The organism is Qipengyuania sp. L-5Y (genome assembly GCF_056859455.1).
The window spans coordinates 1-114,738 of record NZ_JBSXOM010000023.1; the positions used below are offsets into that span (position 1 = coordinate 1).

Sequence of the window (114,738 nt, forward strand, 5' to 3'; positions counted from 1 at the left end):
GACAGGATGTGTTCGATTACATCGAGATGTTCTACAACCCGATACGCAAGCATGTGAGAAACGGGATGCTGTCACCCGTAGAGTTCGAACGGCAGCAGATGATGAGCACCGAGGGCGTCTAGAAAACTAGGGGCTATTCAATCCGAGGTCATTGATTTTTATCTTGAGAGTGAGTTCTGGACCGGATTTTCCAACGCTATACTCCCCGTGGATGCTCGCATGCGACAAATCGAGAAACTTCTTTCCCAATAAAGGGATGGCGATCCTCTCGCCATTCCAGAACAATGCGATCCGAGGACGATTCTTGATATCCAGCAGCGGGTTGTTAAGAAAGGCAAACTCGTTCGCTGCTAACTGCTTCACGCGATCCTCGCTCCAATCCGCACTGAGTTGCGAAATTGTGAGGGTCGTTCCAGAGTAAGTTTTCGACGGCTTGGCACCGTAGGTGCGCGGCTCGATGTCGATGTCCTCAATCATTTTGTTGACGTCTTCGAAGTCTCTCCAATCGATTTCAAGACGATTCATTTTCGAATCTTTGCGGCGAGCCGTTGTGATCGACAACGTGTCGCCCAGACGCATTGCGGATAAACGCCCAAGCCCCTTTTCCCCGAGGAAATCTGGTTTGTCCTTACCTTCTGCGACAGACCGCTCTACTGCGATCTTCCGCGACGGAGTTCCGATCACAAGGAATTTGTCGGTCAAGTCAGTCTTGGACATGCCGGTACCTGAGTCGATCACGCGAATTGAATTCAACGAGTAGACTTCTTCCAGCGCGCTAAAAAGCTCTTCGTAAGACTTCGCCGATGAGATGCACGTTTTGGCGGAAGCGTAAAGCGAAGCAGCCCCCGCATCTAGCTCTGATAAACAGCGCGTCTTAAGCTTATCAAGAGGCACCTCTTGTTCCTGAGTCCGGTTGCGAAGCGACGAATAGCTCCGCAAACCCAAGACTATATCAAATCGAATTTCCACGCCGCTCTTGGTACCAGCGTCGAAGCCGTTTTTGACCAACTCATAGAAAGCGATGACGTCCGAGCTGATGAGCTCAGAGCCAAGCTCAAGAACTGTTCTCGCTGTAACCTTAAACATCGCCAAAACCTTAACGAGAAATAATGAATGGATGGCAAATTACTTGTGGCAAATTAGACAACCGTTATCGTCTTCATCAAGGAATTCATCTGCCTCGGTGCCGTTCAAGCGGGCCCTAAGCGGATTAGGCACTCGACGCGCGCGCGCTTGCGCCCTTCGCTGTTCATGTTGGCGCTCGATCTCCGACACTCTTTCAGGTCGGGAAAGTTCGTCCAGGCTTTCATTGGCTGTCCATGTGAACGGGGATCCGTGCTCGAGAGCTGATTTCTCGTAGCGCTTGGCTTCTTCGAACGCATCGGGGTGCTCGCGCATTAGCCGCACCCATTCGATCTTCTGCTGGTAAAAACAGAACGTGCAGCCGCTGCGTGAGCGCCAGCGATAGTAGTCCGGGAGGCCGAGCCCGGAGTTTTCCAGCAGACCGATGACCGATGCCTTGTCGAGACCGGCCTCCCTAAGGGGAAAGTGGACGTGCATGTTGGGATGGGTCGTGATCATGCCCGAACGGTTCGGCTCGTCGGCCCGGATCGCGACATAGGAATGAACCTCAACTCCCGCATCAAGATGGGGTTTGAGCCACTTTTGGAACGGCTGAATCTTGAGCTGCCGGGTGCACCAGCGGGTACGCGGGGAGGGTAGAAAATGGCCGTATTCCGCAAGCCAGAAATCGAAGTCCCGGCCTGGGTTGAGCATTTCGATGGTCTTGCCGAGAAAGCCTTCAAGACGGCCCAGATAATCATATACCTCGGGCAATTCCTTGCCGGTATCGGTGAAAAAGTACTGCACGTTGAGTTCGGGCAGGTGATCACGCATCCAGACAGCGAGGGCAGCGCTGTCCCGTCCGCCGGAAAGCCCCAGTACATGCATCGCCTGGCCGGTCACGCCTCTTTCTCCGCGCTCAGCGCAACCGAGACATCGCGTTCCCCGTCGTCCTTGATGTGACGCTGCGCTAGCTCTGCAATCACTGCGAGCACCATATCGGGTTCGAGCTGTGCGGCGTCGAGCGTCTTGCCGAGCTCGTCCAAGAGCGGCCCGAGGCGCTGTTGCGCCCCGGTTGCAATCTGTGCCCTGCGCACGACGCTTCGCTCGGTCGACCCGACACCTGCCATCACCATGACCGCGGTCTGTGTCGGTTGCTGGTCGTTGTCGCCGAACAGTTCCACGCGGCGGAACCGGTAGGCATATTCCGAAAGCTGCATCGCCGCGCGGCTCGGCTCGAGATCGTGCCACGTCGTCACCGGCTTGCCCATCACGAGACCGCAAATGTCCGCCACGCTTTGCGTCGACCCGTCGAACTCGGCCAGCCTGGTGATGAAGCCCCTAAGCTTGAGGTCGTCTCCCCCGTGACCCGCTATTCGCTTGGCGCGCTCCACCAACTCGGCGAGATTTTCTGCGTCGCGGTGTTTCAAGCCTTCCAGCATTCGGTCTTTAAGATGCTCGATCATGGCCGGGTAGGCGTGATCGAGTTCGCCCAAAGCTTTGCGCAGCGCATGCGCGATGTCCTTGCCCGACGAAGCATCCAGCGCTTCGGGCAGATCGACGAAGAGCAGCTGGTAGGGATCGTCCGCATCGAGCAGCAGTCGGCGCACGTCGACTGCCTGTTTGGAGAACGCAGCCTGCGCTTTGCGCGACCAGTTGGGCAGCGTGTAGGCGAACTGCACGAGAGCCTGCGCTATCTCGAGCGGTTCCTCCGACGGCGCCTCTTCGACGAACTCGCCCGCGACGGCTGCAAACTGCTTCAGTGCAGCCGCATTCGCGGCATCGGTCGGAACCGATCTTAGCGCAATATGTTCGGGATCCTGCAGCAGAAGATCCATGACCAGATCGGATATGGCCGGCTGGAAGGCCTCTTTCGCATAGACCGCGGTGCTGTGACGGCGCGAGAAAAGATAGGTCACGAGTAATAGGGGCATTACGCCTTGCTGCACACCGTAAGGCGGCTCGCCCCACGCCCGGTAAATGTCGGCAACACAAACCTGCTCGCCGGCTTCGAGCAGGCCATCGGTCAGCGACCAGAGAGGGGCGAAGGTGCTGGTCTCGTCGGGCGGAACAAAGTCCCACCGCTCGCCTTGCCGAACATAGAGACCCGCGCGTTCCAGAACGGTGACCGCTAGGCCCTTTTCGGCCGGATAGCCCGTGATCCCGAAGTGCTGCTCGCCGCGGCCGACTACGATAGCATGCAACAGGGCTCGCAGCGCCGCATTGGAATTGCTCGACGGCCGCCGACGATTGATGAGCTCGGAATGCACGATCGGAGCCTGCCGGAAAGTCCGCCGGGCGATATCGCTCGCTGCCTGCGACAGGCCGTAGGATAGCGAATCCAAATCGAGCGGCTTACCCGTGTCGAACCAGTGCGCGCGCTCGAATCCCTCTCTCAGGAGACCTTCCAGCTGCGCGGACAGATGGGCGATCCGGGCATCGATCTCGCGGCGGGCGGCTGCATCGCCGGCCAGTTCGGGGCTTTCGTTGCGCACGTCGCGCGCAGCTTCGAGCTCGATCGCTGTTTTGCGAATGTCCGCACTGTTCGAGGCAAGACCGACAATCACGGGCAGACCGTGCCGATGATTCGTGCGCGAGGCTTCGATCACGCTCGCCTCCGCTTCGTCGGGATCGACGTCGATCCCAGGCAGTAGCAGCAGGAACTTGCCAGCTGCCCCGGCGCTCACCCGGCCGTCTTTTGGACCCAGCCCCTGCGGCGCCAGTTCGCCGATTTGCGCGTCGAACCAGCGCGGAGTGCCGTATTCGGCGTAGTGCCGCTTGGCCAAGATCGGCTGCAGCGAGGCAAGGTCGTTCAGCGCCGCTATCTCGAGCCGTCCGCGTTCGGCGATGCGGGCCTCGATTTCGCCCTCGATGTCGAAATCGCTTCCGGCGTAGATTGCATAGGCGCCGAGGTGGCGACGGTAGACCAGCGCAGAAATCTTGACGAGATTGGCAAGCTGCTCTTCGACTTCGGTATCGGATTGCTCGAGGCTTGCCGCAATCGTCCGGGACGAGGCTGCCAGCCCCGATCCATTGCTGAACAGATCGATGACCGCCACGGTCTTCGCGATCTGCAAGCGCAGGTAGTTGCCGTCGCGGGCCGCCCTCGCGATCGCCTCTGCCGCCTGTGCCCAGCGATGGCCGTCGGGCGAAGCCATGATCGCCGGTTCAAGATTGACCTGCAGATAGTCCCACAGTTCTGCCGGGCCGAAGGTTCTTCCCGAGGCGAGTGTCGTGCGCTGGAGGAATTCGGTGAAGCCATTGGGTTCGGCCGAGGCAAGGAAACCGAACAGGCTGCGTTCGTTCTGGCTGAAACGCCGCCGGGTGATCGGCCCAAGCAGCGCTGCCGCCGCAGGGTTGAGAGGCCAGCAATCGCCGAGCCTTTCCGCAAGGTCTTTGGGCACACCCGGTCGCCGTTCGGCAATTTCGCTCGCAACAACGGCAGCAATCGCATGCGACTGAGGGTGCGAACGCTCTGTCGTGACAGCACGACCGACGAGTTCGATGACCTCGTCGACCGCCGTTATGATCGGGACATCCGCGAAGCGGCCCTGAATCTTGCGCCATTCGTCCTGGACGCTTTGTCCGAGGCGATCCGCATAGCGCTCGAAAGCCTGGTGCAGCACGCCCACGACGATAAGTCTTCCCTCGCTGCGATTGGCGGCCTCTGCGAGATCCTGAAAGAAATGGATGTCGATGGCGTGATCGGCAGCACCTTCCAGATATTTGCCCAGTTCATCGACAATGACGAGAACCCCGCCCTTGGGACGCGCTTCAACCTCGCGCTGCAGCCGCTCGACGATATCGCGCCCGTCAGCGGCTTCCATCTTGGACCGCTTGGTCCGCGCGTGGCCCGGCTCGCCAGCGATTGCTGATGCGAGCGCTTCGCGCAGGTCGGCAACCGGATCGCCCCTCCGACCGCTCAGCGGCACGCAGAGCCAGTCTTTGGGCGCCCGCCCGAAAACGGCGGTTACTTCGGGCACATCGCAAAGGAGTTGTTTCGCTTCTTTGAAGGCAGGTCCGCGCCCGAGCGAGTAGGAGGCAAGCGCGAGCGCGAGGCTCGACTTGCCGCCGCCATAAGGGCCCGTCCAGGTGAACGCGCCCTGGCCATTTGTCGCGAGGCGGAGCGTGGTGGTCAACGCATCGCGCGCCGATCCTTGCAGTACATAACCGGACAGGGGGTCGGCCTGGCCAAAATCGGCGTCGATTCTGACCGATCGCTGGTAGCGCGGCGCGACCGAAACATGGTCTGCGAGATAGGTCTGGGTCATGCCGCGAGCGCCTTAGTGTGCGGATAGGCGCTGGCGATGAAGGAGGCCGGATCGGGCAAGCTTTCTCCCCGCCTCGCAATCGCGCGCACGCCTGCGCTATCGGTCCACAGAAAGGCGCCCTTGGCGGCCCTTTCGATATCGACAAGCCGGTCGATCAGCGCGTCCTCGTCTAGCTTGAAGATCCGCCCCGGCGATCCCGGCTCGTACGCCAGCGTATCGATGGCGAGCGTTGCCTGTTCGGGCGCACGCCTTGCCCAGAAATCGGCAAGGGCAAAAAGGAAGATGCCGTCGGGCAGACCGGGCTTGGGTCCGTGGCGGAAAGCGAAAGATCGCGATGACACTTCGCGCATGAGGCCTAGTTCGCCAAGTACGGTTTCTACCTGATCGTCGACCGCGCCCGCGCCGACCTTGGCGACATAGGATCTGACGAAGCATTCCACGTCGCGCTTGATCGTTGTGGAGGAGGCCCGCGACCGGTCGAGTTGGGCACACAGCAGCCGGATCGGCTCGGCAATGCCGTCGCGGTCGAACCCGTGTGCATTCAGATGGTTGAACGCATAATACCACGTCGTGGCGCGCTCGAAATTGCTGGCGATCTGCCAATGGAGCAGCCATGTGGTCGCGAGGCTTTCCATGAATGGATCGAGACCTGTATCGTGGTCGAAGATGAGATCGCCGAAGGGCGTTGTCTTCAAGGCGCCGACACCCCGCTCCGGGTCTTCTTCAATGATACGGCACGCGAGCGCCCAATGCTTGATCGCCGCAACCATATTCTTGCCGACCCCGAACCGGATGATCCCTTCGTCCTTGTCGAAGGTATTGGGGACCGGCGCCGCCGCATCCTCGCAGACAGCATCGTAAGCCTTGCGCAGCCACAGCCGCCTCAGCGGGAAGGTTTCATGTCCCGCGAAGCGTGTCTTGACGCCGGGTTGTCCAAGGGGTCCTCTGAGCATGATTTGTTCCTACTGGGGATTTCCCCCAGTTGGCAACCCTGTCGCGGCTCTTGTGCGAACATTTAGGCCTCAGGCAGCGGCGCGGTAGGCTTTTTCGTGCGCGGCCAAGAGCGCACTGACGGCCCGGTCGATGTCGGCCTCGGAAGTGGTGCGGCCAATCCCGATGCGCATGGACGACGAAGCCTCGTCGAAGGAAAGCCCTTGCGCCAACAGGACGTAAGACGGCTCGATGCTGCCCGAGTTGCAGGCGGAGCCTGTCGATGCCGATATTTCGGCGCGGGCGTGCAAGAGCATGTCTTCCGCATTCACTCCTTCGGCCCTGAGGCTCGTGCAACCCGGGATGCGCTCGGCATGCGGATTGATAGTGAAAGGGCGTCCTTTCCTGGTGACCCGATCCTCGAAAAGTGCTTGTAATGATTGAATATGTGTGCGGGCGGACTGGCCGTGGCGCTCGTAAAGCCGCGCCGCTGCCGCAAGCCCGGCGCAAAGCGGAACGGGCACCGTTCCGCTGCGTCCGAGAGGCTGCTGGCCACCGCCGTCGAGCTGCGGAACGAGCCGTAATCGCGCGGCGCCCGACACGACGAGGCCGCCGACACCTTTGGGGCCGTAGAATTTGTGACCGGAGAAACTCAGCAGATCGGCACCGATATGGGTGAAGTCGACATCGATCCTTCCGACGGTCTGCGCCGCGTCCGTGTGGAACAAGACACCTTGGCGATGGCAGATTTCCGCAATCTCGCGCCCGGGCTGAATAACGCCGGTCTCGTTGTTGGCGTGCATGACCGATACGAGCGCCGTGTCGGGCCTGAGGGCCTGCGCGATGGCTTCTGCGCGAACGCGGCCATCTGACCCTGGTCTGACTTCGGTGACCTCGATCCCGCTTTCCACGAGCGAACGGGCGGCTTCCAGCACGCATTTGTGCTCGATCGATGACACCACCAGATGGTTTCCGCGTCGTTCGGCGGAGCTCATGATCCCCTTGATGGCAAGGTTGTTCGCCTCGGTTGCTCCGCTGGTGAAAAGGATTTCATCCTCCCCGGCACCAAGCAGCGCGGCGAGCGCTTCGCGCGATCGTTCGACAATTTTCGAGGCTTGCAGGCCATGCGCATGATCCGAATGCGGATTGCCCCAGTCATGGCTCATCGCGTCTGTCACCGCATCGATCACCGAGGGATCGACCGGAGTTGAGGCCATGAAATCGAGATAGGCGGGGGCGGGTCTGCGCAAGAAACAACCTTCTTTGAAATCGGTGCACCGATAAGACCAAACCTGGCCAGGCAAAGCAACCGCGATCACGCGGCGTTCGAGCTTGGACGGCGGCGACCTTCCGATTTGGCCTTTTCCTTTCTTTCTTATTCTTCGCTCTTCTACCCTCATTGCAGATCGCTATTGCCTGAGGGCAAAGTAATGTCTTTTTGATCTGCCTCGCGAACGCAGCCGATGGTCGGTTGCCGCATTCGAGGCAGTCCATGAGCGTTATCCCTCTCAGGTCCGAAATCTCATCGCGCGGCGCGCGCATGCTGCGCACTGCGCTTGGCGGCGACATCGCCCGCTGGCTCGACGAGCCCGATGTCATCGAAGTCATGCTCAACCCCGACGGGCGTCTCTGGGTGGACCGGTTGGGCGAGGGTCTCGCGGCGAGCGAATGTCTGATGAGCGCAGCCGATGGCGAGCGGATCATCCGGCTGGTCGCCCATCATGTCGGCGCCGAGGTGCATGCAAGCGTACCGCGTGTGTCCGCCGAACTGCCGGAAGGCGGCGAGCGCTTCGAAGGTCTGCTGCCACCGGTGGTTGCCGCCCCGAGCTTCGCCATCCGCAAACCAGCCATCGCGGTGTTCTCGCTGGCCGATTACGTGACGACCGGGATCATGAGCAAATGGCAGGCCGAAGCGCTTGCCGGTGCGGTCGCTGCGAGAAAGAACATTCTGGTCGTCGGCGGCACCTCGACCGGCAAGACGACGCTCACCAATGCGTTGCTCGCCGAGGTCGCAGCCACGTCCGACCGTGTCGTCCTCATCGAGGATACGCTGGAGCTGCAATGTGCAGCGCCCAATCTGGTATCGCTGCGAACCAAGGACGGCGTTGCGACTTTGTCCGATCTTGTCCGGTCGGCGCTGCGCCTGCGGCCCGATCGCATTCCCATCGGAGAGGTGCGCGGTGCCGAGGCGCTCGATCTGCTGAAAGCCTGGGGCACCGGTCATCCAGGCGGGGTCGGCACGCTTCACGCCGGCTCGGCGCTTGGCACACTGCGGCGGCTCGAACAGCTTATCCAGGAAAGCGTGGTCACCGTGCCGCGCGCGCTGATCGCCGAGACCATCGATATTATCGCCGTGCTTGTGCGCGACGGCACCGGGCGGCGCCTTGCCGAACTCGCCGAGGTGCGCGGACTCGATGCCGCGGGCGAATACGTCCTCGCACCCCTTCCATCCACAACAGGAGACCATTCGTGACCCATATCTTTTCGCGGGCGCGACCGCGCCTGTCCGCTTTGATCGTTGGGAGCGTCATTGCGCTGGCATTTGCGGCGCCCGCCCAGGCCGCCGGCTCGTCGATGCCGTGGGAAGCGCCGCTCCAGGCGATCCTCGAATCAATCCAGGGCCCGGTCGCCAAGATTGTCGCGGTGATCATCATCATCGCCACCGGGCTGGCGCTCGCTTTCGGGGATACATCGGGAGGCTTCAGGCGCCTGATCCAGATCGTCTTCGGGCTTTCGATCGCCTTTGCCGCGTCCTCCTTCTTCCTTTCGTTCTTCTCCTTCGGCGGCGGAGCGCTGGTCTGATGGACAGCGGTCAATCTCCTCTGCCGAACGGCTTTGCTGTTCCAGTTCACCGGGCGCTGACCGAGCATATCCTGCTCGGCGGTGCGCCGCGCGGGCTCGCTATCGCCAATGCGACGTTGGCGGGCGCAATCGGACTGGGTCTGCAGCTGTGGATCGCAGGCGCCGCGTTTTTCGCGCTCGGCCACATGGTCGCGGTCTGGGCCGCCCGGCACGATCCTCAATTCGTCGATGTCGCGCGGCGGCATCTGCGGTTCCCCGCGCATCTGCAGGTCTGAGCCATGCTGAGCTTGCGCGAATATCGGAACAAGGCCGACCGGCTTGCGGACTTCCTGCCATGGGCGGCGCTCGTCGCCCCCGGCGTCGTGCTCAACAAGGACGGCAGCTTCCAGCGCACGTCTCGCTTTCGCGGGCCGGATCTCGACAGCGCGACCCCTGCCGAACTGGTTGCAACGACGGCGCGCCTGAACAGTGCGCTGCGCCGGCTCGGTTCGGGCTGGTCGATCTTCGTCGAGGCCGTGCGCCGTCCGGCACTGGATTATCCCGTCTGCGCATTTCCCGATCCGGCCTCGGCACTGGTCGAACGAGAGCGCGCCGCGCAGTTCGCAGAGGAGGGCGCGCATTTCGAGAGCCGCTATTTTCTGACCTTCCTATGGATGCCGCCTGCCGAGGATGCCGCGCGGGCTGAAAGCTGGCTCTACGAAGGAAAGGCCGAGAAAGGCGTGGATCCGCGCGAGCTTCTCGAGGGCTTCGCCGATCGGACCGACCGGCTGCTGCGCCTGTTCGAAGGGTTCTTTCCTGAGGTCCAATGGCTCGATGATGGCGAGACCCTGAGCTATCTTCACAGCTGCATCTCGACGCGACTGCACGATGTACGCGTTCCCGAAACCCCGATGCATCTCGATGCGCTGCTTGCCGACGAGCCGCTGACCGGCGGTCTCGAACCGCGCCTGGGTGCGGCCCATCTGCGGACACTGACCGTGATCGGCTTTCCGAGCGCGACATTCCCCGGCCTGCTCGATGAACTCAATGCGCTAGGCTTTGCCTATCGCTGGTCGACGCGGGCAATCATGCTCGACAAATCCGATGCGACGAAGCTGCTTTCGAAAATTCGCCGCCAGTGGTTCGCCAAGCGCAAATCGGTCGCCGCGATCCTCAAGGAAGTGATGACCAACGAGGCTTCGGTGCTGGTCGACAGCGATGCCGCCAACAAGGCCGAGGATGCCGATGCCGCGCTGCAGGAGCTGGGCGCCGACCATGTCGGGCTCGCGCTGGTCACCGCGACCGTTACGGTGTGGGACGAGGAACCGGCGCTTGCCGCCGAGAAGCTGCGGCTGGTCGAAAAGGTCATCCAGGGCCGCGATTTTACCTGCGTGACCGAAGGCATGAATGCGATCGAGGCCTGGCTCGGATCGCTGCCCGGCCATGTCTACGGCAATGTTCGCCAGCCCCCGATCTCGACGCTGAACCTTGCGCATATGATGCCGCTTTCGGCTGTCTGGGCCGGACTGGAACACGATGCGCATTTCAACGCGCCGCCGTTGTTTTACGCCAAGACCGAAGGCTCGACCCCGTTCCGGTTTTCGCTTCATGTCGGTGACGTCGGACACAGCCTCGTCGTCGGTCCGACCGGGGCGGGCAAATCGGTCTTGCTGGCAATGATGGCGTTGCAGTTTCGCCGCTATGCCGGGTCGCAGATTTTCGCTTTCGATTTCGGTGGCTCGATCCGTGCGGCCGCGCTCGTGTGCGGCGGCGATTGGCAGGATCTGGGATCGAGTCTTTCCGAGGACAGCGACGAGCCAGTCCTGCTGCAACCGTTGGCGCGGATCCATGAGCCGGCACAGCGCAACTGGGCCTCGGAATGGCTCCAGACGATCCTCGCTGCGGAGGGCGTCACGGTGGATCCTGAGACCAAGGACCATCTGTGGTCGGCGCTGAGCTCGCTGGCGAGCGCGCCGGTCGCCGAACGCACGCTCACCGGGCTCGCTGTTCTTTTGCAATCAATTGCATTGAAGCGGGCGCTTGCCCCCTACTGCGTCGGTGGGCCGTTCGGACGGCTGCTCGATGCCGAGAGCGAACAGCTGGGCGAAGCGAGTTTCCAGGCGTTCGAGACCGAAGGGCTGACCGGATCGGCGGCTGCGCCCGCCGTACTGTCCTATCTGTTTCACAGGATCGAAGGACGCCTTGATGGCTCGCCCACACTCATCATTATCGACGAAGGCTGGCTGGTGCTCGACAGTCCAGCCTTCGCCGCGCAATTGCGCGAATGGCTCAAGACCCTGCGCAAGAAGAATGCGAGCGTCGTTTTCGCCACCCAGAGCCTTGCCGATATCGAGACCTCGGCGATCGCGCCCGCGATTATCGAAAGCTGCCCGACGCGCATCTTCCTGCCCAACGACCGGGCGGTCGAACCCCAGATTTTGGGTATTTATCGCCGCTTCGGACTGAACGACCGCCAGATTGAAATCCTCAGCCGGGCAACGGCGAAGCGCGATTATTACTGTCAGTCCTCTCGCGGTAATCGCCTGTTTGAACTGGGCCTTGGCGAAGTGGCGCTCGCGTTCACCGCCGCCTCTTCCAAGAACGACCAGCTCGCCATGTCCCGCATCATCGAAGAGCATGGCCGGAGCGGCTTTGCCGCCCACTGGCTGCGGCATCGCGGCCTCGACTGGGCCGCCGAATTGCTCGGCGACCGTGCGCACTCTTCCGACCCCCCAAGCCCCCCAGAAGGAGACCTGAAATGAACCGTTTGAGAATTGTCCGCAGCATCGCCATGGGCACCGCGCTGGCCTTGGCGAGTACGAGCGCCTTGGTATCATCGCCCGCACACGCCCAGTTCGGCGGAATCGTCTACGATCCGTCCAATTACGCGCAGAACGTCCTGACCGCCGCGCGCACGCTCGAGCAGATCAACAACCAGATCCGCATGCTGCAGAACCAGGCGGACTCGCTTATCAACGAAGCGAGGAACCTCCAAAGCCTGCCGCTGACTCTCGTGCAGCCCTTGCAGGACCAGATCCAGCAGACCCAGCAACTGCTGAACGAAGCCCAGCGCATCGCTTACGATGTCCGCACCATCGAGAGCGCTTTCGACCTGCACTACAAGAGCGTTCCGCTCGGTGCCTCGCAGCAGGCGATGGTCGACGGTGCCGAGGCGCGCTGGCAAAACAGCGTGGCGGCCTTCGAAGATGCTCTTAAGGTCCAGGCGGGCGCGGTTGCCAATATCGACGGTTCGCGCGAAGCGCTCGGCAGCCTCGTTTCGGCGAGCCAGTCCGCCACGGGCGCCTTGCAGGCAGCACAGGCTGGCAACCAGCTGCTGGCATTGCAGGCCCGCCAGCTGGCTGACCTGACCGCCACGATCGCCGCTACTGGCAGGGCGCAGGCGCTCGATGCGGCCGAACGCGCGGCGGCCAAGGCACAGGCGCGCGAACAGCTGAGGCGGTTTCTCGCTATTCGTCCGCGCTATCTGCCCGGCGGATCGGACTGATCCGCGATGGACACCAAGCTCCTCGCGCGCATCGGTGCCGCTGTATTCGTCGGTCTCGCTATCGCGATGACGATCGTACAGCTGCGCGAGGAGCCCGCGCCGGTGCAGCAAGCCGACCGGCGCATATGGGTGCCCGACGGCGATCCGCTGCCGGCCCAGCTAAGGGTTTGCGCTCAAATGGGCGAACTGGCGCTGTCCTCGCCCGATTGCCGCGCCGCCTGGGCCGAGAAGCGCCGCCGCTTCTTCGGCGTCGATCACCCCGAGGCTTATTCCGGGATCGGCGATCGGGCGCTTCCTGAATCCTCTTCCGGCGAAGCGAGAGGGGAGGACTGACATGGGCGGCACCGGCGTCGTCGATCGCTTTCTGGCGATCTTCTCGCAATATATCGACAGCGGCTTTGGACTGCTTTCGGGCGAGGTGGCGTTCATCGCGACCACGCTGATCGTGATCGATGTAACGCTGGCGGCCCTGTTCTGGAGCTGGGGCGCGAACGACGATATCATCGCCCGGCTCGTCAAGAAAACGCTCTTTGTCGGTATTTTTGCCTACATCATCGGCAACTGGAGCGCGCTCGCCAATATCGTGTTCAACAGCTTTGCCGGATTGGGCCTCAAGGCGAGCGGCTCGGGGCTCGGTGCGGGCGAGCTGTTGCAGCCGGGAAGGGTGGCGCAGGTCGGCATCGATGCCGCCTGGCCGCTCCTCGAATCGATTGCCGATCTGATGGGCTATGTCGGCTTCTTCGAAAATTTTCTGCAGATCATCATCCTGCTGGTCGCCTGGGCGATCGTCATCATCGCCTTCTTCATTCTCTCCATCCAGCTGTTCGTCACCCTCATCGAGTTCAAACTGACGACCTTGGCGGGTTTCGTGCTCATTCCCTTTGGCTTGTTCGGCAAGACCGCATTCCTCGCCGAACGCGTGCTAGGCAATGTGGTCTCGTCAGGGATCAAGGTGCTCGTTCTCGCCGTCATCATCGGCATCGGCTCGACGCTCTTCACCGAATTCACCGGCGCCATCCCCGGCGAGCCGACCATCGAGGATGCGCTGGCCATCGTGCTCGCCAGCCTCACCCTGCTTGGTCTGGGCATTTTCGGGCCGGGGATCGCCAATGGCATTGTCGCGGGCGGTCCGCAGCTCGGTGCAGGCGCTGCCGCAGGCACCGCGCTTCTTGCAGGCGGTGCTGCGGTTGGCGGCGTGGCCGGTGCCAAACTTGCGGGCGGCGCGGTCGCCAGTGCTGCCTCTTCCGTCGCGCGAGGCACCTCGCGCGCTGCCGGAGGTGCGACCATGGCCTATGCCACCGGTTCGGCGGGCAAGAGCGGCGGCGCCGCGGTTGCAAGCGGAATGGCGGGTGTTGGCCGCGCAGCAGGCGGTGCCGCCATGTCGCCGCTGCGCAAGGCGGCAGACAGCGCCAGGAGCAATTTCCGCGACGGGGCGCGTGCGTCGGTCGGGAACATGGGTGGCCGCATCGTGCCCGCTCACGGTGCTTCGTCACCGGATCCGGAACAGACGAACGGCCCGCCGGCCTGGGCGCGGTCCATGAAGCACAGGCAGAGCCTGGGGCACTCGGCCTCGCTTGCCGCGCACACCGTGCGCTCCGGTGATGGCCACGGTGCAGGCGCTTCCATCGACACCAAAGAGAAGGATTAGCTTTCAATGTTCAAACGGCCTTCGATCCGCTACGCAAAAACGCCTCAAGCAGAGACGCCCTACCAGCGCGCGGCGCAGGTCTGGGACGAACGCATCGGCTCAGCCCGCGTCCAGGCAAAGAGCTGGCGCTACGCCTTTTTCGGCGCCCTCGGCCTGTCGACAGCGCTGACGGGCGGGCTCGTGTGGCAGAATGCGCGCGGCACCATCGTGCCCTGGGTGGTCGAGGTCGATAGGCTCGGCGAGGCCCGCACCGTCGCTCCTGCCGCTGCGGATTACGAGCCGACCGATCCGCAGATCGCCTTTCACCTCGCCCGGTTTATCGAGCATGTCCGCGCTATCCCCGACGATCCGATTGTGGTGCGCGAGAACTGGCTCAGAGCCTACCAGTTCGCCAGCGACAAGGGCGCCTTGGCGCTCAACGATTATGCGCGGGCCAACGACCCGTTCGCGGCAATCGGCCGCGAACAGGTTGCGGTCGATGTCACCAGCGTGATCCGAGCCTCGCCGCGCAGCTTCCGCGTGGCCTGGGTCGAGCGGCGCTACCGCGACGGCGCGCTCGCCGAAACCACTCGCTGGACCGCTATCCTCGGCGTTGCCGTCCAGCCTCCCAGAACGCCCGACGCGCTCACCAGCAATCCGCTCGGGATCTTCGTCACCTCGATCAACTGGTCAAAGGAGCTTGGCTGATGACGCACTTACTTCAATTCTCCCGTCCGGCGCTGCTCGCAGCCGGCGTTCTACTCCTTGCCGGATCGCCCGCGTCAGCGACGCCTGCGCCGCAGGCCCGGGCCGCATCGCGGGCGATCACCGCCTTCGACCTCGCCGATGCATCCCGCCTTGTTCAGGCCATTGCATATGCCAACACCCCCTCGCGGCAGGCCTCCCCCACTGCCGCGCGCCGCTCCCCTGCCTCTGACCCCGCCCCTGATCCTCAGAGCCATGTGGGAGCGGCGAACGAGGCCGCCAGGATCGAACCGGACAATGCCGGATTTGACAATGCCATCCAGCGCTATGCCTATCGCGAAGGTGCGTTGTTCCAGGTCTACGCCAAACCCGGGCAGGTGACCGACATCGCCTTGCAGGAGGGCGAAACGCTGGTCGGCCCCGGGCCGGTCGCTGCAGGTGATACCGTGCGCTGGATGATCGGCGACACGCTGAGCGGCTCGGGAGCGACGCAGCGGGTGCATATCCTTATCAAACCGACGCGGCCCGACATCGCCACCAATCTGGTCATCAATACCGACCGCCGCACCTATCATATCGAACTGCGCGCCAATCCGGACATCTATATGGCCTCGGTCAGCTGGTCCTATCCGGCAGACGAACTGATCGCGCTGCGCCTTGAAGAAGAGCGAGCGGCGCGAGCCACACCAGTCGCCGACGGGTTCACGCTTGAGGCGCTCAATTTCGATTACCGCATCTCGGGTGACAAGCCTGACTGGCGCCCGCTACGGGTCTTCGACGACGGACAGCGGACCCTGGTCGAGTTTCCACCCGATATCGCCCGGGGCGAAATGCCGCCATTTTTCGTGGTTGGCGCCGGTGGCGCAGCCGAGCTGGTCAATTACCGGGTCTCCGGGCGCTATCTCATCGTCGACCGCCTCTTCCACAAGGCCGAACTGCGCCTCGGTGCCGGTCGCAGACAGGTCCGCGTGAAGATTGAAAACCGCAAGAGGGGGCGGTCGTGAACGAGGAAAGCAAGACCGAGCCGCCACCCGATGCCGAAAGTATCGTTCAATTGCGCGGGGAAGGGCCGCGCGTGGTCAGGCTGTCGCGCAAGGCTATCGGCATTGCCAGCGCCGCGGGTCTGACCGTCCTTGGCGGTATATTGCTCTACGGCCTGCAGCCGCCCTCACAGGACAGCGGCGAAGAGCTGGTGAACACCGACGGGATCGCTGTGGCAGACGGGCTTGCCGCAGCCCCGGCGGACTATTCCCAGGTTCCGAGGTTAGGGCCACCGCTGCCGGGCGATCTCGGTCAACCGATCCTCGAGGCGCAGGATCGCGGTGCTATTGCCGCGCTGCCCCCTGTCGGCGCCCCGCCTCCGGTCCCGCCCCAGCGGGCGGCGCCGAGCCCTGAAGAAATAGAGCGCGAACGCCTGGAACAGGAACGCGAGGCGGCGCGCGGCAGCCGCCTGTTTTTCGGCGGCGGGACACAAGCTGCCAGTTCTGGTCCGGCAGCTTCGGGGGCTGGGCCACAACCGGCAGTACCATTTCAGCCCTCCGTCTCGACCGCGCGGGCAAGTTTTCTCCAACAGCCTGCCGAGACGCGGACAGCGTCCGTGCAGCGGCTTGAGGCGGTGCCATCTGGCGCGCTGCTTCGGGCCGGGTCGATCATTCCGGCAGCGCTGATCACCGGCATCCGCTCAGACCAGCCCGGCCTCGTGACCGCGCAGGTTACCGAGAATATCTATGACAGCCTGACCGGACGGCATCTTCTGATCCCGCAGGGTGCGCGCCTGATCGGTGAGTACGAATCCGATGTCGGGTTCGGGCAACGCCGGGTGCTGCTGGCCTGGAACAGGCTCATCCTGCCTGATGGTCGCTCGATTGTGCTCGATCGCCAGCCAGTCGCCGATCCCTCGGGCTATGCCGGACTGGAAGACGGCGTCGATTACCATTGGGGCGGTGTCGTCAAGGCGGCGCTCGTTTCCACTTTGCTCGGGATTGGTGGCGAAGTCGGCGCAGGTGGAGATGATGATCTGCTGCGCGCTGTTCGCCGCGGCAGTCAGGACAGCATCAATCGCGCTGGCGAGCAGGTGATTGCACGCGAGCTCGATATCCGCCCGACGCTGACGATCCGCCCCGGCTTTCCCGTGCGGGTGCTGGTGACGCGCGATATCGTGCTGGAGGGTGGAGCATGACCCGGCTCAAACTCTCCGACATCACCGATGGCAAGCCTGTAAAGTTAACGATCGAAATCCCTGCCCGGCTCCATCGCCGGCTGATCGAATATGGGACCGTGCTCAATGGCGGGGTATCAGAGGGTGCGCCTGTGCCTGAGCTGCTTATTCCGCCGATGATCGAGCGCTTTGTTGCAAGTGACCGGGATTTTGCCAAGGCACGCAGAGGATCGCGCGCACTATCCAAACAATAAGCACCTACAATATCGGAACTTTTTCTGGTTCTTCCAAGCCATTCTTACTTGCGAAATGCACACGTAGGTAGAATTGCGCTGTTTCCGCGTGCATGATTGGCCTTATCGTGAAGTAGCGAACGCATGTTCCTAGCGACCGGGTGGCGACACGCATGTCCAGGCGAAAAGCTAAAAGTGTCGATACACTCGCCAACGGGTGTTTCCATCACCCGGTCGCATCTTCGACCACACTGTATTTATAATTCCATTATAAGTTGGTCTGAATTCCGCTCCGCGCTCACTCTCCACTTGCGACGTCCGAGTCGCGATACCAACCACAGGAGTGAATCATGAAGGAGTTCGACCATAACCAGAATGAGGTTATCGACCTCGGCAAGGCCTCGGTTGAGACCAAGGGCGCCGTCGGTTTCTACATCGACGCCAGCGGCGGGCAATTGGCCAACAGCCCGGGCCTGCTCGACGAATAAGTCCTCGGCGGGCCGTGCGGCGCAATCCTGCCGCGCGACCCGCCGATTCGGGCTCCCAATCGATGGATCTCCACCGCGAAGGACTGGCGTGGCGCATTTTGGATGGCCAGCTCCTATTTCTCGATGTTTCCAACGATCGCTACTTTCGGTTGTCGGATGACGAAAATCGCAGATGTCTCGAAAAACTTGGCCGGTATCCCGAGAAGCAATGGCACCAACCGAGCAGCCTCGCCCGGCCTGCGGACTGGACCGTCCCAGAACAATCGAGCCCGGCAATCGCCGAGCACACCTTTAGTCTGCCCGCAGTCGCGAGAGCGCTTTGGATGCAACGCCGCGTTGAAGCGCGGCTCGCGAAACACTCTTTGGCGCTGGTCCTTTCCCAATTACGGAGCGTTGTCGAATCCAGGTCGGAAAGCCAATTCGAGATCAGTGAGAAGGGACGCAGGTGTATCGGGGCTTTTGAGGATGCACGATTGTTGCGCACCGCTGCGGACCGGTGTCTTTCGCGCTCCATCGCTCTCGCGACTTGTCTTGCCGCATATGGCGACCGGGCGCGGATCGTCATCGGCGTCCATACACCCCCTTTTGCAGCACACTGCTGGACGCAGCACCGAGACACGGTCTTGAACGACAGTGTCGAAGAAGTGCTCCGCTATGAACCAATTCTTGTCGTATGAGACCGCTACGTTTTGTTCTTGCGGTTCCTCATGGCGCGAACGGCCAAATCTTGCCGTCAATCGTTGCAACCCCGGGTCAGGTTTGTTCCGATGTCGCGGCCTTGTGGTGTGACAGCGAAACGCCCTGCCATTTCCTGAACCGACAGTGCTGCCTGATCGGGATCGCTTTTTCCCGAACGACATATCGCCGCGTGCGCGCCGCCGAGGAACTCGGGTTGGCCCCGGCCGAAGCCGAGGAGGCCGCCAAGCATCTCGTCGCCAACGTCTGGGGTGGATATGTCGCCATCCTAGGCGATTGGAGCAATGGGCCAATGGGTGTGCTGGTCGATCCTTCCGGACTCTTGCCCGTTTACCTTCTCTCCACATCCGAGCACGTCATACTGACCAGTGACCCGCTCCTGATTGCGGAAGCGGGAGGATTGGAGACGCCGGTTTCGTACCCGGCGCTGCACGCGCACCTGCTACGGCCTGAACAACGCCACCGGAAAACGTGTCTTGAGGGAATTGACGAACTCGCGCCTGGATCGCTGCATTTACTCGCGCGCCAGGGTTTGCAGATCCGTAGGATATGGCATGCAACCGACTTTCTCCCACGAATGCCGATCCCGGCATTCACGGATTACGCCGCGCAACTGAAGGAGCTCGGCGCCGCAGTGCTGCAAAGCTGGAGCGGCATGTTTGGAAGAGCAAGCGTAGCGGCATCGGGCGGCGTCGATTCGTCATTCATTTGCGCTGCTCTGGCCCATTCGGGCGAACGCTTCGATTGCGTTACTCTCGCCACTCCGGATCCGTCCGGCGACGAGCGCATATACGCCAATCGCGTGGCGGAATGGTTCGGGGTTCGGTGTGTCGAACGGATATACGACCCGGCGTTTTACGATCCTTCGAGGTCTTCCTCCCGGGGGTTGCCGCGACCGGCCCGACGTTCATTCCAGCACATTCTTGACGCCTTGCTTGTCGATGCGATGGCGGACCTCGGCGCCTCGGTCATCTACGATGGCAACGGAGGCGACAATCTGTTCTGTTTCCTCCATTCCTCTGCGCCGGTAGCCGACCGGCTGGCAGCGGAGGGTCTGGGGACAGGCGTGCTGCGCTCCCTGATTGACATGTGCCATATCACCGGATGCTCGGTCCCCACCATGGTCGCCGCAGTTCTTCGCAGACGGCTTGGTAAGGGAACGAGGGAAAGCTGGCCGGTCGATGCGAGTCTGCTTACCTGCGGAACTGACGCTGCGTACAGCGAGCCACTCGTGCCCTGGCTGAGTCCTCTAGGGATCTCAGGTTCGGGAAAACGCGACCATATGGTCCTGATCATGCGGGCACAGAACCACATTCATGGACTGGCCGCCGGCCCGCCTCGATTTTCGCCACTAATGAGTCAGCCGCTCATGGAGTTTTGTCTCGGTGTTCCGACTTGGATATGGGCACACGGCGGCAGGAACCGCGCTTTGGCCCGGGCGGCATTCGCACAGGAATTGCCGCCTGCCGTGCTGGCCAGAACATCGAAGGCCGGACCCGACAGCTTCGTAAGGCAAATTTTCGCCCTGAACCGAAATTCGATCGCCGAGCGCTTGCTGGATGGGTTGCTCGCCGCGAACGGGGTAATCGACCGCCATGCCGTGGAAGCCGCGCTGCGCACTGATGAACGAGACGACAACAGCATGTTCGGTCGCATACTTGACCTGCTCGAAGCCGAGAATTGGGCTCGCTCATGGACCCGCTAATGGTTCAGCATGGCAGCGAAGGTCGCGTGTGGGCGGGGCACCCTCCATGGCGCTCCAGCGGGCGTACTGTGCTTCTCTTGAAGGATTGCAGTTCAGCCTGCCCATAAGCCAGAACTCGAACCATTCGACGACGCGCTCGTACATCGCCAGGCGATGCGACGATTGCCATTTGACATGAGACTCATCGGGGAACACGTAGAGTTCGATAGCCTTATTGTTATGCGAGAAGGTTTCAACGACATCGAGGCTGCCTTCGTACTCGCTGTCCCCTGCCTGGATCAAAATTGGAACATCGATCCGGTCCACATTGAGTATGAGCGACATGGGCTCCCAGAATGTTTCGGCACCGGGCTCGAAATAGCGATAACCCATGTCCCGCAAATACTCGGTAAACCGTGGCCCTGCAGCGAGAGCGAAGGAGTAGAGATCCTCGCAGCACGATCCCATCGAAGCGACCTGGAAAAGGTCCGAGTTGATCAGCGCCCACTGGACGGTCGATCCGCCATCACTGAATCCGCTGATCCCCATGCGCGTTGGATCGACCGCACCAGTCTCGACGGCGCGTCGTACAGCGAGCTCTAGTGCTTCCTGCACCTGGCGCCGGTCCGCCCAGTCATCTTCGCTCAATGTCCGTATTTCTGCATCGGTTGTTGCCAGATACGCCTCTGGCGGGAAATCAGGCCGGTCGAAACTGAGGACCGCGAATCCGCGTGCGGCGAGAGGCTGGATCGGAACCTCGTCCCCGGTTCCTCCGCGAAGGAAGCCCCGGCTCCGGTACTGCACCACGATCAGGGGATGCAGTTCGCCAGGTCGATGAGTGGGCGGCAGGACAAGGTCGGCGAAACTCTCGACACCGCTTGCCAGGCGGAAGCGGAAACGCTGGACGGAGCCATACTCCATGTTCTCAAGCTGCGGGTTTGGATCGTGGATCAGTCGTTCTGATCCCGTTCGCATGTCGAGCGCCACCAATCGGCGAGGCTGTGTGCTGCCCTCACGCCCGCAAATAAGTTCGTTGGCATGAGGGGCGCACCCGATGAACACATCATCGGAAATCAGGACTTGGCGAGGCGCAGCATCGCGGGGATCCCAGCGCAACAATGCCGTCTGGCTGTCGGCCCATCCAGTACGCTGGACGAGGAAAAGGGCGCGCTCCGAGGCCGACCAGAACAGTTCTCGGATGCCGTCGCATTGCGTGACAGGGCAGACTTTTCGGCTGCCGTCCGGAGCGGCCAGAACCAGCCGCGTCGGGCTGAGGAGACGCTCGGGGAACTCTGCTTCGAGCCAGGCCGAAAATCCACCCTCTCCTGATCGAACATTTCGTGCGTTGTCCGGTATCGCTGCCGGTCGCGGCGGGGCAATAAGCACCTGCTCCATTTCGGTTGCAGGTCGCGATGACCCGTCCCGAAGCGAAACCCATGTATAGATCGGATCGGCATGGCCGGTCGGTATCGGTCGGTCGGCTGCCTGCGGCGCAAACCGCGCGTCGAAGAGAAAGCCGCGTCTGCCTTCGCTGGCGATTGCCGCGGCGGCGAGGCGAATTGCAGGCCTTGTGCTGACAATGAGACCCATTCCGTCCTGAGCCCAGGCGAAATCGTCGACATCGTCGGCCAGATTGGTTGCTCGGACCGCACCCGTTTGCCCGGTTGGGCTGGCCAACCAAACCTGTGTCGAACCGGCTTCTCTCCTCAGATACGCAATTCGCATGCCATCCGGCGACCATCGCGGCGCGCTTGTCCTAGGCCAACCGGCCAGTATCGCGGTGAAGTCGCGAAGCCGGAAATCGTCGCGAATGAATTCCCCGCCGCGCGCCACCTCGATTGGAGAACCTTCGCCGTTCAACGGCGCGACCAGCAGTCTTTGGCAATAGCTATTCGTCTCGGGAATTGCGCGACGGACGGTGAAGGCAATTTGGCTGTCGTCAGGCGAGATGCCAAATACACTTCGATTGGGAGTTCCGACCGGTGCGCCAATATCCGCAATCCGGACTTGTCCGTCCACTGTCCACTCACCTAATTCCGCATTTGCCGTTTCCTGGGCGATGGGCAGTGCATCACACGGATCTTCGGCCGATGGCGGATCTTCAGCTGTCGGCACGATCGTCAGGCTGAGCGCTAGGGTAAGGAGCGCAGTCATTACCAATGCCTCCTTACGCCAAACGCGATGAAGCGCCCGATCGGAGAATAATTGGTTGAATCGTAGGGTGTTGTGTTGGGACCGGTTTGGCCGATCACGTCCGGCTTATCGTTAAACAGGTTTTGAATGGTCAACGAGAACTCGAGGCCGGGATCACGGTCGTCGCCGCGAATGACCGCATAGTGCATGCCAAGATCGACAGTTGCGCTTGGTGACAGCCGCTGCACGGTTGCAAGCCGTCTGTCGACGAGCGCACCGATATAACTGACTGCCGCATTGGCGGTAAGGCGGCCTGCCCGATATCTTGCTGCTCCACGCGCGCGGTAGCGGGGCGGGTTGAAAGTCGTACCGGCAAGCTGGACTTCAGGTAGTTCGGATGTGATGGTTTGCCTGCTGCGCAACCAGCTGCCGTTGAGATCCAATCCTATCGAGCGGTCATTCCCGAGATCGCGGTTCCAGGCAATCCTGGCATCCAGCCCTTCTACGCTCCACGCCGCGACATTGATGTTCCTGTTATCGAACAGAACGACAACATCTGCAGGATCGAACGGGCGGCCTGTAAAGTTCTCCAATCCGAACTGGGCACCCGCGATGAGTTCGGCCAAATCGGCCGGATCAGGTGAAAAATCGATGAGGCTGGCATAGCCCGGATTGTTGATAGCAGCTGCGATCGATCCAGCGATCGGCGCAACGACGCGGTTGTCATAGCGGATATCATACCACGTCGCGGAGGCGGTCAATCCTCGGACTGCCGCAGGCTGGAACTCGAATCCCGCCGTCCAGCTTCGGGCGCGCTCGGGACGGAGGTTGGGATTGCCGCCCCCGCTCAGAAAGACTGTGTCGGAGCCGGTGCCCGCTCCGAACACCGCAGCAGGCACCAGAATGGCCTGAGAAAAGATGTTTTGCTGGAAAAGCGTGGGAGCCTTGAACGAGCGTGCCCAACTCGCTCTGAACATCAGATCACCACTTGGCGAATAGGTAATCCCAAGGCGCGGGGTGGCGAGCTGGTCGAGTCCGGGATAGTCTTCGTAGCGAACTGCAGCGGATAGCGTTAGCTGCTCGATTCCATCGACGGCGTTCCGACCCGACACGAATGGAACATACAGTTCCGCATAGGCGAAGCGAGCCCGCTGCGTTGCATCGAATTGCGCATTGAGGATCGCGCTTTCCAGAGAGTACTCGAGTCGATTGTTACGAAATCCGATGCCGACAGCCAAGCGCGTCTCGCCGCCGGGAAGAGTGATAACCGGGCCTTCCGCACCCATTTCCAGCGAGGTGATCTGATGCAGGTAGCTTCCCGTAGAGACGCGCGCCGGACCTGTCTCTGGAATGAAACTGGTCTGGAAGCGGGTTCGATCGCGCCCGAAGACACCCGCGAGATTGGCCTTCCAACTCGGCCCAAGGTCAAACTGCAGCGACGGCGCTACGGAAAAGGTCTCGAGGTCGGGCTCACGCCGAATGCGCTGGGCCGGCGTGCCATCAATGGTGGTTGATTCGCGATACGAATAGAGCGCGTCGAGATTGGCCTCCACGCCTTCTGACAAGCTCTGGTGCGCCGAAAATGTTACGGCGTGGCGCCGGTTTGAGGGATAAAGCAAGGTTTCCGGTAGCAGTGATCCTGCATAGGCGCGCTCCCTCGCCTCAATCCCGGAATTGTTCGCGAAGTCGTAGGCGAAGACGAAGCCGCCACTGTTCCAGATTGTGCCTGCGACTATGTCGGCCTGTTGGCGAAAGTTGCCTCCATCGGTGCTCGCTCCAATCTGGGCCGAGGTTGTCACGCCCTCAAAGTCGCGGCGCAGGATGACGTTCACAACGCCGCCAACCGCGTCCGAGCCATAGAGCGCTGAAGCTCCATCGGGGACGACCTCGAGCCGGTCGACAATGGCGAGCGGAATGGCGGAGATGTCGACGCCCTGGGACGCCGAGTTGTATGGAAGGCGATGACCGTTGAGCAATGTCAGCGTCGCATCGGGCCCAAGCCCGCGCAGATTGGGAGACGATGCTGAATTTACATTTTCATTGCCGATGCCGCCGCCCGAACCAACCCCAGGGTTCTGACCGCCCGAGAAATTCTGGGGTAGGTTGCGGATCGCTTCGCCGAGGTCCACCTGGCCCGTCTCGACGATCGTCTCGCGATCAAGCTCGATGACTTCACCTACGACCCGTGCGCCTCGGATACGCGTTCCCGTGACAACGATCGCGGAACTCTCTTCGTCCAAAGCTGTATCGCCAACCTCGGCAGCGTCATCTTGTGCCTGTTCGCCTGGACTGTCTTGGGCGAAAAGAGGAGGAGCGGCACCTGCAAATGCTGCCCCGGTTAGAAGGACGGAAAGTGTGCGAATTGTCGACGACATTGATATCTCCCTGTTTTGGCGCGGACCGGCCGCTACAGAAGATGACGCTCACTTTTGCGAGCACCTTAGTTTCAATTGAAATTAAATTTTGAGTGGTCCCTTTTGGCCGGATGCCTGCAGTCACCAACTGTGACCCAGCGCTTGTCGCAAATGCGCCAGAGCTTTCATCATGTGATAGTCGACCGTCGGCAGTGCGATGCCGAGTTCGATATGTATCTCTCGGTAGGATTTCTTCTCGAAGCGGTTCATCGCGAAGATACGCGCGCACTTTTCGGGGAGCTCTGCGAGCGCGATTTCCAGCACTTGCCGGGTTTCACGGACATGCACAGCATCTTCTTGCGCGGCGCGGCTTGGCGCGTCTGCGTTCTCCAGAAGTGGCTGGGTCCTGACCCGGCACTTTTGCCGCCGCGCCTCGTCCACGAGCAAGTTGAATGCAATCCGCCTCAGAAAGCCTGCCGGATTGACGAGTTCCGTCAGCTGCTTGCTGGTCGCTGCACGCAGAAACACGTCCTGTGCCAGGTCGCGAGCGCGCTCGGAGTCCACGCGCCGCGCAAGATAGGCGATCAGTCCAGCCCGTTCCTCGCGGTAGAGGGCATCGAGTGTGCGGCGGCGGCCGACCGTTCGGCTTACTTTTGCAGCGCAGTATGCGGGGCCCACGGACTGGGGGGATTGGTGCCGAATTTCGGCGGCAATTTGAGTCATGCTTCGAACTTGGAGGCGACCGCAACCTGAGTTCGCCGTGGCGAACTGCGTGCGGGTTCCAGGTCTGTGCCGCCGTCCGGGGCCTAGTTTGTGCCCCTTGATCGGTCCGGCCGCCGGGCCTGCGATGGACCGGCGTGCATGATGTCCGGCGGAAAGATCCACGCGGATGGTGCCAGAATATCAATCCGCGCGCTGTCAATCTGCCCAACATAGGAATGGCTTGCAAGAGGTAAGTAGAGCCGTTTTGGACCCGCTTGTGGCGGCGGTCGTCGCCTTCACTAAGAACGCCAAAATCTTGGCGAACATCGGATCGAACATGCCCAATATTGGGGAGGCGGCCCCCTTGGTCATGGAATGTCGGCGCGGTGCTGGCGCCTCTAGCGAAATCGGCGAGAAAGGAGGTGCTTCATGGCTCGACCATTTGACAGCAACGACCGAACCGGCGGATACGACTTTTCGGATTTCGCGCAGGAGTTCCTGCGCCGCAATGCCGCGTACCGGCAACAATACGCACGGATCGCCAGCGAAAGCGGTTTCGACCCGCAATCCCCAGCTTGCCGCCGAATGGCGCGTACATGGGGCCTTGAATTTCCCGATTGATCCCCACCTTTCGGCTCGCAGCGATCCGGCGATCTGGCGAGCCGAGGAAAACCCCAATGTTGTAATTCTTAGCGGTAGCGGCGCGGTCAAGGCGGCGCGCGCAGCGTGCGACCTGATCTCCAAGCGAACCAGCAATGCGGGAGATCATCTGGTCCTCGCCGGTGGTGGCGCTCGCCATCGGCTGCTCGTTATGGCCTCCGCCCGGTTGGGTGGAGACAATTATCTGATCCCTCGGGACCAGTCGGTTCCGATCAGGCTGGCGGCGCTCGATGCGTTTCACTGCTGTGTAGATGGTTCCGCTGCTCCCAGCGTGCGAAACCAGTTGCAGCCCACTGCCTATCAGTCCCACCGCTTCCACTTGCTGCTCGCCATACTTGATGCTTTATCCCGGGCGCCTGAGGGTGTTATGCTAAAAGATATCGCTGGAACCATTGTTTATCGGGGATTGTCCGCGCAGCGCGCCATTGACTGGAAATCGTCATCGCAACGCCGCCAGACCCAGCGTCTCGTGGTTGAGGCGCGGCGAATGGCGTCGCACGGCTATCTCGGCTTGCTTCGCCAAAGCCGGCTCCGCTCTTTTCAAACGCACTGAATGCACTATGGTTTTTCGTGGGGCATGCTGCTGAATTTTGCGGCGCGCCCGGATTGGAACCGGACCTTGAGGGTCGCAACTGCAACTGCTGGAACAGGTGGAATGGAACCGTCTGATCCGGCACCGAGCAGGCGGTCGGGTGGCGGCGTGTTGGATTGCGTGCTGCCGATCGAACGGCAGGTCTATGTACGCATATCTCGCGGAGGAATTCGCAACTGAACTTATCAATGTCCGTTCGGACACTGAACTCGACGGTGCGCTTAAACAGGTTTCCCGGCGCCTTGGCTTCGACCACTTCGCGCTTAGCCTGGAGATGCGTTCGACATCGTGCGAGGCACCGGGCCTGCTATTGCACGACTATCCCGACGAATGGGCGAAAGTCTATATTGCCTTCGACCTCGCAGGGCAGGATCCGGTGCGAAGAGCCTGTGACAAGACCATCATCGGTTTCGCCTGGGACTGGATTGACGAACTCGTCCCTCTCACGCGCGGCGACCGTCAAATGCTCAATGTCGGCCGGGAATGCGGAATTGGCAATGGTTATACTGTTCCGCGGCATTTGCCCGGGATAGGGCGCGGCACCTGCACCTTTGCTGTTCGACCCGAGCGAGAACTGCCCCGACGGCGCTTCGCCGTCGCGGAAATGATCGGGACGCTGGCTTTGAGCTGTGCGCTGGGCCTGAGTTCAGAAAAGTTCGATGAGAAGGTCCCTTCCCTGACCGATCGGCAGCGGGAGTGTCTGCTTTGGGTTGCAAGAGGGAAGACTGCAGCTGAAACGGCCATGATACTCGAAATCAGCACCGAAACCGTCATTCAGCATCTTAAGATGGCCCGCGAGCGCTACCAGGTCCATTGTAAACAGTCCCTCGTCGTCGCGGCGCTGTTCGACGGGTTGATCGGGTTTGCCGACATTATCCGTTGGCGGGACACAGGCTAGTTTTCGCGCCACTGCCTCTCAATCACTCGAACATGGCCGTACTGCCTATTTCGCAACCGTTCAGAAAGCAATTTGACTTCTCTCGGCATTTCGATATTTTAATAGTTATCGAATCATTGGAGTGAGCGATGCAAGCCGACCGCGTGATCCGAGCCCTATCTGCTCTGGCACAGGAGCATCGCCTCGCCGCATTCCGCCTGCTCGTGCAGGCCGGGGAGCAAGGCGTTGCCGCTGGGGTGCTAGCTGAGAAACTCCAAGTGCCTCCGTCTTCAATGAGTTTTCACCTTGCCCAACTGGGCAATGCGGGGCTGGTCACCCAGCGGCGCGAAAGCCGCTCGATCATCTATTCGGCGGACTATGCCGCGATGAATGGCCTGATGGGCTACCTCACCGAGAACTGCTGCGGCGGCATGTCCTGTTCCCAGGATACCGAATGCTTTCCTTCTCCTCAACGAAAGAGCGCCTGATGAAACGCTTTCACGTGCATGTCGGCGTGACCGACATCGACCACTCTATTGCCTTCTATTCAAGCCTGTTCGGTGCCGAGCCCGACGTGGTGAAGGCCGACTATGCCAAGTGGATGCTGGAAGATCCGCGCATCAACTTCGCGATTTCGATGCGCGAGGCTGCTGCCAAAGGCATCGAGCATGTCGGCTTGCAGGTCGAGGACAAGAGCGAACTCGAAGAGGTCTATGGCCGCCTCAAGGCTGCTGACCGCCCGGTGCTCGAAGAAGGCGCGACGACTTGCTGCTACGCGCAGTCGGAAAAGAGCTGGATCGCCGATCCAGATGGCGTCGTCTGGGAAGCTTTTCTGACCGATGGCGAGAGCACGACCTATGGCGGCAGTCCTGACCTCGACCAGCTCGCATCTGCCATTGCCACTTTGGGCGCCTGCTGCGCGCCGCAACTGGCACCTGCCAAGACGTCCTGCTGCTGAGGTAACTGATGTTAGATCAACCGCTGAACGTGCTGTTCCTGTGCACGGGCAATTCCGCTCGTTCGATCCTGGGTGAGGCAATCCTCAACCAAGACGGTGAGGGTCGATTCAAGGCCTACAGCGCCGGAAGCAATCCGATCGGCACAGTGAATCCCTGGGCGATCCATACGCTCAAGACACTGGGCTATCCGGCAGATGGCTATTCCTCAAAGAGCTGGAGCGAGTTTGCCGAAGGACCAGAATTCGATCTGATCTTCACCGTCTGCGACAGCGCGGCGGCCGAGACTTGCCCAGTATGGCCGGGTCGTCCGACTTCCGCGCACTGGGGCATTCCTGATCCGGCGGCGGTCGAGGGCAGCGATGCAGAGAAGGCAGCGGCCTTCCTCGATGCGTTTCGCATGCTGAAGCGCCGTATCGACCTGATGCTGGCGCTGCCGATTGCCAGCTTCGAGCAGATTGCCCTGCGCGAAAAGCTGCAAGCCATTGGCCACGAGGCGGATGAACAATGACCGCTGCAGCTGCTGACATGGACGCCCGCGCGGCGGGGCTAGGCCTGTTCGAGAAATGGCTTTCGGTCTGGGTCGGCGGCGCGATCCTCGCCGGGATTGCGCTCGGCAATGCAGCGCCAGAGCTATTCGCCTCGCTAGCGGGCATCGAATACGCCTCGGTCAATCTTGTCGTCGCAGTTCTGATCTGGGCGATGATATTCCCGATGATGGTGGCGGTCGATTTCGGCGCGGTGCGTCGCGTCGGTGACAAGCCAAAGGGCCTGATCATCACGCTGGTAGTGAACTGGTTCATCAAGCCTTTCACGATGGCTGCACTTGGCGTGTTGTTCTTCGAGGTCGTCTTTGCCGACCTGATCGCGCCTGCCGATGCCCAGCAATACATCGCCGGGCTGATCCTGCTGGGTGCGGCCCCTTGCACCGCGATGGTCTTCGTATGGTCGCAGCTCACCAGGGGCGATCCTGCCTATACGCTGGTGCAAGTCGCGGCGAATGATCTCATCATGATCGTGGCCTTCGCGCCCATTGTCGCGCTGCTGCTGGGCGTGACCGACATTGCGGTCCCGTGGGAGACGCTGCTGCTCTCGGTCGCGCTCTATGTGGTCGTGCCGCTCGCAGCCGGTGCCATTGTGCGGCATCGGCTTCTCGCGACCCATGGCGGCGATGAAGCGGCGGTGTCCGAATTCACGGGGCGCATGAAGCCGCTCTCGATCATCGGCCTGCTGCTGACGGTGTTGCTGCTGTTCGGCTTCCAGGCGGAAACCATTGTCGCCCGACCGCTGTTGATCGCGCTGATTGCAGCGCCCATTGTTGTCCAAAGCTACGGCATCTTCTTCATCGCTTATGGCTGGGCCAAAGCGTGGAAGGTCCCGCACGCAGTAGCCGCGCCCTGCGCTCTTATCGGCACGTCCAATTTTTTCGAACTGGCGGTGGCGGTTGCGATCGGCCTGTTCGGCCTAGGGAGCGGAGCTGCTTTGGCTACGGTGGTAGGCGTCCTCGTAGAAGTGCCTGTCATGTTGTCGCTGGTAGCGATCGCCAATCGGACGCGTGGTATATTCCCTTTGGCTTGATGCGGATGTGCCTCATACCGGTCTGGGGGCGAGCAAGATGACGCCGGCGCCTACAAGGCAGATCGCCACGCCCAGAGTGTCCCACCGATCGGGCTTCACGCCTTCTGCGATCCAAAGCCACAAAAGCGCGGACAGAATGTAGACCCCGCCGTAGGCAGCATAAGTTCGACCTGCATGCTCGGCATCGACCAGCGTTAGCAAATAGGCAAAAAGGACGAGTGAAGCCACGCCCGGAACGAGCCACCAAGCCGACTTGTCCATACGCAACCACGCCCAGAAAGCGAAACAGCCCGCAATTTCAGCAATTGCAGCACCGAGATATGCGAGAAAGGTCATCATCTGACCTCTATCGAGATTTCGACTGTCGATCGCAAACGGGATTACCCGGTTGATGGCTTTACTGGACCAAGCGAGGCGCAACTACGATAGCATGGAGCCAAGATCGGAGCCCACGCTCGGATACACCGATACCATTTTCTTGAGATCGCTTGTTGTCAGTCCAAGTCGGATGGCCAAACCGAAGAAATTAATGATTTCGCCATATTCGGGTCCGAGCAGATGGGCGCCCAGGATAGTGTCGCTGTCCTTATCGATTATAACCTTGGTTGCAGCGCAGCTTTCGCCAACGCGAAGGTTGGAATACCAGTCGCCGGTGTCATTCTCGACGACGCGGATATCGTGCCCGGCCTCTCGTGCATCCTGTTCGAGCATGCCAACGCGGGTTAGCTCCGGTACGGTAAATACAGCGCTCGGAACTCCCGAATAATCCGGCTTGGTCCGGTTGCCCTTGAGCATATTGGACGCAGCTACCTTGCCCTCGAAAACCGCGACAGGCGTAAGCGGGGCACCCTGCGTATCGGCGGCATCCCCGGCAGCGTAGATTTTCGGGTTGGACGTGCTTTGCAGGTAGGCGTTGACCGCAACGCCCTTGTCACCTGCCTCGACATTGGCTGCGGCCAGATCGAGCTGATCAATTGCCGCGACGCGGCCCGCGCCTTGGACGACGAGATCGGCGCGCAAATCTTTCGTTTCGCTACCCGTTTCTACCGTGACAAGAAAGTCCGTCCCGTCCTTCTTGATGGATTTGAGTGACGTGCGCCGTCGCAGTTGGACGCCGACTTCCTCGCCTCGCGCGACGAGTCTTTCAACAAGATCGGCATCGAAACCTTTAAGCGGTCTCTCGCCGCGATCGATCATGCACACCTCGCTGCCGGCGCGTGCTGCGATATGGCCAAACTCGAACGAGATGAAGCCGCCGCCGATGAACAGGATGCGTTCGGGCAGCGCATCGAGCCGCATGAACTCGGTGCTGTCGGTAAGGTGTTCGGAGCCGGGAACATCTATCGTCCGCGGCTTGGCACCCGTTGCGATCAGGAAATGGTTTGCCTGAAACTGGCCCTCGCCGTCGATTTCGACGGTATCTTCGCCGACGAAGCGCGCTTTCCCGTGAAGGGTAGTGACGCCGTTGCTCTCCAGACCGTTTTCGATCCGACCGGGCATTTTGTCGGTGAACGTCTGCGTGAAGGCGACCAGATCGGGCCAGTTGATGGCGATGTCGTTCGGTTCGATGCCCTTGCCGTGCATGAGCCGCGCTGCGTCGATGATTTCCGCCCCGCGGCGGAGCATTTTCTTCGGATCGCAGCCGCGCAGGGCGCAGGTGCCGCCATAAGGCAGTTCGTCGACCACCGCGACCGACCAACCGGCTGAGGCGCATTTGTTGGCGGCATTTACGGCCGCCATACCAACACCCAGCACTATAAGATCGAAGTTTCGCGTACTCATCTCACCGCCCTCCGCAACATGTGGCGCCCTTGCGATCGGCACGCGTTTCCTGGATCGGCGGGCAGGGGATGGTGCCGAATGAGCAGAAGACACAGCAATCGCCCGCATTGGGGCGGAGTTTCACACCGCAACCATTGCAATCGTAGAAAAACCAGCAGGCATCCGTCGGCATTCTTTCGAGCTTTTTGTACCCGCAAGTAGGGCATGTGATCTCGGACTTCAGTTCGATCATAGCGCGCTCTCTGAAAGGATCGCCGGATATCCGGCCTCGGTCGACGCCGCGGCGATCGCGCTTGTGGTTGTTCGCTCAGGATCGAACTGCGCAGTCGCCGTCCTGGTCTCGTAATCGATAGTCACCTCGTGCACGCCTGCCACGCCTTCCATCGCGCGCCGAACCGTTATCGGGCAGGTCGCGCAGGTCATATTCTCGACCGCAAAACTTGCCGATTGCAGATGCGCGGAATTTTGTTGAACCCGTTCGTCGGAGTTTGGCGGAAACAAGGTCGCTGCCCAGATACCCGCTCCGGCCAGTCCCAGTATCGCAACTGCGACGATCATCGTCTTCTTCATCTTTCGAACTCCTAGTAGAATTGCGGCGCCCACCACTCGACCGTGGACGAGGCAGCGACCAATACGGTCGCCAGCCACAGGGAGCTTTTGACGAGCAGGTTTGCTCCGGGCCGCGCGCAATATGTTCCGTCTTCGCAAGGTTCGGCTTGCCGAAAATAGACGTGCCGGAATCCAAGGGCCAAAAAGACAACCGCAATGGCGATAAATACCCATTTGTACGGTTCGAGCGCAGTGAGATTGCCGATCCACGCGCCGCTGATGCCAAGGCTCAGCAATAACAGCGGGGCAATACAGCAGGACGAGGCGAGTATCGCGCCGAGCGTCCCGCCGCTCGCCCATAAGCGCTGCGCGTTCTTGTGCATTTGATCGACCATGGAAACCAATGTACTCCCTGTAGTAACTACAGGTTCAAGCACTAATTGGCATATGGCTCATGACAGCATCGCAAGTGATCAAACGGGGAGAACTGGCCAGACGGTCGGGCTGCAACCTTGAGACAATCCGCTACTACGAGAACATCGGTCTGCTTCAGCCTCCCGAGCGTACGGCAAGCGGGCACAGGCTCTATCCACCCGGCGACCAGGCGCGGCTCGGCTTTATCTTGCGCGGCCGCGATCTGGGTTTTTCGATCGAGGAGCTCAAAAGCCTGCTCAGCCTCGTTGATTCGCACCCCTACAGCTGCGGCGAGGTTCGGGATCTGACCAATAACCATCTGGCCAGCGTGCGAGCTAAAATTGCTGATTTGACTAGGTTGGAGCGCACGCTAGCCGATGTATCAGCCCGCTGCGAAGGCGGTGATGTTCCGGAATGCCCCATCATAGATACGCTCTTTGGTCGTGGTCCTGGCGCCCGATAGTGAAGCTATGCCGTCGGAACGGGTGCGCGTCTTGAAGCTATTTCGATCGAAGCCGGATGCGACGAGGCGAGGGAACGAATATGCGCCCTGTCCGTCCCCTCACTACAGAGCCTCGTCATTTAACTTTTGATAGCTTTCCATGCCGACCACCATTCTGATTGTCGAAGACGAATTCCTCATAGCTGTCGAAATGGAGGCGGTGGTTCACGATCTCGGTCATGAATCCGCAGGCATAGCCGACGACATGCAATCGGCATTGGCAAAGGCTTCAGACGCGATCGATGTGGCGCTCGTCGATGTCAATCTGGCCGATGGAGCCACTGGTCCGAGGATCGGCGAGAAGCTTGCTGCGGATTTCGGGATCGAGGTTATTTTCGTAACCGCCAATCCCGCACAACTCGGCGAAGGGGTGAGCGGAACGCTGGGCGCGCTGGAAAAACCGGTCGATCTTAGCATTCTCAAGCAGGTTCTCGACTATGTCATTGCGGTCCGGAAGGGCGAAAAAATCGATCCGCCAGCCCGTCTTAGGCTCTTCTTTAACTAGGCTCCTGCAACCTGCTTTTTCGGACATCCATGACGAGTTCAACGCCATCGTCATGCCAGGTTCTCTCGTAATTGCCTCCTAGCTGTTGCTTCACGGCCAACTCGATGAGGCGACTTCCGAAACCCGTTTGAGGCTCACTCGCCTTGTTGATGTGAGCTCCGTGTTCCCTCCAGCGGAAGCGGACCATCTCGTCCTCGGTTGAAAGGTCCAGCGAAATCCTTCCCTCGGGATTGGACAGAGCTCCGTACTTCATCGCGTTGGTAGCCAGCTCGTGGAACACCAATGCAACCGGCGTGGCGGCGCGGCTTTCGACCGCGATATCGGGGCCGGAAATAGCAATCCTTCTTTCGGAAAAGGCAGGATAGGTCTCGAAGATCGTCGCAAGCAGCGTGGCGAGGGTCACTTCCTTGCCCTCGGGCTGGGACTTTTCGCTGTGGGGCCGGACGAATTCGTGCGCGCGCCCCAGCGCGGAAATCCGGCCCAGCAGGTCGCGCGACGCTTCACCGAACGCTTCATTTGCGCGCGCTGTCAGGCTGATCAAACCGGAAACAATCGCGAAGATGTTCTTGATGCGATGGCTGAGCTCTTGACTCAGGATTTCGTTTTGGAGGGCGGTGCGCTTCTGCTCGTCGATATCCGTACAAGTGCCGATCCAGCGCTGGATCTCACCCTCCTCGTTGAGGATCGGCAGCGCACGACCGATCATCCAGCGATAATCGCCGCTGTGATGCCTCAGGCGATATTCAACCTCGTACGGTTCGCCGGTAGCGAGGCTGTGGTTCCATTTCTTCCATGTGTCGGCCTGGTCATCCTCATGGAACATCCCGGCCCATCCTTCGCCGTCGGTTGATCCGACAGGGACACCCGTGAATTCATACCAGCGCGCATTGTAATAATCGTGGGAGCCGTCGGGAAGAGTCGACCATACCATCTGCGGCATGGTGTCGGCGAGCGCATGGAAAGCAGCTCCGGCGGATTGCAGCGCATGCTCTGTAGCGAGGGGCAAGACATCAGGCGCCGAAGAGGATTCGCGGCTGCCAAGCTGGAAGTTCGTGATGACTTTTGCATTCATAGCCAGCTTGTGACCTTCCCGGGATGAACAGAATCGGACCGATAAGATACCTGTCGTATCTTGATGATTTTCAAACGCTGACGCTCATCGCAAAGGTGGGATGGCCAGTAAACTCTCCCCTGTAGAGCGCCAGATGTGGCCCTCCCCAGTTCTTGGTATGTCGCTGCCTATCCGGATTTGATGAGATGCGAGCAGTCATCAAGTTCACAGGTAATCTTCATGCAGCAAAGCAGCGGTATAAATGGTGCAAACTTGGTCGATCCGGCACTTCGCGCCATGTTCGAGGCGCGCAAGCGCGTGTTCGTGGATCTTCTTGGGTGGGACGTTCCGGTGCTCGACGGGACCTTTGAAATCGACCAGTTCGATACGCCCTCGGCCGCCTATCTCGTCCTCACCGGCGAAAAGTGCGAGCATCGCGCATCGGCCCGGCTCCTGCGTTCTGATGGACCTCATATCTTACGCGATCTCTTTCCGCAGCTGTGCACCGGACCTGTTCCGCAGGATGAGGCATTTCGCGAGATTACCCGATTCTGTATCGATCCCACGTTGCCGCGCGCTGATCGCCGGAGTGTCCGCAACCAGCTCGTCTCCGCACTCGCCGATTTTGCAATATCGGAAGGGATCTCTGGTTATTCGGCGGTCGCCCCAGTGCCCTGGTTCCGTCAGATCGCCCAGTTCGGCTGGCGCTGCCAGCAGCTTGGACCGTGCGTTTCTATCGATGGGCAGCAGCTTGTCGCTCTTCGGATCGACATCGACCAAGATACACGCGCGCAACTCGCCAACGCAGGGATCTACTGCCGCAATCCTAAGCCGGAAGCCTATGGCGGCATGGAGCTGGCAGCATGACTGGGCCGAGGGAGGCGCATTGGCTCGATCAGCTGCAAGAGGATGGCTATTGCATCATTCCGCAGCTTGTCGCCGAGCAACAGATCGCCGCACTCGATGCCGACCTGGAAGGTGCATTTGCGCAGGCGCCCCTCGGCAAGGGAGACTTCTATGGCCATCGGACCAAACGGTTTGGAAGCCTGCTTCGCCGGTCGCAGGTCGCAGGCGATCTAGTCCTGCAGCCGCTAGTCCTATCGCTCGCCCGCGCAATTCTCGGCAGCGCCTGCGACCGGATACAGCTCAATGTCGCCCAGGCGATCGCGATCCATCCCGGCGAGATAGAACAGTTTCCGCATTGCGATCAGGATATGTGGGCAGGCCGCAAGGGCGATCACGAATATCTTCTCAACGTCATCTGGCCGCTGACCGAATTTACTCGCCTCAATGGCGCGACACGCATCTACCCCGGGACGCACAGGAAGCCTGTCGACAATCTCGAAAGTCTCGACGATCCCATAGTAGCTGTTTGCAAGCCCGGCGATGCGATCTGCTTTCTCGGCTCCACCGTCCATGGAGCGGGACCAAACCAGACCGAGGATGTCCGCCGCGGTGTCGTAATCGGCTACAGTCTCGGCTGGCTCAAACCCTACGAGAATCTCTGGCTGGCCTATCCACCAGCAGTAGCAAAAGAGTTCTCTCCCGAACTCGCCGAGCTCGCCGGATATGTGCAGCACCGTCCGAACCTGGGTAATTTCGAAGGGCAATGCCCGTCGGTTTTGCTGAGCGACAAGGTGCCCGAATTCCCTCAGGCAACCGATAGTCTGCGCCCCGACCAGAAAGAAGCGGTTCGTGAGTTCGCCAAGACGCGCCGCGGCGGACGATGAGTCCCGCTCACGTCCTCGAGCCTACGTACAGGCGGTTGAAAGATGCATTGCTGGAAGGGCGCTTCCGGGCCGGTACGAAGCTTGAGGCGATGCGACTCGCTGACGATTTCGGAGTGAGCATGACGCCGGTAAGAGACAGCCTGAACCAGCTTGTCGGTGAAGGGCTGGTCGACCTCACGCCCGGCGAAGGATTTCGCGTACCGCTGCTTACCGAACAGGCCTTGCGCGACATTCTGCAAGTCAACGCCCTGCTTTTGGAGCAGGCTCCCGACAACGATCACAAATCACTGACAATCAACGAAGGATCAAACGACACGCGAGGTGCTTATGCCGACCGATTGGCGCGCGCCTTCAGAGACATCGCGGCAAGCTCAGGCAATCGGTTTCGCGTACATTTGGTCGAACGCATTAGCGACAGACTCCATCCGCTACGTGAACTCGAGCCGGTGATTTGGCCTGGCGCGCCGCATGCCCTTGAGCAAATTGAGCGAAAAGCGCAGCAAGGGTTCGATGGCTCAAACCGAGCGGTACGCGCATATCATCAACACATTGAGGATCTGGTACCCGCTCTTGTCGGACGTTTGAACCAGCAGACGCCCTAGCCCTCGCCAATATTTTAGGTCGTCTCCCCACTCTCGGACAGAACCGTCGCGAGGTGGTCATTCCAGGCATCGAGCGCCTGGCGCTTTTCGTCCTTCCAGTCGTGGCGCTGGTAGATGCCGGCGACTCCGGCGCGAGATCCGCCCACATGGTTGAGAACGGCTTCGGTGACTTCAAACCGAACGCCAAGCCGCTGGAAGTTCGTTGCGAGGGTTCGTCGTAGATCATGAAGGCGCCAGGCTTCGAGCGGCTCTTCGCAACGTTCCTCGATCAGGCTGTCGAGCTTCACCTTCCCTTTGGCGTATCCCGTAAAGCCCGCCCCGCTAGCTGTCGCGAAAACACGGCCCTTACGCGGCCACCTCTCGCCGCGAGCCTCCCGGTCGAGCTCGGCGATTGCAAGATCGTTGAGGGGAATGGAGTTAGGTTCTCCGTTCTTGGTTCGAGATCCGGGCAGGGTCCATAATCTTTCGCTGCGACTGAGCTCCTGCCAGTGCATCCCGGAGACTTCTTCACGGCGCTGTCCGGTTACGATCAGAAGCCTGACAATTGGACCAAAGCAGCGATGACATTCCGGCGCCGCATTCCAGATATGGCGGAGTTCGCCATCCTTGAGCCAGCGCTCTCGTGGCTTGACCGGAGGCGGCGTTTCCATGCCCTCCATCGGATTGCGATCGATATCTCCGCGACTGACGGCCCAGCGAAACAGGCGGCGCATAACGGCAAAGACATTTCGCCGGTTTGCCACCTGCTTGGGCGGCATCTGATCGAGAACCGAAACGACGTCGATCTTCGTAATCGCTGGCAGCGCCTTCATTCCGAATGTGGGCTTGAGGTAGAGGCGAATGGATCGCTCCACGAGGCGACGCCATCCCTCGCGTTTGCAGGAGCGAGTGAAGAGGTCAGCGTAATTCGAGAAGGCGAGGTCGACAGCTTCCCGGCGGCGCTGCTTTTCCGCATCAACCGGATCAATGCCCTGCGCAACAATCACCAACAATCGCTCAGCTTCCAAGCGTGCAGTAGTCGGTGTCCAAGGCGATCCATGTGATCCGATCGTGAAACGACGGGTCTTCGCTTCTCGTCCGCCCATTCGGAACTGGATTATGTAACTGATTGATCCAGCAGTTGTAATCTTGACGCCAAAGCCCTTGAGATCGGTGTCCCAAAGATAGTTTTCCTTTGGTCCAACCGGGAGCGAATCGACCGTGCGCTTGCTGATTTTTCCTGTTGCCATGCGATACCTCGTGGCCTTTTCTGGCAATCACCGGGTAATCACGCAAGCGGAAAAAGGGGCGAATTGGAGGCAATTCTGGCGTAAGTGATTTGCGCTAAGTCGTTGTTTTTACAACATCAGCGTAGTCTAGCGTCGCCTGAATCGAAAGTACCAGACCTCATGCCCATAGACGGTGCGGGCCTTGTGTTCGTAGCGCGTTTCGGGCCATCCTGACGGGCGGTTCTGCCAGCTGGCCGGGCCATCGACGATCCATTCAAAGGCGTCGCCGAAGCGCCGCATGACCATCAGGGCGTGGCGCAGGTAGACGGCGTGGTCGGTGCCGAAGCGGAATTCACCGCCCGGTTTCAGCTTGTCGGCGAACATGCGGACCGGGCCATCGTTCATCATGCGGCGCTTGGCATGCTTGTTCTTGGGCCAAGGATCGGGGTGCAGGAGATAGAGCATGGTCAGCGCGCCGTCGGGCACGCGGCGCAGCACTTCAAGCGCATCGCCATGGTGGATGCGGACATTTGCGAGCGTGCGGTCGCGGACGTGGGTGAGGGCCTGGGCGACGCCGTTTACGAAGGGTTCCGCGCCGATGAATCCATGATCGGGCAGCAGATCGGCGCGTTCGGCGAGATGTTCCCCGCCGCCGAAACCGATTTCGAAATGCAGCGGGCGGTCGAAACCGAAGAGGGTTTCCGACGTCACCGGCCCTTCGTCGGGCACGGAAATCTGCGGTAGCAGGCGGTCGACCAGGTCCTGCTGCGATGCGCGCAGGGGCTTGCCCTGGCTGCGCCCGTACAGCCGGTTGAGAGTGGTCGGGTCACCTTCCTTGAATGCGCTCATGGCGCGGGCGACTAACGATCCGCCCCCCGTGCGTCCAGATGGTACGCATGTCGATCATACGTTTGATCGGGCGAAAATTCCGTCTGTTCGGCAGGGTTGAACCGCCGGGCAACCGCAGTCTAGGGGCCGCGCATGCAAAGACTGCTAGACGATTACTCCGGCCTCCCGCTGTGGCTCCAGTCGCTCATCGCCCTGTGCGCGCTGGCGGTGGCGGCGCTGACGGTCAACTGGCTGCTGAAGAAGGTCCTGCTGCGCATCGCCGCACCCTATCTGGATGCACGGTCCGATACGGTGGACCGGTCGGCGGCGTGGCTCACCACGGTGATACCCCTGCTGCTCGTCTCGCGCGGGATCGGCCTGGTGCCGCGCCTGCCGGAAGAAGTCGTGAACGTGACGGTCAACATCGCGCGCACGATGATCGTCCTGTCGATCGCCATGGCGATCGGCGGTGCGCTGGATTACGCGAACGAGCTCTATTCCCGCCGCCCGGAATCGCGCAGTCGCCCGATCAAGGGATATGTGCAGGTCGTGAAGATCGCCATCTACTTCGGGGCGGCGATCCTGATGATCGCGGTGCTGATCGAGCAATCGCCGCTGCTGCTGCTATCGGGCCTCGGCGCGATGGCAGCGGTGTTGATGCTGGTGTTCAAGGACACGATCCTGAGCCTGGTGGCGAGCGTCCAGTTGAGCAGCAACGACATGCTGCGGGTCGGCGACTGGATCGAAATGCCCGGCATGAACGCGGATGGCGACGTGGTCGATATCGCCCTGCACACGGTGAAGATCCGCAATTTCGACAAGACCATCACGACGATTCCGACGCACAGGCTCATCGCGGACAGCTTCCGCAACTGGCGCGGGATGAACGAGAGCGGCGGGCGGCGCATCAAGCGCGCGCTGGTCGTCGATCAGAATTCGATCCGCTTCCTGGACGAGAAGGAAACCGACGATCTCAAGCGCTTCAGGCTGCTGGACGATTACCTGGCCAGCAAGCAGGAGGAGATTGCCGAATGGAACCGGCATGAACTGTCCAGCGATTGCGACACGATCAATGCGCGCCGGATCACCAATATCGGCACGTTGCGCGCCTATGTGATCGCCTATCTCAAGAGCCATCCGCGCATTGCGGGGGCAGGGTTCACGCTGATGGTGCGCCAGCTACCGCCGGGGCCGCAGGGCCTGCCGCTGGAAATCTACTGCTTCACCGACACGGTGGAGTGGCCGCAATACGAAGCGATCCAGGCCGACATCTTCGATCATATGCTGGCCATCCTGCCCGAGTTCGGCCTGCGCATCTTCCAGCATCCGAGCGGGCAGGACTTCGCGCAGCTTGCGATCAGGGCCGAATAGGAAACGCCCCGGAAGCGCGATGGCTGTCCGGGGCGTCTCATGATCCCGTCCAGGGATATGCAGTGTCAGGCGGCTTCCGCCTCTTCGTTCGGGTCGCGCAGCACATAGCCGCGGCCCCATACGGTCTCGATGTAATTTTCGCCGCCGCAGGCATGGCTGAGCTTCTTGCGCAGCTTGCAGATGAAGACGTCGATGATCTTGAGTTCGGGTTCGTCCATGCCGCCGTAAAGGTGGTTGAGGAACATTTCCTTGGTCAGCGTGGTGCCCTTGCGGAGCGAAAGCAGCTCCAGCATGGCGTATTCCTTGCCGGTGAGGTGAACGCGGGCGCCATCGACTTCGACGGTCTTGGCGTCAAGGTTGACGGCCAGCTTGCCGGTACGGATGACCGACTGGCTGTGTCCCTTGGAACGGCGCACTACGGCGTGAATGCGGGCGACCAGTTCTTCGCGGTGGAAGGGCTTGGTCACGTAATCGTCGGCACCGAAGCCGAACGAGCGGATCTTGCTGTCCATTTCGGCAATGCCCGAAAGGATCAGGACCGGCGTCTGCACTTTGGCGACGCGGAGTTTCTTGAGCACGTCGTAACCGTGCATGTCGGGCAGGTTCAGATCGAGCAGGATGATGTCGTAATCATACAGCTTGCCGAGATCCAAGCCTTCTTCGCCGAGGTCGGTCGAGTAGACATTGAAGCCTTCGGTCGTGAGCATGAGCTCGATGGCCTTGGCCGTTGTCGGCTCGTCTTCGATCAGCAGTACACGCATTGGGATGTCCCCCGTTGGTTCCCTAGTGTCCGTCGGTAACACCCATAGAGGTGTTGTCCTGTATTAACCACATTTGGTCTGAAGGAAAAAGGTTAACGCGAAGTAAAGTGCGTTAACTTTTTTCCCTGTGGCAGACAGGTGTCAGAGTGCCGCCAGCTTCTTCTGCCGCCGCCGTTGCGCGCTGGACCCGATCCCGATCGCCTCGCGATATTTGGCGACCGTGCGCCGTGCGAGATCGTAGCCTTCCTGCTTGAGAAGGCCGGCCAGAGCCTCGTCCGAGAGGACTTTCTTTGGGTCTTCGGCATCGCACAAGGCGCGGATGCGCGCCTTGATCGCTTCGGCAGAGGCGCCTTCGCCATCGGCCGCGGCGACGCCGCTGGAGAAGAAATATTTCAGTTCGAACGTGCCGCGCGGGCAGGACAGATATTTGTTGCTGGTAACGCGGCTGACGGTCGATTCGTGCATTTCGATCTTCTCGGCCACTTCGCGCAAGGTCAGCGGCCGCATCGCCGTTACCCCTTCGCGGAAGAATCGCTCCTGCCGTTTCACGATTTCGGCCGACGTCTTGAGAATCGTCTTCTGCCGCTGGTCGAGCGCCCGGATAAGCCAGTCGGCTTCACCGAGCTGTTCGTTGAGCCAGCTTTGCGAAGCCTTGTCGCGCGCCCCGCCTTTCAGTTCGAGATAGTATTCGCGGTTAACCACGAGCCGGGGGAGGCTTGCTTCGTTGAGGCGGATGTCCCACCCATCGGCGCTGGGGGTAACCAGTACGTCGGGCACCACCGCGCCTTCATCGCCGCCTGCATGGGCGAGACCGGGCTTGGGATCGTAACTGCGCAATTCGGCCAGCATGTCGGCGAAGTCTTCATCGTCGACTTCGCACATGCGTTTGAGCCGCCCGATGTCGCCGGCTGCAACCAGGTGGAGATTGTCGATCAGCCGCGCCATGCACGGATCGTAGCGATCGGCTTCGCGCGCCTGCAGTGCCAGGCATTCCGCCAGCGACCGCGCGCCCACGCCGGTGGGATCGAGCGACTGGACGGTGGCCAGCGCCCGTTCGGCCTCTGCCAGCGGGATGCCCAGTTCATCGGCCACCTGCCGCAGATCGGTCAGCAGATAGCCGGCCTCGTCGAGTTCGCCGATAATCCGCAGGGCGATGAGCGCCTCGCGTTCGTCATGGGCGACGAGGCCGATCTGACTGGCAAGGTGGTCCGACAGGGTCGGGCTGCCGGAAGACCGGTTTTCCAGATCCGGCAGTTCGGCACCGCTGGCGATGTCCCCGCGGCTCCAGTCGCCGCCTTCGCCGTGAATGAAATCGCCCGGTGCAGCTTCCGGATCGAGCGCATGGTCGGCGACATCGAGCGCGCCCTCGCCGCCGAAATCGGGCGCGCTGTCATGCTCCGACGGTTCGGCAGGCGAATCCTCGCCCGCTTCGCGCCGGACTTCGCCCATTTCGAGGAGCGGGTTCGATTCGAGCGCTTCGGCAACGAAGGTTTCGATTTCGAGATTGGACAGCGCCAGCAGCTTGATCGCCTGCTGGAGCTGGGGCGTCATTACCAGCGACTGGGTTTGCCGGATATCGAGGCGCGGCCCCAGCGCCATGAGCTAGATCCTCGCGATAGCGGGCATCACAGGGTGAAGCTCTCGCCCAGATAGAGGCGGCGGACGTTTTCATCCGCCACCAAGGCTTCCGGCGTGCCGGCAAAGAGCACCTGACCGCCATAGATGATGCAGGCCCGGTCCACGATCTCCAGCGTTTCGCGCACGTTGTGATCGGTGATCAGAACGCCGATCCCGCGAGTCTTGAGATCTTTGACCAGGTCGCGAATGTCGCTGATGGACAGGGGGTCGATCCCGGCGAACGGTTCGTCCAGCAGCATGATCGACGGCTTGGCCGCCAGTGCGCGGGCGATTTCGGCGCGGCGCCGTTCACCACCCGAAAGCGCCATGGCGGGGCTGGAGCGCAGGCGGGTAAGGCCGAATTCGTCCAGCAGCCGTTCCAGTTCCTGCGTGCGTGTGTCGGCATCGGGTTCGACCATTTCGAGCACGCAATTGATGTTCTGTTCGACCGTCATCCCGCGAAAGATGCTGGTTTCCTGCGGCAGATAGCCGAGGCCGAGGATGGCGCGGCGATACATGGGGAGATTGGTCACATCTTCCCCATCCATCAGGATGCGGCCCGCATCGGGACGCACGAGCCCCATGATGGAATAGAAACAGGTAGTCTTGCCGGCCCCGTTCGGGCCGAGCAGGCCGAGGACTTCGCCCTTGCCCACCGAGAGCGAAATATCCGTCAGGACAGCGCGATTGTCATAGCTCTTGGCTATGGAAATGACTTCCAGTCCCCCCTGCGGGATGGGAGGGGCGGCTTCGTGGACCGCGTCGTTGTCAGGGCTCATCTCTACATCCGCCATGGGCGCGACATAGCACGCGTTCCAGCCATGAGAACCCCGCATGCGGCCCTTTTCGACCAACTGGCAGGATTCGTGCATGGACGATGTGCCGCACCATATATGGACAAGTGGAGCATGCGTGCGCACGATTGCTTGCCAGGGTGCGGCATTTTTGAAACAATGCGATTCGAGAAGGGGTAGAGAGGAACAGTGCAATGAGCAAAGCGCTCTATGAAAAGGACATCGCAAGCGGGCACCGGACAAGCAGGGCTCGCGACTGGCGACGATCCATGAGCGACAATGTCGCATTCGCACTGTTGGTCTATACCGGCCTTCAGATATTCATGACTGTCAACGCGATGAAAGACGGCGTTTCTTCCATCGTCCCCTATCTCGCCCTCGTCATTCTGGTGGGCGGCATCATTCCTGCCTGCCGCTGGTTCGAGCGGCGCTGGTCGGGACTGTCCGACGCCAGGGCGGCCGACCCGGACATGAAGCCGGCCTTCCGCCGCGACCAGATCATGCTCTGGCTGCTGGCCATCGGCCTGCCTGTCGTACTGACGATGTTCTTCAAGCTGCTCTTCTCCTGATCCATTCACCGGTTGTCAGCGGGAAGGGCGCGCCCTACCTCGCGCGGATGATTGCACACTTCCGGCTGAAGCCATGATCGGGCCCGACACCGCGCTGGCCCGTTGCCAGGACCTGATCCAACTGGCCCGCAAGATGGGGGCGGACGAGGCCGATGCCGTCGCCCGCGCATCCGCTTCCGAAAGTGTCGGCGTGCGCCTCGGTGCCCTGGAGGAAGTCGAGCGATCGGAAAGCGAAGAGATCGGCCTGCGCGTGTTCGTCGGGCGGCGATCGGCATCGATCAGCACCAGCGATTTTGCGCCCGAAGGGTTGAAACTGCTGGCGGAACGCGCGGTTGAAATGGCGCGGCTGGCCCCGGAAGATCCCTATGGCGGGCTGGCCCCGGCCGATGCGCTGTTCAGCGGCGATGGCGTCGATCTGGATCTGCACGACGGGGTCGACCCGTCGCCGGAAGAATTGCGCGAAGCCGCGCTGGCCGCCGAAGATGCGGCGCGCGCCGTTGACGGGGTCACCAATTCCAACGGCGGCAGCGCATCGGCATCCCGGTCGGTCTTCGCACTTGCGGCCACCAACGGTTTTGCCCGCGGATATTCCGGGGGATCGCACACGTTCTCCGCTAGCGTCGTGGCAGGCGAAGGCGCCGACAAGCAGACCGATTATGCCTATCGCACGCAGCGCCACCGCAGCGATCTTCCCGACCCGGCCGGTATCGGACAGGAAGCGGGCGAGCGCGCGGTGCGCAAGGTGCGCCCGGTGTCGATCCCGTCGGGCAAGATGCCCGTGGTGTTCGACCCGCGCGTGGGTGGCGGCATCATCGGCCACCTGCTCGGCGCGATGTCCGCGCCTTCCATCGCACGCAAGGCGAGCTTCCTGATCGGGCGGAAAGACGAGCAGCTTTTCGACAGTGCCATCCGTATCGCCGAAGATCCGCAGCGCCTGCGGGGCCTGCGGTCGCGCAATTACGACGGGGAGGGCGTGGCCAGCGTGCCGCGCGATCTGGTGTCGAACGGCCGTATCTTCGGCTGGCTGACCAATGTCGCCAGTGCCGCCCAGCTCGACCTGGGCCTGACCGGCCATGCCAGCAGGGGCGGGGGCGGATCGCCGGGCGTGGCGGCGGGCAATATCTATCTGGCCGCAGGCGAACCGAGCGTTGCCCAACTGATCGCCGATATCGAGGATGGCCTGTTCGTCACCGACCTGTTCGGTCAGGGCGTCAATCTGGTGACCGGCGATTACAGCCGCGGTGGGAGCGGGCTGCGCATCCGCAATGGCGAGCTGGCCGAACCCGTGGCCGAAATCACCATCGCCGGGACGCTGCCGGAAATGTTCCGCGCACTCGTACCGGCCAGCGATCTGGAACTGGTGCGCGGGCTGGATGTGCCGACCTTCCGCATCGACGGCATGTTCGTGGCGGGGCAGTGATACGGCTGTTCGCCCTACTGGCCCTGCTGCTGGCAGTGCCGGCGGCGGCCCAGCTCGAGGCGCCGTCCGATCCGGTTGCAACGCCGACCCCGGAGCAGACGATCGCAGCGACGCGCGATGCCGGCGACGACGAGCGGATCGCAGAGCGGATCTCCGGCATTTTCTCCGAGCTGCCCGCCTTTCGCGGCGTGGACATCATGGTGCGGGAAGGCGTGGTCTCGCTGTCGGGTACGGTGCCCAAGTCGGAAGACGTGAGCCGCGCCGAAGCCATCGCCAGCCGGGTATCGGGGGTGGTGACGGTCGAGAACGGGCTCGAGCGCGACCTGTCGCTGTCGGCGGGGAGTGCGGGGATTTCCAATCTGGCCGACCGCTGGAACGGCTTCCTCAGAATGCTGCCGCTGATTGCCGCGGCGCTGGCCGTGTGGGCGATCATCGCCCTGTTCGGCTATCTCCTGGCGGGGCTGGGGCGCGTGTGGCACCGCATCGCTCCCAACAGCTTCCTGGCAGAACTGATCTCCAGCGCGATCCGTTTCGTATTCGTGGTGCTGGGGCTGGTCATCGCGCTCGACATCATCGGGGCGACGGCGCTGCTGGGCGCGGTTCTGGGCGGAGCAGGGCTGATCGGTATCGCGCTGGGATTTGCGATGCGCGACACGATCGAAAACTACGTCGCATCGCTCATGCTGTCGCTGCGGCAGCCCTTTCGCGCGAACGACCATGTGGTGATCGACGATCTCGAAGGGCGGGTCATTCGCCTGACGAGCCGCGCCACCGTGCTGATGACGCTGGACGGCAATCAGCTGCGCATTCCCAACGGGCAGGTCTTCAAGGCGGTCATCCTCAATTACACCCGCAACCCGCAGCGCCGGTTCGATTTCGATCTGGGCGTGGATGCGGACGACGATCCAACGGCGGCGCTGAAGCTGGGGCGCGATACGCTGGCGGGCCTGCCCTTCGTGCTTGCCGAGCCGCCGCCTGAAGCGCGGATCGAAGAAGTCGGCGATTCCAATATCGTGCTGAAATTCCTCGGCTGGATCGACCAGGGCGAGGCGGATTTCTTCAAGGCGCGAACCCGCGCGATCGCGACGCTCAAGGTGGCGCTGGAAGAAGCGGGCTTTGCCTTGCCGGAACCGATCTACCGCCTGCGCTTCGATTCGCGTTCGGCCACCATCCCGATGATGCCTGCAGGCGAATCAGGCAAGGTCGCGACCAGCGAGGCAAGGCCCTCGAAGCCATCGCTCGAAACGATTGCCGAGGCGGAGGACATCCGGCCTGCAAACGAAATCGGCGAGATGGTGGAACAGGAGCGAAGGCGCGGCGGGAGCGAGCAGGAAAAGGACCTGCTCGACCACTCGCGCCCCGTCGAATAGCGCCTAGTTCGAGCTGTTGTAGCGCTCGACGCTTTCCAAAATGATGCGCTTGGCTTCGGCCGCATCGCCCCAATTGCCGATCCGCACCCACTTTTCCTTTTCCAGGTCCTTGTAGTGGGTGAAGAAGTGCTCGATCTGCTGGAAGATGATGCTCGGCAGATCCTTGGTTTCGGCGACATCCGAATAGTAAGGGAAGGTCGTGTCGATCGGCACGCAGACGAGCTTTTCGTCGCCGCCATGTTCATCCTCGAGATTGAGCACACCGATCGGACGGGCCCGCACCACGCAGCCGGGAATGAAGGGGCTGCGCGAAATGACCAGCGCGTCGAGCGGGTCGCCATCGGGCGAAAGCGTGTGCGGCACGAAGCCGTAGTTCGCAGGATAGCGCATCGGCGTGTGCAGGATGCGGTCGACGAACAGGGCGCCCGATTCCTTGTCGAATTCGTACTTTACCGGTTCGCCGCCGGTCGGGACCTCGATAATGACGTTGAGGCTTTCGGGCGGATTGTCGCCGGTCGGAATCATTTCGATGCGCATTGCAGCTAATCTCTCGTTGTGGTCGGCCCCTCTCCCCAGAAAGACTTCGCGCCGCGCCTTATAGTCCGTCCGTCCGGCTAGCAACCCGCCTTGCTGCCTATTTCGTGCGCGCTGCCAGAAGGCGATCGAGACCCTGGGTGCCGCCCGATACCGGTTCGATCCACGGATAGCGCAGGCCGCCGTGATAGGGGATTTCCAGAGTATCGAAGCGTTCGCCCCGCTTGACCAGCAAGGTGATCGGTTCGCTGCCGTCCTTGGCCGCGGTCACCGCATCGCGAATGACGTCCTTGGAATAGGCATCGCCGTTGACCGCGACGATCGTGGCGCCGTTGACGATACCGGCATCGAATGCAGGCCCATCCCACAAGGTGGAGGACACCTTGCCGTCGCCATCGAGAACGACGCCGAGCGAATAGAACAGGTCCAGCGACTTGCCGCTGGAACTGCGCCCTTCGGCATAGGGGTTCGGCGTGTCTTTCCAGACGAGGCGGTAGCCGGCTTTTTCGAGACCGCGCACGGGGGCGGGCTGGTCGGGCTGGCGCAGCCGTGTGTCGAGGAATTCGGCCCAGTCGTAGGGATAGATCGCATTCAGCGTCTCGACGATTTCGTCGAAATCATAGGTCGACACGCCCCAGTCGCCATCGCTCTTGCCGAAGAATGCCTTGGCGAAGTCGTCGAGACCCTTGCGCCCCCTGGTGCCTTCGCGGATGATCTGGTCCGCTTCCAGCCAGGTGAGCGCGCCTTCGACATAATAGTCCTCGCTACGCTGGAGGGAACTGTAGGGCAGGGGACGCCGCGAATTGGTGATCGGGTCGTAAGTCGTATCCTCGACACTGCGCCAGGCACGGCCGGGCTGGCCTTCGGAATAATTGGCCACGGCATTGGCGAACATGCCCAGCACCGTGTCCTTTCCCTGCAGACCCGAACGAGCCGCCAGCACCCAACCCCAGAACTGAGTCTGGCCTTCGTACACCCACATCAGCGAGTTCTGCATCGGGGTGCGATAGTCGGGCGTCCACAGGCCCTCTGGCCGGCGGAATTTGCCGTTCCAACTGTGAACCAGTTCGTGGCTGACGACGTTGCGGGCCCAATCCATCTTTTCCCAGTCGATCAGCGCTTCCGGCTCGTACTGGTTTTCGCTGGACCGGTGATGCTCCAGCCCGATCCCGCCCATGCGGTCCGTCATTGCCAGCAGGAAATTGTAGTGATCGAAATGGCGCGCGCCGAAAACCGCATCCGCCTCGTCGATCAGCTTTTCGAAGGTGCGCAGGTTTTGAGGTGCAAGCTCGAGATATTTGGGCGCGTCGGCCACCGCATCGAGCGTGACTTCGGGATCGAGCGACCATTGCTTCGCGTAACGGCCCGCGAAGATCGGCGAATCGACCAGCGTTTCGTAATCGACCGTTTCCCAGGTCACCGTGTCGCCGCTGCGCGCCTTGCCATCGAGCGCGGTGAACACTTCCCACCCTTGCGGAACGGTGACCGTAGGCTTGAACGCGATGCGGCGCGTGTAATGGCCTTCGGGGTAGAGGCTCATCGCTTCCCATTGGAGGTTGAGCATTTCCTGCGTCATCGTGATCCGTCCCTCGCGGCCGGTGACGGGTGAGGTGTGCATGAACTGTGCTGTTACTTCCGTGACACCTTCCGGTACGTCGACCACGAAGCGGAATACGTCGAGCGGATCGCGTTTCCATTCGAGCGGCTGGCCGTTGGCGCTGAAGCGGATGTTCGACAGCAGGTTGATCTGCCCGCGAGCGGAATGTTTCCCCGGCAGCCATTCGGGAAGCAGGAGGGCCAGTTCGCGCATTCCGGCAGGCACCGGGATGGTCTCGGTAACCGAATAGACCGCACGGCGGGTATCGGTGGCATCGATATCAAGTCCGATCGTTCCACCGGGCCACGGCGTATCCTGGGGCAGTGGAGTCGCATCGCTAAGTTGCGGCGCGATCGGCGCGGAGTTGGTATCCGGCTGGGCCTGGAGGGGGCTGGAGACGAGCAGGGCAGCGACGAGCGTAGCGGGAACGGTGGTGATTTTCATGGCGGTGTAGATGCTTGGATGGCCTGCGGAAGGCAAGGGCGCCCTCGACCAGCGGCACGCTCGGCTCCACCGACGTGCAGAAGGGCGGCGGCGTGCCGACCGCTTGCTGCCGAGGCCCAACGCACCTAAAGCGCGCGCCATGAGCAAGACCCCGCAAGCCATCCGTGGCACCCAGGATATTTTCGGCGCCGATGCTGAGGCTTTCGCCTTCGTGGTCGAAACCTTCGAGCGTGTGCGCAAGCTCTATCGCTTCCGCCGCGCCGAAATGCCGGTGTTCGAGAAGACCGAGGTATTCAGCCGGGCGATCGGCGAGACGACCGATGTGGTGTCGAAGGAAATGTACAGCTTCGACGATCGCGGCGGCGAGAGCCTGACCCTGCGTCCCGAATTCACCGCCGGTATTGCCCGCGCCTTTCTTTCCAATGGCTGGCAGCAACATGCCCCGGTAAAGCTGGCGACGCATGGGCCGCTGTTCCGTTACGAGCGCCCGCAGAAGGGGCGCTATCGCCAGTTCCACCAGATCGACGCCGAAATCATCGGTGCGGGGGAACCACAAGCAGACGTCGAGCTGCTGACCATGGCCGATCATTTGCTGAAGGAACTGGGCATCGAGGGTGTGACGTTGCACCTCAACACGCTGGGCGATGGCGACAGCCGCGAGGCATGGCGCGGCGCGTTGGTCGAGCACTTCCGCGAAGTGAAAGACGAACTGTCCGAAGATTCGCAGGAGCGGCTGGAGAAGAATCCCCTGCGCATTCTCGACAGCAAGGATCGCCGCGACCAGCGTTTCGTTGCCGATGCGCCGAAGATCGACGATTTCCTGACGGACGAAGCGAAAGCCTTCTTCGATGCAGTGACCAGCGGCCTCGATGCCGCGGGCGTAAACTGGACACGCGCGGAAAGCCTAGTGCGCGGGCTCGACTATTACCGCCACACGGCGTTCGAATTCATCCCCGACGAGGGTAGCGACGCGGCAGGCAAACTCGGGAGCCAGAGCACGATTCTCGGCGGCGGACGCTATGACGGGCTGATGGAAAGCCTTGGCGGTGCGGCTACGCCCGCGGTCGGTTGGGCTGCGGGGATCGAACGGTTGGCGATGCTGGTGGGCGACAAGGTCGAACCGAAAGCGGATGTGGTCGTGGTGGTTGAAAACGACGAACTTATGAATCGCGCCATCGTGGCTATCGGCAAGATCAGGGCCGCCGGACATTCCGCCGAGCTGATGGCATCGGGCAGTGCGCGCAAGCGGTTCGACAAGGCGGTCAAGGCCGGCGCTGAAACTATCGTTGCCTTCGACCTGCGCGATGGCGCGGAAAACATGCGTATCAAGGCCGAGGACGAAGCACGCGCGGCAATCGAGAAGATCCTCGGCTGATCATGCAGATACCCGCAGAACGCCTCGACCAGATCACTCATCGCTTCGCCGAGCTCGAGGCGCGGATGGCGTCTGGCCAGCTTGAAGGCGACGAATTCGTTCAGGCGAGCCGCGATTATGCCGAACTCGAACCGGTGGCGAAGGTCGCGTCCGAGGTTCAGGCGATGCGGGCGGAGCTTGTCGATCTCGAGGAAATGCTCGGCGATCCGGAAATGAAAGCGATGGCCGAAGAGGAAATCGCTGCGCTGAAGAAGCGCCTGCCCGAGGCTGAGCATTCGCTGGCCGTCGCCATGCTGCCGCGCGACAGCGCCGATGCCAAACCCGCCATGCTCGAAATCCGCGCGGGGACGGGCGGCGATGAGGCAGCGCTGTTCGCGGGCGATCTTTATCGCATGTACGAGCGTTTCGCGGCCGAGCAGGGCTGGAAGGTCGAGCCGGTCAGCATGAGCGCAAGCGAGGTCGGCGGCTTCAAGGAAATTGTTGCCAATGTCACCGGCACCGGCGTTTTCGCGAAATTGAAGTTCGAAAGCGGTGTGCACCGCGTGCAGCGCGTGCCCGAGACCGAAAGCGGCGGACGCATCCATACCTCTGCCGCGACCGTGGCGGTCCTGCCCGAGCCGGACGAGGTCGACGTGCAGATCGATCCGACCGACCTCAAGATCGACACCTATCGCGCCAGCGGTGCGGGTGGGCAGCACGTCAACACCACCGACAGCGCGATCCGCATCACGCACCTGCCCACGAACACGGTGGTCACGTGCCAGGACGGCCGCAGCCAGCACAAGAACCGCGAAAAGGCGATGCAGGTTTTGCGGACCCGGCTCTACGATGCGCAGCGCGAGGCGACGCAGGGGGCCGAAGCGGAAGCGCGCAAGGCCATGGTGGGCAGCGGCGACCGGTCCGAGCGCATTCGCACCTACAATTACCCGCAGGGCCGGGTGACCGACCACAGGATCGGTCTGACGCTGCAGAAACTGCCGCAGATCATTGCCGGGCCGGGCCTTGGCGAACTGGTCGACGCACTGATCGCCGAGGATGAGGCAAAGCGGCTTGCCGCAATGGCCGAATAAGGCCGTGGTCTGTGTGACCCGATGGATGGCCGCATGACCATTGCCGACGCGATCCGCGCGGCAGCGGAGCGGCTTAGCGCCACCAGCGATACCGCCCGGCTCGATGCCGAACTGCTGATGGCGCATGTGCTGGGCGTGTCACGTTCCCAACTGCTGCTGTTGCGGATGCGCGACGAGGCTGCGCCGCATGCGGCCGGTTTCGATCGGCTGATTGAGCGACGCGCGGCCCACGAGCCTGTGGCGCATCTGCTGGGCGTACAGGAATTCTTCGGGCTCGAATTCGCCGTGACCCCCGATACGCTGATCCCGCGCGGCGACAGCGAAACGATCGTCCAGGCAGCGCTCGATTATGCCCGGCACGATGCCCGCGTGCTCGATATGGGGACAGGGTCGGGCGCGCTGCTGCTGGCTTTCCTGCACGAGCGGCCCGATGCAAAGGGGGTGGGCATCGACGCCTCTGCTGCTGCTCTTGCCGTGGCCAGCGCCAATGGCCAGAGGTTGGGGCTGGCGAGACGCGCGCAATTTGTACAAGCGAACTGGCTGGAGGCGGGCTGGGCGCGCGATCTGGGCCGTTTCGACCTGGTGCTGTGCAATCCCCCCTATGTTGAAAGCGATGCCATCCTCGATCCCGACGTGCGCGAATTCGAACCGCCTACGGCACTGTTTGCCGGACCGGAAGGGCTTGACGACTATCGGGCCATAGTCCCACAGCTTGGCAAGCTGCTTGTGCCCGGCGGCGTCGCGATATTCGAAATCGGGGCAGGGCAGGCCGAAGCCGTCGGAGCCATCGCGAGCGAATCGGGCTTCGCCCCGGAGACGCGCCGCGACCTCGCCGATCGACCGCGCGCATTGATCCTGAGATAAAAGACTTGGCAAAGGCGATTCGAACGCTTAACTCTGGCCCCAGGCCAGTGGTGCGCGGCTAACGCCTCCCCACCGGTTCCAGCTCCGACATTGCAGTTTTGGTGCGAGGCTCCGGCCCCGCATACCATGCACAAACCGGGGCACGCGAACTGCGACAGGCGCAGGCGCGCAAGGGGTCACGCGGCCAGTTGTGGACCGGTTTTATGGTCTACGCCGCGCATTTAATGAGGACCAGCTACCCTTGAACAACAATCGCAATAATAACCGCCGTCGCGGACGCGGGAATAATCGCAATCAGGGCGGCGCCAATTCGGGCAACCGGATCGACAGCCGCGCTCGCGGCAATGCCCCGCAACTGCTCGACAAGTACAAGAAGCTTGCCCAGGACGCCCAGCATAATGGCGACCGCGTGCAGGCCGAATATTATCTGCAGTTCGCCGACCATTATTTCCGTGTCATCGCCGACAACAAGGCCCGTCAGGACGAAGCCAAGGCGAAACGCCACGACGAGCGCGGACATAATCAGTCGGACGATGACGACGACGATGACGACGGTGATGATCGCCGCAACAATCGTCGCCCGCGCGGCCGCCGCGACGATCAGGACGACGACAATCGCAAGCCGCGCGCTCGCCGCGACGATCGGGATGACGATGAAGACGAAGTGCGCCAGCCGCGCGCTCGCCGTTCCGATAACGAAGACGACGGTGCTCGCAAGCCGCGCGGTCGCAAACCGCGCAACGACGATGCAGCCGATGGCGAAAGCGAGTTCGAGCCTTCCGAAAATCCGTTCACACGCCGCGACGAAGAGGGCGAAGCACCCAAGAAGCGTCGCGCACCGCGCAAGCCGAAGACAAGCGATAGCTCTGCGGGAAGCGATGGCGGTATCGATGCCACCGTGCTGCCGCCATCGATCGGCGCGAACGATTCCGATGAAAAGCCCGCACCGCGCCGCCGTCGGCGCAAGCAGGAAGACGACAGCGAAGTAAGCGCTGTCGGTTGATCGCGCTTGCAGTGCTGACCTGACGATTTAAGGGACAGGCCGATGGAGAAAATCCCCGGCTTGGCCCGATCGCACCCGAATATTGCCGCGCTCTTGCTGGGCGCGGCATCCGCTTTCGGTTTCCAGCCCCTTCATCTGTGGCCGCTCGGCCTGGCGGCGATGGGGGCTTTCGGCTGGCTGGCCTTTCATTCGCCAAGCTGGAAACGCGCGCTTCTGGCCGGATGGCTGTTCGGCGTTGCCCATTTCACCGTTACCGACAACTGGATCGCCACAGCCTTTACCTATCAGGCGGAAATGCCCGCGATCCTCGGTTGGGCTGCCGTTCCGCTGCTGGCCCTGTATCTCGCCGTGTGGCCCGCCTTTGCCACCTGCGCGGCCTGGCTGATCGCGCGCCGGGCAAACCTCCTCGCCTTTGCCCTAGCCTTCGGCGCCATGTGGATCGCAGCCGAATGGCTGCGTAGCTGGGTTTTCAGCGGTTACAGCTGGGGGCCGTTCTCCATGATGATGCTGGGCCCGTGGGATCGACCGGGCTTTGCCGTCCTCCTGCCTTATGCCGGCAGTTATGCCCTGTCGGGGATAACGGTCGCCCTCGCCGTCGCACTTGTCTGGCTCGGGCAGGCGAAACGGTTCGTAGGCATAGGGCTTGTCTGTTTCGTGGTTGCTATGGTCTATTTCCCGGCTGGGAAGGGCCGCGACGGGAGTTTGCCGCTGACGCTGGTGCAGCCCAATTTGCGACAGGACGAGATCGACGATGCTTCCAAGTTCGAAGAACAATTCCAGCGCATTGCCGGGCTGAGCCGCGCCGAAGGTTCGCAAAGCCGGCGCCTGGTACTGTGGCCGGAAAGCGGAATCCCCGACTACCTGCGCGATGGCTATCCGCAGCGGTACTACACCCAGATGACGGCGGCGGGCGATCCCGCCTTCGCCCGCGCACGCGTGGGGCAGGCCATCGGTCCGGACAGCCTGTTGCTGACCGGTGTCGTGGACCTCGAAATCGGAATGGTAGACGGACGCGAAAAAGCGGTGGGGGCATATAATACGGTCACCTCGGTCGATCCGCAGGGTCAGTTGGGCGAGAGATACGCCAAGGCGCATCTGGTGCCGTACGGCGAATACCTGCCGATGCGCGGCCTGCTCGAGCCGCTGGGCCTTTCGCGGCTCGTTGCCGGGACAATCGATTTCATTCCGGGACCGGGCCCGCAGACCCAAGACCTGGGCGACTATGGGCGCGCGGGCATGCAGATCTGCTACGAAATCGTGTTCTCGGGCGAAGTGGTGGATCGGGCCAACCGCCCCGATTATATCTTCAACCCGTCGAACGATGGCTGGTTCGGCCTCTGGGGACCGCCGCAGCACCTTGCGCAGGCGCGAATGCGTGCTGCGGAAGAAGGACTACCGGTGCTGCGATCCACTACCACCGGGATCAGCGCCGTGATCGATGCCCGCAGCGTTGTGCGCGAGCATATCGGGCGCAATGTTGCAGGGCGGATCGATACGCTCGTACCTCCGCCGCACGCTGCCACGCCCTTCGCCCGACTTGGCCACTGGCTCACTCTGCTTTGGGGCGCCGCTTTGCTTGCGCTTTCGCTGGTTGCCATACGGCACATGGAAGGCTACCGCGGGGAAGACACATAAAGACTTCTTTATATCAGGATTTCGATCTCTATGCGCACCAGTTTCCTGTTCACATCCGAAAGCGTTTCGGAAGGGCATCCCGATAAGGTTTCGGATCAGATTTCCGACGCCATCGTAGATCTGATGCTGGCCAAGGATGCGGAAGCGCGCGTGGCTTGCGAAACCATGACGACCACCCAGCGTGTCATCCTGTCGGGCGAAATTCGCTGCGCCCCGATGTACGACGCGAATAATACCGACTGGGCCGTCAACGGGGGATGGGCTCCCGGTGCAAAGGAAGAGATCGAGCGCGCCGTTCGCCAGACCGTGCGCGATATCGGCTATGAGCAGGACGGTTTTCACTGGAAAACGCTGACCTTCGAAAACCACCTTCACGGCCAGTCATCCGAGATCGCCCAAGGCGTAGATGCAAGCGGCAACAAGGACGAAGGTGCAGGCGATCAGGGCATCATGTTCGGATTCGCATGCGACGAGACGCCTGATCTCATGCCGGCGACCCTCGACTACAGCCACAAGATCCTCGAACAGCTGGCCGCTGACCGCAAGAGCGGCACTGCACCCTTCCTCGAGCCCGACGCAAAGAGCCAGGTTACGCTGCGCTATGAAAACGGCAAGCCGGTGGCCTGCACCGCAGTGGTCGTTTCGACCCAGCATGGCAAAGGCTATCATGAGGGCGAAAAGGAAGCCGAACTCAAGTCCTATGTGAAAAAGGTGGTCGGCGACATCATGCCCGAAGGCTGGCTGACCGACGATACCGAATGGCATATCAATCCCACTGGGGCGTTCGAAATCGGCGGACCCGATGGTGATGCCGGCCTTACCGGCCGCAAGATCATTGTCGATACTTATGGCGGTGCAGCCCCGCATGGCGGCGGCGCATTCAGCGGAAAGGACCCGACCAAGGTCGACCGTTCAGCTGCCTATATCACCCGCTATCTGGCGAAGAACATCGTGGCGGCCGGACTTGCCAAGCGCTGCACCATCCAGCTGTCCTATGCGATCGGCGTATCCAAGCCTCTCTCGCTGTATGTTGATACGCACGGGACCAGTGCCGATGGCGTCACCGATGAGGCACTTGAGGACGCGATCCGCGGGATCGAGAAACTGGGTGGTCTTACCCCGCGCGGTATCCGCATGCATCTTGGACTAAACAAACCGATCTATCGCCAGAGCGCGGCGTATGGCCATTTCGGTCGTCAGGCCGATGGCGAGCACTTCCCCTGGGAGCGCACCGATCTGGTCGACGATCTGAAGGCTGCGCTAAACTAACGTTCAGCCGTGCTCTCCCTTGCGCGGGCTGGGGCGATCGAGTGCCAGCTCCGCATCGGAGAAGGTAAGGGGCGTGCGTACGCCGGGAATTCCATCGAGATCGAAACGCATGCCGCGGGCCTTCACCTGAGGGTCGTCGAACACCGCATCCACGGCGTTGACGCGGCCGGCCGGGATCCCAGCCGCCGCGCAATCGGCAAGCAATTCGTCCATCTGCCACTTGGACGTTTCACCTGCGATAATCGCATCGAGCTCTTCGCGATCGGCCAGGCGTCCCTCGTTGGTGGCAAAGCGTTCGTCGGCCAGCAAATCGTTACGACCGAGTAGGGTCAGGAGGCGGCGGAACAGGCCGTCGTTGGCAGGTGCGAGCACGACCTTGCCATCGGCGACGGGGAATACGCCATAAGCGCTGACCTGTGCGTGCTCGTTACCCATTCGGGGTGGATTTTCGCCGGTAGTGAGAAAATGCGTCGCCTGGCTGGCAAGCAAACCTACCGAACAGTCCAGCAGTGCCATATCGACATGCTGTCCGCGACCTGTCCGCGCGCGCATAGCGAGCGCGGCCTGAATGCCGATAACGGAGTACAGTCCGCAGGTGAGGTCCGAAATGGAAATGCCCATCTTCATCGGCTGCCCCTGCGGCTCGCCCGTCAGTGCCATGAAACCGCTCATCGCCTGGATAACGAAATCGTAGCCTGCTTCGTGCGCACGCGGTCCCGTCTGCCCGAACCCCGTAATCGAGCAATAAACGAGCCGGGCGTTGACCTGGGCGAGGCTTTTATAGTCGAGGCCGAATTTCGTCAGTGTCCCGGTTTTGAAGTTTTCGAGCACTACGTCGGCTGAGGATGCCAGATCATGGATACGAGCCAGATCATCCTCCTCCCTGAAATCGGCGATAATCGAACGCTTCCCCCGATTGGCGGCGTGGTAATAGGCGGCTTCACGTTCTCCATGGTCGCGCTCAATCCAAGGTGGGCCCCATTTGCGGGTCCCATCGCCATCGGGGCTTTCCACCTTGATCACGTCGGCGCCGAGGTCGGCGAGGATCTGGCCAGCCCACGGGCCTGCCAGGACGCGCGCAAGTTCGAGGACTTTCAGCCCGGCAAGGGGAGCATTCGGGTTGCGAGGGGTATCGAGCCACATGGCGTGCGGCTTGCGCGGCAGCTTCGCGCCGGTCAAGTCACTCCATGCCGACGGATGCGGCGAGGCTGCCGATGGCATCGAGGAATTCTTCGCGGAAATCCTGAACCACTTGCCGGCTGGAACGAACCTGTTCGACCAACCCCACGCCCTGACCCACGAAATAACTTACCAGCTCGTTCGCACCCTTATTGCCCGACGCAGCCTCCCGTTCGATCCGGGCGAAGGCGGGTTCGGAGACCATCCCCATCAGCGGCATGGGGAGGGTTCCCGGACCGCCCGGCGCATCCCAGGCATCGTGCCATGCTGTCTTGAGTTGGCGCGCGGGTTTGCCAGTCCGGCTGCGCGAGCGGACCGTATCGCGACTGCGCGCTGCGACCATCTTGGCCCGGAAGGCCTCGCTCGTTTCCGCTTCGGGTGTGGCGAGCCAGACCGATCCCGTCCATGCTCCCTGTGCACCCGCCGCCATCATTCCGGCCATCTGACCCCCGGTCATGATGCCCCCGGCAGCGAGCACCGGGATATCGTAACCGTGGTGGGCGAGTTCGCGCACGACCTCGGGGACGAGCACCAGCGTCGATACTTCGCCGCAGTGGCCGCCCGCTTCCGTGCCCTGCGCAACGATGATGTCGACACCCGCTTCGGCCTGGCGGATGGCATGTTCCTTGGCCCCGACCAGCGCAGCTACCGGCACGCCGCGCTGCTTGCCTTCCTTTATCATCGCGGGCGGGGCAATGCCCAATGCGTTGGCAATCAGCCGGATGGGATGTCGGAATGCGACTTCCATCAGGGCAAGGCCGTTCTCGGGGTTGATACCCATGCGTTCGCGAAGGATCGGCATCTCGGCTTCGGGCGCAATTCCATATTGGCCGAGAACGGAATTGACGAAGCCTTGATAGGCGGGATCGATAGCCGCAGCCCGGCTCTTGTTATCGGACAATTCGCTGACGCGAGGATCGATCACTTCGGGAACGAGAACATCCACGCCGTAAGGTGCCCCGTCCACATGCGAATCGATCCAGGCAAGCTCTTCCTCGAGCTGCTCGGGACTGAAGCGCGTAGCGCCCAGCACCCCGAACCCGCCCGCCTTGCTGACGGCAGCCACAACGTCGCGACAGTGGCTGAAGGCGAAGAGTGGAAACTCCGCCCCGGTCAGTTCACATATGCGGTTCATCGGCATGGGCATGTCCTCCTGGGAGACACCCTATCCCGCGCACTCGGCTGTGCAAGCCGCCTTTACGGGCGGGTCATCGTAACCGGAGCGTCGCCGGGCGATGGCTTCCACCGGGTTTCAGGTGGAAATACCTCTTCAAGAGTACCCTTTTGCCAGGCCCCGTAAACGGGGTTCGGTACGAGAAACCAGCCATTGCCCCAAAGCTGTGCGTATTCGCCGCGCGCGACCATTGTCCGCCGCGCAGCAATCGCACTTTCATCCGCGTTGAATACGTCGGCAAAATCGCCGAGATTGTCGCCTGCCATGGCGATCACGCAGTAATTCTCGGCTATCTTCGCCCGGCGCCCATCCTTGCGGCTTCCCATATCGTCGTCGCCGCGCAGAAACAGGGTTTGCCCGTGTACAGCCGGTCCGGTCCCGGCTGCTTCGATCGCTGCCACGGCACCAGCAGCGGTGTCCGAATCGCGGTTGGTATTGAAGATGACCGTAATTCCGGCTTCACGAAGGCGGCGCAGGCCGGTCACTGCACCAGGAACCGGTTGCGCGATCCCGGCACCGTTATTGGCCCATTGTGCCCATTCGTCGGCATCGAACGGCTTACCCGTCAGTGCCTGCCAGTATTCATAGCCTGTATTAAGCAGCACGGTCTCGTCGACGTCGAACACGGCTGCAAATGGTTTGGCAGTACCGTCGGCCTTGATGCAGGACGGCGTTCCGATGCTGCCAGTGGTCCCGTCTGGCAGACCCATAGGAACCGATTGCGGAGCCTTTCGCTGGTGGACCACGGCGATCGAATAATCGGCAATCTGACGCCAGGTCTGGATAGACGCCGCTGCAGCTTCCCCCGAACCGTAGAGCCAGCGCATGGTGTCCGGCGCCGCTTTCTCTTTCGCCACCGTCGCGGGGCCAGTGACAGGGCCCGAATTCATGGTCGCGCAACCGGCTAGGGCCACTGCGCTGGCGGCGAGGGTCAAAATCTGTTTCATTTAAAAGGTCCAGAACGATCAAGAGAATACCGGTCGGCGATTTGCCACAGCAAGCCATGGAAACGCAATCGACTGTATCAATGACCGGGAACGGTTGACCATGTACGCGTCACAGCCTCGTCCGGCCAAGAAACTCGCATCGAAATCGACCTTGTGCCTCCTGAAAATTGATAACATTCACAATACTACAGTAATTGTGCAACGCAGCAGGAGGGCGCGCCGAAGCCCGATGACGCAAATTAAGGGAAATCATTGCGTTAATGACAAGGCTGCGATGTTTGTTGCGCATTATGCAATCAAAATTGTCCTTTTCGCACTTGCACAAAAACCGCCCGGCGCGCATATCTCCTCGTGCCTTTTAGGCATCCTCTCCCAAGACTTTTAAGCCCGGTTGGTTTTCCAGCCGGGCTTTTTTCTGGCCTGAGCGGACCCGCGCGGCGTCTTCCTTCATTGTATCTCACAGGGGCCACCCCCAAGTGAACCGGCAAGACCAACAGGAACGGGAATACGACCCAATGGCCGATGCGGATGCTGCGACAGCGGTAGAAGAAAAGACAGTGAGATTGCAGGTCGCAGCAGCGCGACAGGAAGAAAGTGGTCAGGGTATCGCGCGCATGCCGCGTTCTGCTTTCCAGGCGTTGGGGATCACCGAGGGCGATGTCGTCGAGATTACCGGAAAGCGCGCAACTGCTGCCATCGCCATGGCCGCTTATGACGAAGATCAAAGTCTCGATGTGGTGCGGCTCGACGGTCTCCAGCGCGGGAATGCGCAGGTCGGGTCGGGCGAACATGTGAATGTGGTCGTCGCCGAATCGCGCCCTGCGACCCGGGTCGTGTTTGCGCCGGCGCAGCGGGAAATGCGTTTGCAGGGCCCGGCGCAGGCGCTGAAGCGCAACTTCTTCAGGAAACCTCTTGTCGCTGGTGACCTTGTGGCGACGACCGGACAGCAGCCGGTGCAGAATATGCCACCGGAAGTGCGCCGCATGTTCAACGCACCGGCCTATGCCCTCACGCAGATTCGCCTGAGCGTGGTCGCGACGACACCCAAGGGCATCGTCCATATCGACGAGAATACAGAGGTTGAGCTGCGCGCCGAGTTCGAGCCGCCGCGCGATGCGCGTGCGGTCGTCAATTATGACGATGTCGGCGGCATGGGTGAAACCATCCAGCAATTGCGCGAGATGGTCGAGTTACCCTTGCGTTACCCAGAATTGTTCACGCGCTTGGGTGTCGATCCGCCCAAGGGCGTTTTGCTGCACGGCCCGCCGGGAACGGGCAAGACCCGGCTTGCTCAAGCCGTCGCCAATGAAAGCGATGCCAACTTCTTTACCATCAACGGTCCCGAGATCATGGGATCGGGCTATGGCGACAGCGAAAAAGCGTTGCGTGAAGTGTTCGAGCAGGCGACGAAGGCGGCACCGGCCATCATCTTCATAGACGAGATCGATTCGATCGCGCCGAAGAGAGATCGCGTGCCAGGCGAAGCGGAAAAACGGCTTGTTGCGCAGCTTCTGACCCTGATGGACGGGCTAGAAGCCCGCTCGAACCTGGTCGTGATTGCTGCGACCAACCGGCCTGAAGCGATTGACGAGGCATTGCGCAGGCCTGGACGCTTCGACCGCGAGATCGTGATAGGTGTGCCCGACGAAAGCGGGCGCCGGGAAATTCTTGGCATTCACACACGCGGCATGCCGCTGGGCGACAGGGTCGACCTGAACGAACTGGCCAAGGCGACTTATGGTTTCGTCGGGGCAGATATTGCGGCGCTCGCCCGAGAAGCAGCGATCGACGCGGTGCGGCGGATCATGCCGCGCATCGATCTGGACGAACGCACCATTCCGCCTGAAGTGCTCGATGACCTCTATGTAGGCCGCGAGGATTTCCTCTCTGCGCTCAAGCGTATCCAGCCAAGCGCCATGCGCGAAGTTATGGTTCAGGTGCCCAATGTCGCATGGTCGGATATTGGCGGGGTCGGCGATGCCATCGGCAAGCTCAAGGAAGGCATCGAACTGCCAATGAAAAACCCTGAGGCGTTTCATCGTCTCGGTATCCGTCCTGCTCAGGGCTTTTTGCTTTACGGACCTCCCGGTACCGGGAAGACCTTGCTGGCAAAGGCCGTCGCCAAGGAGGCGAAGGCGAACTTCATTTCGATGAAAAGCTCGGACTTGCTATCCAAATGGTATGGCGAAAGCGAACAGCAGATCGCACGGATGTTCAAACGGGCCAGGGCCGTCGCGCCCTGCGTCGTGTTCATCGACGAGATCGACAGTCTGGTTCCGGCACGCGGAAGCGGGCAGGGCGAACCTCAGGTGACCGGTCGGGTGGTGAATACCATTCTGGCCGAAATGGACGGGCTCGAAGAATTGCAGTCGGTGGTGGTGATTGGTGCGACCAATCGTCCCACTCTGGTCGATCCCGCGCTGCTGCGCCCGGGCCGCTTCGACGAACTGGTTTATGTCGGAACACCCGACAAGGGCGGTCGCGAACAGATCCTGCGGATACACACGAAGGACATGCCGCTGGCTGACGACGTCAATCTGGTCGATGTAGCTTCGAAGACCGAACGCTTTACCGGCGCGGACCTGGAAGACGTGGTGCGCCGGGCAGGCCTCAACGCGCTCCACCGAGCAGGTGGCGACGTGCAGGAAGTGACCGGTGCCGATTTCACCGAGGCCTTGGGAGACAGCCGCGCTACCGTGACGTCTCAGATGGAAGCGGAGTACAAGAAGATGCAGGGCGAACTGAAAAAGCGCGCTGCAGATGTGCGACCGATCGGCTTCGTTTACGAAGGAATGGTCGAAAGCACGCGTGACGAGAAGCACGCGCCGCCAGCCGGGGACTAAGCTCCGGTTGCGCGCTGGTTCGCCGCTTCCACTTCGAGGCGGTGGCGGATCAGCGCGTCTGGCTGGTTCTGTTTGATCCAGCCGAGCATGTGTTCGCGGACTTCGCAGCGCAGCGTCCACAAGTCGCCAATCGTCTCTGCGCTCATCGACAGACGCAACTCCACGCTTTCCGGATAAGCTTCGGTCATCAGCAATTCCAGATTGCGTCCATCCCACAACGGATTGGATTGAACGAAGCGTTCGAATTCCTCGCGGATCGGATCGATCTCGGCGATGGGATCAAGATGCAGCATGACCGGCCCTGTCAGCCGCTCGCTTACCCGCGACCAGTTTTCGAAACTCTGGTCGAGAAAGCGTGTCGTAGGAACGACCAGGACGCGTTCGTCCCAAGTGCGGACCGTCACGAAGCTCATCCGGATTTCTTCCACGCGCCCGGCCTGATCATCGACCTTGACCAGATCCCCGATCCGTAGAGGCTGTGTCAGAGCCATCTGTAGTCCGGCAATAAGCGATTTGAGTGCAGGCTGCGCAGCGGCGCCCACTGCAAGGGCGGCGAGGCCTGCCGATGCCAGCATCGTAGTCCCGACATCGCGAACACCGGGGATGTTGAGCATGATCAGGGAAATCGTGATGATGACGATCCCGACCTTTACCGTGCGCGACAGGATCGCGATCCGTGTGAGGCGACCACGATGCGCGACCGGGTCTCCCGAGAACCCGATCTGCCTCTCAAATCCGAGAGCGAGACCGCGTACGGCAGAATAGGCGACCCATCCTACCACGGCGGGGATCAGAAAGCGTGTCAGGATATCCCAGCCGCGGCCGGTCAGCGCATCGTTCTCTGCGGAAATGGCAACCGCGAACGCTATCGCGGCCCAGCGCAGCGGTTTACGGGCTGCTTCGACTAGAACATCGTCAAAGACACTGGTCGATGTCCGCGCAATTCGACGCAGAATGGCGAACACGATCCAGTGTATCACGACGGCGATCAATATGGATGCCGCAAGCGCGATCAACGTGTGGATCAGGCCTTCGATGGAGATCGGCCAATTGGCTGGATCGTAGCGGTCAAACATCGGTGTAATCGGTATGGAGGCACGCTGCGTAACGCAAGTCTAAGCGGCCGGTGCTTTAATCCGTCACAGGCAATACGATCGAGACTTGCAAACCGTCCTTGGTGAAGTTGCGTTCGAATGTCCCGCCGAACTGACGGGCAGCACTGGTCATGAGCAGGCTGCCGAAACCCTTGCGTTCCGGCAATTCCTCCAGATCGGCACCGCTTTCGCGCCAGGTTAGCGTGAGCATGCCATCATCTTCCGTCCAGCTGACATGGACTGTGCCCCTGTTCTTCCAGGCTCCGTATTTGACGGCATTGGTGGTCAGTTCGTGCAGAACGAGACCCAAAGGCGTAACACGCTTGGCCGGCAGCATGACGTCCGGACCTTCGATCTCGGCCGGATGCTTGCCGGAGCGATAAGGAGCGAGCGAGGTTTCGACCAATGCGCGAAGCGAGGCGACGGGCCTCTCCAGCTCGCCCTGACTGACCTCGTGCGCGGTCAGCAGCGCGCGAATGCGCTGAGCGATACTGTCGGTGACTTCCTTCGCTTCGGGCTTATCGCGCGCGCTCATCTGGACGATCGCGAGGATGACAGCGAACAGGTTCTTCACCCGGTGATTGAGTTCGCGTGCAAGCAAATCGGCGCGATCACGCGCTTCGCTGACTGCGGCTGCCTGCGATGCTTCGGCTTCCGCCCGCGCGGCGCGACCGACAAGGCGCGCCCCTGCCAGCATGGCGATGATGAGCAGCACGAACAGGGCGCCGAGTAGCGGCAGAACCCGAGCTTCACTTCGTGCAGCTTCGGCAGCGCGTTCCGCAAGGATCCGGCTTTCGATATCTTCCATTTCCGCAATGGCGCGAACCAGCCGCTCCATCGCTTCGACGCCTTCGTCCGTCAGCGTGGCACGGCGGGCATCGAGCAGACGACCATTTTCGAGCAGTTCGACACTTTCAGCCATCTCATCGAACTTGGCGCGCGCCAGCGCATCGATCTGATCGATTAGTTCGACCTGCCGCGCCGTCGCATCATCGCCGAGGAGCACGCGTACCCGATCGAGTGACGGCTCCAGCTGTTCGCGGGCCATCTGGTAAGGTGCAAGATATCGCCGATCGAGCGTGATGAGATAACCGCGCTGCCCGGTCTCGCCACTAAGCGCGGCGCTGTTGATCTGGCGCAGCTCTTCCAGCACCTCGACCGTACGTTCGACCTGGCGGCGCTGTGCGCGTTCGGCCTCTACGGTCTGATAGGCTAGAACGATGGTCGCAAACATGGCCGCTGCGATGACAAGCAGCAGCGCCACATTCATCCAGCGCGGGTTTCGCGTACGCGCGACGAAGTCTTCGATCTCGCTCAGTGTGCTGCCCCCCAACTGGTTCCGGTACCGATATCGACACCTAGCGGAACGTCAAGCTTTACAGACGGTTCGGCGGCGCTGACCATAACGTTTTCGATGACCTTGCGCGCTGCATCGACATCGCTTTCGGGCAGTTCGAACACCAATTCGTCGTGGACCTGAAGCAGCATCTGCACATGAGCGAGCCCTGCAGCTTCCAAGGCAGGCATCATGCGAACCATCGCCCGCTTGATAATATCGGCGCTGGTCCCCTGGATCGGAGCATTGATGGCTGCCCGCTCGCTACCCTGGCGTTCCGCTTGGTTCTTCGACCCTATCCGCGGGAACCAGGTCTTGCGACCGAACAGCGTTTCCGAATAACCGCATTCTCGGACCTGCTCGAGGGTGCGGACGATGTATTTCTGGATGCCGGGAAAACGCTGGAAATAGGTGTCGATCATGGCCTGAGCCTCGTCGGCTTCCACGCCGAGGCGACCTGCAAGACCCCAGCGCGATATACCATAGAGGATGGCGAAATTGATCGTTTTTGCGCGCGCGCGCGTATCGCGATTGACCTCGCCGAACATTTCGCTGGCGGTGCGCGAATGAATGTCCTCGCCGTTGGCGAAGGCTTCCTTCAGGCTTGGCACGTCAGCCATGTGTGCGGCCAGGCGAAGCTCGATCTGCGAATAGTCGGCAGCCAGGAGCACGTTGCCGTCCTGGGCAACGAAGGCTTCGCGAATCTGGCGCCCTATTTCTGTACGAATCGGAATGTTCTGAAGGTTCGGATCGGTTGAAGACAGGCGACCCGTCTGTGCACCGACCAGGCTATAGCTGGTATGGACACGCCCGGTTTCGGGATTGATCGCCTGCTGGAGGGCGTCTGTATACGTGCTCTTCAACTTGGCGAGCTGCCGCCATTCCAGCACCTTGTCGGCGATTTCCGCTCCATCGGCGGACAGACGTTCCAGTACGCTCTGATCCGTGGAGTATTGCCCGCTCTTCCCCTTCTTGCCACCTTTGTAGCCCAGCTGGTCAAACAGCACTTCACCTAGCTGTTTGGGGCTGCCGACGGTGAATTCGCGCTCGGCTATGCCGTGGATTTCCTTCTCCAGCCGCGCCGTCTCGCTCGCAAACTCTTCCGACAACCGCGCCAGCTGGGCGCGATCAACCTTGATGCCATGACGTTCCATGCCGGCGACGACAGGCACGAGGGGCCGATCGACGCGCTGATAGATTTTCGTGCCGCCTTCAACGGCGAGCCGGGGCTTGAGCAATTTATACAGACGCCAGGTTACGTCGGCGTCTTCCGCGGCATATTCCGTCGCCTTGTCGAGCGGCACTTCACCGAAGGGAATCGCCTTCTTCCCGGTGCCGCATATTTCCTTGAAGGTAAGACAGGTGTGGCCAAGGTGGCGGTCCGCAAGCTCGTCCATCCCGTGTCCGCCGCCGATGCCGTCGAGCTGACGGCCGGCGTCCAGATCGAAGCTGATGATCATCGTATCTTCGACAGGGGATACCGTAATGCCATTGCGAGCGAGGACGTTGAGGTCGTATTTGCCGTTGTGGAAGACTTTCGTAACGGCATCGCTTGTCAGCAATGGTCGCAGAGCGGCGAGCGCGGCAGCCTTTTCGATCTGCTCCGGCCGTTCGGCAAACATGTCATTCCCGCCATGACCGAGGGGGATGTAGCATGCATCGTTCGGACCGAGCGCCAGGCTGATCCCGACCAGATCGCACAGCATGCAATCGAGTGAACTGGTTTCCGTATCCACGGCAACGAGCCGGGCGGCATGCGCGCGCTGAATCCATTCTTCGAGCCGGGACAGCGTTTGCACGCATTCATAGCTGGAACGATCGACAGCAGGATAATCCGGCGGAGGCTGGCGATTGCCTTGCTCGCCGGGGGTCACGCCTTTGGTATCCTGCCGGGCGGGATCGAGTTCGGTCGTTCGCGCGGGGCTGCCAGTGCCAGCGTCGAGCCGCTTCAACAGACTGGTGAAGCCATGTTTGCTGAGAAAGGCAGCCAGCGGTTCAGGCGGCACTTCCACCAGCTTCATGTCGTCCAGCGACACGGGCAGGCCGCAGTCCTCTTTCAATGTCACGAGCACGCGGCTGAGTTCAGCGTCTGCGCGATGTTCGAGCAGGCGTTCCTTCAGCTTGCTCTTCTTCATGCCTTCCGCTGCGTCGAGCGCGGCGGTCAGCGTGCCGTGTTCGGCGATGAGCTTGCTGGCCGTTTTCGGCCCGACGCCGAAGATGCCGGGGATATTGTCGACAGAATCGCCCATCAGCGCGAGTACATCGCCCACGAGTTCCGGGGGCACACCGAATTTCTCGATGACTTCGTCGCGTCCGATGCGGGCATTTTTCATCGTATCGAGCATATCGATGCAGCCGCCTGCCTCGACGCCCGGTTCGAGATCTTCGTCGGCGCATTGGCCGATCAATTGCATCAGGTCCTTATCAGAACTGACAATCGTGACGTCCCAGCCCTTTCGCGTCGCCGCGCGGGCATAGGAGGCGATCATGTCGTCCGCTTCGACGTCAGGTTCTTCGATGCAAGGCAGGCTGAAGGCGCGCGTTGCGTCTCGAATCAAAGGGAATTGTGGCACCAGATCTTCAGGCGGGTCTGGCCGATTGGCCTTGTACTGGTCGTAAAGATCGTTGCGGAAACTGTGGCTCGACTTGTCGAGTATCACCGCGAGATGCGTCGGGCCGTCGGCTTTATGAAGATCATCCGCCAGCTTCCACAACATGGTGGTATAACCGTAAACAGCGCCAACCGGCGTGCCTTCAGGGTCGGTCAACGGGGGAAGGCGATGGTAGGCTCGAAAGATATAGGCCGAGCCGTCAACGAGGTAGAGATGTGGTTTGTCACCCATGGCGGGGGCTTAGCAACGGGCAGACCTATTGGGGAGCGACTTTTTCTCCCTATTAAGATCGCGCGGGAATCAAGGTGAGCTCGCCCTAATTAAGGCGGAAATGTGGCAGTGAGAGTGCGATTATCCTTGCGATGCCTCAATCCCGCCACTATTTAGCCACTGTGACGCCTCAATTGGGCGCTCGCTCGGTGTGGGGACGCAAGTCTTTTGTACCGTAAGCAAAACTCGCTGTTCAAGGATTTATACCTATGCGCAAGATCGCTCTTTTCGCTGCTGCTTCGGCTGCTGCTCTGACCCTCGCCGCATGTTCGGAAGCTACCGAAGATTCGGCTGCGACCACTGCTGACAACGCTGCTGCAGACGCTGAAGCGAACATGGAAGCTGCTGGCGACGCAATGGAATCGGCTGGTCAGTCGATGGAAGCTGGCGCTGAAGACATGGCTGCCGACGCTGACCACGCTGCTGCCGAAGTCGAAGCAGACGTGCAGGACGAAACCACCGCAGAAGCTCAGGCCGACTAATCGACCTGCTTCGCGAACGGTTTCCCGTTCACGTATAGAAAAGGGCGGTGCCTTTCGGCACCGCCCTTTTTTAATGGTCGATGAGAGCGAGCTTATTCGCCGCCGTAATCGGCACTCGCCCAGTTGCGTCCATCCTGCGCTCTTGTGCCGAACCCATTATAAAGTGCCTGCGTAATCGTCGAGATACGTGAATCGCGGTTGGCGCGTGCATTGAGCTTCTCGCTACGGCTACCATTCTCGACGGCCATGGACGGGCTCTGGCCAGTCACATAAATCGCGGCGGCAATCGCACGCCCGTCGGGCGTCAGAAAGATACCAATGTCGCTAGCGGTACGAGCCAGCGTACCCGTTTTATGAGCAAGATTGGCGCTTACCGGCAAGACCGAGCGCATGCGCCGTTTGCCAGTAGTCGTTTCAAGCATCGCATCCAACAAGACGCGGCGGGAATGCTCGCTCAGCCATTTGCCCTGATAGATGCCGGCAAGCAGTTGGCCCATCGCGCGCGGGGTAGCGCTATCCTTCGTATCGACGCTCCAGGCCGGATCGATACTACCGTCCTGGCGAATAAGGGTGGCGATATTGCGGGTGAGTTCGAAGCCTTCGATACCCGCTCCTCGCATCCATTTATTGACGGCGGACGGCCCACCAACTGCATTAAGAAGAGCGTCGGTGCAGTCATTGCAGCTCTTGCTGATCATCAGGCTGAGGTGGCGGTATGCAGGCATATATGCGCCGCCGGGGCGGGGAAGACGATATTCGCTGGTGAGGCTCCACCGGCCCTCATCCACTCCAGCGAGATAGGTGGCTGCAATGGCGACCTTGCTGGTGCTTGCCAAGGGAAACCGCTGATCGGCGAGTACGCCTATTTCCCGGCCAGACGTCAGATCGACAGCATAGACACCGATCCGCCCATTCGATCCATCGGCAAGCTGAGCAATCCGGCTTTCGAGGGGCGAAGAATAGAGCGTCCCTTGACTCTGAGGCACGCGCAACTCGGTGCCCAGAGTATTGTCGAATTGCGCTTCGAAGCCGCTTCCCTGTGCGAGCGCCGGGGCGGCAAAGGCCATAGCCCCGATTGCAAGCAACCGTCCGAAAATTCCTTTTCCCATATCGACCCCATACACCCTCTATGGTTAGGCAAATATTAATGCCTCGAAAATGTGTCGATACAAGGGCATGGCGACGAAAGGTGTCGTCAGGAAGACAGTTCATTCCGTCCGGTTGTTACAACTGACCGCGTCAGACGCTAGGAATTGATAATAACCTGTTCGATTTTCGCCGTGGTTTCACCCGACAACGTCTTGTCGATTTCACCGACCAGGCGTTTTTCCAACTCCGAATGATAATGGCGCCGCATTTCGCCAAGCGTTTTAGGGTCGGCGATCACGAGCACGTCCGAAATCTCTCCGGATATGGATTTCTCGTTCAGCCATTCTGCCGCTGCCGCGCCGTGGGCAAGCTCGTTCAGATCGGTCCGGCCGTGCTGTTGGCTGACGGGATCCTGATGCTTCACTCCTGCACTGAAGTTCGTGACACTTAGATCCGGTTTTTCGGATGATCCGAGCTTGGGTTCCAAAGCTGTGCCGCTGTTACGCATCACGATGAAATTTTCCCCATCGACGATGGCAACATGGGCATTGTTGGGAAGGCGCATGGAATTTGTCTCCTGTTGTTTTCGTTTGCACGAGATGGAACGGGCGAGAGTGCCAAGAGGTCCAGACTTGAGCGTCGGAGCGTTTCGCGGCACACATTAACCGCATGGGAGAGATCGACGGCGCAAGCGCGCTTGAACCGGGCTTGGCGAAAGCGCTTGCACGCGCAGGATTGGCTGCACCCGAAGGATTGCGGCGGCTCACCGGCGGGGCCACGATGGAAAGCTGGTTTTTCTCCAGCGGCGCCGAGGACTTCGTCCTGCGCCGCGCGCCCAGCTTGTCATTCATGGAGGGGCGACCCTTCGGCCATGAAGTCGAAGCTGCGATCATAAGTGCCGCTCACAAGGCGGGCGTGAAGGCACCGGAGGTGGTTGTCGGGCTGGAGCCGGCCGATGGGATCGGCAGTGGCTTCGTCATGCGAGCTTTGCCAGGTACGGCAGAACCGCGCGTTATCTTGGGTATGAAGCAGCCGGGGCGGCTTCTTGAGGAAGTCGCCCGCGACCTCGCGCGAATCCATGCCATACCTCGTGCTGCACTACCCGACGATGTGCCGGAACTGGATTACGCAGAAGCCGTCGATGGTCTCGTCCAGCAATTCGAAGACGCTGGCGAAGACCGGCCGATCATTGCCCTTGGCCTCAAGTGGCTTCGAGACCATTTGCCAGAGCCTCGCGAGCCAGTGCTCAACCATGGCGACTTCCGTCTTGGCAATTTGCTCGCCGAGGAATCACATCTCACCGGCGTACTGGACTGGGAATTATGCCACTTCGGGGACCGACACGAAGATCTCGCCTTTGGCTGTATGGCCGTCTGGCGGTTTTCGCGGATCGATCGCCCCGCGCTGGGGCTTGGCTCGCTAAAAGACTATCTGGTTGCATATGAGCAGGAGAGCGGTTTTGGCGTGGACCCGGATCGCTTCCGTTTCTGGCTGATCTATCGCACGGTTTGGTGGGCCCTCGGCTGCCTCCGCATGGCGAGTTTTTGGCGTAGCGGCGATGACCGCATGCTTGAACGCGTCGTGATCTCGCGCCGTACGAGCGAACAAGAGCTGGATCTGCTTCTGCTGCTGGAAGAGGACGCGCCCGAGGAGGAGCGGGCACGCCCGGTGCCTCCGATTGAGGAACGGCCAGAGCCGCAGGGGGAGGCGAGTATGGGCGAAATCGCAAGTGCGATTTCGGAATGGTTGGCCACGATAAAAGATCGCATGGAAGGCCATGACCGGTTCCAGCTTGCAGTGGCACGCAATGCGCTGGGCATGTTGGCGCGGGGCGACCAGATTGTGTCTGAATGCGAAGACAGACATCTCGCGCAGCAATTGCTCCGTGGGGAATGCTCTTTGAGAAATCCCGGGGTGCTTGCTGCCCTTCGCCGTGCCGCGTTGGACAAGCTTGCTGCAGACGTGCCCAAATACCCAATGCTCGAACGTGCTCGCGCAAAGTGGACAGGAGAGAACTGATGGATTTCGCAATACCGCAAGCGCTCGAGGAGTATTACGCCGAACTCGAAACATTCATCGAGACGGTCATCGAGCCGATGGTGGCGAAGGACGACAATCAGCGCTTCTTCGACCACCGTCGGGAAGACGCACGCACGGATTGGGAGCGGGGTGGGCTGCCGGCCCAAAAATGGGAGGAATTGCTGGGCAAGGCCCGGAAGGCTGCAGACGAGGCGGGCCACTGGCGTTTTTCTGCTCCGAAGAGATACGGCGGGAAGGACGGCTCGAACCTGTGGATGGCTGTCATCCGTGATCGCTTCGCGCAGCGCGGCCTTGGTCTCCATAACGATCTGCAGAACGAGCATTCCATCGTCGGAAACTTTCCCTTCGTCGCCATGTTCGAAACATTCGGAACGGACGAGCAGAAACGGGAATTCATCAGTGGCGGGTTCGAAGGGACACGGCGCGTCGCCTTCGGACTGACGGAACCCGATCATGGCAGCGACGCGACCTGGATGGAAACGACCGCTGTGTGCGAGACTCGCGATGGTGTGGACGGGTGGCGGATCGATGGCGAGAAAATGTGGATCACCGGAATGCATGTCGCCACGCATTGCGCGATGTTTGCGCGCACATCGGGCGAAGATGGCGCCGCCACGGGCATCACCTGCTTTCTCATCCCCAATCCCACCGAAGGGCTGCAGATCGAGGAATGGATGTGGACCTTCAACATGCCCACCGACCACCCTCGCCTATCGATAAAAGGGGTTTGGGTCCCGGACAGCGCCATCCTCGGCAGGGAAGGCCGCGGTTTGGCACTGGCGCAAAGCTTCGTGCACCAGAACCGTATCCGTCAGGCGGCAAGCAGCCTTGGCGCAGCTCAGTTCTGTATCGAAGAGAGCGTTCGCTATGCGCGAGAGCGAAAGCCGTTTGGGGAAGAACTGGCGAAGAACCAGGCTATTCAGTTCCCTTTGGTTGAACTGGCCACTCAATGCGAAATGCTGCGCCTCCTGATCTACAAGACGGCTTGGGAAATGGACGCACTGGACCATAAGGAGATCGAGAAGACGATGTCCGACAAGGTTTCAATGTGCAACTACTGGGCCAACCGGCTGGTCTGCCAAGCGGCCGATCGGGCGATGCAGGTGCACGGCGGCATCGGCTACTCACGCCACAAGCCGTTCGAGCACATCTATCGCCACCATCGCCGCTACCGCATCACCGAAGGTGCGGAGGAAATCCAGATGCGTAAGGTGGCTGCGTACCTGTTTGGCTACCTTGGCCCGAAGCGCGGGAAATACGGGTGATCGACAAACGACATTGCCAAGCCCCCCCGGGATGCTAGCCATTGCAGCGACTTGAGGGAGTTATCAATGATCGCACGTATATCGCTGGTTGCCGCACTGCTCGTGACCACTGCACCGCTCGCTGCACAGGAGGCGCCGATCGTGCTTCCGGGTGCGCCGGGCGCGGAGCCCCGCGTCATCGACGCAGCAGAAGCCATTGCTCTTTCCGATACACGCTTTTCGCCAGCCGATGTGTCTTTCATGCAGGGAATGATCGTCCATCATCAGCAAGCCGTCGATATGGCGAAACTGGTCCGGCAGCGCACCAATAACGAAGCGGTGCTAAAGACGGCCGATCGGATCGAAGCGGGGCAGAAAGACGAAATGGATTTCATGCGGACCTGGCTGGAGGACCGCAATCTTGACGTGGCCATGCAGGGCATGGGCCATGCCCATCACACGATGAAAGGAATGGCGTCGCCGGAGCAGATGCGCGAACTGGCCGCCGCTAATGGTACCGCCTTCGACCGCCTGTTTCTCGAGCTCATGGTCGCCCACCACCTCGGGGCGGTTGACATGGTGGATGAACTGCATGGCGTGTCGGGCAGCGCCTACGATCCGGTGATGTACGAATTCACCAACGATGTCGTCAGCGACCAGCGGTCCGAAATCGACAGAATGAATGCAACGCTTGCGACGCTCTCGACCGATCCCCGCGCAACGCTGAAGCCCGGTTTTCGCGATGCTGGCGAAGCGATTTCCAACATGCGCCACGTGGTGGCGCTGCAAAAGCCTGCAGGATTCTTCGACCCTGAAAACCCGGCTCAGTTGCAGCCGATCAAGGAGCGCGACAAAAGCAAGGACGAGGTGAAGAATACCTCTCGCAGGGACGGCGACGAGCAGGAAGACGAGCCTCAATTCGGCGAGCGCGGTTCGCTGCTGAGCTTTGCCTTCACCGATATGGCTTTCAGCGGCGACACGATGGTTGCGGGTAGTTACCACGGTTTCAACACCTATCGTCTCGGACAGGACGGCGTGCCGCAACTGATCAGCTCGGTGGTGTGCCCAGGCGGGCAGGGCGATGTATCTATTGCCGGCAATCTGCTGGTCATGAGCGTCGAAGATCGGCGTGGCCGGATCGACTGCGGCCTTGAAGGAGTGGATGACAAGGTCAGCGACGAGCGTTTCCGCGGGCTGCGTATTTTCGACATCTCCGACATCACACGTCCCAAGCAGGTCGGTCTGGTGCAGACCTGTCGCGGCAGCCATACCCATTCGATCGTCGACGCCGACGATCGCCGTCTGATCGTGTATAATTCGGGCACAAGCTATGTGCGCGATTCCGAAGAGGTTCCGGGCTGCTTCAGTGCGGGCGGTGATAACACGGCGCTCTTCAGCATCGACGTGATCGAGATTCCCGTCGCCGATCCATCGAAAGCCCGCATCGTTGACCGGCCCCGGGTATTTGCCCGCGATGGCGAAATTGCCGGTCTGTGGGGCGGCGGCGATCACGGCGACGGCACGCAGGACACCAGTCAGACGAACCAGTGCCACGACATTACCGTTTTCCCGGCAAAGAAGCTGGCGGCCGGGGCATGTTCGGGCAATGGCATCATTCTCGACATCTCCGATCCCTTGAAGCCGCAGCGCATCGACGATGTGACCGACAAAGGGTTTGCCTATTGGCATTCGGCCACCTTCAACAATGATGGTACCAAAGTGCTATTCACCGACGAATGGGGCGGGGGCGGCCGGCCGCGCTGCCAGGCCGGCGACCCCAAAAACTGGGGCGCGGACGCGTTCTACGGAATCGAGAACGGCAAACTGGTTTACCGCGGGACCTACAAACTTCCGGCGCCGCAGGGCGACAAGGAAAACTGCGTTGCCCATAACGGATCGATCATTCCCGTTCCCGGGCGCGATATCTTCGTGCAGGCGTGGTATCAGGGCGGCATCAGCGTGATCGACTTCACCGACGATCAGAACATCCACGAAATCGCCTATTTCGACCGCGGGCCGATTGACAAGGATCAACTCGTCACGGGCGGTTACTGGTCGGCCTATTGGTACAAGGGGCGGATCTATGCGACGGAAATCAGCCGCGGTCTGGATGTGTTCGCACTCGAACCGAGCGAATTCCTGACGGCCGAGGAGATCGCGGCGGCAGAAGGCGCAGTGTACGCCGATGGCATCTTCAACCCGCAAACACAGACTCAGGTGACATGGCCCGACGCGCTGGTTGCGGCAGCCGAGGACAGCCGCAAAGGCGGATGAATTCTCCGTCTCGACTGCGCTAACGAGAAGGCCCCCGCCGATCGGATCGGCGGGGGCCTTTCAATATGAGGGATTTGAGCCCTAGCCGGCGGGTTGGGACTGCACTTCTGCGGCCGCGAGCTGAACACGCTGGGCCAGCGCCGGATCGGTTTGCATCGCCGTACCGATTGCGTTGAATGTTTCGGCATCGAGACCCGAGTTGGCGACGATCTGCGCAGCCTGTTGCTGCTTGGCAGCTTCATCGCCCGACAGGGTCTGAATTTCGACGACCGCTGCAGCGAAGCTTTTCACCTGGGTATCGGTAAATTCTGCGTCGGCGGACTGTTCACCCATTGCCGGGCTTGCAGGCGCATCCTGAGCAGGTGCTTCCTGGGCTGGCATAGTGGTTGCCGGATCCGCGGTTTGTTCTTCCATGGACTGAGCGGCAGCACCGCTAGCAAGAACCATGGCGGAGCCCGCGAGAAGAATATTGAGGGTTTTCATAGTGTTTTCCTTTGGACTGGTGTCCCCTGTGCAACCGATATGCGCATGATGGCCGGCATTGCGAACAGCTGGTGGGTTCAATTGTGTCTAAAGGAAGGCGGATACCCAGACATGTCGCTCACCTGCGATGAGTTGAGTGCAGCACGGTCAGCGAAACCTGCGAATCTCCAAAGAAAAGGCCCGGCAGGATCGCTCCTGCCGGGCCCAATCTCCGTGTTGGTCGAATAGGACTTAGAAGCCCATTCCACCCATTCCACCCATGCCGCCCATGTCGGGCATGGCGGGGGCAGACGACTTGTCTTCCGGCTTGTCGACGATCGCAGCTTCGGTCGTGATAAGCAGACCGGCAACCGATGCAGCGTTCTGCAGGGCAGTACGCACCACCTTGGTCGGGTCGATCACGCCAGCCGACACCAGGTTTTCATAGGTGTCGGTAGCGGCATTGAAGCCAAGGTTTTCGTCGTTGCCGTCCGTCAGCTTGCCCGAAACAACCGCACCGTCGTGACCGGCATTGGCTGCGATCTGGCGAACCGGAGCGGTCAGCGCACGGCGGACGATGTCGATGCCGCGGGTCTGGTCGTCGTTCTCGCCGGAAAGGCCGTGGAGAGCCTTTGACGCGTAAAGCAGCGCAGTACCGCCGCCCGGGACGATGCCTTCTTCGACAGCTGCGCGGGTTGCATGCAGCGCATCGTCGACGCGGTCCTTGCGTTCTTTCACTTCGACTTCGGTAGCACCGCCGACCTTGATGACGGCTACGCCGCCAGCGAGCTTGGCAAGACGTTCCTGCAGCTTTTCCTTGTCGTAATCGCTGCTGGTATTGTCGATCTGCGTGCGGATTTCCGTAACGCGGGCCTTGATGTCGCCTTCGTCACCGGCACCGTCGACGATGGTGGTGTTGTCCTTGTCGATGGTGACGCGCTTGGCTTCGCCGAGCATGCCGAGCGTGACGTTCTCGAGCTTGATGCCGAGGTCTTCGGAAATCATCTCGCCCTTGGTCAGGATCGCGATGTCCTGCAGCATCGCCTTGCGACGATCGCCGAAGCCCGGAGCCTTGACCGCAGCAACCTTGAGGCCGCCACGCAGCTTGTTGACCACGAGGGTAGCCAGCGCTTCGCCTTCGATGTCTTCCGCGATGATCAGAAGCGGACGGCCCGACTGGACAGCCGCTTCGAGCACGGGAAGCATCGCCTGCAGGTTCGAGAGCTTCTTTTCGTGGATCAGGATGTACGGGTTTTCGAGTTCGACCGTCATCTTGTCCGGGTTGGTGATGAAGTAGGGGCTGAGGTAGCCGCGATCGAACTGCATGCCTTCGACGGTTTCGAGCTCGAACTCGAGACCCTTGCTCTCGTCGACGGTGATCACGCCTTCCTTGCCGACCTTTTCCATGGCTTCGGCGATCTTTTCGCCGACTTCACGGTCGCCATTGGCCGAGATGATGCCGACCTGAGCGATTTCGTTCGAGCCGGACACGTCCTTCGAACGGGCCTTGAGGTCTTCGACAACCTTCGTAACGGCGATGTCGATGCCGCGCTTGAGGTCCATCGGGTTCATACCCGCTGCGACCGACTTCATGCCTTCGGTCACGATCGACTGGGCAAGAACGGTGGCAGTGGTGGTGCCATCACCGGCGGCGTCGTTCGACTTCGAAGCGACTTCCTTGAGCATCTGCGCGCCCATGTTCTCGAACTTGTCCTTGAGTTCGATTTCCTTGGCGACGGTGACGCCGTCCTTGGTGATGCGCGGAGCGCCGAAGCTCTTGTCGATGACGACGTTGCGGCCCTTGGGGCCGAGCGTCACCTTGACGGCGTTGGCGAGGATATCGACGCCGCGCTGAATGCCTTCGCGGGCATCGCGGCTGAATTTTACGTCTTTGGCAGCCATAATGCTGTCCTTTCCGTTCAGATTTCTATTCGATCAGATTACTGAAGTTGACACAGTTGACAGTGTCATGACGAAGGAGATGGGCTCAGCCCATGATCCCCATGATGTCGCTTTCCTTCATGATCAGCAGGTCTTCGCCATCGAGCTTGACCTCGGTGCCGGACCATTTGCCGAACAGAACGCGATCGCCAGCCTTGACGTCGAGCGGGGTAACCGTTCCGTCTTCAGCCTTGGCGCCCGAACCGACGGCGACGATTTCGCCTTCGCTGGGCTTTTCCTTGGCGCTGTCGGGGATGATGATGCCGCCTGCGGTCTTCTCATCAGCTTCGATGCGACGGACCAGTACGCGGTCATGCAGCGGACGAAATGCCATTGTGTGTGACCTCTTGAATGAGTGTGAATGTTCGTTGGCACTCCCACATCGAGAGTGCCAGCGAGGGGCATTTGGGGTCCGGCACCAAGGGTGTCAACGGGGACGTAGGGAAAAAATTCGGTCGGCGCGACAGGCCGGGGCAGGGGGTGGCCAAGACGCGCCCGGTTCCCTATCGCGCGCCCCAATTTCCAGATTAGCCAGCAAGAGGCCAGCCCGTCATGACGACCGACAAAACCATTGCCGCATTGACCATTCCCGAACAGATCTGGCTGTGGTTGCGCTTGAACATGGTGGAAATCGCCGGCGCCTTTGCCGTGCTGGTCATCGGCTTGCTGCTGGCAGGGATCCTGTCGGGCTGGGTGGCGCGCGCACTGAACCGGTCCGACCGCATCGATCCTACGGTCGCCAACTTTCTTTCCAACTTGGTCAAATATGCGCTGTGGGCGTTGGTGCTGGTTACCGTGCTGGCACAGTTCGGCGTGGAAACGACCAGCATCCTCGCTGCCTTGGGCGGTATGGCGCTGGCCGTTGGTCTGGCTTTACAGGGCACGCTCAGCAATGTGGCATCGGGTGTGATGATCCTGGTGCAGAAGCCGTTCAAGATCGGGGAATCGATCAATGCCGGTTCCATTTCCGGTACCGTTCAGCAGATCGGCTTGTTCACGACCGAGCTTAAGCAGTTCGACGGCCTGTTCGTCATGGTCCCGAATTCGGAGCTGTGGAACCAGGCGATCGTCAATCTCAATCGTCATCCGACCCGCCGGCTCGAACTGATCGTGGGCATTGCCTATGATGACAGCATGCAGCAGGCGCGCCAGGAATTGCTGGCGCTGGCCGAAGCGGATGAGCGCGTGCTGAAGGATCCGGCACCGCAGACCTTCGTCAGCTCGCTCGACGACAGTTCGGTGGGCATCGGCATGCGCGTGTGGTGCGCCACAGGTGATTATCTGGCGCTGTCCTGGGATCTGACCGAGGCGACCAAGGCACGTTTCGACGACGTCGGTATTTCGATCCCGTTCCCGCAGCGCGACATCTGGCAGCGCAGCGCCTGAGCTATCGACTGGCGGGGCGCAGGGTCAGACCCAACGCCTCGCGTCGATGCCAGCGCCAACCCAGCAGGGCCGCTGCAAAGGTCAGGCCCGTTGCAAGGCCGATCCAGACGCCCGTCCCTTCGAGCGGGGTGGCAAAGCCAAGAACCAGAGCGGTTCCGATACCCGGTACCCAATAGGCGAAGGCGGCAATCCACATGGGAATTCGGGTGTCCTGCAATCCCCGCAATGCGCCGGCAGCGACAGCCTGCATCCCGTCGAACAGCTGGAAGGCGGCGGCAATGACGATATATTGCAGCGCAAAGCCGACCAGTATGGCGTTTTTCGGATCCCACGGATCGACGTAGATCGCGATCAGCGGCTTGGGGATGACCACCATGGCAAGTGCGGTCAGAACCATGAAGCCGGTACCAACCACGATTGCGGTCCATCCCGCGCGCCGAATGCCGCCCTCGTCGCGCGCGCCATAGAAATAACCCACGCGGATGGTGGCAGCCTGTCCCACGCCGAACGGCACCTGGAAAGCCAGCGCCGCGATCTGCAGGGCCACCGTATGGGCGGCGAGCTCGCTCGCGCCGATATTGCCCATCAGGAAAGCGGCAGCTCCGAAGATCCCGGCTTCTGCTGTGATTGTAAGCGCGATTGGCGTGCCTATGGCAGCAATATGCCGGAAGCGCGCCCAGTCCGGTGACCACCAACGACCGAAGATGTGATAGCGATGCAGCCGCGGATCGAGCCGGATGGCGAGGATATAGGCAAGCAGCGTTGTGAAAGTGGTTATGATCGTCGCCACCGCGGCACCCTGCAGTCCAAGCTCCGGCGCGCCGAAATTGCCGAAGATAAAGGCGTAATTTGCCAGCGCGTTGACGAAGATGCCGCCAGCGGTAATGGCGGTGGCGAAAATCGGGCGGTCGAGTGTGGAGACGAAACTGCGCAGCACGTTGTTGAACAGCATCGGCACCATCGAAAGGACGAGCAGCGTATTATACTCGATAGCCAGCGCGATGATCTGGGGTTCCTGCCCTGTCACGCGCATCAATGGGCCGAGTAGAAGACACAGACCCATGCCCACGATACCGGCAAACAGGGCCAGCCACAGCGCCATGCGAACCGATCGGCGCACGGGTCGCAAGGCCGGGGCGCGCTCGCCGAGCTCTGCTGCCGCAACCGGGGCCACGGCGCCGGTCAGGCCGCATAGAGCCCACATGACCAACCCGAACACGGCGACGGCCAGCGCCGACGCGGCCAGCTGATCCTCGCCCAGTCGTGCGATGAAAATCACGTCGATGGCGTAGGTGAGCATCTGCAACAGGTTCGCCGTCGCTAGCGGCCAGCTCAGCCGCAGCATCGCGCGAAGTTCATCGCGCCAACCATCGCCGCGTGTCCGCGGGGGTGTCAGAGGGGCCAAGTCTGCCATGACAAGCCGGCCCGGTTAGGCGCCTCCGCAATGGTCCTCCATAGTTTTTTCGGGATTGCCGAACTTTCTACCTGCCTGCGCGTCCGGGAAGGCACACCCGAATCTAGTGCCTTCAAACCGGTTTATTTTGGTGCATCTCGCAATTGCCCTTGCGAGACCGGCTGCCGAGGGTCAGCTTTCCAAGACCGGCGGACTGCGGTCGTCGGTGGGATGGGGGTGATTCGATGCACGGCACTTATCAGCTGACGGAAACTCGCGAAGGTGTGCGCGTTTATTCGTACGCCTCCGATCTAGATGCGTTGATTGCCAGCTTTCCGCCGCTGGCGTTCGTCGATCCTGACCCCCGCACGCTGGTAGGCAAATGGACCATCGCGGGGTTGAACGCATCTGCGTCAGTCCTCCTCCTTACGATCGGTGCGTCTTCGCAGGTCGAATGGGATGATGAGGCGCTCGTCCCAGCAGCGGCTCGCGTTGTTCCAGTTGCGACTGGAGCGCAGATCGAAACGTCACGCGCGCCAGCGGCACAGGAGATTGCGAAGGCTTCGCCGGCGCCATTCGAGCTGGCGACTCCGATCCGCCGATCTACGCTGAACATGCCGGCCACCCCCGTCGAAGCGTTGCTACCATTGAAAACGGATACCGCGCCGACCGAAGCGGATATCGTTCGGCCGCCATCTGGGGCGCTAGGTGCGGATACCGCCGAGGACACGGCTGCCTTCGAGGTGGATGTACTTTTGACACCGCCGGCGTCAGCTTCGGCGAACCACGGCGGCCTCACACATCTGACTGCCCGCGTAGATGGATTAGTGACTGGGCAGATCGAATTCAGCGATGCCAATCAGACCGTCAGCGTCAATCTCGGATCGGTCTTGGCGGCTCTGGCAGATCGTTTCCCGACCGAGGAATATGACCGCCTATCGAACTCGCCTGCCGCGCAAAGCTTTGTCGCGATCGATCGACTCGCAACTGCCGGACTTGGGATAAGCTATGATCCGATCTATGACGAAATCTTGATCGATACAGGCCAAAATGGCTCCGACATAGCTACAAATCAGGTACAGGAGCCTTTCTCATATTCGTAGCTGGTGCCGTCGGCTTCTGTAACAGATGCCTTGATGCACCATGGTTCGGCAGCGCTCATGCGCATCGTGGAAAGTATCGCGTTCTGTCCCGCAATTAGCTTGGTTCGGCCCTTATGTCGGCTGGTGGAGCGGCCTTCGATCACGAGTTCGTAGCTGACCTCCTGGTCCGAATCTGAATGTCCGTTGAGGACCACCGTGACCGCATCAGCCGTTTCCTCGACATCCATGCTGATCGCCCGGGGTGGTTGGCTGGTTGCCATGGTCGCGGCGCTCCCGAAAAAGAAGTAGATCAGAGCAAGGATACGCATCAATTACCGCCCGGCTGCGAAAGTTGATTGACGATCGCCTCGATCAATGCCTCCGTCGCAGCGGGAAGGCCGGCTTGCGGCTCTTCCTTGGCGGCGGGGGGGGGCGTGGTTGAGGGGAGAGTCAAAGAGGCCAAAGCCTGCAAGTCCTGATCCTCAGGTGAGAGTTCGCGGCGCGTCGCATCGCGAGATGCATTCGCCACTCCGACACCCGCCACAGAAGCATACTTCTCTCCGACCAGTACCTGTTCAGCGGTCAGCGAGGGCGCTGGACGAGGCGAGAAATCGCCTGAGCGTGTTTCGATCCGACGGGCACAAAAATCGGCATCCTTATCGGACAGCAATTCTGCACTGCAACGGTCCATGCCTTCGACACGGGTAAGTTCAAGTGTAGTATCCGGACGGCTCAGCTGTTGCACATCCTTGCCGCCGTCGCCGTCCGGCGCTCCAATCGGATCTGACATCTCGGCATCGCCGCGCTTGCTAAGCTGTTCGATATCCTGCGCTATGGATGGAGCATCGATCGGATCGACCTGCTCAACGGCGATCTGCTGAGAAAGCAAGATCACTCCCAACGTGACTAGGAAGGTCATTGGGTCATCCTTTTCGCCTCAGCCCCCGCCATTGGTCTGGATCACGATAAGACCGGCGCCGCCGGTCTGTTCGATCTGAAGGTCGGATAATCCGCTACCGACCTGCGACCAGTCGAGCCTGTTGTTACCACCCAGTTGCGATGCTGTCATGGCATTGCCGTCACCCGCCTGAGTGAGCCGCGCCTGATTGTCGCTACCGTCCTGAATGAGGGACAAACTGTTCGAGTCGCCGGTCTGGCTGATCGCCCCGGCCGAATAGGCAAGGCCGGCTTCGCGCTGAAGGATGTCAGCGACGTTGCCATTGCCCTGCTGTGCAAGGACGAGAGCAGTCTGGCCATTACCATCTTGGGCGATGTCAGCCTCGTTGAGGTTGCCGTTCTGCGCGACAGCCGCATAATGCGGTGCGGAGCTCTGGCGGATGGCTGCACGGTTGCCCTCGCCTTGCTGCGCAACCTGTGTGCTGGCGGCGTTTCCATCCTGCTGGGCGCTCGCCTCGTTGCTGCTGCCGATCTGATTGATGAAGACGCCGTTTTCCTGATTTCTAGGCGCTTCGACATTCTCGAATTGGTGGGGGCTGCCTGCGCTCTGAGCCAGCGCCACGCCTGTTCCCAGAGTCGCCATCAGCGTTGCTGCCGCTGTGGTCTTTCGCATTATCTGGATCGGGATGGTCATGGCGTTAGTCCGTTCAAGTTGTCGGCGGATGTTTCGGTCTAGCGCGCCGGAATGTCCGTCCTAGAGTAAATGTTCGGCTCCCGAGTTTGCCGGGGAGACGAACGAGGTGACGGGCCGCCGGACGGGCGACCCGTCTAGCGTGTATTACATGCCTTGGGTGACCGTGGCGGTGTTGCCAATGCCAGTCTGCGAAACATTAGACACATTCAAGTCGCTGGTCTGCGTGACAGAGGCGACGTTGAGCGAGCCAACCTGCGTTACGGTCGACACGTTGTCGGCACCCGACTGGAGCACATCGGCGATATTGCCGAAGCCATCGACCGTTCCGGTCTGCAGGATGGTGCTCAAATTGCCGTCCCCCGACTGCTCTAGCTCGGCAAGGCTGTTAAAGCCGCCCTGCGTGATCGTCGATTCACCCATAGCGCCTGACTGGGTGACCCGCGCGGTGTTCTCGGAACGATCGCCGCCTGCGCCGATCTGGTTGATCGTCGAGGCCGACCCGTCCGACCCGACCAACTGGTCGACATACGCGAAATCGTTGCGACCACTCTGGTCGACGGTCGATGTCGCTCCAATGCCCGCCTGCAGAACGTTCGCTTCGTTGTTAAGACCGGTCTGCATGAGGTTTGAGATATTGTCGTCACCGGACTGCAGCAGCGTGAGGTCGTTCCCGGCGGCACCTTGGAAAGCGGTCGAGGCGTTACCGTTGCCCGTCTGGTCGATATCGGCAAACGCGGTCTTGTTCTCCTGAACGAGATTCGAAAGGTTGTCGTCACCGGTCTGGTTTACATTGGCGGTCAGGCCGCCGTCCGCGTTGCCGATAACCCCGAAACCTTCGTCGCGCTGAGTGATATTCGACGTATTACCGCTGCCGTTCTGGTTGACGATAGCGAGAAAGGTGTTGGAACCGTCATTGTTGAACGTCTGCGTGATGCTCGATGTGCTGTCACCGTTCTGCGTAACCAGCGCATCCTGGGTCAGCGACTGGGCGCCGTTTGCCGTCTGATAGATGGTTGAAGTCGCGCCATTATCCTGAGTGACCTGCGCGTTGAGGTCGCCAGTCAAATCGCCGTTAAGCGTCTGGAAGACGTCCGAGGTCGAACCGCCCCGCTGGTTGATGACAGCGTTGGCCGACGGGTTGAAACCGCTGGTGTCAGTGGCCGTCTGGATGACCTGCGAGCTCGACGAATCCTGGGTGACGCGGGCGCGCATGTTCTTGCCGCCGTTGGTGCCAGTCTGCTGGATGCTCGAATCGGCGCTGCCAGTCTGGATCACGGTAGCACCGAGACCGCCCGTATAGCCCGGACCGTCCGAATTCTGGTCGATCCAAGAGACGTTATCAGCACCCGACTGGTCGACATTGGCGATCTGGTTGAACCCGCCGCCCGGCTCGATCGTCTGATAGATTTCCGACCGGTTGTCTTCGCCGTTCTGCTTGACTGTCGCTTCGGGATCAAAGCCGGCTACACCGGTCGAGCCGCCTTGGCCGGGCGCCGTATCAGGGTCCTGTTGGACGACCAGCGATGTGTTGCCGACACCGTCCTGTGAAACGTTGGCAAGGCCGAGAAAGGCGCTCTGCTCGATCTGCGACCTGTTATCCGATCCAGTCTGCGTATTGGCGGCTGAGTTGCCGTCACCCACCTGATCGATGTCGGAGGTGTTTGAACCGTTCTGGGTTGCGGTTGCGGAGTTTCCACTGCCGGTTTGATCAATGTCCGAAGTGCTCTGGGCAAGGGCCGGAGCGGAGAGGCTGAGCGCGATGATCGATGCGCTGGCAAAAATGGTTTTCTTCATGAGTTTTCCAATCCTTTGAGAGAAATAATCGGGCGGGCAGGATTGCCCCTCAGTGTTGAAACCCGGTGGAGGCAAAGCCCCCACCGGGTTAGATGTCAGCATTAGCTCGTCGGAGTTGCCGCCGAGCCCTGAGTGACGGTAGCTGAGTTGCTGTCACCGACCTGATTGACGGTCGAGACGTTGTCGGTCCCGCCCTGCGTCACATCAGCGAAGTTCAGATTGCCAGTCTGCGTGATGTAGCTTTCATTCGAAATGCCATCATCATTCAGGAAGGCGTCGTTTTCATGACCGTCCTGCGTGATCATCGAGATCCCATCGGTACCCGTCTGCGACACGTCGGCAAAGTTACCCGATGAAGCTGGGTCACCAAGTGTATTGGTCTGCGACACGGTGCTCGTGTTGCCTGTGCCACCCTGCGTAACATTAGCGATCATGTTACCACCTGGGCCACCATTTGCTGGCGTCGGAGCATCTTGCGTAATCGTGCTGGCATTGAAGGCGCCAGTCTGGTCGACATAAGCCTCGGCAAAATTTGCACGACCCTGCTGGGTCACGGTGCTGGTCAGATTGTCGCCAACCTGCTCAACGAAGGCGAGCCCAAAGTTGGCAGACTGGGTGACGGTGGATCTGTTATCCTCGCCGTCCTGGGAAACACCGACAGAGACAACCGCACCATCATTCAGTTCGCCAGTGCTGTTGTCAAAACCAGGCTGGTTGACAAAGCTTTTGTTGCGTTCACCGTACTGTTCGACGGTCGCTTGATTTTCCGAACCATACTGCGTGATCGTCGATTCGTTGGCAGTACCATCCTGAATCAGATTAAGCTGCTGACTTCCCGTCAAGCGGTTCGGCGAACCTTGCGTTGCAGTCGAGATATTGCCCGTACCGGTCTGCGAGATGGTCGCCGACGCCATATTCCCTTGCTGAGTGAGCGTTGAATCGTTCAGGGTGCCGTCTTGCTTGACCGATGCGAAATTATCTTGGCCACTCTGGATGAGGTCCGACATGTTGGTCGTACCGCTCTGGCTGACAGTTGCTTCCTGTCGGGCAGGGCTGGTTGCACTATTCTGATTGATTATCGAACCATTTCCTTCGCCTGACTGATTTACGTCGGCACTACTTGTGTTCGCGCCCGCTCCACCGAACGACTCCTGTGAAATGTCTGAGTCGTTGTTATTGCCGCTCTGCGTGACAAAAGCGCGGACGAAGCTCGACGGGTCTTGGTCGATCGACGATATGTTGCGGTCTCCCGTCTGCACTACGCCGGTAATACCGCCCTGCAGAGCGTTCCCGACCTGATTTGAGTTGCCGCTTTGGTTGATATACGATTCGTTCAGATCGCCCGTCTGGCTGACTTCAGCACCTTGGCGAGTACCGTCTTGCATGATTGACGAGTAGCTATCGCCATCCTGATAGACTTCAGCCTCGTTGAAGTCGGTGCCGGACTGAGTGACTTCGGATTCGGCACCGTCACCCGTCTGGGTAACCTCAACGATGTTTGCACCATTCCCGTTTGCATTAGGCACAGCGCCGATGCCATTCTGAGTGACCGTCGACTTGGCATTCGAGCCAGACTGGGTCACCGTGGCTTTATTATATTGCTCCGACTGGATGACATCAGAGTCATTCAGCGTGCCAGTCTGAGTAACATCCGCATCAAGGTTGTCGCCCGTTTGCTCAATGTTACTGTCATTGTTCACAGCCTGCGCAAAAGCGGGAGCTGCGATCGAAAGGGCCAGTACAGAGGCGCCGGTTAGGATAGTCTTCTTCATGGTTGCATCACCTTTTGATTAAGGCGATAACCATCGTCGACCGCGGCGCATCAGACGCCGGGCATCACCAGGTTATCGCAGCCTACACACTGCACGGGCGAGAGTTGCCGCTCTCGTTCGTGCTTTCTTTTGCGACCTTTTGTCACATGCGCTGATTGAGTCTTACGCGCATGCTCAGTCAGAAATTGATTATGTTCTTCCTACGGAGTGTCCGTCGGCTCTCAATTCTTCTCCTCGTCGTCCTTGTCGACAATAGTCAGTGCGCTGAAGGATCCGGCCTTTTGGAAGGCTTTCTGCACGTCACGGGCCTCGTAGACACCGTCGCGTTCCTTACGGTAAAGCGCACGCAAAGGCTCGGCATTCGCCATGTCGGCGAACTGCCAGAGATCGAGATCGACCCCTTCCATGACCAAGCCGAAAACCGCCTTTTCGACGGCCTGCTGCAAGGCGATCTGGTCGGGTTCGTTAGTGGTGTAGCCAAACTCCGCTTCGAGCAATTCCTTGAATGCAACGAAGCGATAGGCGCTGGCACCGACCGCTTGGGAAGCGATCGTCTTGGAAGCCGTCACCGTAGTCAGAACCTCGCCCGTACGGACCGATACCGCGCGCAGATACACCGTGACCGTATCCTGACGATATTCGGTGCGTCCGCCGATACCCAGGAAGGCTGCACCGGCGCCGCCGGTCACGGTATTGGTATCGTAGCCCACGATGCCGCCTTCGAGCAGAACGCCGGCGAACAGCAGAGCAGGCAAGGCGTTCGGATTGACGCCTTCTTCGCCGAGGTAGCGCTTACGCATCTCGGAAATGATCTGTCTTTCCTTGAGCAGGTTATCCAGCCGCTCGCGCTCCACAATGGTGAACCACTGCCGACTACCCGCTTCTTGTAGCGCCTTCACCAGCATCGAGCTGGCACCCTGGGTGACGGCACGCGACAGCGTTTGACCCGCCTCGGTCGGTTTGAATTGCCCGGTCTGGTCCGTGAAACCATAAACTGCAACTGCGACCTGACGCTGGGGAGCCGGCAAGTCGTTCAGTAGGACCTGCGTCTGGGTCTTTTTCGGGAAATAGGCGAGACTGGTGTCGGTTGGCAGGAAGTCGCGGCCGCTGTTGGTGAGGGTGGTACAGCCCATGAGCGCAATGCAGGCTGCGGCTGCGGCGAGGGTGCGCACGATCCGCATGTTCAGTCGACCTCAACAAACAACGGCACGACGATCCGCGTCTCTTCACCGGTGTCATCGTTGGTGATGACGAGCGTGACGGAATCGAGTGAGCGGAAGAATTCGATTGTCTGCCCGCCGAAGCTGATGGTGCCGCTTTCCTGCGGATTATCGCCGAAGATCGCGTCAACGACCTGCGAGGACAGGGCGGACAACAGGCGTGACTGCAATTGCCGTGCAAAAATATCGGCTTGCGAATTACTGCTCGAAGAATTGGGGTCGCGATATTTATTCTGTGCGTTTGCGGTCCCGAGAATGTGGTTCGAGTTGAACGGGTTTCCACCGAATGTAGGACTGATCGGTTCGTGAACCAGATCCTGCGCCGAAAGCGGCACAGTAGAAAGCATGAACACGGCTCCGAAGAAGAAGCCGATTTTCCCTGTAGACACCCCAAAACCCCCAAGTCGTGATCGAATATCGACTGCGGATTTGTCCGTCAGACGATGAGCTGATTCATTATGCGACTCGTTGTGGAACTCACGCTACTCGCGGGCGCTGTTGGTGAGAACCCCCATTTAGGTTTCGTTAAGCACTGACCCGATTTGGTACAAGCACGTCCGAATGCGTTTTCAACAGCGTCTCGTGAAACGGCAAGTCACTGAAAAATCTGCTATCTGTTATGTTACAAGAGGCTAGTGCTCCAAGAAGCGGCACCGAACAAGGCTAATCAAGCTACAATGGGATATCAATACGAGCAGTGCGAATCGTAAAAAGGGCGGCGCCTTGCGGTGCCGCCCTTTCGTGATCTCGAAACGAGATCGAAGCGTAAGCGAAAAGCTTACTTGAGTTCGACGGTACCGCCGGCTGCTTCGATCTTGCCCTTGATTTCTTCGGCTTCTGCCTTGTTGACGCCTTCCTTGAGCGGCTTGGGCGCGCCTTCGACGAGAGCCTTGGCTTCCGAGAGGCCCAGACCGGTGATGGCGCGGACTTCCTTGATCACCTGGATCTTCTTGCCACCGTCGCCGGTCAGGACGACGTCGAATTCGGTCTGCTCTTCAGCAGCCGCACCAGCGTCACCACCGGCAGCAGGGCCAGCAACGGCAACAGCAGCAGCAGCGCTAACGCCCCACTCTTCTTCAAGCGCCTTGGCAAGCTCAGCGGCTTCCATGACAGTCAGCTTCGACAGTTCTTCAACAAGCTTGGCGATATCGGCCATGATGTTTCACTCCAAATATAAGGCCGGGGAGCCCGATTGGGTCTGCCCCGATGAATATGTGTTCTATGCGGGAACCAGCTCTTACGCGGCTTCTTTGGCGCCGTAGGCACCGAATACGCGTGCGAGCATCGAGGTGGGTTCCTTGATCGTGCGGACGACCTTGGTCGCCGGCGCGTTGAGGAGGCCCACGATCGTGCCACGAAGTTCGTCGAGGCTCGGCATCGAGGCGAGTGCCTTGACCCCTGCTTCGTCGAGCTTCTGCGCGCCCATCGAACCGCCGACGATTTCAATCTTGTCGGTGGTCTTGGCGAAATCCACCACGGCCTTGGCCGCAGCAACCGGATCCTCGGAATAACCAAGGGCGGTCGGACCGGACAGGTACTCGTCGAGACCTGCGTAGTCGGTGTCCTTCAGGGCGAGCTTGGCGAGACGGTTCTTCGCAACCTGGTAAGTCGCACCGGCTTCACGCATCTTCGAGCGCAGTTCGGTCGACTGAGCGACCGTAAGGCCCAGGTTGCGGGTCACGACGACCACGCCTGCCTGGTTGAAGACTTCGCTGAGCTGGGCGACCGCATCGGCTTTCTGCGAACGATCCATGCCATACTCCTTCACTATGGCCGTTCGCTTGCGGCGAACGACCGGCTACGTTTGTCCGCGCCACCGAAGCGACACGGGCGAGTCCGTTGAGGGGGAAGGAGGTGCACCAACAGGCGCGAAACGACGATGCAGAACATCGTCATGAAATCTCTGTTCCCCGTCTAGGCTGGAAATTAAGACCGGCACATTCCGGTCACCAACTGTCTCGGACGGATGAACGGGCAAACCAAAAAGGCCCGCCGTTCGGTGGCGGGCCTCTAAGGATTTGGGTGATTCTGTCAAGCAGAACCCGCGTGAGTCATCGACTCCAGCGTTATTCTGCCATCGGATCCGATTCCATGGGCTCACCCGTAGCGGTGCCGGTGGGCGGAGTGGTCATGGTATCGTCCATGGTACCGGTTTCGGTGCCCGTCATCATCGGTGCGGGCGTTTCCATCGGATCGCTCATGCCCTGATCCATAGGCTCGACAGCGTTGGCTTCGAGATCCGTGGTGTCGGTTCCGTCAACGGAGTCGCCGCAGGCGGCAACCGAAAGGGCGAAGGGGAGGGCGGCGATGATAGCAAACTTCTTCATGTCATAATCTCCTTTCGAGAGCATGGCCATAAAACCGCCACAATTGCCATCGGTTCCAAAAAAGCCCTTTTGACGCGAAAAAGGCCCGCCCCCCATGAGGGACAGGCCTTTCGTTAATCGTACCGTTTCGCGCAGGGCGCAGTAAACGGAAGTCCGATTATTCAGCCGGAGTGGTTTCTTCAGCCATCGGCGTTTCGGTGGCAGTGACGGTTTCTTCCATCATGGCGCCTTCGGTTGCCATCGGATCGGCAACCGGGGTTTCTTCGACAACAACGGTTTCGTCGACTGCTTCAGCCGGAGCCATTTCGTCTGCGGTGGTTTCGTCAGCAGCCTGTTCGCCACAAGCGGCGAGAGTCAGCGCGAACGGAAGTGCGGCGACGAGAGCGATCTTCTTCATGTGACAATATTCCTGTAACGCCTGGATTGGCGTAGCCTTAAAATAGCCATATTTTCGCCCGCGAAAAGACATATTCTCGCGGCGTCGTCGAATTTTTTGGTGGAGAGCACCTAGTTTCGGATCGAATCTAGACGCATTTGTGTGCCTGGTCGGAACACTGCGCGCTGCACGCCTATTGCGTGCGGCAATAACGGCAACTGCGAACCAGCCCGCATCATCCCAATTCGATCAAGGATCCGAGGAGATAAAAGGCTTGCCTGCTGTCGGGGTTAAGAATGTCGTCACTAGTCAGGTGACCAAATTTCCCTCTGCTTGACCCTTTGCGGCATGCTTCCTATATGCCCGTTCGACCGCACGCTTCGAGCGAGTCCGATTCATGCGCGGGAATTGGACACAGGATGGAAGCGGCGTTTCCATAATCGCGACGCTAGAGAAGCTGCAGCAGGCCACCGGAACCGGTGTGCAGGACGCTGCGGCCTTTTCGCGTCCCGGCTATGATCTCACGCGCATGAGAAACGAATTCCGGCCCTGTCCGCGCAGGCGCCGGCGCACACGAGAAGAGGTAACTACCCCTTATGGCTACCATGGCGAAAGCTCCGAAGAAAACCCGGGGCGCAAACGCGCAGGGCACGGCGAAGCGTCGTATCCGCAAGATCTTCGGCGACATCCACGAAGTCGTCGATATGCCGAACCTGATCGAGGTCCAGCGCGAGAGCTACGAACAGTTCCTGCGTTCGAACAAGGAAATCGATTACGTTTCCGGCCTCGAGAAGACTCTTCGCAGCGTATTCCCGATTCGCGACTTCGCCGGGACAGCCGAACTCGACTTCGTGCATTACGAGCTCGAGCAGCCGAAATACGATATCGTGGAATGTCGCCAGCGCGGCATCACCTATGCCGCCCCGATGAAGGTCACGCTGCGCCTGATCGTGTTCGAGGTGGACCAGGAAACCGAAACGCGCTCGGTTCTCGATATCAAGGAGCAGGACGTCTATATGGGCGACATGCCCCTGATGACGGGCAATGGTACCTTCATCATCAACGGTACCGAGCGTGTCATCGTATCGCAGATGCACCGTTCGCCAGGTGTGCTGTTCGACCATGATCGCGGCAAGACCCATTCTTCGGGCAAGCTCCTCTTCGCTGCCCGCATCATTCCGTATCGCGGTTCGTGGCTTGATTTCGAATTCGACGCCAAGGACATCGTCAACGTGCGTATCGACCGCAAGCGCAAGCTGCCGGTCACGTCGCTGCTGTTCGCGCTCGGTTTGGATGACGAAGACATTCTCTCGCACTTCTACAACACCGTCACCTGGAAGCGGGCGACGGGCAAGAAGGGCGAAGGCTGGAACATTCCTTTCGTCGCCGAGCAATGGCGTGGCCAGAAGCCGGCTTTCCCGCTGATCGATGCGAAGACTGGCGAAGAAGTGTTCCCCGCCGGTCAGAAGATCAGTCCGCGTGCGGCCAACAAGGCTGCCAAGGACGGTCTCGAAACGCTGCTGCTGCCAACCGAGGAAATCTTCGGCCATTATGCATCGCGTGACATGATCGACGAGAAGACCGGTCGCATCTACATTGAAGCGGGCGACGAAGTTTCGGCAGAAAACCTCGAAGTTCTTGATGCTGCCGGCATCGATGCGATGGATCTGCTGGACATCGATCACGTCAGCACCGGCGCGTGGATGCGCAACACGCTCAAGGTCGACAAGGCCGAAAATCGTGACGAAGGTCTGGAGGCGATCTACAAGGTCATGCGTCCAGGCGAACCGCCGACCAAGGAAACTGCAGAAGCTCTGTTCGAAGGCCTGTTCTTCGATAGTGAGCGTTACGATCTGTCTGCCGTTGGCCGCGTGAAGTTGAACATGCGTCTCGAGCTGGACGCCGAAGACACCGTGACCACGCTGCGCAAGGAAGACATCCTGGCCGTGGTCAAGGAACTGGTCGACCTCAAGGACGGCAAGGGCGACGTCGACGACATCGACAATCTCGGCAACCGCCGCGTGCGTTCGGTGGGCGAGCTGCTGGAAAACCAGTATCGCGTCGGCCTGTTGCGCATGGAGCGCGCCGTCAAGGAGCGCATGAGCAGCGTCGATGTATCGACCGTCATGCCGAACGACCTGATCAATGCGAAGCCTGCCGTGGCCGCCGTGCGCGAGTTCTTCGGTTCGAGCCAGCTTTCGCAGTTCATGGACCAGACCAACCCGCTGTCGGAAGTCACCCACAAGCGCCGCGTGTCGGCGCTCGGCCCGGGCGGCCTTACCCGCGAACGCGCCGGCTTCGAAGTCCGCGACGTTCACCCGACGCACTATGGTCGTATCTGTCCGATCGAAACGCCGGAAGGCCCGAACATCGGTCTGATCAACTCGCTGTCGACCTTCGCCCGCGTCAACAAGTACGGCTTTATCGAAACGCCGTACCGCAAGGTCGTTGACGGCAAGGTCACCGACGAGGTCATCTACCTCTCGGCGATGGAAGAGCAGAAACACACGGTGGCTCAGGCTTCGGCCGATCTCACCACGGATGGTTCGTTCGTCGAGGAACTGGTTTCGGCCCGTCACGATGGCGACAACCTGATGGCGCCGCGCGAATCCATCACCCTGATGGACGTCAGCCCCAAGCAGCTCGTTTCGGTCGCGGCATCGCTCATTCCGTTCCTGGAAAACGATGACGCCAACCGCGCGCTGATGGGATCGAACATGCAGCGCCAGGCCGTTCCGCTGGTCAAGGCCGAAGCGCCTTGGGTCGGCACCGGTATGGAAGAAACCGTGGCCCGCGATTCCGGCGCTGCCATCGCAGCGACGCGCGGCGGTATCGTCGACCAGGTCGATGCCACGCGTATCGTTATCCGTGCGATCGGCGATGTCGAGGCCGGACAGTCGGGCGTCGATATCTACACGCTGCAGAAGTTCCAGCGTTCGAACCAGGACACCTGCATCAACCAGCGTCCGCTGGTGAAGGTGGGCGAAACGGTCGAGCCAGGCGACATCATCGCTGACGGTCCTTCGACCGATCTGGGCGAACTGGCACTGGGCCGGAACAGCCTCGTCGCCTTCATGCCATGGAACGGCTACAACTATGAGGATAGTATCCTCATCTCCGAACGTATCGTAAAGGACGACGTCTTCACCTCGATCCATATCGAGGAATTCGAAGTCATGGCCCGCGACACGAAGCTCGGCCCTGAAGACATCACCCGCGACATTCCCAATGTCGGCGAGGAAGCCCTGCGCAACCTCGACGAAGCGGGCATCGTCTACATCGGTGCGGAAGTGCATCCGGGCGATATCCTGTGCGGCAAGATCACGCCAAAGGGCGAAAGCCCGATGACGCCGGAAGAAAAGCTTCTGCGCGCCATCTTCGGTGAAAAGGCCAGCGACGTGCGCGACACATCGCTCCGCCTGCCCCCGGGCGTTGCAGGCACCGTTGTCGAGGTTCGCGTTTTCAACCGTCACGGTATCGAGATCGACGACCGTACCCGCGCGATTCAGAACGAGGAAATCGAACGTCTCCGCAAGGACTCGAACGACGAGCGCGCCATTCTCAACCGGGCTACCTACAACCGCCTGCGCGATATGCTCGCGGGGCAGACCGCCTCGGCGGCGCCGAAAGGCGTCAAGAAGGGCACGGAGATTTCCGAAGAGCTTCTGGACGAAATCGACCGGCACGAATGGTTCAAGTTCGCCGTGGCGGACGATGGCCGTCAGGCGCAACTTGAAGCGGTCAAGTCGCAGTACGACGAAGCGGTCAAGATCATCGAAGAGAAGTTCGAAGACCGTAAGGAAAAGCTCGAGCGCGGTGACGAACTCGCTCCGGGTGTGCTCAAGATGGTCAAGGTCTTCGTCGCGGTGAAGCGCAAGCTGCAGCCGGGCGACAAGATGGCCGGCCGTCACGGGAACAAGGGCGTCATCAGCCGCATCCTGCCCATCGAGGACATGCCGTTCCTCGAAGACGGGACGCCGGTCGATATCGTGCTCAACCCGCTGGGCGTTCCCAGTCGTATGAACGTCGGCCAGATCTTCGAAACGCATCTCGGCATGGCGGCCCGCAATTTAGGTCACCAGATCGGTGAGCAGCTTGAAGAGTGGAAGAAGGACAACCCCAACGCTTCGGAAGACTATGCCCAGGCAAAGCCGCCCGAAGCCGTTATCGACCGCCTGAAGGAAGTCTACGGCGAGGAGTATCACGACGCGATCGACAGCCGTTCGACCGCCGAAGTGGTCGAGCTGGCCAGCAACCTGACCGCAGGCGTTCCGATGGGTACGCCGGTGTTCGACGGTGCGCGCGAAGGCGACGTAACGATCGAGCTCGAAAAGGCGGGTCTGCACAGCTCCGGCCAGTCGGTCCTGTTCGACGGGCGCACGGGTGAAGCCTTTGACCGCAAGGTCACCGTTGGCATCATCTATATGCTCAAGCTGCACCACCTCGTCGACGACAAGATCCACGCCCGTTCGATCGGTCCCTACAGCCTCGTCACCCAGCAGCCGCTGGGCGGTAAGGCGCAGTTCGGTGGCCAGCGCTTCGGGGAAATGGAGGTCTGGGCACTTCAGGCCTACGGCGCTGCCTACACGCTGCAGGAAATCCTCACCGTGAAGTCGGACGACGTGATCGGACGTACCAAGGTCTACGAAGCCATCGTCAAGGGCGACGACACCTTCGAAGCGGGCATTCCGGAGAGCTTCAACGTGCTCGTCAAGGAAATGCGCAGCCTGGGCCTCAATGTCGAACTCAAGTCTCTGACCGACGAAGACGACGATGGTCTCGCTATAGCGGCGGAATAGGGGGCTTCGGCCCCCACCGCTTCCGTCCCAGAGAATTCACCCGTTTAGGGAATTAAGTCATGAACGAACTGACCAAATTCACCAACCAGCTCGCGAAGCCCGAAACCTTCGACGAGATCCAGATCGGCATCGCAAGCCCCGAGCGCATCCGCTCGTGGTCCTTCGGCGAAATCAAGAAGCCGGAAACGATCAACTACCGCACGTTCAAGCCTGAACGTGACGGGCTGTTCTGCGCGCGCATCTTCGGTCCGGTAAAGGACTACGAATGCCTGTGCGGCAAATACAAGCGCATGAAGTACAAGGGCGTCGTCTGCGAAAAGTGCGGCGTCGAAGTTACCGTAACCAAGGTTCGCCGCGAGCGCATGGGCCACATCGAACTGGCCGCGCCGGTTGCGCATATCTGGTTCCTGAAGTCGCTCCCCAGCCGCATCGGCCTGCTGCTCGACATGCAGCTTAAGCAGCTCGAGCGTGTGCTGTACTTCGAAAGCTACATCGTCACCGAACCCGGCCTGACGCCGCTGGAAAAATTCCAGCTGCTGACCGAAGACGAACTGCTCGAAGCGCAGGACGAGTATGGCGAAGACAGCTTCAGCGCCGGTATCGGTGCCGAAGCGGTCAAGTTCATGCTGATGGATCTCGATCTCGACCGTGAGAAAGAGGACCTTCTGGAAGAGCTGGCGACGACAAAGTCGAAGCTTAAGCCTGCCAAAATCATCAAGCGGCTCAAGGTCGTTGAAAGCTTCATCGAATCGGGCAACCGCCCTGAGTGGATGATCCTCGAAGTCGTGCCGGTCATTCCGCCCGAACTGCGCCCGCTGGTGCCGCTCGATGGTGGCCGTTTTGCGACATCGGATCTCAACGACCTCTATCGCCGGGTGATCAACCGCAACAACCGCCTCAAGCGGCTGATGGAACTGCGCGCACCGGACATTATCGTCCGCAACGAAAAGCGCATGCTTCAGGAAGCGGTCGACGCCCTGTTCGACAACGGCCGCCGCGGCCGCGTCATCACCGGTGCCAACAAGCGTCCGCTGAAGTCGCTCTCCGACATGCTCAAGGGCAAGCAGGGCCGCTTCCGTCAGAACCTTCTGGGTAAGCGCGTGGACTATTCGGGCCGTTCGGTCATCGTGACCGGTCCGGAATTGAAGCTGCACCAGTGCGGTCTGCCCAAGAAGATGGCGCTCGAACTGTTCAAGCCGTTCATCTACGCCCGCCTCGACGCCAAGGGCCTCAGCATGACGCTGAAGCAGGCGAAGAAGTGGGTCGAGAAGGAGCGCAAGGAAGTCTGGGACATCCTGGATGAAGTCATCCGCGAACACCCGGTTCTCCTGAACCGTGCACCCACGCTCCACCGTCTTGGCATTCAGGCGTTCGAACCCGTGCTGATCGAAGGCAAGGCCATCCAGCTTCACCCGCTGGTCTGCGCCGCCTTCAACGCCGACTTCGACGGCGACCAGATGGCCGTGCACGTCCCGCTGAGCCTCGAAGCGCAGCTGGAGGCGCGCGTGCTGATGATGTCGACCAACAACATCCTCTCGCCCGCCAACGGCAAGCCGATCATCGTGCCTTCGCAGGACATGGTCCTGGGCCTTTATTACCTGTCGATGGAACGCCAGGAAAAGACGCCCGAATTCGCCGAGGATTCAGACGGCAACCAGGTCGAGAAGCTGCAGATGTTCTCGGACATGGCAGAGGTTCATCAGGCGCTGGAAACGAAGCAGGTCTCGCTTCACACCAAGATCCTCGCCCGAGTTCCGCAGGCTGACGAAGATGGCAATATCGCCATGAAGCGGTTCGAAACCACTGCCGGACGCATGCTGATCGGTGAATGTCTGCCGAAGAACCACAAGGTTCCGTTCGACATCGTGAACCGCCTGCTGACCAAGAAGGACATCGCCGACGTAATCGACGAAGTCTATCGTCACACCGGCCAGAAGGACACCGTGCTGTTTGCCGACGCGATCATGTCGCTCGGTTTCCGCCACGCGTTCAAGGCCGGCATTTCCTTCGGCAAGGATGACATGATCATCCCCGAAGAAAAGGAAGGCATGGTCGAAACGACCAAGGCGCTGGTTGCCGATTACGAGCAGCAGTACCAGGACGGCCTGATCACCCAGCAGGAAAAGTACAACAAGGTGATCGATGCGTGGAGCCAGTGCGGCGACCGCGTGGCCGATGCGATGATGGAAAAGATCAAGGCTCGACCGATCGGCGACGATGGTGTTCAGGCCGAGATCAACTCGATCTACATGATGGCGCACTCCGGTGCGCGTGGTTCGCCCGCTCAGATGAAGCAGCTCGCCGGCATGCGCGGCCTGATGGCCAAGCCGAGTGGCGAAATCATCGAGAACCCGATTATCTCGAACTTCAAGGAAGGCCTGAACGTCCTTGAATACTTCAACTCGACCCACGGCGCCCGTAAGGGCCTCGCGGACACCGCGTTGAAGACGGCTAACTCGGGTTACCTGACCCGCCGCCTCGTCGACGTGTCGCAGGACTGCGTCATCATCGAGGAAGACTGCAAAACCGAGAATGCGCTGGAAATGCGCGCTATCGTACAGGGCGGCTCGGTCATCGCCTCGCTTGGCGAACGTATTCTGGGCCGGACCACGGCCGAAGACATCGTCAACGCGGCGACCGATGAGGTCATCGTCAAGGCCGGTACGCTGATCGACGAGCCGATGGTGAAGGAAATCGAAGCTGCTGAAGTACAGGTGGCCAAGATCCGTTCGCCGCTGGTCTGTGAGGCAAGTCAGGGTGTTTGCGCCACCTGCTACGGTCGCGACCTTGCTCGCGGTACGCCGGTCAACATCGGTGAAGCTGTCGGTGTGATCGCCGCGCAGTCGATCGGTGAACCCGGCACGCAGCTGACCATGCGTACCTTCCACATCGGCGGTGCTGCACAGCTTAACGAAACGAGCCATCTCGAAGCGATCTCGGACGGTAAGGTCGTGTATCGCGACATGCCGACGATTGTCGACAAGAAGGGTCGGATTCTTTCGCTCGCCCGCAACGGCGAACTGGCTGTGATCGACGCCGAAGGCCGTGAACGCGAGATTCACAAGGTGCCATACGGTACCGTGCTGATGCACAAGGATGGCGGCAAGGTGAAGGAAGGCGATCGTCTGGCCGAATGGGATCCGTTCAGCTTGCCGATCATCACCGAACAGTCGGGCGTCGTGAAGTATCAGGACCTTGTCGATGGTACGACGATGGAAGAACGCGTCGACGATGCTACCGGCATTGCTCAGCGCGTCGTCACCGAAATGCGTACCGCTGGTCGCAAGAAGGATGATCTGCGTCCCCGTCTGACGTTGTTCAACGATGCCGGCGACGAAAGCGAAGCCGCGCGTTACATGCTGGCGCCCGGTACCGTTCTCTCGGTCGAAGACAATCAGCAGGTTTCGGAGGGTGACATCCTCGCCCGTGCTTCGCGTGAAGCTGCCAAGACCCGCGACATCACCGGCGGTCTGCCGCGTGTCGCCGAACTGTTCGAAGCGCGTCTGCCGAAGGACAATTCGGTCATCGCCAAGATTTCGGGCAAGATTGAATTCGTTCGCGAATACAAGGCGAAGCGCAAGATTGCGATCGTCCCCGAGGAAGGTGATGCAGTTGAGTACCTGATCCCCAAGACCAAGGTGATCGACGTGCAGGAAGGCGACTTCGTTAAGAAGGGTGATACCCTGATTTCCGGCTCGCCCAACCCGCACGACATTCTCGAAGTCATGGGCGTCGAGGCACTGGCCGAATATCTCGTCAACGAAATCCAGGAAGTCTACCGACTGCAGGGTGTGAAGATCAACGACAAGCACATCGAGGTGATCGTTCGCCAGATGCTGCAGAAGGTCGAGATCACCGACGGTGGCGACACCGTGCTGCTTCCCGGCGAGCAGGTCGATCTGGAAGAACTGAACGAGACCAATGCGAAGCTCGGCAGGAACAAGGAACCCGCCAAGGGTACCCCGATCCTGCTCGGCATCACCAAGGCCTCGCTCCAGACGCGGTCGTTCATCTCTGCGGCTTCGTTCCAGGAAACGACGCGCGTGCTGACGCAGGCCGCGGTCGAAGGGAAGAAGGACACGCTGGTCGGTCTGAAGGAAAACGTGATCGTTGGCCGTCTCATTCCGGCAGGCACCGGTGCCGGCATGAACCGCATGCGCATCACCGCGTCGAGCCGCGATGCTGCTCTGCGGGCCCAGTGGAAGAAGGCTCAGGATGCGATCATCGCTGCCAATACCGCGGCGGAAGAGCACGAAGCCGAACTTGCGCAGGGACCCGAGGCGGCAATCGGCGACGATCCGCTGGCGACCATGGAAGGGGAAACCCACGGCACCGACGCTGATGCAGGCGATTACCTGAACGAGGATGCGAAAGACGGCGAATAAGTCCGCCTTACGGCAACCGCACAGAAAGGGCCCCGCTGGAGCGATCCGGCGGGGCCTTTTCGTTGTACTCAGCGGAAAGCACACCCGCGCTTGTTTGCTTGACGGCAGGTTTGAGTAGTTGCACCTTAACTATCGGTACATGGGGGAAAGTGACCGCAATGCGGGGAATTTCGTGGCAGTAGAAGGGCCCGATACCGAAGCGTATGGAACCGGCGGAAGTCCGGACGGGCACGCTGCGGTCGGACAACTTCTGCTGACCCGCAGAATGAGAGATTTCACGGCCGGGGCGACGTTGTCCCTGCTTCCAGCGCTCGGGTCGATTGTGGCGCTTGTCTACACCTTCCGCGATCAGGCTGATCTTGCGGTCCTGATAGGTTGGGCAACCGTGCAGTTTGTGCTGATCGCGGTCTATGTCGTCTTTGACAGCATTCTCGACCGTGACAGTCCCTCCTTGGCCGAGTTGCGCAGACACTGGCGCCGTTTCGTCATGTTGCAATGGCTGGGATCCTTGGTCTGGGCCGGAATCTTCCCGTATTTGGCGCCGGTCGCGCATGGTCTGGACGCAGTTGTGCTCGCAGTTGTGGCAATCGCCGTGCTTTGCGGCGTTTTGCTGGTTCACAGAACGGCGCCGAGTGCTGCGATCTTCCACGTAGCCGTGATGGCAATTTCAATCACCGCTGCCATCTGGATCGGCACTGGTATGGCGGGTTTGCCCGCCCTGATCCTGCTCGCGCTTTTCGTCATCGCGCTGCTCGGCTCGACGCGCGAGCAGGAGCGGCAGATTGTCGAGTGGCTCGAAGCCGAGATGAACCGCCGTGAAGCGACCGACACGGTTCGCTTGTTGCTCAACGATTACGAAGAGCATTCGTCCGACTGGCTCTGGACGGTCGACGAAGCCGGCAATCTCCGTAACGTGGCCGAGCGGTTCGCAATGGCAGCCGAGAAGCCTGCCGAAACGCTCGAAGGAAAGCCGCTGATCGACATGTTCATGGCGGATGCGAACCGCGCCATTTTTGCGCGGCATCTCACTGAACGCAGCCGCTTCCACGATCTGGTGCTCAAATTGAGGATCAACGGGGAGATGCGCTACTGGAAGCTCTCCGCCAGGCCGCGTAACGATGGCCAAATCAGCGGCGTCGCACGGGATGTGACGAGCGATCGGATGATCGAAGAGCGTGTCGCCTTCATGGCGCATTACGACAATTTGACCGGGCTCGCTAATCGCTATCTCTTTAACGAACGCCTGCGTGCTGCGCTGGATCAGAACGAAAGGGTGCGCAACATTGCCCTGTTCTACCTCGATCTGGACGACTTCAAGGCAGTCAACGACACGCGCGGACATCTCATGGGCGACAGGTTGCTCCGCGAGGTCGGTAAACGACTTGAACAGGAAGTCCGCGGACAGGATTTGGTCGCGAGGCTGGGGGGCGACGAATTTGCCATCCTCGTCGAAACGCGTTCCGGGGCCGGCATGCTTATTGAAAGGGCGCACAGTTTCCTTGCCGCTATCCGTGATCCGTTCGAAATTGATGGTCAGATCTATCGCGTGTCGGGCAGCGTCGGCATCGCCAGAAGCAGCGACGGAAGTTGCGATGCCGAGGAATTGATGCGCCGTGCGGATCTTGCTCTCTTTGCTGCCAAGAACAAAGGGCGTGACACTCTCGCACTCTACGATCAGTCCATCGATCTGGCGGCCCGAGAGCGCCGCGAAATTGAAATCGATTTACGCGAAGCGGTGGCCCGAGGACAGCTCAACCTCCATTATCAGCCGGTGATCGACCTGCAATCGGGTTCGGTTGTCGGATATGAAGCGCTCCTGCGCTGGTACCATCCCAAGCGCGGAATTATCGGCCCGGCGGATTTCCTCGAAGTTGCGGAAGAAACGGGCTTGATCGTTCCGATTGGCGAGTGGTCGATCCGGCAAGCCTTTGCGGAAACGGCAAAGTGGGAGGGCCATTTCCGTATTGCCATCAATCTCTCGCCTACACAGGTGCGCAGCCCGCATCTGGTGAAGGTGATTGCCCAATCGTTGCATGCACATGGCATTGCGCCCGAACGGGTGGAGTTCGAAATCACCGAGCATGTCCTGATGCAGGAAAGCTCCATCAGCATGGGCAATCTCCAGAAGCTTCGGGAATTGGGCACCCGCATCGCGCTGGACGATTTCGGCATCGGCTATTCTTCTCTGAGTTACCTGCGCCGTTTTCCCTTCGACCGGATCAAGATCGACAAGGACTTCGTCGACGGAGTGGAGAGTTCTGCCGACAACCAGGCGATCGTTTCGAGCATCACCAAGCTTGCCGAAGCGTTGGGTATGGCGACCACGGCGGAAGGCGTCGAAACGCGCGACCAGCTCGATCTCCTGCGCAGGCTCGGCTGTCAGGAAGCGCAGGGCTATCTGATCTGCGAACCGGTGCCAGGAGAGAACTTCGCCACGGCCGATGCCGTCGATGCCGCCATGCGCGGTGGGGCGGTCAGTGGGATACTGGCCTACCGCCGCACGCGCGAGGCAAGCGTGAAGCAAAGCCCACGACGCGCCAGCTGACCTCTCGCCAAGCCAGCCGCCCTCCGCTATCGGCGCGGATATGACCACTGTCACCCGTTTCGCTCCGTCGCCTACAGGGCGGCTCCATGTCGGCAATATCCGTACCGCCCTGCATAACTCGATGCTGGCGAGAAAGACTGGCGGCAAATTCATACTGCGGATCGACGATACCGATGCCGAGCGCAGCCGCGAGGAATATGTCGACGCGATCCGGGCGGATCTGGCGTGGCTCGGAATGCTCCCGGATGACGAGGCGCGTCAGTCAGAGCGTCTGGCGAAATACGAAGAGGCCTTTGCTTCATTGCAATCAGCCGGCCGCGTTTATCCCTGCTACGAAACGCAGCAGGAACTCGAGCTGAAGCGCAAGATCCGGCTCGGGCGTGGCCTGCCGCCGATATATGATCGAGGGGCCCTTGAGCTGAGCGAGGAAGACCGTGCGGCCAAGGAGGCGCAGGGTATCGTGCCGCACTGGCGATTCATGCTCGATCACGACGAGCAGATTGCCTGGAATGATGGGGTGCGAGGGCCACAGAAATTCGATGCCGCACAGTTGTCCGATCCAGTCGTGCGGCGGGCAGACGGAAGCTGGCTTTATATGCTGCCGAGTGCGGTGGACGATCTCGATATGGGTATTACCCACGTCCTGCGCGGAGAGGACCATGTAAGCAATACTGCGGTGCAAATTCAGATGTTTACCGCGCTAATTGCTGCACGAGGCGGAGCGCAGCAAATTCCCAGTTTTGCGCATGAGGCTTTGCTGGTGGGGGCCGAAGGCAAATTATCCAAACGGCTCGGATCGCTCGGCTGCGATGCCTTTCGCGAACGTGGTATCGAGCCGGAAGCGATCATCGCGCTACTGGCGCGCCTCGGCACATCGCTTCCCGTCGAACCTATCGCCGAAATCGAGGCGCTTCTCGAAACTTTCGATCTTTCGACATTCGGACGGGCACCGGCAAAGTTCGACGATGCGGAACTTGACCGTATAAACACAGCGCTTGTCCATCAGATGGAGTTTTCCCAGGTCGCCGACAGACTCCCGCAGGGTATGGACGAGGCTGGCTGGCATGCCATCAGGCCAAACCTCGCGCATGTAAACGAGGCAGGTCAGTGGTGGGCGCTGGTCACCGGCCCGGTTGATCAGCCGGAATTTACGCAGGATGATCGCGCCTATCTCGCCGAAGCAGCGAGCACGCTCGTATGGAGCGACGATCCGTGGCGTTCGCTTACCGGCGCGCTGAAGGACACGACCGGTCGCAAGGGCAAACCGCTGTTCCTTCCCTTGCGCCAGGCATTGACGGGTATGGATCACGGGCCGGACATGGGGGAACTGTTACCGCTGATCGGCGAGGAGGAAGCCCGCGCGCGATTGACCAAGGCCGCGACCAGCTAGATTTCCGCCGTCTTGCGGCAAGGCGCGACGGCCCTTACCTTGGGGCACCATGCTCGATGTGCTGAACAGATCCCGGGCGCGCCCGCTGGTTGCGCTGTTACTGGCGGTTCTTTTCGCGCACGCGATTCCTTCCCAGCCCATCTCGCTCGATCGCGGACGTGGCCCGGTGTTCAGTGCGGCAACGGCGGAAGTCACGCTTCCTCCGAGGGAGGACAATTCCGGCATCGTCTGCATGGCAGCGCAGCCATGTCCGGACAAAACAGCTCCATTCACGAGTATACTGACACCTAAGGCGAGCCTGCACGCGGGACTGCAACAAAAGCCCTGGCCGGCGCCTGGGCCCCGCGCACCGCCGCTGAAGCCGCCGCCTCGTTCTCTGGCATCCCCACGGGAACCACCCCGCCTGATCTGAGCCGCCGCGTCCCCCGTGGGGCGCCAATTCTGTTCAGACAGGACATATTTACAATGACAACCGATATCGACGGCGGTGCCGTCACCGACCGCTTCGACCAGATCGAGGCGACCTTACTGCGTTATCCGGACATCGACAGTACGGAACTGGCCGATCTAAAACGCTGGTTCGACAAAGAGGCTTCGGCGCTCGAAGTCGCCAGCCTGGCCAGCAAGGAACGCTTGCGGCAGCAGTATAGCGATTTTCGATCCGCCCATATCGACAGGCTTGGATTGGTCGAAATGGTTCTGACCGTCTTGGCAGGAATCCTGCTGCTCGGCGGAATTACAATCGTCGCGATCGGCGCCTGATAATCCGCAGACGGGCGGTGCTTTTAAAGAAAGTGTCCGCCCGTCAATCCGGTTGCACGTCGTGCTTGTCCAGTTCGTCACCGCTGATCGTCACGACATGCAGAAGGTTTGTCGAACCGGGGGTGCCGAACGGGACGCCAGCCAGTGCAATCAGCTTGCTGCCCGCTTCCCCGAAGCCATGACGCAGCGCCATGCGCTTGCCCTTGGCGATCATTTCTTCGAAACTGCCAATGTCCTTGGTCGCAACGGCGTGGGCACCCCATAGCAGACCCAGGCGGCGCGCCGTCTTCATACTCGGTGTCAGCACGAGCATGGGCACACTGGGGCGTTCGCGCGCAACCCTGCGGGCGGTAGATCCCGAACCTGTGAAGACCGTTATCGCACTAACCGCTACCGTATCGGCCACGGTCATGCAGGCATGCGCCAGTGCGTCGGCAGTTGTCCTGTCCGGCGGCGTGTCCAGAAACCGTACCCGCGCGAGATAGGCTTCATCGCCCTCTACCTGACGCGCGATCTTGTGCATTATGGTGACCGCTTCTTCGGGCCAGTCGCCCGCAGCGGTTTCTGCGGAAAGCATGACGGCGTCGGCGCCGTCGTATACTGCATTGGCCACGTCGGAGACTTCTGCCCGGGTCGGGGCAGGGCTTTCGATCATGCTTTCCAGCATCTGTGTCGCCACGATCACCGGTTTACCCTTGAGGCGGGTGGCGTTCACGATCCGCTTCTGGAGAGGCGGGACTTCCTGCGGTTCGAGTTCGACCCCCAGATCGCCGCGAGCAACCATGATGCCGTCGCTCATGTCGATGATTTCGTCGAGCCGGCGAACGGCCATGGGCTTTTCGATCTTTGCGCACAGCGCGCCGTAACCACCCATCAGCTTACGGGCTTCGGCAAGGTCTTCCGGGCGCTGTACGAAGCTTAGGCCGATCCAGTCGACGCCCTGACTGACTGCAAAGGCAAGATCCTTGCGGTCCTTGTCGGTAAGGGCCGGGATCGGCACTTCGGCATCGGGTACATTGACGCCCTTGCGGTCCGAAATGACTCCGCCGACTTCTGCAGAACAGAGAATTTCATTCTCGTCGGCCCGGATCACTTTCAGGCGGATCTTGCCATCATTGATCAGCAGGCGCTGGCCTTTCTCAAGCAGGCCGAACAGTTCGGGATGCGGCAGTTCGACGCGCGTCTCGTCGCCGGGCTCAGGATTGCGATCGAGCTTGAAATGCCCGGAATGGCGGATGACCGCCTGTCCGTCCTTGAACTTGCCTACGCGTAGCTTTGGACCCTGAAGGTCAGCGAGGATCGCGATCGGGCGCATGAACTGCTTTTCCATCGCGCGGATGGCTTCGATCGTCTTTGCATGATCGGCATGTTCGCCATGGCTCATGTTGACGCGAAACGCATCGACCCCGGCCTTGAACAGCCTGGCGAGCATTTCTGGCGAGCGGCTGGCAGGACCAACGGTGGCGAGAATCTTGACCTTGCGGCCGCGAGGATCGAGCTTGGGGGCGGAATTGGCCATGGGAATGGCCTATGGCACTGCTATGCGACAAAGCAAGGACGATAGAGACATGACTACGAATGCGCCCGATGCCCTCGATCAACTCGACGATGCCGTAGCGGCAGAGGCATTTCGGCGGCTGGTACGCCATCTTCGGCACCGTCACGATGCGCAGAATATCGAACTGATGGGCCTCGCCGGATTCTGCCGTAACTGTCTTGCCGACTGGATCCGCGATGCCGGGTTCGAAGGCGACAAACTGGCGGCGCGGGAGCTGATCCACGGAATGCCGATGGATGAATGGAAATCGACCCGTCAGGCCCCGGCGACCGAAGAACAGCTTGCCCGAATGGAGGCCAGTATTGCGAAAAATCGCGTGGAGTAGCGAGTCGCCGCCTTCACCGCCGCCGACAGGCTGGCTATCGAGCCGCCAACCGATTCTCAAATTCTGGAGTTTTACAAGATGGCAGAAGCCACCGACGACCGCCTGCGCCTTCTGATCGAGCGCATCGAACGGCTTGAAGAAGAGAAGAAGGGCATCGCCGACGACATTCGCGACGTTTACGCGGAATCCAAGGCGGTCGGTTACGATACGAAGATCATGCGCCAGATCATTCGTCTGCGGAAGATGAAGCCGGACGAGCGTAGCGAGCAGGAAACCATTCTCGATACCTACAAGGCTGCGCTTGGCATGGGCTGACGCTTTGCTGCGGCGGGCTGTCGGAACACGGCGCCGTTTCAAGCTGTTGGTCGGGTGAAAGGAATTCACCCATGGCCAACACCCAGCCCGTCGATACTGCCTTCATCGAAGAAACATCTGAAGAACCGCGGATGCCGGGATCGGAAACCGATCTCGATCGCAAACCTCAATGGCAGCCGCGCTATCCCGGATCGGGAAGATTGAAAGGCAAGGTCGCAATCGTAACCGGTGGCGATAGCGGCATAGGGCGAGCAACCGCGGTGCTGTTCGCCCGAGAAGGGGCGAAGGTCGCCATCGCCTATCTCGAAGAACACGACGACGCCCAAATCACGCGGGATGCATGCGAAAAGGAAGGTGCCGAAGTGCTCCTTTCCGCTGGCGACGTCGGCAATCCGGAACATTGCAAGGGACTGGTTCGGGCCGTCATCGAGAAATGGGGCCAGCTGGACATTCTGGTCAACAATGCCGGCGAACAGCATCCCGACGACGACATAACCGATATCACGACCGAACAGCTACAGCGCACTTTTCAGACCAACATCTTTTCGATGTTCTACATGACGCAGGCCGCGCGTCCGCATCTGAAGAACGGGGCGGCGATCGTGAATTGTACCAGCGTAACGATGTATCAGGGTTCTGGCGGACTGCTGGATTACAGCGCCACGAAGGGGGCGATCACGGCGTTTACCCGGTCGTTGTCGGAAAATCTGGTTGGCGAGGGTATTCGCGTCAATGCGGTTGCCCCGGGTCCGATCTGGACGCCGCTTAATCCCATGGGTGGGCAGCCGCCTGAAAATATGGACAGTTTCGGCGAAGACACGCCAATGGGCCGACCGGGCGAACCGAACGAAGTGGCGCCCGCCTTCCTGTTTCTTGCCTGTCAGGACAGCTCTTACATGTCAGGACAGGTTCTTCATCCCAACGGAGGCATCATCGTCAACGGTTGATCCGTGTGTCAGCCGTCCTATGTTTGCAACACAGCAAGGAACAGGAGATCCGGATATGGCAGGCCCTTGGAAAGATGCTCGCGGCATCATCGTTACAACGACGCCGACTATCGAGGGCAAGCCCATCCAGGACTATCTCGGCATCGTCACCGGTGAAGTGATCGTCGGTGCCAATCTCTTCCGCGACCTGTTCGCCAATATTCGGGATATCGTGGGCGGCCGTTCCGGGAGTTATGAACGCATCCTGCGCGACGCACGAGAGCAGGCCATTCAGGAACTTCAGGCCGAATGCGGCGCTTTGGGCGGCAATGCCGTGGTCGGTATCGATCTCGATTACGAGGTAATCGGCGATACCGGTTCCATGCTGATGGTCAGTGCTAGCGGGACGGCCGTCAAGATCTAGGCCGCGCTTCCCGTCAGCAGCACCAGCGAAATGAACGCCCCGTTGTGAAGCATGTGCAGAAGGATGCTCGACCACAGCCCGTATCTGACCCGCAAGTAGCCTAACATCGTGCCCGTCGCGAATTGCGGAAGCACCAGCGGCAAGGCCATGGCCATCTGACCGGGTTCGAAGTTGAACAGGTGGACGCTGGCGAAACCCAGCGTGCTTAACCAGAAAAACAGCGGGAAAAAGCGTTTGAACCAGCGCATGGCATCGCGTCGGCGCAGCAGGAAAACGAATGCGAGGGCCACAATAAGTCCCACGATCACGGCCCCAGCCATTCCGGCCCAGGGATTAGCGAAGGTCCCGCCGCCGACGGCTGTGAAGATGCCGGCCGCCAGCAAGCCGGCAGGAACGGCCAGAAGAATTCCAAGAACGTGGCCCGGGCGCCCCGATAACCAGCCGCGGAATAGCGTCTCTTCGACCAGAGGAGCGATCACGATTACCGCAAAGATGATGGCCGGGCCGATTTCCATGCCCGCAAGCGCCGTTTCGGGCACGTCGATACCGGCCGACATCACCGCTCCGGCGATTCCCAGAAGCACGCTCATTACGATCAGATCGAGGACGAACAGCCGAAGTACGGCGGTAAGGCTCCTGATTTTTGGCAAGGGGGCGCGGGCCGGCAATGCCGGGCGCTTCAGAAAGCGGGCGAACTGAACCCATTCGCTGCGCATCGAAATCGCAGGCGCAAGACTTGTCGTTCCGGCGTTCATGCGGCTAAGGCGACCCCCGAGAATCTCTGACGAGAAACGTCCCAACCAATCGAGCTACGAAGCGAAACCATGGCCGGTCATTCCAAATTCAAAAACATCATGCATCGCAAGGGCGCGCAGGACAAGAAGCGCAGCGCGATGTTTTCCAAGCTGTCCCGCGAAATCACCGTCGCGGCGAAGATGGGCATGCCCGATCCGGACATGAACCCCCGTCTGCGCCTGGCGGTCAACGCGGCGAAGGCGCAGTCCATGCCCAAGGACAACATCCAGCGCGCGATCGACAAGGCGAGCGCGCAGGACGGCGAGAATTACGAAGAAGTGCGTTACGAAGGCTATGGCCCGGGCGGCAGCGCGATCATCGTCGAAGCACTGACGGATAACCGCAACCGCACCGCGACCAACATCCGCACCGCCTTTTCCAAGAATGGCGGCAACCTTGGCACCGAAGGCAGCGTCGCCCACGGGTTCGAGCGCCTTGGCCTCATTTTCTACCCGGCCGAAGCAGGCAGCGAAGACAAGATCCTCGAAGCGGCGATGGAAGCCGGGGCGGAAGACATCGCGAGTTCGGATGACGGTCACGAAATCTGGACCGCGGCCGAAGATCTCCACCAGGTTGCCTCCGATCTCGAGAAGTCGCTCGGGGAAGCGGAAACCGTCAAGCTGGCGTGGAAGCCGAACCTTACCGTCGACATGGACGAGAAGAATGCGTCCACCCTGCTCAAGCTGATCGACGCCCTCGACGACGATGACGATGTGCAGACCGTGTGGGGCAATTACGATATCTCCGATGAAGTGATGGAAAAGCTGGATTAAACCAGCCGTGCTCATCCTCGGTCTCGATCCCTCGCTCAGTTGCACGGGGTGGGGCGTGATCCGGTCCGAGGGCGCGCGTATCACGCATATCGCCAACGGGCAGGTGCCGACCGATCCGAAAGCCAGCATGGCGCAGCGGCTGGGGCTGTTGCAGGCCTCGCTCGCGGAAGTGATCGCCGTGCACCAGCCCGGGCGGGCGGCGGCGGAAGAAATCTACGTCAACAAAAATGCACAAACGACGCTTAAGCTGGCGCAGGCGCGGGGGGCTGTGCTGGCGACGTGCGGAACGGCGGGGCTGGCGGTCAACGAGCATGCTGCGCGGCTGGTGAAGAAGGCGGTGGTCGGCACCGGCGCAGCGGAGAAGGCGCAGGTGCAGGCGATGGTCAAGGTCTTGTTACCGGGGGTAAAAATCGCGGGAGCGGACGCGGCCGATGCGCTGGCGGTGGCCATTGCGGACGCCCATTTGACGAGGACGTTATGACGATCGAATTTTACGGCATCCCCAATTGCGATACGGTCAAGAAGGCCCGCAAATGGCTCGATGGGCAAGAAATTCCTTATGTTTTTCATGACTATAGGAAAGAGGGCGCCGATCCGGAAAAGCTGCGGGAATGGATCGGGGCCAAGGGCGTGGATACCATCCTGAACCGCCGGGGGACGAGCTGGCGCAAGCTGGCGGACGCGGAGAAGGCCGATATCGACGAGACGAAAGCGGTAGGTTTGCTCGAGGCCAATCCCAGCATGATAAAGCGGCCCGTGGTCGAATATCCCGGCGGCCTGCTGGTCGGGTTCGACGAAACCGAATGGGCCGCTGCCCTCAAGTAACGACCGGCCGGGCACCATACGGTTGGCGATATGCATGTTAATCGAGCGTTTGATCTGCGCCGAACATCCCTGCCGAACAGTACGAAACGGCCACGAACAGGAGCTTTGTCGACCATGATCCGTGCGATTTTCGCCCATTGGCCTGCGCTTCGATCGATCGCGCTCCTTGCCGTGCTGTTCACGGCGCTGCCGCTGCAGGCTTCCGACTTCATCGTGATCGCGCATCGCGGCGCCAGCGGCGAACGGCCGGAGCATACGCTGGCCGCTTATGAACGCGCGATCGATCAGGGGGCGGATTATATCGAACCCGATCTGGTGGTGACCAAGGACATGGTACTGGTCGCGCGCCATGAAAACGAATTGTCGGACACGACCGATGTCGCCGCCCATGAGGAATTCGCCGACCGCAAGCGTTCGAAGACCATCGACGGGCGATTGGTGAGCGGCTGGTTCGCCGAAGATTTCACCCTGGCCGAGCTGCGCACCCTGCGCGCGAAGGAACGCCTGCCGAGCCTGCGGACGAAGAATGCGCAGTTCGATAGTCTCTATGCCATTCCCACCTTTGCCGAGATCCTGCAGCTGGTGGAGGCCAAGGAAGCCGAGACGGGCAGGCGCGTCGGCATCTATCCCGAACTCAAGCATCCCGATTTCCTGCTGCAGCAGGGTTTCGACACGGTGGACCTGCTGGTCACCGCCTTGCGCCAGGCCGATCTCGACGAGGCGGAGGATGCGGTCTTCATCCAGAGTTTCGAGGTGGGCACGCTGCGCCGCCTCAACACGATGGTCGAGGTGCCGCTGGTGCTGCTGGTGACCCCGGGCAGCGGTCCGGCGGACGAACCGGCCCTGTCCTATGAAGAAATGCTGACACCTGCCGGGCTGGCGGAAGTGGCCAAATATGCCGATGCCATCGGGGCCGACCTGCGGCTGGTATTCAACGCGGACGGGACCCCGATCGGGCTGGCAGAGAAGGTGCACGGGGCAGGCCTGAAGCTGCATGGCTGGACGCTGCGCAAGGAAAACGCCTTCCTGCCGCCAGCCCTGCGCCGCGGCAGTGCGGAGAATGCGGCAGGCGATGTGCCAGCGATGGTCGCACTGCTGAGGGCGGCCGGGCTCGACGGCGTTTTTACCGACGATCCCGGACTGGTGGTTCCGGCCATGAAGGCAGGCGACTGATCGACGTCAGGCCAGCATCGCGGGACTTTGCCGAGCCTATCGGTACCGCGCCGTGACCAGATAGTTGAGCGAGAGATCGGCTGAAAGGTGGAGGCCCTTGTCGGGCCGGAAGGAAATGCCGCGCGGTTCGCCCATCTCCAGCCCGGCATCGTCCAGCAGCGCGCCCAGTTCTTCCGGCGTGATGAAATCGTCCCAGTGATGCGTGCCCCTGGGGATCATGCCGAGCCCTTCTGCCGCACCGATCATCAGCAGCCGCGACTGCGGCGTGCGGTTCGGTGTGGACAGGACCATCAGCCCATCGGGCGCGAGCCTGCCCGCGAGCGCGGCGATGAAGGCGGGTTTGTCCGCGACATGTTCGATGACTTCCATCGCCGTGACCAGATCGAAGGTGCCGATGTCGAGTGAGCCGACTTCACCCGCGATGTAGCGGATATCGAGACCGGCCCCATCGGCGTGGACGGCCGCCGCAGCGGTATTTTCCGGCGCGGCATCGACGCCGGTTACATCTGCCCCGAGTCGCGCCATGGGTTCGCACAGGAGGCCCGCACCGCAACCCACATCGAGCGCGGACTTGCCCGCGAGCGGATGACGCTGAGAAATATCGCCGCCCCAATGCATATCCACGCATTCGCGCAGGAAGGCGAGCCGGACCGGGTTGAGGCGGTGAAGCATGGCGGAAGACCCCTTCGGGTCCCACCAGTCCTTGGCCAGCTTGCCGAAATGGGCGGCTTCATCGGGGCGGATCGTTTGGCCGCCCGAAGTATTGCTTCGCGGTTGCGTGGTTGCATCACTCATGCGCTCTGGCTAGCAGCCGTAACCCAGCTATTCCAGCACGGAGACCTCCTCGCTTGGCCCGTATCGTGATGAAATTCGGCGGAACCTCCATGGCGGGGACCGAGCGCATCCGGCGCGTGGCCAATATCGTGCGCAAACAGCAGGCGCGCGGACACGAGGTCGCAGTGGTCGTTTCGGCCATGGCGGGCGAGACGGACCGGCTGGTGAATTTCTGCCGCGAGGCGAATGCGCTGTACGATCCGGCCGAATACGACGTGGTGGTCGCAAGCGGCGAGCAGGTGACCAGCGGCCTTCTGGCGCTGACGCTGCAATCGCTGGGCAGCCAGGCGCGAAGCTGGCTCGGCTGGCAATTGCCGATCCGAACGATCGAGGCCCACGCCAAGGCGCGCATCGACGAGATCGATGGCGATGCGCTGATCGCCAGCATGGAAGCGGGCGAGATCGCCGTTATCCCGGGATTCCAGGGCGTGGGCGACGATGGCCGCATCACGACGCTGGGACGCGGCGGTTCGGACACGTCGGCCGTGGCCGTGGCAGCGGCGATCAAGGCCGATCGCTGCGATATCTATACCGACGTCGACGGCGTCTATACGACCGACCCGCGCATCGTCGCCAAGGCGAGGAAGCAGAAGGCGGTCACTTACGAAGAAATGCTCGAGCTCGCGAGCGTGGGGGCCAAGGTGCTCCAGACGCGGTCGGTCGGGCTTGCCATGAAAGAGGGCGTGCGGGTGCAGGTCCTTTCCAGCTTCGTCGGCGAGGATGCCATCCCTGCCGACGACCTTCCGGGCACGATGATCGTGTCGGAAGAAGAAATGAACGAACTGGTGGAGAAGGGCGATATGGAACGCCAGCACGTGACCGGCATCGCGCATGACAAGAACGAGGCCAAGGTGATCCTTACCCGCGTGCCCGACAAGCCGGGGGCGGTGGCGCATATCTTCGAGCCGCTGGCGGCTGCGTCCATCAACGTGGACATGATCATCCAGAACGTGGGCCGCGACAAGGGCGAGACCGACGTGACCTTCACCGTGCCGCAGACCGATCTGGCGCGCGCGCAGGCGCTGCTGGAAGACAAACGCGAGGACATCGGCTTCAACCGCCTGATCACCGACAGCAAGATCGCCAAGATTTCCGTCGTCGGCGTGGGGATGAAGAGCCATGCAGGCGTCGCCAGCACGATGTTCCGCGCGCTGTCGGATCGCGGGATCAACATTCAGGCGATCTCCACCAGCGAAATCAAGATCAGCGTGATGATCGACGAGGACGAGACCGAACTGGCGGTCCGGGTCCTTCACACCGCCTACGGGCTGGACGCGGTGGACGAGGCCGTCGCGTGATCCGGCGGATCGCAACCGCGATTGCAAGCGTGCTGGTGGCGGTGGGCCTGGTCTATCTGGCCTATGAGGCCGGGGTCGTCATCGGTCTGGGAGCGACGCGCACATGAGCCATACCGCCAAAATCCTGCTGCTCGGTTCGGGCGAGCTGGGCCGCGAATTCGTCATTTCGGCAAAGAGGCTGGGTGCCTATGTGGTGGCATGCGATGCCTATGACGATGCGCCGGCCATGCAACTGGCCGATGCGCGCGAGGTCTTCTCCATGCTCGACGGCGAAAAGCTGCGCGAAGCAGCGGAAAAGCACCGGCCCGACTATATCGTCCCCGAGATCGAGGCGATCCGCACATCCGTGCTGGCCGAACTGGAGGACGAGGGCTTTACCGTCGTCCCATCGGCCCGCGCGGCGCAACTGACGATGAACCGCGATGCGATCCGCGATCTTGCGGCGCATGAACTGGGCCTCGTCACGTCGAAATATCATTATGCCAAGAACCTCGAAGAGGTGAAGGCGGCGGCGCAGCACACCGGCTTTCCCTGCGTGATCAAGCCGGTCATGTCCTCGTCCGGCAAGGGCCAGTCGACCGTGCGCGACGAGGCCGGGCTGGAGGCGGCATGGGATTATGCCCACGCCAACATGCGCGGCGACCGGCAGCGCGTGATCGTGGAGCAGTTCGTGGATTTCGATTACGAGATCACCCTGCTGACAGTCCGCCACAGGGATGGAGTGACCTTCTGCCCGCCCATCGGCCACCGGCAGGAGCGCGGCGATTACCAGGAAAGCTGGCAGCCGACGCCGATGTCGGATCAGGCCATCGCGAAGGCGCAGGAAA

Annotated in this window: 105 protein-coding genes (1 of these 105 only partly in view); 58 read left to right on the top strand and 47 right to left on the bottom strand. The window is 60.8% G+C overall.

All coding sequences use genetic code 11. The annotated features are described in order from the left end of the window. On the top strand, window positions 1-122 hold a 122-nt coding region (locus AC13F2_RS03775; protein WP_482963913.1), incomplete at its 5' end, for an IS3 family transposase. Between the two features lie 4 nt (window positions 123-126). Here AC13F2_RS03775 and AC13F2_RS03780 read toward each other — a convergent pair. The 5 genes from AC13F2_RS03780 to AC13F2_RS03800 all read right to left on the bottom strand — a co-directional run bounded on the left by AC13F2_RS03780 (window position 127) and on the right by AC13F2_RS03800 (window position 7,513). Continuing rightward, window positions 127-1,086: an ATP-binding protein gene (locus AC13F2_RS03780; protein ID WP_482964370.1), complete on the bottom strand. Its 960-nt coding sequence runs from the start codon at window positions 1,084-1,086 to the stop codon at window positions 127-129. Between the two features lie 39 nt (window positions 1,087-1,125). Then, entirely contained in the window at window positions 1,126-1,965 is an 840-nt protein-coding gene (locus AC13F2_RS03785) for a phosphoadenosine phosphosulfate reductase domain-containing protein (RefSeq protein WP_196847471.1), read from the bottom strand. Beyond that, window positions 1,962-5,333, bottom strand: a complete 3,372-nt coding sequence (locus tag AC13F2_RS03790; RefSeq protein WP_054523331.1) for a hypothetical protein — start codon at window positions 5,331-5,333, stop codon at window positions 1,962-1,964. The genes AC13F2_RS03785 and AC13F2_RS03790 overlap by 4 nt, the downstream gene beginning before the upstream one ends. Further along, on the bottom strand, window positions 5,330-6,286 hold the full coding sequence (locus tag AC13F2_RS03795; RefSeq protein ID WP_054523332.1) for a DUF4007 family protein: 957 nt from the start codon (window positions 6,284-6,286) through the stop codon (window positions 5,330-5,332). Before AC13F2_RS03795 ends, AC13F2_RS03790 begins: the two co-directional genes overlap by 4 nt. A 69-nt stretch (window positions 6,287-6,355) precedes the next feature. Further along, entirely contained in the window at window positions 6,356-7,513 is a 1,158-nt protein-coding gene (locus AC13F2_RS03800; RefSeq protein ID WP_196847472.1) for a cysteine desulfurase family protein, read from the bottom strand. A 242-nt stretch (window positions 7,514-7,755) separates the two neighbouring features. Between AC13F2_RS03800 and trbB the strand changes: the two genes are divergently transcribed. From trbB to AC13F2_RS03870, 14 genes are all read left to right on the top strand, one after another. After that, window positions 7,756-8,736, top strand: coding sequence for a P-type conjugative transfer ATPase TrbB (trbB, locus tag AC13F2_RS03805; RefSeq protein WP_054523334.1), 981 nt, complete (start codon window positions 7,756-7,758; stop codon window positions 8,734-8,736). A gap of 5 nt (window positions 8,737-8,741) precedes the next feature. Next, window positions 8,742-9,065: a TrbC/VirB2 family type IV secretion system protein gene (locus tag AC13F2_RS03810; protein ID WP_369813978.1), complete on the top strand. Its 324-nt coding sequence runs from the start codon at window positions 8,742-8,744 to the stop codon at window positions 9,063-9,065. Next, on the top strand, window positions 9,065-9,340 hold the full coding sequence (locus tag AC13F2_RS03815) for a VirB3 family type IV secretion system protein (RefSeq protein WP_010240658.1): 276 nt from the start codon (window positions 9,065-9,067) through the stop codon (window positions 9,338-9,340). Before AC13F2_RS03810 ends, AC13F2_RS03815 begins: the two co-directional genes overlap by 1 nt. Window positions 9,341-9,343: 3 nt before the next feature. After that, window positions 9,344-11,806 (top strand): conjugal transfer protein TrbE, encoded by a 2,463-nt coding sequence (trbE, locus tag AC13F2_RS03820; RefSeq protein ID WP_482964371.1) that lies wholly within the window; start codon window positions 9,344-9,346, stop codon window positions 11,804-11,806. Beyond that, window positions 11,803-12,549: a P-type conjugative transfer protein TrbJ gene (gene trbJ / locus AC13F2_RS03825; RefSeq protein WP_375246035.1), complete on the top strand. Its 747-nt coding sequence runs from the start codon at window positions 11,803-11,805 to the stop codon at window positions 12,547-12,549. The genes trbE and trbJ overlap by 4 nt, the downstream gene beginning before the upstream one ends. A 6-nt stretch (window positions 12,550-12,555) precedes the next feature. Continuing rightward, the gene (gene trbK-alt, locus AC13F2_RS03830; RefSeq protein WP_375246036.1) at window positions 12,556-12,882 is read left to right on the top strand and encodes a putative entry exclusion protein TrbK-alt; all 327 of its coding nucleotides are present in this window, start codon (window positions 12,556-12,558) and stop codon (window positions 12,880-12,882) included. Between the two features lies 1 nt (window position 12,883). Beyond that, window positions 12,884-14,197: a P-type conjugative transfer protein TrbL gene (trbL, locus tag AC13F2_RS03835; protein ID WP_482964372.1), complete on the top strand. Its 1,314-nt coding sequence runs from the start codon at window positions 12,884-12,886 to the stop codon at window positions 14,195-14,197. Window positions 14,198-14,203: 6 nt separating this feature from the next. Next, window positions 14,204-14,884 carry a conjugal transfer protein TrbF gene (gene trbF / locus AC13F2_RS03840; RefSeq protein WP_482964373.1) on the top strand — a complete coding sequence of 227 codons (681 nt, stop codon included), beginning with the start codon at window positions 14,204-14,206 and terminating at the stop codon, window positions 14,882-14,884. Next, the gene (trbG, locus tag AC13F2_RS03845) at window positions 14,884-15,885 is read left to right on the top strand and encodes a P-type conjugative transfer protein TrbG (RefSeq protein ID WP_029140648.1); all 1,002 of its coding nucleotides are present in this window, start codon (window positions 14,884-14,886) and stop codon (window positions 15,883-15,885) included. The genes trbF and trbG overlap by 1 nt, the downstream gene beginning before the upstream one ends. Continuing rightward, window positions 15,882-17,060, top strand: a complete 1,179-nt coding sequence (locus AC13F2_RS03850) for a TraB/TrbI/VirB10 family type IV secretion system protein (RefSeq protein ID WP_482964374.1) — start codon at window positions 15,882-15,884, stop codon at window positions 17,058-17,060. The genes trbG and AC13F2_RS03850 overlap by 4 nt, the downstream gene beginning before the upstream one ends. Next, a complete protein-coding gene (locus AC13F2_RS03855; protein WP_010240186.1) occupies window positions 17,057-17,293 on the top strand; it encodes a DUF2274 domain-containing protein in 237 nt (78 codons plus the stop codon). The genes AC13F2_RS03850 and AC13F2_RS03855 overlap by 4 nt, the downstream gene beginning before the upstream one ends. A 329-nt stretch (window positions 17,294-17,622) precedes the next feature. Further along, window positions 17,623-17,760 (top strand): benenodin family lasso peptide, encoded by a 138-nt coding sequence (locus tag AC13F2_RS03860; RefSeq protein ID WP_010240188.1) that lies wholly within the window; start codon window positions 17,623-17,625, stop codon window positions 17,758-17,760. 62 nt (window positions 17,761-17,822) lie between these two features. Then, complete coding sequence (locus tag AC13F2_RS03865) at window positions 17,823-18,437, top strand: lasso peptide biosynthesis B2 protein (RefSeq protein ID WP_010240191.1); 615 nt, start codon at window positions 17,823-17,825, stop codon at window positions 18,435-18,437. Window positions 18,438-18,487: 50 nt separating this feature from the next. Beyond that, complete coding sequence (locus tag AC13F2_RS03870; RefSeq protein ID WP_197273853.1) at window positions 18,488-20,161, top strand: asparagine synthase-related protein; 1,674 nt, start codon at window positions 18,488-18,490, stop codon at window positions 20,159-20,161. Here AC13F2_RS03870 and AC13F2_RS03875 read toward each other — a convergent pair. The 3 genes from AC13F2_RS03875 to AC13F2_RS03885 all read right to left on the bottom strand — a co-directional run bounded on the left by AC13F2_RS03875 (window position 20,147) and on the right by AC13F2_RS03885 (window position 25,350). Continuing rightward, entirely contained in the window at window positions 20,147-22,294 is a 2,148-nt protein-coding gene (locus AC13F2_RS03875; protein ID WP_054523105.1) for an Atxe2 family lasso peptide isopeptidase, read from the bottom strand. The two genes, AC13F2_RS03870 and AC13F2_RS03875, sit on opposite strands and share 15 nt — an antisense overlap. Beyond that, the gene (locus AC13F2_RS03880) at window positions 22,294-24,648 is read right to left on the bottom strand and encodes a TonB-dependent receptor plug domain-containing protein (RefSeq protein WP_082379134.1); all 2,355 of its coding nucleotides are present in this window, start codon (window positions 24,646-24,648) and stop codon (window positions 22,294-22,296) included. The genes AC13F2_RS03875 and AC13F2_RS03880 overlap by 1 nt, the downstream gene beginning before the upstream one ends. A gap of 120 nt (window positions 24,649-24,768) precedes the next feature. Beyond that, window positions 24,769-25,350 (bottom strand): RNA polymerase sigma factor, encoded by a 582-nt coding sequence (locus AC13F2_RS03885; protein WP_482964375.1) that lies wholly within the window; start codon window positions 25,348-25,350, stop codon window positions 24,769-24,771. 256 nt (window positions 25,351-25,606) lie between these two features. Here AC13F2_RS03885 and AC13F2_RS03890 point away from each other — a divergent pair, with 256 nt between their 5' ends. From AC13F2_RS03890 to arsB, 6 genes are all read left to right on the top strand, one after another. Beyond that, window positions 25,607-26,542 (top strand): DNA -binding domain-containing protein, encoded by a 936-nt coding sequence (locus tag AC13F2_RS03890; RefSeq protein WP_482964376.1) that lies wholly within the window; start codon window positions 25,607-25,609, stop codon window positions 26,540-26,542. A 184-nt stretch (window positions 26,543-26,726) separates the two neighbouring features. Beyond that, window positions 26,727-27,479, top strand: a complete 753-nt coding sequence (locus AC13F2_RS03895; protein WP_054522832.1) for a LuxR family transcriptional regulator — start codon at window positions 26,727-26,729, stop codon at window positions 27,477-27,479. Between the two features lie 128 nt (window positions 27,480-27,607). Then, window positions 27,608-27,946: an ArsR/SmtB family transcription factor gene (locus AC13F2_RS03900; RefSeq protein ID WP_010240699.1), complete on the top strand. Its 339-nt coding sequence runs from the start codon at window positions 27,608-27,610 to the stop codon at window positions 27,944-27,946. Next, window positions 27,946-28,416 carry an ArsI/CadI family heavy metal resistance metalloenzyme gene (locus AC13F2_RS03905; RefSeq protein WP_010240701.1) on the top strand — a complete coding sequence of 157 codons (471 nt, stop codon included), beginning with the start codon at window positions 27,946-27,948 and terminating at the stop codon, window positions 28,414-28,416. The genes AC13F2_RS03900 and AC13F2_RS03905 overlap by 1 nt, the downstream gene beginning before the upstream one ends. Window positions 28,417-28,424: 8 nt before the next feature. After that, complete coding sequence (locus AC13F2_RS03910; RefSeq protein ID WP_029140661.1) at window positions 28,425-28,925, top strand: arsenate reductase ArsC; 501 nt, start codon at window positions 28,425-28,427, stop codon at window positions 28,923-28,925. Beyond that, window positions 28,922-29,992: an ACR3 family arsenite efflux transporter gene (arsB, locus tag AC13F2_RS03915; protein ID WP_054522831.1), complete on the top strand. Its 1,071-nt coding sequence runs from the start codon at window positions 28,922-28,924 to the stop codon at window positions 29,990-29,992. The genes AC13F2_RS03910 and arsB overlap by 4 nt, the downstream gene beginning before the upstream one ends. A gap of 12 nt (window positions 29,993-30,004) precedes the next feature. Here the strand turns inward: arsB and AC13F2_RS03920 are convergent, their stop codons facing one another. The 5 genes from AC13F2_RS03920 to AC13F2_RS03940 form a co-directional block, all read right to left on the bottom strand. Then, window positions 30,005-30,331 (bottom strand): YnfA family protein, encoded by a 327-nt coding sequence (locus tag AC13F2_RS03920; protein WP_054522830.1) that lies wholly within the window; start codon window positions 30,329-30,331, stop codon window positions 30,005-30,007. An 81-nt stretch (window positions 30,332-30,412) separates the two neighbouring features. Next, the gene (locus AC13F2_RS03925) at window positions 30,413-31,774 is read right to left on the bottom strand and encodes a dihydrolipoyl dehydrogenase family protein (RefSeq protein ID WP_054522829.1); all 1,362 of its coding nucleotides are present in this window, start codon (window positions 31,772-31,774) and stop codon (window positions 30,413-30,415) included. Window position 31,775: 1 nt separating this feature from the next. Continuing rightward, entirely contained in the window at window positions 31,776-32,006 is a 231-nt protein-coding gene (locus AC13F2_RS03930) for a GDCCVxC domain-containing (seleno)protein (protein ID WP_082379137.1), read from the bottom strand. Continuing rightward, complete coding sequence (locus tag AC13F2_RS03935; RefSeq protein WP_047819462.1) at window positions 32,003-32,344, bottom strand: heavy-metal-associated domain-containing protein; 342 nt, start codon at window positions 32,342-32,344, stop codon at window positions 32,003-32,005. Before AC13F2_RS03935 ends, AC13F2_RS03930 begins: the two co-directional genes overlap by 4 nt. Window positions 32,345-32,355: 11 nt before the next feature. Then, window positions 32,356-32,718, bottom strand: a complete 363-nt coding sequence (locus AC13F2_RS03940) for a mercuric transporter MerT family protein (RefSeq protein WP_010240364.1) — start codon at window positions 32,716-32,718, stop codon at window positions 32,356-32,358. Window positions 32,719-32,777: 59 nt separating this feature from the next. Between AC13F2_RS03940 and AC13F2_RS03945 the strand changes: the two genes are divergently transcribed. Then, window positions 32,778-33,200 carry a MerR family transcriptional regulator gene (locus AC13F2_RS03945; protein WP_010240361.1) on the top strand — a complete coding sequence of 141 codons (423 nt, stop codon included), beginning with the start codon at window positions 32,778-32,780 and terminating at the stop codon, window positions 33,198-33,200. A 139-nt stretch (window positions 33,201-33,339) separates the two neighbouring features. Further along, complete coding sequence (locus AC13F2_RS03950; protein ID WP_010240358.1) at window positions 33,340-33,744, top strand: response regulator; 405 nt, start codon at window positions 33,340-33,342, stop codon at window positions 33,742-33,744. Here the strand turns inward: AC13F2_RS03950 and AC13F2_RS03955 are convergent. Further along, a complete protein-coding gene (locus AC13F2_RS03955; protein WP_054523345.1) occupies window positions 33,737-34,816 on the bottom strand; it encodes a sensor histidine kinase in 1,080 nt (359 codons plus the stop codon). The two genes, AC13F2_RS03950 and AC13F2_RS03955, sit on opposite strands and share 8 nt — an antisense overlap. 219 nt (window positions 34,817-35,035) lie before the next feature. On the opposite strand from AC13F2_RS03955, the gene AC13F2_RS03960 reads away from it, so the two are divergent. From AC13F2_RS03960 to AC13F2_RS03970, 3 genes are read left to right on the top strand one after another with little or no spacing between them, the layout of a single operon-like run. Next, entirely contained in the window at window positions 35,036-35,662 is a 627-nt protein-coding gene (locus AC13F2_RS03960) for an acyl-homoserine-lactone synthase (RefSeq protein WP_050775909.1), read from the top strand. Further along, window positions 35,659-36,525 carry a phytanoyl-CoA dioxygenase family protein gene (locus tag AC13F2_RS03965; protein ID WP_010239387.1) on the top strand — a complete coding sequence of 289 codons (867 nt, stop codon included), beginning with the start codon at window positions 35,659-35,661 and terminating at the stop codon, window positions 36,523-36,525. The genes AC13F2_RS03960 and AC13F2_RS03965 overlap by 4 nt, the downstream gene beginning before the upstream one ends. Continuing rightward, on the top strand, window positions 36,522-37,127 hold the full coding sequence (locus AC13F2_RS03970; protein ID WP_054523346.1) for a GntR family transcriptional regulator: 606 nt from the start codon (window positions 36,522-36,524) through the stop codon (window positions 37,125-37,127). Before AC13F2_RS03965 ends, AC13F2_RS03970 begins: the two co-directional genes overlap by 4 nt. Window positions 37,128-37,141: 14 nt before the next feature. On the opposite strand, the gene AC13F2_RS03975 is transcribed toward AC13F2_RS03970, so the two are convergent. Further along, a complete protein-coding gene (locus tag AC13F2_RS03975; RefSeq protein ID WP_029140603.1) occupies window positions 37,142-38,356 on the bottom strand; it encodes a tyrosine-type recombinase/integrase in 1,215 nt (404 codons plus the stop codon). A 126-nt stretch (window positions 38,357-38,482) separates the two neighbouring features. Continuing rightward, window positions 38,483-39,184 (bottom strand): tRNA (guanine(46)-N(7))-methyltransferase TrmB, encoded by a 702-nt coding sequence (gene trmB, locus AC13F2_RS03980; RefSeq protein ID WP_103022984.1) that lies wholly within the window; start codon window positions 39,182-39,184, stop codon window positions 38,483-38,485. A 132-nt stretch (window positions 39,185-39,316) separates the two neighbouring features. Between trmB and AC13F2_RS03985 the strand changes: the two genes are divergently transcribed. Continuing rightward, entirely contained in the window at window positions 39,317-40,534 is a 1,218-nt protein-coding gene (locus tag AC13F2_RS03985) for a mechanosensitive ion channel family protein (protein ID WP_482964377.1), read from the top strand. Between the two features lie 65 nt (window positions 40,535-40,599). On the opposite strand, the gene ctrA is transcribed toward AC13F2_RS03985, so the two are convergent. The 3 genes from ctrA to lptB all read right to left on the bottom strand — a co-directional run bounded on the left by ctrA (window position 40,600) and on the right by lptB (window position 43,691). Next, window positions 40,600-41,295, bottom strand: coding sequence for a response regulator transcription factor CtrA (gene ctrA / locus AC13F2_RS03990; protein ID WP_050601718.1), 696 nt, complete (start codon window positions 41,293-41,295; stop codon window positions 40,600-40,602). A gap of 141 nt (window positions 41,296-41,436) precedes the next feature. Then, on the bottom strand, window positions 41,437-42,894 hold the full coding sequence (rpoN, locus tag AC13F2_RS03995) for an RNA polymerase factor sigma-54 (RefSeq protein WP_103022986.1): 1,458 nt from the start codon (window positions 42,892-42,894) through the stop codon (window positions 41,437-41,439). 26 nt (window positions 42,895-42,920) lie between these two features. Further along, window positions 42,921-43,691 (bottom strand): LPS export ABC transporter ATP-binding protein, encoded by a 771-nt coding sequence (gene lptB, locus AC13F2_RS04000; protein ID WP_234003092.1) that lies wholly within the window; start codon window positions 43,689-43,691, stop codon window positions 42,921-42,923. 209 nt (window positions 43,692-43,900) lie between these two features. Between lptB and AC13F2_RS04005 the strand changes: the two genes are divergently transcribed. The 3 genes from AC13F2_RS04005 (at window position 43,901) to AC13F2_RS04015 (ending at window position 47,065) form a co-directional block, all read left to right on the top strand. After that, window positions 43,901-44,275: a hypothetical protein gene (locus AC13F2_RS04005; RefSeq protein WP_103022987.1), complete on the top strand. Its 375-nt coding sequence runs from the start codon at window positions 43,901-43,903 to the stop codon at window positions 44,273-44,275. Window positions 44,276-44,348: 73 nt separating this feature from the next. Then, window positions 44,349-45,695, top strand: coding sequence for a TldD/PmbA family protein (locus AC13F2_RS04010; RefSeq protein WP_482964378.1), 1,347 nt, complete (start codon window positions 44,349-44,351; stop codon window positions 45,693-45,695). Next, window positions 45,692-47,065 carry a mechanosensitive ion channel domain-containing protein gene (locus tag AC13F2_RS04015; RefSeq protein WP_482964379.1) on the top strand — a complete coding sequence of 458 codons (1,374 nt, stop codon included), beginning with the start codon at window positions 45,692-45,694 and terminating at the stop codon, window positions 47,063-47,065. The genes AC13F2_RS04010 and AC13F2_RS04015 overlap by 4 nt, the downstream gene beginning before the upstream one ends. 3 nt (window positions 47,066-47,068) lie before the next feature. On the opposite strand, the gene ppa is transcribed toward AC13F2_RS04015, so the two are convergent. Both ppa and AC13F2_RS04025 read right to left on the bottom strand, forming a co-directional pair. Next, window positions 47,069-47,602, bottom strand: a complete 534-nt coding sequence (ppa, locus tag AC13F2_RS04020; protein WP_103022989.1) for an inorganic diphosphatase — start codon at window positions 47,600-47,602, stop codon at window positions 47,069-47,071. A gap of 97 nt (window positions 47,603-47,699) precedes the next feature. Then, window positions 47,700-49,640 carry a M61 family metallopeptidase gene (locus tag AC13F2_RS04025; RefSeq protein WP_482964380.1) on the bottom strand — a complete coding sequence of 647 codons (1,941 nt, stop codon included), beginning with the start codon at window positions 49,638-49,640 and terminating at the stop codon, window positions 47,700-47,702. Window positions 49,641-49,779: 139 nt separating this feature from the next. On the opposite strand from AC13F2_RS04025, the gene hisS reads away from it, so the two are divergent. The 6 genes from hisS to metK all read left to right on the top strand — a co-directional run bounded on the left by hisS (window position 49,780) and on the right by metK (window position 56,856). Next, entirely contained in the window at window positions 49,780-51,015 is a 1,236-nt protein-coding gene (hisS, locus tag AC13F2_RS04030) for a histidine--tRNA ligase (protein WP_482964381.1), read from the top strand. Window positions 51,016-51,017: 2 nt separating this feature from the next. Further along, entirely contained in the window at window positions 51,018-52,085 is a 1,068-nt protein-coding gene (gene prfA, locus AC13F2_RS04035) for a peptide chain release factor 1 (protein ID WP_482964382.1), read from the top strand. Between the two features lie 33 nt (window positions 52,086-52,118). Continuing rightward, window positions 52,119-52,949, top strand: coding sequence for a peptide chain release factor N(5)-glutamine methyltransferase (gene prmC / locus AC13F2_RS04040; RefSeq protein WP_482964383.1), 831 nt, complete (start codon window positions 52,119-52,121; stop codon window positions 52,947-52,949). Window positions 52,950-53,190: 241 nt separating this feature from the next. After that, window positions 53,191-53,952 carry a DUF4167 domain-containing protein gene (locus AC13F2_RS04045; protein WP_196847487.1) on the top strand — a complete coding sequence of 254 codons (762 nt, stop codon included), beginning with the start codon at window positions 53,191-53,193 and terminating at the stop codon, window positions 53,950-53,952. 42 nt (window positions 53,953-53,994) lie between these two features. Continuing rightward, window positions 53,995-55,587, top strand: a complete 1,593-nt coding sequence (gene lnt / locus AC13F2_RS04050) for an apolipoprotein N-acyltransferase (protein WP_482964384.1) — start codon at window positions 53,995-53,997, stop codon at window positions 55,585-55,587. 30 nt (window positions 55,588-55,617) lie between these two features. Beyond that, window positions 55,618-56,856, top strand: a complete 1,239-nt coding sequence (metK, locus tag AC13F2_RS04055; RefSeq protein ID WP_482964385.1) for a methionine adenosyltransferase — start codon at window positions 55,618-55,620, stop codon at window positions 56,854-56,856. Between the two features lie 3 nt (window positions 56,857-56,859). Here the strand turns inward: metK and AC13F2_RS04060 are convergent, their stop codons facing one another. From AC13F2_RS04060 to AC13F2_RS04070, 3 genes are all read right to left on the bottom strand, one after another. Further along, window positions 56,860-57,999, bottom strand: a complete 1,140-nt coding sequence (locus AC13F2_RS04060) for a CaiB/BaiF CoA transferase family protein (protein ID WP_482964418.1) — start codon at window positions 57,997-57,999, stop codon at window positions 56,860-56,862. A gap of 37 nt (window positions 58,000-58,036) precedes the next feature. Then, on the bottom strand, window positions 58,037-59,170 hold the full coding sequence (locus tag AC13F2_RS04065; protein WP_482964386.1) for an NAD(P)H-dependent flavin oxidoreductase: 1,134 nt from the start codon (window positions 59,168-59,170) through the stop codon (window positions 58,037-58,039). Between the two features lie 62 nt (window positions 59,171-59,232). After that, window positions 59,233-60,156 (bottom strand): 5'-nucleotidase, lipoprotein e(P4) family, encoded by a 924-nt coding sequence (locus AC13F2_RS04070; RefSeq protein WP_482964387.1) that lies wholly within the window; start codon window positions 60,154-60,156, stop codon window positions 59,233-59,235. A gap of 515 nt (window positions 60,157-60,671) precedes the next feature. Between AC13F2_RS04070 and AC13F2_RS04075 the strand changes: the two genes are divergently transcribed. Beyond that, window positions 60,672-62,999: a CDC48 family AAA ATPase gene (locus AC13F2_RS04075; RefSeq protein WP_103023089.1), complete on the top strand. Its 2,328-nt coding sequence runs from the start codon at window positions 60,672-60,674 to the stop codon at window positions 62,997-62,999. Here AC13F2_RS04075 and AC13F2_RS04080 read toward each other — a convergent pair. The 3 genes from AC13F2_RS04080 to polA are packed head-to-tail and all read right to left on the bottom strand — an operon-like array spanning window position 62,996 to window position 68,272. Beyond that, window positions 62,996-64,075: a mechanosensitive ion channel family protein gene (locus tag AC13F2_RS04080; RefSeq protein WP_482964388.1), complete on the bottom strand. Its 1,080-nt coding sequence runs from the start codon at window positions 64,073-64,075 to the stop codon at window positions 62,996-62,998. The two genes, AC13F2_RS04075 and AC13F2_RS04080, sit on opposite strands and share 4 nt — an antisense overlap. Window positions 64,076-64,130: 55 nt before the next feature. After that, entirely contained in the window at window positions 64,131-65,426 is a 1,296-nt protein-coding gene (locus tag AC13F2_RS04085; protein ID WP_482964389.1) for a sensor histidine kinase, read from the bottom strand. Then, window positions 65,408-68,272: a DNA polymerase I gene (gene polA, locus AC13F2_RS04090; RefSeq protein WP_482964390.1), complete on the bottom strand. Its 2,865-nt coding sequence runs from the start codon at window positions 68,270-68,272 to the stop codon at window positions 65,408-65,410. Before polA ends, AC13F2_RS04085 begins: the two co-directional genes overlap by 19 nt. 248 nt (window positions 68,273-68,520) lie before the next feature. Between polA and AC13F2_RS04095 the strand changes: the two genes are divergently transcribed. Further along, the gene (locus tag AC13F2_RS04095; RefSeq protein WP_103022998.1) at window positions 68,521-68,793 is read left to right on the top strand and encodes a hypothetical protein; all 273 of its coding nucleotides are present in this window, start codon (window positions 68,521-68,523) and stop codon (window positions 68,791-68,793) included. A 92-nt stretch (window positions 68,794-68,885) separates the two neighbouring features. Here AC13F2_RS04095 and AC13F2_RS04100 read toward each other — a convergent pair whose 3' ends face one another. Further along, a complete protein-coding gene (locus AC13F2_RS04100) occupies window positions 68,886-69,902 on the bottom strand; it encodes a serine hydrolase (protein WP_222828568.1) in 1,017 nt (338 codons plus the stop codon). Window positions 69,903-70,039: 137 nt separating this feature from the next. After that, window positions 70,040-70,447, bottom strand: coding sequence for a baeRF12 domain-containing protein (locus AC13F2_RS04105; RefSeq protein ID WP_397489684.1), 408 nt, complete (start codon window positions 70,445-70,447; stop codon window positions 70,040-70,042). Between the two features lie 104 nt (window positions 70,448-70,551). On the opposite strand from AC13F2_RS04105, the gene AC13F2_RS04110 reads away from it, so the two are divergent. The 3 genes from AC13F2_RS04110 to AC13F2_RS04120 all read left to right on the top strand — a co-directional run bounded on the left by AC13F2_RS04110 (window position 70,552) and on the right by AC13F2_RS04120 (window position 75,440). After that, window positions 70,552-71,901 (top strand): phosphotransferase, encoded by a 1,350-nt coding sequence (locus AC13F2_RS04110; protein ID WP_482964391.1) that lies wholly within the window; start codon window positions 70,552-70,554, stop codon window positions 71,899-71,901. Next, the gene (locus tag AC13F2_RS04115) at window positions 71,901-73,187 is read left to right on the top strand and encodes an acyl-CoA dehydrogenase family protein (protein ID WP_482964392.1); all 1,287 of its coding nucleotides are present in this window, start codon (window positions 71,901-71,903) and stop codon (window positions 73,185-73,187) included. Before AC13F2_RS04110 ends, AC13F2_RS04115 begins: the two co-directional genes overlap by 1 nt. 66 nt (window positions 73,188-73,253) lie before the next feature. Next, a complete protein-coding gene (locus AC13F2_RS04120; RefSeq protein ID WP_482964393.1) occupies window positions 73,254-75,440 on the top strand; it encodes a DUF305 domain-containing protein in 2,187 nt (728 codons plus the stop codon). Window positions 75,441-75,521: 81 nt separating this feature from the next. Here AC13F2_RS04120 and AC13F2_RS04125 read toward each other — a convergent pair whose 3' ends face one another. From AC13F2_RS04125 to groES, 3 genes are all read right to left on the bottom strand, one after another. Next, entirely contained in the window at window positions 75,522-75,923 is a 402-nt protein-coding gene (locus tag AC13F2_RS04125) for a DUF4168 domain-containing protein (RefSeq protein ID WP_196847498.1), read from the bottom strand. A gap of 231 nt (window positions 75,924-76,154) precedes the next feature. Beyond that, the gene (gene groL, locus AC13F2_RS04130) at window positions 76,155-77,804 is read right to left on the bottom strand and encodes a chaperonin GroEL (protein ID WP_103023004.1); all 1,650 of its coding nucleotides are present in this window, start codon (window positions 77,802-77,804) and stop codon (window positions 76,155-76,157) included. A gap of 85 nt (window positions 77,805-77,889) precedes the next feature. Then, complete coding sequence (gene groES / locus AC13F2_RS04135) at window positions 77,890-78,177, bottom strand: co-chaperone GroES (protein ID WP_103023005.1); 288 nt, start codon at window positions 78,175-78,177, stop codon at window positions 77,890-77,892. A 218-nt stretch (window positions 78,178-78,395) separates the two neighbouring features. Between groES and AC13F2_RS04140 the strand changes: the two genes are divergently transcribed. Next, entirely contained in the window at window positions 78,396-79,229 is an 834-nt protein-coding gene (locus AC13F2_RS04140) for a mechanosensitive ion channel family protein (RefSeq protein WP_103023006.1), read from the top strand. 1 nt (window position 79,230) lies between these two features. Here the strand turns inward: AC13F2_RS04140 and AC13F2_RS04145 are convergent, their stop codons facing one another. Continuing rightward, entirely contained in the window at window positions 79,231-80,643 is a 1,413-nt protein-coding gene (locus AC13F2_RS04145) for an MATE family efflux transporter (RefSeq protein WP_482964394.1), read from the bottom strand. Between the two features lie 224 nt (window positions 80,644-80,867). Between AC13F2_RS04145 and AC13F2_RS04150 the strand changes: the two genes are divergently transcribed. Beyond that, window positions 80,868-81,725: a hypothetical protein gene (locus AC13F2_RS04150; RefSeq protein ID WP_482964395.1), complete on the top strand. Its 858-nt coding sequence runs from the start codon at window positions 80,868-80,870 to the stop codon at window positions 81,723-81,725. Here the strand turns inward: AC13F2_RS04150 and csgH are convergent. The 11 genes from csgH to AC13F2_RS04205 all read right to left on the bottom strand — a co-directional run bounded on the left by csgH (window position 81,695) and on the right by AC13F2_RS04205 (window position 90,805). Beyond that, window positions 81,695-82,033 (bottom strand): curli-like amyloid fiber formation chaperone CsgH, encoded by a 339-nt coding sequence (csgH, locus tag AC13F2_RS04155; RefSeq protein WP_482964396.1) that lies wholly within the window; start codon window positions 82,031-82,033, stop codon window positions 81,695-81,697. The two genes, AC13F2_RS04150 and csgH, sit on opposite strands and share 31 nt — an antisense overlap. Next, entirely contained in the window at window positions 82,033-82,623 is a 591-nt protein-coding gene (locus AC13F2_RS04160; protein ID WP_482964397.1) for a hypothetical protein, read from the bottom strand. The genes csgH and AC13F2_RS04160 overlap by 1 nt, the downstream gene beginning before the upstream one ends. Window positions 82,624-82,641: 18 nt before the next feature. Beyond that, entirely contained in the window at window positions 82,642-83,295 is a 654-nt protein-coding gene (locus AC13F2_RS04165; RefSeq protein ID WP_482964398.1) for a hypothetical protein, read from the bottom strand. A 144-nt stretch (window positions 83,296-83,439) separates the two neighbouring features. Further along, window positions 83,440-85,089, bottom strand: a complete 1,650-nt coding sequence (locus tag AC13F2_RS04170; RefSeq protein ID WP_482964399.1) for a beta strand repeat-containing protein — start codon at window positions 85,087-85,089, stop codon at window positions 83,440-83,442. 101 nt (window positions 85,090-85,190) lie between these two features. Next, a complete protein-coding gene (locus AC13F2_RS04175; protein WP_482964400.1) occupies window positions 85,191-86,861 on the bottom strand; it encodes a hypothetical protein in 1,671 nt (556 codons plus the stop codon). 221 nt (window positions 86,862-87,082) lie between these two features. Continuing rightward, window positions 87,083-88,033, bottom strand: a complete 951-nt coding sequence (locus AC13F2_RS04180) for a CsgG/HfaB family protein (RefSeq protein ID WP_482970447.1) — start codon at window positions 88,031-88,033, stop codon at window positions 87,083-87,085. A gap of 11 nt (window positions 88,034-88,044) precedes the next feature. Next, complete coding sequence (locus AC13F2_RS04185) at window positions 88,045-88,470, bottom strand: curli assembly protein CsgF (RefSeq protein ID WP_345725348.1); 426 nt, start codon at window positions 88,468-88,470, stop codon at window positions 88,045-88,047. Between the two features lie 389 nt (window positions 88,471-88,859). After that, a complete protein-coding gene (gene rplL, locus AC13F2_RS04190) occupies window positions 88,860-89,237 on the bottom strand; it encodes a 50S ribosomal protein L7/L12 (protein ID WP_103023012.1) in 378 nt (125 codons plus the stop codon). 81 nt (window positions 89,238-89,318) lie between these two features. Next, the gene (rplJ, locus tag AC13F2_RS04195) at window positions 89,319-89,834 is read right to left on the bottom strand and encodes a 50S ribosomal protein L10 (protein ID WP_103023013.1); all 516 of its coding nucleotides are present in this window, start codon (window positions 89,832-89,834) and stop codon (window positions 89,319-89,321) included. A 313-nt stretch (window positions 89,835-90,147) separates the two neighbouring features. Next, window positions 90,148-90,408, bottom strand: a complete 261-nt coding sequence (locus tag AC13F2_RS04200; RefSeq protein ID WP_482964401.1) for a hypothetical protein — start codon at window positions 90,406-90,408, stop codon at window positions 90,148-90,150. Window positions 90,409-90,565: 157 nt separating this feature from the next. After that, complete coding sequence (locus AC13F2_RS04205) at window positions 90,566-90,805, bottom strand: hypothetical protein (RefSeq protein ID WP_103023015.1); 240 nt, start codon at window positions 90,803-90,805, stop codon at window positions 90,566-90,568. Window positions 90,806-91,380: 575 nt separating this feature from the next. Between AC13F2_RS04205 and rpoB the strand changes: the two genes are divergently transcribed. The 5 genes from rpoB to AC13F2_RS04230 all read left to right on the top strand — a co-directional run bounded on the left by rpoB (window position 91,381) and on the right by AC13F2_RS04230 (window position 104,665). Beyond that, window positions 91,381-95,583 (top strand): DNA-directed RNA polymerase subunit beta, encoded by a 4,203-nt coding sequence (gene rpoB / locus AC13F2_RS04210; RefSeq protein ID WP_482964402.1) that lies wholly within the window; start codon window positions 91,381-91,383, stop codon window positions 95,581-95,583. Between the two features lie 59 nt (window positions 95,584-95,642). After that, the gene (gene rpoC / locus AC13F2_RS04215) at window positions 95,643-99,968 is read left to right on the top strand and encodes a DNA-directed RNA polymerase subunit beta' (RefSeq protein WP_103023020.1); all 4,326 of its coding nucleotides are present in this window, start codon (window positions 95,643-95,645) and stop codon (window positions 99,966-99,968) included. Window positions 99,969-100,140: 172 nt separating this feature from the next. Next, window positions 100,141-102,513: a putative bifunctional diguanylate cyclase/phosphodiesterase gene (locus AC13F2_RS04220; RefSeq protein ID WP_482964403.1), complete on the top strand. Its 2,373-nt coding sequence runs from the start codon at window positions 100,141-100,143 to the stop codon at window positions 102,511-102,513. 40 nt (window positions 102,514-102,553) lie between these two features. After that, entirely contained in the window at window positions 102,554-103,903 is a 1,350-nt protein-coding gene (gene gltX, locus AC13F2_RS04225) for a glutamate--tRNA ligase (protein WP_482964404.1), read from the top strand. Between the two features lie 465 nt (window positions 103,904-104,368). Next, on the top strand, window positions 104,369-104,665 hold the full coding sequence (locus AC13F2_RS04230) for a hypothetical protein (protein ID WP_301641810.1): 297 nt from the start codon (window positions 104,369-104,371) through the stop codon (window positions 104,663-104,665). A gap of 43 nt (window positions 104,666-104,708) precedes the next feature. Here the strand turns inward: AC13F2_RS04230 and pyk are convergent, their stop codons facing one another. After that, the gene (pyk, locus tag AC13F2_RS04235; protein WP_103023024.1) at window positions 104,709-106,184 is read right to left on the bottom strand and encodes a pyruvate kinase; all 1,476 of its coding nucleotides are present in this window, start codon (window positions 106,182-106,184) and stop codon (window positions 104,709-104,711) included. A gap of 49 nt (window positions 106,185-106,233) precedes the next feature. Between pyk and AC13F2_RS04240 the strand changes: the two genes are divergently transcribed. The 4 genes from AC13F2_RS04240 to AC13F2_RS04255 all read left to right on the top strand — a co-directional run bounded on the left by AC13F2_RS04240 (window position 106,234) and on the right by AC13F2_RS04255 (window position 108,213). Further along, on the top strand, window positions 106,234-106,548 hold the full coding sequence (locus AC13F2_RS04240; RefSeq protein WP_103023094.1) for a DUF1244 domain-containing protein: 315 nt from the start codon (window positions 106,234-106,236) through the stop codon (window positions 106,546-106,548). 78 nt (window positions 106,549-106,626) lie between these two features. Next, entirely contained in the window at window positions 106,627-106,863 is a 237-nt protein-coding gene (locus AC13F2_RS04245) for a DUF2312 domain-containing protein (protein WP_050601763.1), read from the top strand. Between the two features lie 71 nt (window positions 106,864-106,934). Beyond that, complete coding sequence (locus tag AC13F2_RS04250) at window positions 106,935-107,810, top strand: SDR family oxidoreductase (protein WP_482964405.1); 876 nt, start codon at window positions 106,935-106,937, stop codon at window positions 107,808-107,810. A gap of 55 nt (window positions 107,811-107,865) precedes the next feature. After that, window positions 107,866-108,213 (top strand): heavy metal-binding domain-containing protein, encoded by a 348-nt coding sequence (locus AC13F2_RS04255; RefSeq protein WP_199797726.1) that lies wholly within the window; start codon window positions 107,866-107,868, stop codon window positions 108,211-108,213. On the opposite strand, the gene AC13F2_RS04260 is transcribed toward AC13F2_RS04255, so the two are convergent. Continuing rightward, the gene (locus tag AC13F2_RS04260; protein WP_482964406.1) at window positions 108,210-108,968 is read right to left on the bottom strand and encodes a CPBP family glutamic-type intramembrane protease; all 759 of its coding nucleotides are present in this window, start codon (window positions 108,966-108,968) and stop codon (window positions 108,210-108,212) included. The two genes, AC13F2_RS04255 and AC13F2_RS04260, sit on opposite strands and share 4 nt — an antisense overlap. 69 nt (window positions 108,969-109,037) lie before the next feature. On the opposite strand from AC13F2_RS04260, the gene AC13F2_RS04265 reads away from it, so the two are divergent. From AC13F2_RS04265 to AC13F2_RS04280, 4 genes are all read left to right on the top strand, one after another. Continuing rightward, on the top strand, window positions 109,038-109,781 hold the full coding sequence (locus AC13F2_RS04265; protein WP_103023026.1) for a YebC/PmpR family DNA-binding transcriptional regulator: 744 nt from the start codon (window positions 109,038-109,040) through the stop codon (window positions 109,779-109,781). Window positions 109,782-109,788: 7 nt separating this feature from the next. Next, window positions 109,789-110,262: a crossover junction endodeoxyribonuclease RuvC gene (gene ruvC, locus AC13F2_RS04270; protein WP_103023027.1), complete on the top strand. Its 474-nt coding sequence runs from the start codon at window positions 109,789-109,791 to the stop codon at window positions 110,260-110,262. Beyond that, window positions 110,259-110,606, top strand: a complete 348-nt coding sequence (locus AC13F2_RS04275; protein ID WP_482964407.1) for an arsenate reductase — start codon at window positions 110,259-110,261, stop codon at window positions 110,604-110,606. The genes ruvC and AC13F2_RS04275 overlap by 4 nt, the downstream gene beginning before the upstream one ends. A 114-nt stretch (window positions 110,607-110,720) precedes the next feature. Next, window positions 110,721-111,779, top strand: a complete 1,059-nt coding sequence (locus AC13F2_RS04280; RefSeq protein ID WP_482964408.1) for a glycerophosphodiester phosphodiesterase family protein — start codon at window positions 110,721-110,723, stop codon at window positions 111,777-111,779. Between the two features lie 36 nt (window positions 111,780-111,815). Here the strand turns inward: AC13F2_RS04280 and ubiG are convergent, their stop codons facing one another. Beyond that, window positions 111,816-112,574: a bifunctional 2-polyprenyl-6-hydroxyphenol methylase/3-demethylubiquinol 3-O-methyltransferase UbiG gene (gene ubiG, locus AC13F2_RS04285; RefSeq protein WP_482964409.1), complete on the bottom strand. Its 759-nt coding sequence runs from the start codon at window positions 112,572-112,574 to the stop codon at window positions 111,816-111,818. Window positions 112,575-112,627: 53 nt separating this feature from the next. On the opposite strand from ubiG, the gene AC13F2_RS04290 reads away from it, so the two are divergent. Next, window positions 112,628-113,911, top strand: a complete 1,284-nt coding sequence (locus AC13F2_RS04290) for an aspartate kinase (RefSeq protein ID WP_234036483.1) — start codon at window positions 112,628-112,630, stop codon at window positions 113,909-113,911. A gap of 103 nt (window positions 113,912-114,014) precedes the next feature. Then, window positions 114,015-114,738, top strand: partial view of a formate-dependent phosphoribosylglycinamide formyltransferase gene (gene purT / locus AC13F2_RS04295; RefSeq protein WP_196847521.1) — the 5' portion only. It continues 437 nt past the right edge of the window; 724 of the gene's 1,161 nt are visible here — the first part of the coding sequence; its start codon is at window positions 114,015-114,017; its stop codon lies beyond the right edge, outside the window.

Excerpts from the sequence above, each read along its gene's own strand:
- AC13F2_RS03780 (WP_482964370.1), bottom strand. The coding sequence starts at position 1,086 with ATGTTTAAGGTTACAGCGAGAACAGTTCTTGAGCTTGGCTCTGAGCTC.
- AC13F2_RS03790 (WP_054523331.1), bottom strand. The coding sequence starts at position 5,333 with ATGACCCAGACCTATCTCGCAGACCATGTTTCGGTCGCGCCGCGCTAC.
- AC13F2_RS03795 (WP_054523332.1), bottom strand. The coding sequence starts at position 6,286 with ATGCTCAGAGGACCCCTTGGACAACCCGGCGTCAAGACACGCTTCGCG.
- trbB (WP_054523334.1), top strand. The coding sequence starts at position 7,756 with ATGAGCGTTATCCCTCTCAGGTCCGAAATCTCATCGCGCGGCGCGCGC.
- AC13F2_RS03815 (WP_010240658.1), top strand. The coding sequence starts at position 9,065 with ATGGACAGCGGTCAATCTCCTCTGCCGAACGGCTTTGCTGTTCCAGTT.
- trbE (WP_482964371.1), top strand. The coding sequence starts at position 9,344 with ATGCTGAGCTTGCGCGAATATCGGAACAAGGCCGACCGGCTTGCGGAC.
- trbJ (WP_375246035.1), top strand. The coding sequence starts at position 11,803 with ATGAACCGTTTGAGAATTGTCCGCAGCATCGCCATGGGCACCGCGCTG.
- trbK-alt (WP_375246036.1), top strand. The coding sequence starts at position 12,556 with ATGGACACCAAGCTCCTCGCGCGCATCGGTGCCGCTGTATTCGTCGGT.
- trbL (WP_482964372.1), top strand. The coding sequence starts at position 12,884 with ATGGGCGGCACCGGCGTCGTCGATCGCTTTCTGGCGATCTTCTCGCAA.
- trbF (WP_482964373.1), top strand. The coding sequence starts at position 14,204 with ATGTTCAAACGGCCTTCGATCCGCTACGCAAAAACGCCTCAAGCAGAG.
- trbG (WP_029140648.1), top strand. The coding sequence starts at position 14,884 with ATGACGCACTTACTTCAATTCTCCCGTCCGGCGCTGCTCGCAGCCGGC.
- AC13F2_RS03855 (WP_010240186.1), top strand. The coding sequence starts at position 17,057 with ATGACCCGGCTCAAACTCTCCGACATCACCGATGGCAAGCCTGTAAAG.
- AC13F2_RS03860 (WP_010240188.1), top strand. The coding sequence starts at position 17,623 with ATGAAGGAGTTCGACCATAACCAGAATGAGGTTATCGACCTCGGCAAG.
- AC13F2_RS03865 (WP_010240191.1), top strand. The coding sequence starts at position 17,823 with ATGGATCTCCACCGCGAAGGACTGGCGTGGCGCATTTTGGATGGCCAG.
- AC13F2_RS03875 (WP_054523105.1), bottom strand. The coding sequence starts at position 22,294 with ATGACTGCGCTCCTTACCCTAGCGCTCAGCCTGACGATCGTGCCGACA.
- AC13F2_RS03880 (WP_082379134.1), bottom strand. The coding sequence starts at position 24,648 with ATGTCGTCGACAATTCGCACACTTTCCGTCCTTCTAACCGGGGCAGCA.
- AC13F2_RS03885 (WP_482964375.1), bottom strand. The coding sequence starts at position 25,350 with ATGACTCAAATTGCCGCCGAAATTCGGCACCAATCCCCCCAGTCCGTG.
- AC13F2_RS03895 (WP_054522832.1), top strand. The coding sequence starts at position 26,727 with ATGTACGCATATCTCGCGGAGGAATTCGCAACTGAACTTATCAATGTC.
- AC13F2_RS03900 (WP_010240699.1), top strand. The coding sequence starts at position 27,608 with ATGCAAGCCGACCGCGTGATCCGAGCCCTATCTGCTCTGGCACAGGAG.
- AC13F2_RS03905 (WP_010240701.1), top strand. The coding sequence starts at position 27,946 with ATGAAACGCTTTCACGTGCATGTCGGCGTGACCGACATCGACCACTCT.
- AC13F2_RS03910 (WP_029140661.1), top strand. The coding sequence starts at position 28,425 with ATGTTAGATCAACCGCTGAACGTGCTGTTCCTGTGCACGGGCAATTCC.
- arsB (WP_054522831.1), top strand. The coding sequence starts at position 28,922 with ATGACCGCTGCAGCTGCTGACATGGACGCCCGCGCGGCGGGGCTAGGC.
- AC13F2_RS03920 (WP_054522830.1), bottom strand. The coding sequence starts at position 30,331 with ATGATGACCTTTCTCGCATATCTCGGTGCTGCAATTGCTGAAATTGCG.
- AC13F2_RS03925 (WP_054522829.1), bottom strand. The coding sequence starts at position 31,774 with ATGAGTACGCGAAACTTCGATCTTATAGTGCTGGGTGTTGGTATGGCG.
- AC13F2_RS03930 (WP_082379137.1), bottom strand. The coding sequence starts at position 32,006 with ATGATCGAACTGAAGTCCGAGATCACATGCCCTACTTGCGGGTACAAA.
- AC13F2_RS03935 (WP_047819462.1), bottom strand. The coding sequence starts at position 32,344 with ATGAAGAAGACGATGATCGTCGCAGTTGCGATACTGGGACTGGCCGGA.
- AC13F2_RS03940 (WP_010240364.1), bottom strand. The coding sequence starts at position 32,718 with ATGGTCGATCAAATGCACAAGAACGCGCAGCGCTTATGGGCGAGCGGC.
- AC13F2_RS03945 (WP_010240361.1), top strand. The coding sequence starts at position 32,778 with ATGACAGCATCGCAAGTGATCAAACGGGGAGAACTGGCCAGACGGTCG.
- AC13F2_RS03950 (WP_010240358.1), top strand. The coding sequence starts at position 33,340 with ATGCCGACCACCATTCTGATTGTCGAAGACGAATTCCTCATAGCTGTC.
- AC13F2_RS03955 (WP_054523345.1), bottom strand. The coding sequence starts at position 34,816 with ATGAATGCAAAAGTCATCACGAACTTCCAGCTTGGCAGCCGCGAATCC.
- AC13F2_RS03960 (WP_050775909.1), top strand. The coding sequence starts at position 35,036 with ATGCAGCAAAGCAGCGGTATAAATGGTGCAAACTTGGTCGATCCGGCA.
- AC13F2_RS03965 (WP_010239387.1), top strand. The coding sequence starts at position 35,659 with ATGACTGGGCCGAGGGAGGCGCATTGGCTCGATCAGCTGCAAGAGGAT.
- AC13F2_RS03970 (WP_054523346.1), top strand. The coding sequence starts at position 36,522 with ATGAGTCCCGCTCACGTCCTCGAGCCTACGTACAGGCGGTTGAAAGAT.
- AC13F2_RS03975 (WP_029140603.1), bottom strand. The coding sequence starts at position 38,356 with ATGGCAACAGGAAAAATCAGCAAGCGCACGGTCGATTCGCTCCCGGTT.
- trmB (WP_103022984.1), bottom strand. The coding sequence starts at position 39,184 with ATGAGCGCATTCAAGGAAGGTGACCCGACCACTCTCAACCGGCTGTAC.
- AC13F2_RS03985 (WP_482964377.1), top strand. The coding sequence starts at position 39,317 with ATGCAAAGACTGCTAGACGATTACTCCGGCCTCCCGCTGTGGCTCCAG.
- ctrA (WP_050601718.1), bottom strand. The coding sequence starts at position 41,295 with ATGCGTGTACTGCTGATCGAAGACGAGCCGACAACGGCCAAGGCCATC.
- rpoN (WP_103022986.1), bottom strand. The coding sequence starts at position 42,894 with ATGGCGCTGGGGCCGCGCCTCGATATCCGGCAAACCCAGTCGCTGGTA.
- lptB (WP_234003092.1), bottom strand. The coding sequence starts at position 43,691 with ATGAGCCCTGACAACGACGCGGTCCACGAAGCCGCCCCTCCCATCCCG.
- AC13F2_RS04005 (WP_103022987.1), top strand. The coding sequence starts at position 43,901 with ATGAGCAAAGCGCTCTATGAAAAGGACATCGCAAGCGGGCACCGGACA.
- AC13F2_RS04010 (WP_482964378.1), top strand. The coding sequence starts at position 44,349 with ATGATCGGGCCCGACACCGCGCTGGCCCGTTGCCAGGACCTGATCCAA.
- ppa (WP_103022989.1), bottom strand. The coding sequence starts at position 47,602 with ATGCGCATCGAAATGATTCCGACCGGCGACAATCCGCCCGAAAGCCTC.
- AC13F2_RS04025 (WP_482964380.1), bottom strand. The coding sequence starts at position 49,640 with ATGAAAATCACCACCGTTCCCGCTACGCTCGTCGCTGCCCTGCTCGTC.
- hisS (WP_482964381.1), top strand. The coding sequence starts at position 49,780 with ATGAGCAAGACCCCGCAAGCCATCCGTGGCACCCAGGATATTTTCGGC.
- prfA (WP_482964382.1), top strand. The coding sequence starts at position 51,018 with ATGCAGATACCCGCAGAACGCCTCGACCAGATCACTCATCGCTTCGCC.
- prmC (WP_482964383.1), top strand. The coding sequence starts at position 52,119 with ATGACCATTGCCGACGCGATCCGCGCGGCAGCGGAGCGGCTTAGCGCC.
- lnt (WP_482964384.1), top strand. The coding sequence starts at position 53,995 with ATGGAGAAAATCCCCGGCTTGGCCCGATCGCACCCGAATATTGCCGCG.
- metK (WP_482964385.1), top strand. The coding sequence starts at position 55,618 with ATGCGCACCAGTTTCCTGTTCACATCCGAAAGCGTTTCGGAAGGGCAT.
- AC13F2_RS04060 (WP_482964418.1), bottom strand. The coding sequence starts at position 57,999 with ATGTGGCTCGATACCCCTCGCAACCCGAATGCTCCCCTTGCCGGGCTG.
- AC13F2_RS04065 (WP_482964386.1), bottom strand. The coding sequence starts at position 59,170 with ATGAACCGCATATGTGAACTGACCGGGGCGGAGTTTCCACTCTTCGCC.
- AC13F2_RS04070 (WP_482964387.1), bottom strand. The coding sequence starts at position 60,156 with ATGAAACAGATTTTGACCCTCGCCGCCAGCGCAGTGGCCCTAGCCGGT.
- AC13F2_RS04075 (WP_103023089.1), top strand. The coding sequence starts at position 60,672 with ATGGCCGATGCGGATGCTGCGACAGCGGTAGAAGAAAAGACAGTGAGA.
- AC13F2_RS04080 (WP_482964388.1), bottom strand. The coding sequence starts at position 64,075 with ATGTTTGACCGCTACGATCCAGCCAATTGGCCGATCTCCATCGAAGGC.
- polA (WP_482964390.1), bottom strand. The coding sequence starts at position 68,272 with ATGGGTGACAAACCACATCTCTACCTCGTTGACGGCTCGGCCTATATC.
- AC13F2_RS04095 (WP_103022998.1), top strand. The coding sequence starts at position 68,521 with ATGCGCAAGATCGCTCTTTTCGCTGCTGCTTCGGCTGCTGCTCTGACC.
- AC13F2_RS04100 (WP_222828568.1), bottom strand. The coding sequence starts at position 69,902 with ATGGGAAAAGGAATTTTCGGACGGTTGCTTGCAATCGGGGCTATGGCC.
- AC13F2_RS04105 (WP_397489684.1), bottom strand. The coding sequence starts at position 70,447 with ATGCGCCTTCCCAACAATGCCCATGTTGCCATCGTCGATGGGGAAAAT.
- AC13F2_RS04110 (WP_482964391.1), top strand. The coding sequence starts at position 70,552 with ATGGGAGAGATCGACGGCGCAAGCGCGCTTGAACCGGGCTTGGCGAAA.
- AC13F2_RS04115 (WP_482964392.1), top strand. The coding sequence starts at position 71,901 with ATGGATTTCGCAATACCGCAAGCGCTCGAGGAGTATTACGCCGAACTC.
- AC13F2_RS04120 (WP_482964393.1), top strand. The coding sequence starts at position 73,254 with ATGATCGCACGTATATCGCTGGTTGCCGCACTGCTCGTGACCACTGCA.
- AC13F2_RS04125 (WP_196847498.1), bottom strand. The coding sequence starts at position 75,923 with ATGAAAACCCTCAATATTCTTCTCGCGGGCTCCGCCATGGTTCTTGCT.
- groL (WP_103023004.1), bottom strand. The coding sequence starts at position 77,804 with ATGGCTGCCAAAGACGTAAAATTCAGCCGCGATGCCCGCGAAGGCATT.
- groES (WP_103023005.1), bottom strand. The coding sequence starts at position 78,177 with ATGGCATTTCGTCCGCTGCATGACCGCGTACTGGTCCGTCGCATCGAA.
- AC13F2_RS04140 (WP_103023006.1), top strand. The coding sequence starts at position 78,396 with ATGACGACCGACAAAACCATTGCCGCATTGACCATTCCCGAACAGATC.
- AC13F2_RS04145 (WP_482964394.1), bottom strand. The coding sequence starts at position 80,643 with ATGGCAGACTTGGCCCCTCTGACACCCCCGCGGACACGCGGCGATGGT.
- AC13F2_RS04150 (WP_482964395.1), top strand. The coding sequence starts at position 80,868 with ATGCACGGCACTTATCAGCTGACGGAAACTCGCGAAGGTGTGCGCGTT.
- csgH (WP_482964396.1), bottom strand. The coding sequence starts at position 82,033 with ATGCGTATCCTTGCTCTGATCTACTTCTTTTTCGGGAGCGCCGCGACC.
- AC13F2_RS04160 (WP_482964397.1), bottom strand. The coding sequence starts at position 82,623 with ATGACCTTCCTAGTCACGTTGGGAGTGATCTTGCTTTCTCAGCAGATC.
- AC13F2_RS04165 (WP_482964398.1), bottom strand. The coding sequence starts at position 83,295 with ATGACCATCCCGATCCAGATAATGCGAAAGACCACAGCGGCAGCAACG.
- AC13F2_RS04170 (WP_482964399.1), bottom strand. The coding sequence starts at position 85,089 with ATGAAGAAAACCATTTTTGCCAGCGCATCGATCATCGCGCTCAGCCTC.
- AC13F2_RS04175 (WP_482964400.1), bottom strand. The coding sequence starts at position 86,861 with ATGAAGAAGACTATCCTAACCGGCGCCTCTGTACTGGCCCTTTCGATC.
- rplL (WP_103023012.1), bottom strand. The coding sequence starts at position 89,237 with ATGGCCGATATCGCCAAGCTTGTTGAAGAACTGTCGAAGCTGACTGTC.
- rplJ (WP_103023013.1), bottom strand. The coding sequence starts at position 89,834 with ATGGATCGTTCGCAGAAAGCCGATGCGGTCGCCCAGCTCAGCGAAGTC.
- AC13F2_RS04200 (WP_482964401.1), bottom strand. The coding sequence starts at position 90,408 with ATGAAGAAGTTTGCTATCATCGCCGCCCTCCCCTTCGCCCTTTCGGTT.
- AC13F2_RS04205 (WP_103023015.1), bottom strand. The coding sequence starts at position 90,805 with ATGAAGAAGATCGCTCTCGTCGCCGCACTTCCGTTCGCGCTGACTCTC.
- rpoB (WP_482964402.1), top strand. The coding sequence starts at position 91,381 with ATGGCTACCATGGCGAAAGCTCCGAAGAAAACCCGGGGCGCAAACGCG.
- rpoC (WP_103023020.1), top strand. The coding sequence starts at position 95,643 with ATGAACGAACTGACCAAATTCACCAACCAGCTCGCGAAGCCCGAAACC.
- gltX (WP_482964404.1), top strand. The coding sequence starts at position 102,554 with ATGACCACTGTCACCCGTTTCGCTCCGTCGCCTACAGGGCGGCTCCAT.
- AC13F2_RS04230 (WP_301641810.1), top strand. The coding sequence starts at position 104,369 with ATGACAACCGATATCGACGGCGGTGCCGTCACCGACCGCTTCGACCAG.
- pyk (WP_103023024.1), bottom strand. The coding sequence starts at position 106,184 with ATGGCCAATTCCGCCCCCAAGCTCGATCCTCGCGGCCGCAAGGTCAAG.
- AC13F2_RS04240 (WP_103023094.1), top strand. The coding sequence starts at position 106,234 with ATGACTACGAATGCGCCCGATGCCCTCGATCAACTCGACGATGCCGTA.
- AC13F2_RS04245 (WP_050601763.1), top strand. The coding sequence starts at position 106,627 with ATGGCAGAAGCCACCGACGACCGCCTGCGCCTTCTGATCGAGCGCATC.
- AC13F2_RS04250 (WP_482964405.1), top strand. The coding sequence starts at position 106,935 with ATGGCCAACACCCAGCCCGTCGATACTGCCTTCATCGAAGAAACATCT.
- AC13F2_RS04255 (WP_199797726.1), top strand. The coding sequence starts at position 107,866 with ATGGCAGGCCCTTGGAAAGATGCTCGCGGCATCATCGTTACAACGACG.
- AC13F2_RS04260 (WP_482964406.1), bottom strand. The coding sequence starts at position 108,968 with ATGAACGCCGGAACGACAAGTCTTGCGCCTGCGATTTCGATGCGCAGC.
- AC13F2_RS04265 (WP_103023026.1), top strand. The coding sequence starts at position 109,038 with ATGGCCGGTCATTCCAAATTCAAAAACATCATGCATCGCAAGGGCGCG.
- AC13F2_RS04275 (WP_482964407.1), top strand. The coding sequence starts at position 110,259 with ATGACGATCGAATTTTACGGCATCCCCAATTGCGATACGGTCAAGAAG.
- AC13F2_RS04280 (WP_482964408.1), top strand. The coding sequence starts at position 110,721 with ATGATCCGTGCGATTTTCGCCCATTGGCCTGCGCTTCGATCGATCGCG.
- ubiG (WP_482964409.1), bottom strand. The coding sequence starts at position 112,574 with ATGAGTGATGCAACCACGCAACCGCGAAGCAATACTTCGGGCGGCCAA.